We start from the raw sequence: 111,316 nt of genomic DNA, 5'->3' as shown, positions 1-111,316 counted from the left end.
GTCTTGCCGGCGCCAGAGGGACCGGTCAGGAACTGGAACGAATGCGCAGGGATCTGGAAATTGAGGTCGCGCAGAATCTCCGGGCCAAGCCCGTAGCGCAAACCAACATTTTCGAACCGGACCACATTCAGCTCCGTTCGATGGGTTCAAAAAGCCTCAAAAAGACGGTCAATTGCTTGTGCGGCCGTTATGGTTTCCGATTCGTTAACGGTCGTCTTGTAGCCTGCCGGCCATGTCATCGGCTATCGGCTCCATGCATATCGTTTGCCCCAATTGCACGACGTCCTACGCCGTGAACCCGGCCACGTTCGGCGATGCCGGACGAACGGTGCGCTGCGCCCGCTGCAAGGAAGTCTGGCTGGCGCGGCCGGAGGACCTCTCCCGCGCCGAAGCCCGTGTTCCCGCCATGGCGGCGAAGGCCAGCGAGCCCGATCCGAACGAAGATATGAGCGCCTGGGGCGTGACCGAGAACGACGACGCCTCGGCGCCGAACGTTCCGGTGGTGGACAGCCCGTCGATTTCGGCCGACTGGCCGGTCGATGCCAATGATCGCACCGAAACAGCCGACTGGGCCACGCTGGCGCAGCACGACGCGGTGGCCGCGATGCGGGCCACCCCGCCGTCGCGCCTTGCCGTGCTGGGCCGTTTCGTGCCGTCGCTGCCGCGGTTGTTCGTCATGCCACGTCACAGCCTGCCGATCGCCACCGCGGCCATGGCGTCGCTGTTGCTCGCACTGGTGATCTGGCGCGTCGACCTGGTCAAGCTGATGCCGCAGACCGCGACTTTCTACCAGGCGGTCGGCCTCGACGTGAATATACGGGGGCTTGCCTTCAAGGACGTCAAGGTCACCACCGAGACCGTCGATGGCAAGTCGGTCTTGCTCATCGAAGGCCTGATCGTGTCAGAGACCCGCATCCCCACCGCATTGCCGCGCCTGCGTTTCGTGGTCCGCGACGAGAAGGGGACTGAAATATATGGCTGGAACGCCGTGCTCGAGCAGCCCGGCCTCAATCCCGGCGACAAGACGTGGTTTCGATCGCGGCTGGCCTCGCCGCCGGCCGAGGGCCGCAGTATCGATGTGCGCTTCTTCACCAAGCGCGACGTCGCCGGCGCGTAAGTCCAAGGAGTTGTCGTGGCGCGTATCCTGATTGCTGATGACGAAGAATCGATGCGGCTGCTGGTCGGCCGCGCCATCGCCATGGATGGCCACGAGATCGTCACTGCCGAAGACGGCGCCGAGGCGCTGGAGATCCTTACCGAGCGGGGCGGCGCATTCGACCTGCTGCTGACTGACATCAAGATGCCTGTCATGGACGGCATCGCGCTGGCGCTGGCCGTCGCGCGCGATTTTCCCGAACTGACAATCCTGCTGATGACCGGTTACGCCGACCAGCGCGAACGCGCGACGGGCCTGAATGCGATCGTGCACGATGTGGTGACGAAGCCGTTTTCCGTGGCGGATATCCGCACTGCGGTGGCGGACGCACTGGCAGTGAAGAACAAGGGATAGAGGGCTCTTTCTTATCCCTCCCCCAAGCGGCGAAGCCGCGCAGCGGGGAGGGTGGCTGGCCGAAGGCCAGACGGGTGGGGTCGTGCCACAAACGCCGCTCTCACTTGCCGAAGCACCCCACCCCGGCCTATCGGCCGACCCTCCCCGCTGCGCTTCGCTTGGGGGAGGGAAACCACTGGCACCGGCGCTTCCTAACTCCGCCCTCAATAATCCTTCAGCAGCCGCTCAATGTAATCGAGCTCAAGCTGCGGCCGGGTCGTATCCCCGAGGCGACGACGCAGCTCTTCCAGGATTCTCCGCACGCGCTGCACGTCGATCTCGCCGGGAATCTTCACCGTGAGGTCGTCGCCAAGTTCGCGGCCACGCAGCGGACGCCCGAGCGGATCACTTTGCCGGCCACCGCTCTGCTGGCGGCCGGGATTGTTGCCGGGGCCTTCGTTCTGGCCTTCCCCCTCGCCCTGCTGCATGGCCTGCGCGAGCTTCTGGGCGCCCTTGCGGAGCGCATCGAGTGCCTTGCCCTGCGAACCCACAGCGCCATCGGCATTGCCCTCGCCGAGCTGGCCGCCGGCATCACCCATGGCGCTGTCGGCATCACCGAGACCATCACCGTCGCCGTCACCATCGGCGTCCGCCTGATCGTCGCCGCCTTGACCTTGGCCCTGCCCTTGCTGGCCCTGCTGGCCTTTTTGCCCCTGCTGTCCTTTTTGGCCCTTCTGACCCTGACCCATGCCCTGCTTGGCGAGTTGATCCTGCAGCTGCTTGAGGCGATCGCGCAGGTTCTGCTGATCCTGCTGCAGATCGCCCATACCCTGCTCGCCCTGCTTGCCGCGGCGGCGCTCGTTGCGCTGGTCCTGGCCCTGCTTGAAGGTCTTGTCGCGAAGCTGCTGCTGCTTGCGGATCATGTCCCCAAGCTCGTTCATCGCCTGATCCATCTCGCTGTCACCGGACTGGCCGGGCTGCGCCATCTGCAGGTTTTCCAGCATCTGCTGCATCTGTTCGAGCAGTTGCTTGGCGGCATCCTTGTCGCCAGAGCGCGACAGCCGCTCCATGCGCTCGATCATGTTGTTGAGGTCCTGCTGCCGCATCACCTTGGTGTTCTTGTCGAGCGGACGCGCCAGCTGCTGCGGGTTCTGCTTCATCTGCTCGGCGAGCTGCTTCAGAAAGTTATCCAGCGCCGCACGCAGGTTCTCGGTGAGCTTCTTGATCTCCTCGTCACTGGCGCCGCGCTCCAGCGCCTGCTTCAGCGCGTCCTGCGCCGCCTTCAGCGCTTTGTCGACATCGGTGATGTCGCCGTCCTCGATGGTGACGGCGAGCGCCCACATGCTGGCAACGACTTCTTTCAGGGCCGCGTCGGTGCGGGCGCGTTCGATCTGGGTGGCAACACTGCGCAGCCCGAGATACTGACCGGCTTCCGGCGTGAAAGCTTCCGGCGCGATCATCAGGGCCTGCAGCGCGAAGGAGACCTGGCCGCGCTGATTGGCGTCGAGTGCCAGGATACGGCGCTGTTCGATCAGCGCGCGGGGCAGCGGCTTGGTGAACAGCCGCTCGGGCAGGCGCATGTTGAACGGCTCGCTCTTGCCCTCGTTGCCCGACTCATCCTTCGCGGTCAGCGTCAGCGTGACATCGGCGCCGGCATAGGGATCCTCGCTGAGATCCTTCACGGTCTGGCCGACACCGTTGCGCGTGCGCGCATTTGGCAGCACCAGCGCAAATGACGGCGCATCGAACAGCGGCCGCGGCTTGGCGGCTTCCTTGATGCCATCCTTGGTCTCGGCGGGACGCGCCGCGAATTGCGCATGGGCTTCGGTAACGCCGTAGTCGTCCTCGAGCTTGTAGGACATCTGCAGCGAACCGCGCGCCTGACGCTCCGGGTCCTTGGCGAGCGCGATGGTCGGCGGACGATCACCCGTTGCCGTGAACTTCCACTGCGGCTGGCCGGACGGCGCACGGACATGTGCTGTCCCGTCAGACGTGATGGTGAAATGCTTTTCGTTGGTGCCCTTCGGGGCTTCCGCCGTCGGCGCCACGTCAGCGACGCCGCCGGTGAGAACGACATCAAGCGCACCACCGCTGGAGCGCACGATCAGCGTCGAGCCCGACGGCACCGGTAATGCAGCGGCATCGGCCGTGGACGCGTCCTTGTTGGCGGCAGAGAGGATGATCGGCGGCTTGCCGGTGTAAGGCGGCGGCGTGATCCAGGCATCGACGCGCACATTCGCCGGCGCCAGCACGCCGTTCCAGTCGAACGCCGCCATGATCCGCGCACCGCGCTCGCCGCTGGCGGCAAACCAGGTGGCGAACAGCAGCACGACCACGATGGCGCGCAGCGCCCAGGGGTCATGGATCGCGAGGCGCGGCGACGGCAGACCGGCGCGGATTTTCTTGAGCGAGGCCAGCGTACGCTCGCGTTGAACCAGCCACAGCGCCCGGGCCATCGGGTCCTGCGACGACAGCGTGTCGGTCAGCGCTGTTGCGGGGCGATGTGCAATGCCGGTGCCGCGATCGAGGCGTGACAAGCCCTCTTCACGCGACGGCCAGCGAAACTTCAGGAGAGGAACGAGCGTCGCCAGCGCGGCAATGACGAACAACGCAAGACCGATGGCGCGCGCCGTGAAGGGAAGCGTCAGCCACAGACCAGCCCAGGACGCCACCAGAAACAAACCGACGACGCTGAGCAGCCGGGCCAGATGTGGCCATCCCCGCTCCCAGGCAATCGCCACCCGGGCACGCTGCAGCGCCTGCGCCAGCTGAAGCTGCGCCGCCGCCTGACGATCGGCATTTGGATCGTGTGGGGGTTGTGGTCGGTCGGGGGGCGCAGCGCTCAACGACGATCTCCGATGTTACCGCACGACACACTAGCACGGCGGCGGCAATGAGGCATGGCACGGGGGGCCATCCGTACACATGCAAAGCCTGAGCCTAAGTCGATTCGGGGCGATTGGGGTCACGAAGGCGTGAGGCAGGTGCACACCGATGGTAGCGGCATCCCTCCCCCAAGCGAAGCGCGGTGGGGAGGGTCGGCCGATAGGCCGGGGTGGGGTGCCTCCGCAGGCGCAGAGCGTGAGGATATACCCCACCCGTCTCGACCGCTGCGCGGTCGATCCACCCTCCCCGCTGCGCGGCTACGCCGCTTGGGGGAGGGACAAGAGTCACAACCAGGGCGCGGCCTTGTCCATGGCGATCAGCTGCTCGACTTCGATCCGCGGGCGGACCACCGCATACTGATCGTCCTTCACCAGCACTTCCGGGACCAGCGCGCGGGTGTTGTAGGTTCCCGCCTGCACGGCGCCATAGGCACCGGCGGTCATGATCGCGAGCAAATCGCCGGACTTCAGCTCCGGCAGCTTGCGGTCCAGCGCCAGATAATCACCGGTTTCACAGACCGGGCCGACCACATCAACGGCCACGAGCTTCGCACCGGGTGCGGGCGCCGCCACCGGCAAAATCTCGTGATAGGCCTCGTACAAAGTCGGCCGGATCAGATCGTTCATGGCAGCGTCGATGATGACGAAGGTCTTGCCGTCGCCATGCTTCACATGGATGACGCGCGCAACGAGAATGCCGGCATTGCCGACGATCATGCGGCCGGGCTCGAACATCAGCGTGCAGCCGAGATTATGCGTCACGCGCTTTACCATGGCCGCATAGGCCATCGGCTCCGGCGGCGCGGCGCGGTCCTCGTAATAAGGAATGCCGAGGCCGCCGCCGAAATCGACATGCGAAATCGTGTGGCCGTCGTTGCGCAGCACGGTGACGAAATCGGCCAGGATGCGAAATGCCTGCTCCATCGGGGCGAGATCGGTGATCTGGCTGCCGATATGCATATCGACGCCGGTGACCTCAATGCCCGGTAGCTTCGCAGCGCGGGCATAGACCTCGCGTGCCTTGCTGATGGGGATACCGAACTTGTTTTCGGACTTGCCGGTGGAGATCTTGGCATGCGTGCCGGAATCCACATCGGGATTCACGCGGATCGAGATCCGCGCCGTACGGCCGGTCTCGCTGGCGATCTCCGACAGCAATGCGAGTTCAGGCTCCGACTCGATATTGAGGCAGAGAATGTCTTCGTCGAGCGCCAGCCGCAGTTCATCCGCCGTCTTGCCGACGCCGGAAAACACGATCTTCTTCGGCGGAATGCCGGCGGCGAGCGCGCGCTTCAATTCGCCGCCCGAGACAACATCGGCGCCCGCGCCGAGCTTCGCCAGCGTACGCAGCACCGACTGGTTGGAATTCGCCTTCATGGCGTAGCAGACCAGCGCCTTGGTATCGGCAAAGGCCTCGGTAAAGACGCGGTAGTGCCGCTCCAGCGTGGCGGTCGAATAGCAATAGAATGGCGTGCCGACGGCATCCGCCATTTCGGCAATATCAACGCCTTCGGCGTGCAGCACGCCGTTGCGATAGTCGAAATGGCGCATGGCGAGTTAGTCCAGGATCGGATCGAGCAGGAACGGCTTCTTGCGACCACGGGTCGCCGCCGGCGGGCCCTCATCGACACCGTTCGAGGGCGCGAACACGTCCCTGCCCTTATTGGCAGCCGACTGTGCATCGGGATCCGCCGCTGGAGCGCCGGTACCCATCGGCTGCGCAGACGCCTGTGGCGGCAGATCGAGGCCGCCTTTACGGCCGCAGCCAGCCAGCGCCAAAGCAGAAGCGGTCAGAACGAGAATGGCCCATCGCGCGGACGCAGGGCGGGTCGGACGAGTCACAGCTAAATCCCCAAATGCGGGCGCACCATACAAAGATTGCCGCGCTCTGGCGAGACCCCGAAATCCATTGAATTTTCGCACGCCAAACCCGATCAGCCCAATTTCCGCTCTTTTTCCAGTCGCTTGAGCCAGGCCTTCGCCTGCGACGTCACATTCTTCGGCGCCGTGCCGCCATAGCTGACCCGGCTCTTCACCGAGGATTCCACCGACAGCACCTTCATCACTTCTGCCGTGATCTTCGGTTCCACCGCCTGCATCTCATTCAGCTCGAGCTCATGCAACGCCACGCCCTTCTTGGTGGCGATGCCGACGATCCGGCCGGTGACGTGATGCGCCTCGCGGAATGGCATTTTCAGCGTCCGTACCAGCCAGTCCGCCAGATCGGTGGCGGTGGCATAGCCCTCGCCGGCAGCAAGCTTCATGCGCTCCTCATTGGGCACGAGATCGCGGACCATGCCGGCAATCGCGCGGATCGCCAGCGACAGCGCCGAATAGGCTTCCATCGCACCGGCTTTGTCTTCCTGCATGTCCTTCTGATAGGCCAGCGGCAGACCCTTCATGACAATCAACAATCCGGTGAGCGATCCGATCACGCGGCCGGTCTTGGCGCGGACCAGTTCGGCCGCATCCGGATTGCGCTTCTGCGGCATGATCGAGGAGCCAGTGGTGAACTTGTCGGAGAGCCTGACAAGACCGACCAGCGGCGAGGTCCAGATCACGATCTCCTCGGCGAAGCGCGACAGATGCACGGCCGCGATGGAAGCCGCCGACAGCGTCTCCAGCACGAAATCGCGATCCGACACCGCATCGAGCGAATTGGCCATCGGCTTGTCGAAGCCAAGCGCCTTTGCCGTCGCGTGACGGTCGATCGGGAACGACGTGCCGGCCAGCGCCGCGGCGCCGAGCGGGCTTTCATTGAGACGCTTGCGCGCATCGGCGAAGCGGCCGCGATCCCGCGACACCATTTCCACATAGGCCAGCAGATGATGACCGAAGGTCACCGGCTGCGCGGTCTGCAGATGGGTGAAGCCGGGCATGACCGTGTCGGCATGCTCCAGCGCACGATCGACCAGTGCCCGCTGCAGCGACGCAAAGGCCACGTCGATCTCGTCGATCGTATCGCGCACGAACAGACGGAAATCGGTCGCAACCTGGTCGTTGCGCGAACGCGCCGTGTGCAAGCGGCCGGAGGCCGGGCCGATCAGCTCGCCGAGCCGGCTCTCCACATTCATGTGAATGTCTTCGAGCGCACGCTTGAATGTGAACGACCCCTTGGTGATCTCTGACAGGATCGTGTCTAGACCGCCTGCGATATTTTTCGCATCTTTTGCGGTGATAATCCCTTGCTTGGCAAGCATCGCAGCGTGGGCCTTGGACGCGGTAATGTCCTGGGCATAGAGGTGGCGATCGACGTCGATGGAGACATTGATTTCCTCCATGATGGCGTCGGGGCTTTCATCGAACAGCCCGCCCCACATCTTGTTGCTCACATTGGAGCCCTTACCGTCATTGCTGGACTTGCCGTTGCCCTTGCGCGAAGCCATGAATTGTCACTCATCTTTAACCGCAGCCGACGGATCGTCCGTCGCCAACCGTTGCATAGCCCTAACTGAGACCGAATGACAAACCCTATGCCCGACCAGCCTGCCCCCCGTCCGGCCAAACGCCGCCTGATCGTGCTCGGCGCGGTGCTCGTGGGCGCCGTGATCGGCTTTGCCGCGGTATCCAATCTGGATCGGCTGCGGCAACAGGCTGCGCCGGGCGATCCGACCTGTGCACCGGCCATAGCGCTGTCGAAGAAGATCGAGCCGCTGGCGCGCGGCGAAGTCGCCGGCCTGACCATGGCCAGGACGCCGCTGAAACTGCCGGACCTCGCTTTCAGGGATGCCGACGGCCAGGAGAAGAAGCTGTCCGACTGGCGCGGCCGGACGGTGCTGGTGAACCTGTGGGCCACCTGGTGCGTGCCCTGCCGCAAGGAAATGCCGGCGCTGAACAACCTCGAGACCAAGCTCGGCGGCCCGGATTTCCAGGTCGTGGCAATCAATATCGACACCCGCGACGCCGAGAAGCCGAAGGCTTTCCTGAAAGACGGCGGCCTCAACCGGCTGGATTATTTCACCGACACCTCAGCCAAGGTGTTCCAGGACCTCAAGGGCATCGGCCGTGCACTGGGTATGCCGACCTCGGTGCTGATCGACGGCAAGGGCTGCGAGATCGCGACCATCGCCGGCCCCGCCGAATGGGACAGCGAAGATGCCATCAAGCTGCTGAAAGCGGCGGTGAAGCCCGCCGCGGCCAGTTTCTGAAGACCACGGCACTGCGACATACGGCCGCCTGCGCGGATCGCAAAATTCTCCAGAATGCTGTCGGATGAACGCAATTGCGTTCGTCTTGAAAACAACCGGGCCACGCGCGCCCGGCGCCGACGCATGACAACAGGGAGAAACGACCAATGGCCTATATCGACGGATTCCTCGTTCCGGTGCCGAAGAAGAAGCTGAAAGCCTATGCCGCCATCGCGCGCAAGGCCGGCAAAATCTGGCGCGAATACGGCGCACTCGACTATCAGGAATGTGTCGCCGATGACGTCAGCGTCGGCAAATGGACATCGTTCCCGCGCAGCGTGAAACTGAAACCCGACGAGACCGTTGTGTTTTCCTATATCATCTACAAGACGCGCAAAGATCGCGACCGCATCAACGCCAAAGTGATGAAGGATCCGCGCCTCGCCAAGATGATGGATCCGAAGGCGATGCCGTTCGATGCCAAGCGCATGATCTATGGTGGCTTCAAGACGCTGGTTTCAGTCTGACGCCACAACGGAGGACGCCATGACGCCGCACGGCCATTTCAACTGGAATGAATTCGTGACGCGCGATCCCGAGCGCGCGAAAGCCTTCTATCAGGAGACCATCGGCTGGACCTATCAGGCCAAGAAGCTGGCGGGCGGCGGCATCTACTGGATCGCAATGATGGACAATGTGCCGGTCGGCGGCATCTTCCACGCGGAAGGCCCGGGCTACGAGAATGTCCCCGATGGCTGGATGCCGTATCTCGCGGTCGACGATGTCGATGCGCGTGTGAAGAAAGCTGTCGCGGCCGGCGCGACGCTGATGCGGCCGGTATTCGACATTCCCGATGTCGGCCGGCTCGCAATCCTGCTGCAGCCCGGCGGTGCCGGGATCGGCTGGATCACGCCGTTCGCGTAAGAGCGGCGGGAGGCAGCAGGCTGCTGCCTCCCTTCGCGCTTCAGGCCGGCACTTCGCCGCCGCTGCGCGACAGCAACACGAGCAGCGCGCCCGCCAGTGTCGCCGCTGCGAGATAACCAACGGCACCGAACGGGCCAAAACCGTCGACAAGAATGCCGCCAACGACAGCGCCGACCGTGATCGCGACCTGGAATGCTGAGACGAGCAGGCCGCCCGCAGATTCGGCTTCGTCAGATGCGACCCGCACCATCCATGTCTGGAAGCCAACCGGCAGCACACCGAACGCAAAACCCCAGAGACCAACCGCGATGCCCGCGACAAGGCCCGAAGCGCCAAAGACAAACAGCACCAGCGCGAGCACGGCGATGGCCGCAGATCCCGTGACGATCGCAAGTTTCGCACTACGGGCGACAAGCACCCCGCCCGCGAAATTGCCGAAGAAACCGCCAACGCCATAAGCCAGCAGGACGAGCGAGATCGCAGTGACCGGAAGCTGCGGCACTTGTTCGAGGAAATGCCGGACGTAAGTGAATCCGGCGAAGTGGCCCGAGATACTGACGGCGATTGCGATCATCACAAGCCGGACACTGGGCCGACGCATCAGCACGAACAGCGTGCGCACATCCGGTGATGTGAGCGGCGGCAAGCGCGGCAGCGTCAGCACCTGAAAGACGAGCACGACGGCGCCGACAGCGGCCGCCAGCAAGAACACGTTCCGCCAGCCCCACAGATCTCCAAGATATGCACCGATGGGCGCAGCGCTGACGGTGGCGATCGAAACGCCACTGAAAATCAGCGAGATCGCGCGCGGCAGCGCCTCCGCCGGAACAAGCCGCATCGCGGTGGCCGTTGCCATTGCCCAAAAACCGCTGAGGCTGATGCCGAGCAGCACGCGGGCAAGCAACAGGATTGGAAGATTGCTCGCGGTAGCCGACAGCAGATTGGACACGATCAGCAGCACCGTGAGCGACCACAGGACGACGCGGCGATCCATGGCGCGTGTCACAATGGCCGTCGCAAGTCCGGCGATGATCCCGACAAGGGAGGTCGCCGTCACCACCTGCCCGGCAGCGCCAACCGAAACGCCGAGATCGGTGGCGATCGGCGTGAGCAGGCTGGCGGGCAGGAATTCAGCCGTGACCTGGCTGAACGCGCCCAGCATCAAGGAGACAACAGCCGCCCAGGCCGCTTCCGTCCGCTCAGTGGTTACGGGAGAAACATCGGCCTCAAGTGCAGCAGTGGCGGAATCAGTCATGGCAGTCTCCAGCAGGGACCCCGGAGATGGAGGTGACCTCCTGGAGTTTCCATGCTAGAAAACCCTCAATGCTTGATCATTCGTCCACACCTGTCGCCACTCACCCCCTGACCGAAATGCTCCGGGGCTTGAAGATTGAGGGCGTCGATTACGTCCGCTGCCGCATGACCGAGCCATGGGGGCTGGTATTCCCGGCACGGCCGAAGGCGCAATTCCACTTCGTCGCCGAGCGCGGCTGCTGGCTGCGAACTCTGGATAACGCGTGGGTCCGCCTTGAACCAGGTGATGCGGTCTTGCTGCCGCGCGGCGCGGAACATGCGCTGGCGAGTTCACCCGATGCCTTCCCGGCACCGGTCGAGAATTGCCAGTTCGAGCCGGTGTGCTGCGGCATCCTCGACACCTGCAGCGGCGGCAACAAAAATGGCGAAGAAACCGTGCTGTTCGGCGCCGGCATGACCTTCAACCTCGACAGCCAGCATCCCTTACTGCTGATGATGCCCGAGCTAATGCAGATGCACGAACTTGCTACCGACGAGCCCGCCATCCCGCATCTGCTCGAGGCCATGACGTCCGAACTGGCGCTGGATCGCGTCGGTGCCGGCGGCATGCTGACGCGGCTGGCCGATGTTGTCGCCGCTGCACTGATCCGCAACTGGGTGGAGAAGGGCTGCGGCTCTGCCGGTTGGGTCGCAGCAGCGCGCGATCCCGGTATCGGGCGGGTTCTCGCCGCGATCCATCGCGATCCGACCAGGGATTGGACCGTTGAGGCGCTGGCCAACGTCATGCATGCGTCACGCTCGGCATTTGCATTGCGCTTCGCCAATGTCGTCGGCCAGACACCGGCGCGTTACGTCGCGCAATTGCGGATGCAGGAAGCAAAGCAGTGGCTCGTTCGCGACCGCCTGAAGATCGCGGTCGTCGCACGTCGGCTTGGCTATGAATCGGAAGCCGCGTTCAGCCGCGCCTTCAAGCGCATCATCGGCGCGCCGCCGAGCCATTTTCGCGCGACACTGACTGCTGCGTCCAGTCGCGAACGGCCAGCTTCAACAGCGCCTTAAGCGGCGATATCGACGTTGCCGCCGACGCCCGCGCCGAGATTGGCCTGGGAGGCCTGCTGTGCGCCGCCGAGCAGCGTGAGCACGGTGTTCTTTTCCATGTCGGCATTCGACTTCATGATCGAGGTCGAAATCTGCTGCTGCGTTCCCGCTGCCTTCATGGCAAGCGCGCTGGCAACCAAGGCCATATCCATCAAAAACACTCCGTAACGTCGTAGCGCCGGTATAGCGGTGCGGGGTTAACGAATGTTGACCTGGTGCAACAATCAGCCGGCATTCGCCCGAAATGCTGCACCCAGCGTGCGCAGCGCGCCGCGCGCCCGCGCATCGGTGAGGCTGGAATGCAGCATCGTCTCGGCATCCTGCAATTTCGGCAGACCGAGGCGCGGACCGAGATCGATGCTGCCGGCGGGAGCAACACGGCGGACCAGCGCACCAACGGCGAGACCGGCGGAGATCGCTGCGCCGATGGTCGCAACACCGCCGCCAACGAAGGCTTCAGTCCACGGAATGCCAGCCCCATCGAGCGCCGCAATCGCCGCTGAACGGACCGTACATGGCGCGGACTGCGCCGCAAGTCGCAGCGGCTCACCGGGCGCGTGCCGAAAATCCAGTGTGCCCATCCAGCCAAATGGTTCTTCCATCAAGACTTCGCCGTCACCACGTCGCCTGTCGATCCGCAACACGATCGCCGCGTCGAGATCGCCAGCGTCATAGGCTGACAGCAGGACCCGCGATGACTCGATCCGCAATTCGATCACCAGGGACGGATCGGTCGCGCTCATGCGTTTCAATACGTCGGCAAGATCGGCGCCGACGAGATGATGGCTGATCCCCACCACCAGACGCCGCCGCTCGGCAGCGAATGAGCCAATGGCCGACTGATGCGCCGCGACGAGATTTCGCGCGGAGGCCAGAAAAGCCGCCCCCTCCGCCGACAGGCGCACCAGCCGCGGCGTTCGCTCCAGCAGGCGCTTGCCTAGCCCGCTTTCCAGCCGCTTGATCTTCAGGCTGATCGCCGACTGCGTGCTTCCCATCGCCTCGGCTGCGCGGGTGAAGCTGGTGAGATCGGCCACCAGCACGAAGGCTTGGACGGCCTCGATATCGAGCGCTTTCATCGACAATCATTTCAATATGACATCATTGAAATACTATTTCATACGATTTTCCAATGATCAATATGGGATTAGGTTTGCTGCATCGGATTTGAACGACAGGAGACCACCATGCCGCTGGTTCGCATTTCACTGAAGAAGGGCAAGCCCGCCGCCTATCGGGAGGCGATCGCCGAAGGCGTCTATCAGGCGCTGCGCGAGACCTTCAACGTCCCGGAGGGCGACCGTTTCGTCACCATCTCGGAGCACGAGGATGGCACTTTCATCTATGATCCGAATTATCTCGGCATTCGCCGGACCGATGATCTGGTCATCATCCAGTTGACGGTGAGTAACACTCGTCCGCGTGAGCAGAAGCAGGCGCTCTACAAACGGATCGTCGAAAAGTTGACTGACAGACCGGGCCTGCGGCCCGAAGACGTCTTCATCAACCTCGTCGAAGTGCTGCCCGAGAACTGGTCGTTCGGCAACGGCGTGGCGCAGTACGTGACATGATTACGCAGCGCGAGACATTGATGGCGCATCTGTGCGGAGTCGGCATGGGCATAGCGACGATTGTCAGTCTAGTGCCGGCGACGGTGAGCTTGATGCGGGCTCTCATCTAACCAGGCACTCCGTCATGCCCGCGCGAGGCGCGGCTTCGCTGGATGTCGCGGGCATCCGCGTCTTATTTTGCTGGCCACAAAAACGTGGATGGCCGGGACAAGCCCGGCCATGACGAAGTCTTACTCTAACGGACGGCGCGCGAAACTTAGCGCGTCGGGATCGGCTTCTCGCCGCGATAGTCGTAGAAACCGCGCTGGGTCTTGCGACCGAGCCAGCCGGCTTCGACATATTTCACCAGCAGCGGGCACGGCCGATACTTGGAGTCGGCAAGGCCTTCATGCAGCACCTGCATGATCGACAGACACGTATCGAGGCCGATGAAATCGGCGAGTTCGAGCGGCCCCATCGGGTGATGCGCACCGAGCTTCATCGCCGCATCGATGGCTTCGACATTGCCGACGCCTTCATACAGCGTGTAGATCGCCTCGTTGATCATCGGCAACAGAATACGATTGACGATGAAGGCCGGGAAATCTTCCGAGACGGCGATCTGCTTGCCGAGCCTCGTGACGAAGTCCTTGGACGCATCGAAGGTCGCGTCATCGGTGGCAATGCCGCGGATCAGTTCGACCAGCTCCATCAACGGCACCGGATTCATGAAGTGAATGCCGATGAATTTCTCGGGACGGTCGGTCGACGCGGCGAGGCGCGTGATCGAGATCGACGATGTGTTGGAGGCGATGATTGCCTCCGGCTTCAGCACGGCGCAGAGATCGTGGAAGATCTTGCGCTTGATCTCTTCCTTCTCGACGGCGGATTCGATCACGAGATCGCAATCGGCAAGGCCGTCCATCGTGTCCGACGAGGTGATGCGATCCAGCGCGGCCTTGCGTGCATCCTCGGTGATGACCTTCTTCGACACCTGACGCGACAGGTTGCCGTTGATCGTCGCCATGGCAGACTTCAGGCGGTCGGCAGAGACATCGTTCAGCACAACTTCGAGGCCGCCCAATGCAGCCACATGCGCAATGCCATTGCCCATCTGGCCCGAGCCGATCACGCCGACTTTCTTGATCATAACCGCCATCTTGCTTGTCATCTCTGGGAACACGCCGCCCGCGCATGCCGCGTTCGGAAAGCTATCTTTACATAAAATATCGGCCGGAGTCAGTCACTCCGGCCGATGTCGTTAATTGAGGCGCAAAGCCCTAATTCAGCAAGGCCTTATTTGCCAAATCCTTGCCTGCCGGGCCTCTACTTGCCGAGTGCTTCGGTCAGCTCCGGCACGGCCTGGTAGAGGTCGGCGACCAGGCCGTAATCGGCGACCTGGAAGATCGGCGCGTCTTCGTCCTTGTTGATCGCGACGATCACCTTGGAGTCCTTCATACCGGCGAGATGCTGGATCGCGCCGGAAATGCCGATGGCGATATACAGCTCCGGAGCCACGACCTTGCCGGTCTGGCCGACCTGCCAGTCGTTCGGGGCATAACCGGCATCCACCGCGGCGCGCGAGGCGCCGACACCGGCGCCGAGCTTGTCGGCGAGCGGCTCGATGTATTTGGCGAAGTTCTCGCGGCTCTGCATGGCACGGCCACCGGACACGATGATCTTCGCCGAGGTCAGTTCCGGACGATCGCTCTTGGCCATGTCCTCGCCGACGAAGGTCGACAAACCCGGATTCTCGGCCGTCTTGGCGTCTTCCACCGCCGCGCTGCCGCCTTCACCGGCTGCACCGAAGGTCGAGGTACGCACGGTAATGACCTTCTTGGCGTCCTTGGACTTTACGGTCTGGATCGCGTTACCGGCATAGATCGGACGCTCATAGGTGTCGGGCGCAATCACCTTGGTGATTTCCGACACCTGCATCACGTCGAGCAGAGCGGCGACCCGCGGCATCACATTCTTCGAGCGCGTGGTCGCAGCGGCGATCAGCACGTCATAGGCGGGCGCCAGCGACACGATCAGCGCGGCCAGCGGCTCGGCAAGATCGTGGGCATAAGAGGCGTCGTCGGCGAGCAGTACCTTGGTGACGCCCTGCAGCTTGGCGGCAGCTTCCGCGGCCGGCTTCGCATTCTGGCCGGCAACGAGGATGTGCACCTCGCCGCCGATCTGGGTGGCAGCGGTGAGCGCCTTGTTGGTGGAATCCTTCAGGGTGGCGTTGTCGTGATCGGCAAGCAGCAATGTCGGCATTAGAGCACCCCGGCTTCAGTCTTGAGTTTCGATACCAGTTCGGCGACGTCCTTGACCTTGACGCCGGCCTTGCGGCCGCCCGGTTCGCTGGTCTTGATGATCTCAAGACGCGGAGAAATATCGACGCCGTAACCATCGGCGGTCTTCTCGTCGATCGGCTTCTTCTTCGCCTTCATGATGTTCGGCAGCGATGCGTAGCGCGGCTCGTTCAGACGAAGGTCGGTCGTGACGATGGCCGGTCCCTTGAGCTTGACGGTCTGCAGACCGCCATCGACTTCACGGGTCACGGTGACGTCGTCGCCCTCGATGACGAGCTTGTTGGCGAAGGTCGCCTGCGGCCAGCCGAGCAGCGCGGCCAACATCTGGCCGGTCTGGTTGGCGTCGTCGTCGATCGCCTGCTTGCCGAGGATCACCAGGCCGGGCTTTTCCTCATCGGCGACAGCCTTGAGGATCTTCGCCACGGCGAGCGGCTCGACGGTGCCTTCAACCTTGACGAGGATGCCACGGTCGGCGCCCATCGCGAGGCCGGTGCGGAGGGTTTCGGACGCCTGTGCGGGACCGATCGAGACCACGACCACCTCGGTTGCCTTGCCGGCCTCTTTCAGGCGCAGGGCTTCCTCGACAGCGATTTCGTCGAACGGATTCATCGACATCTTGACGTTGGACAGTTCGACGCCCGATCCGTCGCTCTTGACGCGAACCTTGACGTTGTAATCGACCACCCGTTTGACCGCGACCAGAACCTTCATCGATCCTCTTTCGTGTGAGTTTTATTGTTTCAGAGCTTGCTCGGAAGCTTGGGCGCGGAACCTAAAGCCCCTGCCACACGGGGTCAACGCGCCAGACCCTAAAATCGAATGTCTCTAGGCCAGCCGATTTAGCCGAAATTACCGGTTCTGGCCGGGCACCCAGAGCACATCGCCGGCGCCATTGTCGTTCTGCGAGCGGCTGGCGACGAACAGAAAGTCCGACAGCCGGTTCATATACTGGATACCAGCATCCGAGACCGGTTCATCGGGCTGGGCGGCGAGTTCCACCATGATCCGTTCCGCACGGCGGCAGATCGTGCGGGCTACATGAAGGTGAGCGGCGGCTGGAGTTCCGCCAGGCAAAACAAACGAGGTCAGATCGGCCAGCGGCGCGTTGAGCATGTCAATATCGTTCTCCAACCGCTCGACCTGACTCGCCAGCAGGCGCAGCCGCTCGGCCTTGCCCTCGCGCTGCGGAACCGCGAGATCGGCCCCGAGATCGAACAGATCGTTCTGGATCAGCCCGAGCATCGCATCTAGGGACCGCGTATGGGCGAGATGCAGTCGTACCACGCCGATCGCGGCATTGGTCTCATCCACGGTTCCATAGGCGCTGACGCGGAGATCGTATTTCGGCCGACGTTCGCCGGTGCCGAGGGCCGTCGTGCCGTCATCGCCGGTGCGGGTGTAGATGCGGTTGAGAACGACCATCGAATTGATCCAGCGCCAGTTAAGGAATTTGCGTCAGCGACCCATCGCCCAGACGGTGGCCATGGTGAGGATAATGGCGACGAATTGTAGCACCACGCGCCACCGCATCAGCTTCTGCGAGCGATCCGGCGAGCCGCCGCGCATCATGTTGAACAGGCCAAGCAGCAGGACCAGCGCAACGGCGCCGACCGCGATGGGGAGGATAATGTTGCTGAGCGTTGATGTCATATCGGCTACATAACACTGCGTCACGGGCTGCGCTATCGTCAGTCGTCAAAATGGCACAGCGGTTACGCGCGCGCCGCAACGCAACGATCTGGCTTTTTCGCGTTAGATATCAGAAGCTAACATGAGGGCCGGTGATTTGCCGGGCCGATCCCGGACCAGGTGGCACGTGGGGCAGATACGCACCGTCTACGATGTTGTGATGGACGCCTTCTATACGTTTCTTGCCGATGACGGCTGGGCGATCGCCAGCCATATCGCCCTCTCCACCCTGATGGCGCTGTTTCCGTTCCTGATCGTGCTGGCCTCGCTGGCCGGCTTTTTCGGCTCCAAGAATCTCGCCGATCAGGCCGTCGGCCTGCTGCTGGAGGTCTGGCCCGATCAGGTGGCCGGCGCCCTGTCCTCGCAGATCCACGACGTGCTGACCACCACCCGCGGTGATGCGCTGACCATCGGTCTCGTGCTCGCAGTGTATTTCGCCTCCAACGGCGTGGAGAGCCTGCGCGTTGCCCTGAACCGCGCATACTCGGTGATCGAGCTGCGGCGCTGGTACTGGCTGCGGCTGGAGTCAATCGGCTACACGCTGGTCGCTGCCGTCACCGCGCTCGCCATGGCGTTCCTGATCGTGCTCGGCCCGCTGATGCTGGAAATCGTGAGGCGCTATGTCCCGCTGATGGTGGAGAACAACGAGCGACTGCTGACGGTGGCGCGTTATGGCATCACCATCGTCGCCATGGTGATCGCATTATTCATCCTGCATGTGTGGCTGCCGGCAGGCCGCCGCACCTTCAGTCAGATCCTGCCGGGCATCATCTTCACGATGCTGGCGTCGCTGGCCTCGGGTATCGGCTTCGGTCTTTATCTGGCCCGCTTCGCCAACAACTATGTCACCATGTATGCAGGCCTGGCATCGGTGATCATCGCGCTGGTGTTTCTGTATTTCATTGCGGCGATCTTCGTATTCGGCGGCGAACTCAATGCCGCCATCATCAAGTCGCGGCTGCCCCACGGCGTCTCGCTTCAAGCAGCGCAGTCGCTAGCGCCCGCGGAGACACCGGTTTGATCAGAAACGCGTCGGCGCCCGCCTGACGCGACGCGGCTTCGTCTTCACTGCGACCGGAGACGCCAATGATCGCGACGTGGCCATGCGGCGCCCTCAGCGCACGAATCTGCCGGATCGCCTCGACGCCATCGATACCCGGCAGCACCATGTCCATGAGCACCGCATCGAACGTGCCCTGCGCAACGCGCTCCGCAGCTGCTTCGCCACGACCGATGAACTCGGCCTGATGACCGAGTTCGGTGAGAATGGCATTGAGCACGACGCGACCAAACGGATTGTCCTCGACGCTCAGCACCCGCAGCGCGTCTCCCGGCGCAACAGAAGCATCATCGGCGCTCGACATGATGGCGATCGGACCACTCGTCTTGTCGAGGCCGACCGTCAGCGTGAACACCGTCCCACCACCGCGGCTCTGCGCCACAGTGATATCGCCACCCATCGCGCGCGCGAGTTGCTTCACCGACGACAGGCCGAGGCCGGCACCGCCAAAACGCGATGCGATCGACACATTGGCCTGCGAGAACGGTTTGAACAGCCGCTTGATCTCGGCGAGCGTGAGCCCGATGCCGCTATCGGAGACGGTGAAGGATACGCCGACCTTGCCGGCCATACGCACGGGCGAGACCTTCAGCGCCACATTGCCCTGTTCGGTAAATTTCACCGCATTGTCGATCAGATTTTCCAGCGCCGCGCGCAGCCGCACGGGATCGCCGACCACGAACACCGGCAGTCTGTCGGAGATCGCGACCCGCGACAGCAGTCCCTTGGCAGCCGCGCGGCCCGCGAGCGAGTCGCCGATGTTGCGGGCAAGCGCGCGCAGATCGAAGAAATCCTGCCGCAGTTCGAACCTGGATTTATTGCTGCGCGCCGCATCGACGAACAGCGTCGCGAGACCCGCCAGATGTTCGGCGCCAGCCTTGATCGTCTCGACCCAGCGCCGCTCACGCTCGTCGAGATCGGAGGTGGCCAGCAGATCGCTGACCGCAAGAATACCGGTCAGCGGCGTGCGCACCTCATGGGCAAACACTGCCAGCGCGGTTTCCACCATCGTATCGGCGCGCGGGGAGCTGCGCTTCGCGCGCGGCTTCGATGCAGGCTTCTTCGCCGCACGCTTCTTTGCCACGCGCTTTTTCAGCGTTTGCTTGGTGCGCGTCCGCATCTTGCGCGGAGAGCGCGATGTCAGCGCCATATGTTGCCCACCTGTCCCGGCGGCACCATGCCACGGCGGGGCGCGCGGAGTCACGCCGCGGGCCTGGTCCGGCTTGCGAATTTCTTGCGGCTAACTTGCGGCAGACGGGTCAGGTAGCCCGACCATGCGGCGGATATCCGCTGGTGTAGTGCCCCCGGCCCGCAACTCCCGCAGGCTGGTGGAGCCGGTCGATTTCGACAGTTTTGCGCCGGTGCCATCGCGCACGAGCAAATGATGCCGATAGACCGGCTGCGGCAGGCCGAGCAGTTGCTGCAGCAACCGGTGCACGCTGGTCGACCAGAACAGATCCTCGCCGCGCACCACATGGGTCACGCCCTGCAACGCATCGTCGATGACGACCGAGAGATGATAGCTGGTCGGCGTTTCCTTGCGGGCGAGGATGACATCACCCCAAGCCTCCGATTGCGCGGTGACGGTGCCCGTCTCGCCGCCCGGACCCGCGCCCTGCTCGGTCCATGCGAGCGAACCACTGGCCACAATGGCTCTGGCCATATCGAGCCGCAGCGCCATCGGGGCATCTGCCCGTTTGAGTTCGGCGACAGCCTGCGGCGACAGCGATCTGGCAATGCCTGGATAGAGAGGCGCACCATCGGGATCGCGCGGCCATGAGCCTTTCGCTTCTTCGGCCGCGATCATGCGCGCGATCTCACCGCGGCTCTCGAAGCTCGGATAGAGCAGTCCCATGGCGGCGAGCCGCTCGGTCGCGGCGCGGTAGTCGGCGAAATGCTGCGACTGTCGCCGTACCGGCATCTCCCAGGCGATGCCGAGCCAGGCGAGATCCTCATAGATCGCCGCCTCGAATTCCGGCCGGCAGCGCGTGGCATCGATATCCTCGATCCGCAGCAGCAACCGGCCACCGGCCTCGCGCGCCAGATCGAAATTCAGCAGCGCCGAAGCGGCGTGGCCGAGATGCAGATAGCCGTTGGGGCTGGGCGCGAAGCGAAAAACAGGGGCCATCACAGGTTTGCCTGGATCAGGTCGCGCGCGAAAGCACGCGTCAGCCAGTCCATGAACACACGCACCCGCGGCGAGAGCTGGCGATTGCGCGGATAGAGCAGCGACACGGGCGACGGCGTCGGCGGATGTTGCGGCAGCACCTCGACCAGCGTGCCATCGGCGAGTTCGCCCTTGATCCGATAGTGCGGCACCTGCACCAGGCCGAAGCCGAGTTTCGCCATGGCCACGTAATTTTCCGCGCTGTTCACCGTGATCGCCACCCGCAAGGAGACAAGACGCAGCGCGCCGCTGTCCTGAAATTCCAGCGGTAGCACCGCGCCCGTCGCCGAAGAGTGATAGCCGACCATCCGATGGCCTTCGAGCGCATCGATCGACATCGGCATGCCCATGCGCGCGAGATAGGACGGCGCGGCGCAGGTGACTTCATCCATCATCGTCAACCGGCGCGCCACCATATCGCTGTCGCGGAGTTCGCCGACACGCACCACGCAGTCGATGCCCTCGCGGATTAGGTCGACCAGCCGGTCGCCCTCGCTGAGATAGAGTTGGATATCAGGATATTCGGCGAGAAAGTCCGGCAGATGCGGCAGCACGAAATTGCGCGCCAGCGTGCCATTCATATCCACCCGCAACGGCCCTTTCGGCTTGGCGCCGCAGAACGCGCTTTCGGCGTCTTCGAGATCGGCAATCAGCGTCAGGCAGCGCTGGTGATAGGCCTCGCCGTCCAGCGTCGGCCGCACCAGCCGCGTGGTGCGCTCGAGCAGCCGCACACCGAGCCGCGCCTCGATCTGCTTGACGGCATCGGTCACGGTCGACCGCGGGAGGCCGAGATCCGCCGCAGCAGCCGTAAAACTGCGCCGCTCCACCACCCGGGTGAACACCCGCATCGTCTCGAAACGGTCCATCGTTTTGTTCGCTAAATCCGGATTGTGATGCCAGATAATGCATCATTATCCGGAAAATGGAATGGCCTAAGTTTCTGTCATCAGAACGGCGCTGCCAGTCGGCCGTCTTATCGAGGAGAAGCGAAATGACCAACCAATCCAGCAAGGTAGCCATCGTGACGGGCGCATCCCGCGGCATCGGCGCAGCCATTGCCGAGCGACTGGGCCGTGATGGCTTCACGGTCATCGTCAATTACTCCGGCAATGCCGCGCTGGCCGAGGCCGTCGCACAAAAGATCGAAGCCGCGGGTGGCCGCGCGCTTACCGCCAAGGCCGATGTCAGCGATCCCGCCGCTGTGCGCGGGATGTTCGATGCAGCGGAGACCGCCTTTGGCGGCATCGACGTGCTGATCAATAATGCCGGCATCATGAAGCTCGCGAAATTCGCCGACGCCGACGACGCATCGTTCGACCAGCAGATCGCGGTCAATCTGAAAGGCACGTTCAACACCATGCGCGAGGCGGCGAAGCGGCTGCGCGACGGGGGCAGGGTCGTGAACTTCTCCACGGGCGTGGTTGGCACCAAGCTCGAGAGCTACGGCATCTATGCCGCCACCAAAGCTGCGGTCGAAACCATGACGGGCATCATGGCCAAAGAGATGCGTGGCCGCTCGATTACTGTGAACGCCATTGCACCCGGCCCGACCGCAACCGACCTGTTCCTCGATGGCAAGTCACCGGAACTGATCGAGCGTTTCGCCAAGGCGACACCAATGGAGCGTCTCGGCACCCCCGAAGACATCGCCAATGCCGTTGCTTTCCTGGTCGGCCCTGAAGGCGGCTGGATCAACGCCCAGGTGCTGCGCGCCAATGGCGGGCTTGTGTGAGATCGGAGCGACTGCCGCGGCTCATTACTTTTTCCAAGCGCGGTAGTCGCTTTCCACCAGATCCGACATGGTCTTGGCCGCCATGCCCAGCCACCCCGGAGGCCGCTTCCTGAGATCGGCGCGCAGCGCTTTTGCGCCGATCTTGCTCGCGACGTGAATGGCAGCGAGATCCTGCCCCATCGCGTTCAATAGCTGCGTGGTCAGTTTGGCCAGCTCGGCGCCCGGACTCTTGCCGAGTTCAATCTTGCGGGAATCCGGCGCCAGCCGGCGGATCACGAACTTGCCGTCAATGGTCAGAAACGGATCCGGCGCGCGATAGCGTCCAAACGCCAGGGCGTGAAGATGCGAAATGCTCGACTTGCTACCATGTGCCCACAGCCATGCCGAAGGAACGAGCGCCTTTGCCTCCCTCAGGCAGAAACCCCCTTCCGCAGTGGCGACGGCCACGTATCGTGGCCGGCCGAGGCCGCCGGTGCCCGCGACACGGCTGCCAAATCTCTCGATCGTTGCGCCCTTCAGCGACTTTTTCAGTGCCCGGACGACCTTTGCAGGCGGCTTGGCGGTCGGATACTTCTTCACCTCGTTCCAGAACTTCGCCGGCTTCTTGCGCGCGCAAACGGCATAGGGCCGCATCCAGAATTCGCGTTGATCCAGTAGTGCCGGATGGGGATCGGCCAGACCCTTGCGGTAGCCGGCGAGAATGGCACGCGAGATTGCCGCTCTCCCAAGCCTCATGCCCGGCGCAAGCAGCGCGCTGGTCGTAAGACGAACGAGATCGAACAGATACGGCATCTTCGCCGCCTCATCGAAATCGTTGATGCCCCATACGAGACGCCCTTCGGCATCGCGCCAGGTCCCGTAATTCTCGAGATGCACGTCCCCGACGCAGAGGACATGCGGCGCGTCACATAAAGTCGGGCAGAGTTCTTCGATCTTCCTTGCCCACCGAAAATACGTGCCACGCAAAAAGACGAAGGAATCCTCCCGCATCAGCCTGTGTTTGAGCCTGAGGTCCTTTTCCACGACGTCGCACTGGCCACGCAGCCAACCCTCATACGCGCTATTATCTTCGCGAAAAGACATCTGGGCCTCGCGGTCGCTCAAAAACAATCAAAAGATGTATTGAATTCAGGATGCACCATAAGACGGTGCAACGAAACCGGCTACGGCAAAATTCGCAGCGCCGAACGCAAAACGCCGGGTATCAGAGACACCCGGCGTTTTGAATTCTCGGTCGAAGATGCGTCTCAGGACTCGGCGCGGCCACCCTGGATCACGACGACGCGACTGCCGATCTTCACGCGGTTATAGAGATCGACGACATCCTGGTTCATCAGTCGGATGCAGCCGCTTGAGACGGCATGGCCGATGGTCTCGGGCTCGGTGGTGCCGTGAATGCGGAACATGGTGTCGCGGTCGCCCTGGTAGAGATACATCGCGCGCGGCCCGAGCGGATTATCGATACCGCCCTCCATGCCGCCCGCCATCTTGCGGTAGCGCGCGGGTTCGCGGTTCATCATGTTTTCCGTCGGGCTCCAGTGCGGCCACTCGGCCTTGCGCTTGATCACCGCAGCGCCGGCGAAAGCGAGGCCGGCCTTGCCGACGCCGATGCCATAGCGCATCGCCTTGCCGTCGCCTTCCACGAGATAGAGATGCCGTGCGGCCGTATCGACCACGATGGTGCCTGCGGGCTCCTTGGTGCGGTAGGCGACGCGCTGACGCAGCATCGCCGAATCGATTCCGGAGACGTCGATGGCCGGGAGCGTGTGCCCGCCGTCATTCAACTCGGCATAGCTGGCGGACGGACCGCCAAAGCCGGTGGACGACATCATCCCCCCGCTGCTTGCACATCCTGCCAGCACAGCGGGCAACATCAAAAGCGCCAGAAGGCGCAGCCCGCGTGATCCACCAAAACCTGTCATTCCCAACCCTTGCTGCAACGCGCCCAATCCGGACGACCCGCACCTCATACAGGGCTGAGCGATCAAATCAGGCTCAACAGCGTGTCATTTCGCTCATGGAACAGCTCTGTGCTGCACTTTGCGCGTCGCTGTGGTGATCGCGCCACAGCCGCGCAGGCTCACGAATAACCTCAGGTTGATCAATCGCCTTTGAGGGTCGGCGAGCGCGCAGCACGGGCTTTCCCACGGAACCGCAGCAGCCATGGCCGCCCATGCGGGCCGACGCGCTCCACCATGGGTCTCACCGGCCCTGTTGAGGCCTGAGGCCGACAACATTGAGGACCGCGCCATGACGACACGATTCAGCACGATGTCGTCCCGCAACTATCAATGCGCGGACGACCGCTATAAGCGCCACGCGCATGACGAGATCGATATCATGTCCATTGGGAGGACGACGTGCTCGACGAAGTACACGCGCCTTATAATGCGAAGCACTTGCAGCTGGATTTCACGGCTTGCATCGTTGTGATCGGCATATTAGAGCACACAGCCGCGTGAGACTTCGCGTTACCCCAACGAGATTTTCAGATGACAAGCGTTCGCAGTCTTGCGCAAGGCAGCATTGCCGTTGGCCTGCTGGTCCTCGGTATGAAATACGCCGCCTATCATCTGACCGGCAGCGTCGCACTGCTGTCCGATGCGATTGAAAGTATCGTCAATGTCGTGACGGCGATCGTCGTCTTGCTCGCAACCACGCTGAGCGCGAAACCGGCAGACGACGATCATCCCTACGGGCACCACAAGGCTGAATATTTCTCGGCCGTGCTCGAAGGCGTGTTGATCGTGCTCGCCGCGATCCTGATCCTGCGCGAAGCCTATCAAAGCTATCTGACGCCCCGCCTCGTCGAAGCGCCCTGGCTCGGGCTGCTCGTCAACGCAGCGGCGAGCATCATCAATGCAGGTTGGGCATGGGTGCTGATCAGGCAAGGTCGCATTCACCGCTCGCCTGCCCTCGCAGCAGACGGCCGCCATTTGCTGTCCGACGTGTATTCTTCAATCGGCGTTCTCGGCGGCGTCGGAGTGGCGGCACTGTCGGGCATCGCCATTCTCGATCCCATCCTTGCGGCGCTCGTCGCGCTCAACATCCTGTGGGCCGGCTGGGGCCTGATGAAGGAATCGCTCAGCGGGTTGATGGACGAGGCAATTCCGCCAGCCATGCTCGCGAGTATCAAGCAGACCATATCGGCCCATGCCGACGGCGCGATCGAGGCGCATGACCTGCGCACCCGCCGCGCCGGCAGCATGACCTTTATCGATTTCCATCTGGTGGTGGCAGGATCGACCACCGTGAGCGCCGCGCACGACATTTGCGACAAGCTCGAGACCGCGATCCGCCAGGAGATCGGCGAAGCGCTGATCACCATCCATGTCGAACCCGACGACAAGGCCAAGCATTCCGGCATCGTCGTTCTCTAGATTTCGGATAACTTCGCTCCACGAACGGCTTTGACAGGTTCCGCCCCCGTGTTAATCGAGAGGCGAGGATCGTTCCCGTGACACATGTTTCGCGCAAACGCTGGTTTGGGGCCGTGGCATCTTTGGCCGCTGCCTACGCGCTTGTGCTCAATGTCGTGCTGTCCAGCCTGTTGCTCGCCGCGATCTCGCCGACCGCGCAGGCCGCAGGCTTCGAGCTCTGCCTCACCCATCCCGACCTTGCCGCCTCCCCTGACGACACCGGCAAGACATCAGGCGCTCCTGCGGTGCATTGCCCGATCTGCGTCGGCACCCATGCGCCCGGCGCCCCGCCGGCCTCCGCGACTTTCCTCGTCTCGCGCATCGCCATCGCGATCGCTCCCGTGGCTGCCCTCGATGATCGCATCGTCGCGATCGCCGCAACCTCCGACCACCGGGCCCGCGCGCCACCGCGCCTGAGCTGACGTTCCACGCCGTCAGACGCCGCGCATCAGCGCGCGCGTTGCTCAGTTCAATCCCGGTGGAGTTTTCCCCATGCTATCCGTTTCCATGCGGCTGCGCAGCGTCCTGCTCGCATCCGCGGCCGCGCTCGTTCCAGGTGCGGTGTCGGCCCAATCGGCCTCCTCGACATCGCTTCCGGCGGTCACCGTCGATGCGCCCGCACAGCAGCGCGCCACTGCCGCGCGCAAGCCACGCAACGCCGCGCCAAGCGCCCGCACGGCCCGCACCACCCCTGCGGCGACCCCGTCGCCCGCGAGCGCGCAAGCGCCGAGCGTGCCGGGCGCGCTCACGGTGCTCACCGCGCAGCAGGCACTCCGCGAGATCCAGCAGACGCCCGGCGGCGTCGCGCTGGTGACGGCGGATGCGTGGCGAACGTCGACGCCGTCGAACACCATCAAGGACGTGCTCGATTATGTGCCGGGCGTGTTCGCGCAGCCGAAATGGGGCGACGACACCCGGCTGTCGATCCGCGGATCGAGCCTGTCGCGCAATTTCCATCTGCGCGGCGTGCAGCTCTATATGGACGGCATCCCGATCAACACCGCCGATGGCTATGGCGATTTCCAGGAGATCGACCCGACCGCCTATAAATATGTCGAGGTGTTCAAGGGCGGCAACGCGTTGCGCTTCGGCGCCAATTCGCTCGGCGGCGCGATTAATTTCGTGACGCCCACCGGCCGCGATCCTTTTCCGAACGGCGCGTCGGTTGACATGGGCGCCTTCGGCTTCCGTCGCCTGCAGGCCAACACCGGCGGCGCCAATGGTCCGTGGGACGGTTTCATCACGGCCTCGACGCAATCCGCCGATGGCTTCCGCGATCACAGCTACGGCGAGGCAACACGCGTCAGCGGCAATGTCGGCTACCAGTTCTCGCCGGACTTCGAGACCCGCTTCTATCTCAATGCCAACAGCGTGCGGCAGCGCATTCCCGGCTCGGTCAGCAAAGACAGCGCGCTGAATTCGCCGACCACCGCAGCAGCAGGCAATCTCACCGGCGACCAGCAGCGCAACATCGACACCGTGCGTCTTGCCAATAAGACGACCATCCGGCTCGACAATACCACCATCGACTTCGGCGTCTTCGGCGTCGACCGGCACCTGATGCATCCGATCTTCCAGTATCTGGACTACAGCTATCAAGACTATGGTGGCTTCGCGAAGGTCACCGACGACCGCAATATCGGCGGCTATCGCAACGTGTTTGTCGCCGGCGTGAATGTCATCAACGGCCGGATCGACAATAACCAGTATGTCAATGTCGCGGGCCAGAAGGGCGCGCTGACATTCTCGTCCATCGATCGATCGAAGAACACCTCGGTCTACGCTGAGAATTCGTTCTATTTCCTGCCAACTGTCGCTGTCATTGGTGGCACGCAATTCCTTTATGCGACGCGCGACAGACAGGATCGTTTGAAGCCTAATGGGGTCGACGGATCGGGCTCTACCGAATTCAACCTGTGGAGCCCGAAGGGCGGATTGCTCTGGAACATCGATCCGACATGGCAGGCCTATGCCAATGTCTCGCGCAGCGCCGAAGTGCCGAGCTTCGGCGAGAGCGTGTCTGGCAGGGACAGTTCGGGCGCGAGCAATCCGATCATCCCCTTCACCAGCATCCGGCCGCAGCGCGCGACGACCTATGAGATCGGCACCCGCGGTCGGCGTCCAGACCTGACTTGGGAATTAACCGGCTATCGGGCGGAAATCAGGGACGAGCTGCAGTGCATCTACAGTTCCAACGGCAGCTGCAACGTATCGAATGCGGATCGCACCATCCATCAGGGCATCGAGGCCGGTCTCGGCATCGCGCTCTTCAAGGGCATGTTCGATGCAGGGCCGCTGCCAGACAAACTCTGGCTCAACATGGCCTATACGTTCAACGACTTCCGCTTCGACAATGACGCGACTTTCGGTAACAATCAGTTGCCGGGTGCGCCCCGTCATTATCTACGTGCGGAACTGCTCTACAAACACGCCAACGGCTTCTATCTCGGCCCCAATGTCGAATGGGTGCCGGAAGCCTATTATGTCGACAGTGCCAATACGCTGAAGACCGAGCCCTATGCGCTGCTCGGCTTGAAAGCCGGCGTCGACAATGGCGGCACATATTCGGGCTACATCGAAGCACGCAACGTGCTCGATACCCGCTACATCGCCTCCGCCAGCATTCTCAATCAGGCCACGGCGACATCGCCGCTGTTCGAACCCGGCACCGGCCGCGCTATCTATGCCGGCGTCAAGGCGAGGTGGTGAAGATGATGAATTCCGCTATGCTTCAATCCACGAAAGGACGTTCCATGACCAACCGCTCCATGCTGTTGCTTCTCACTGCGCTGGGCGCAGTGGCATCGCCTGCTTATGCCCATGTCTTCGTGCAGAGCGGTCCGGCTACGGTCGGCGGCTCCTATCGCGCAGTGCTCGCCGTACCGCATGGCTGCGGTGCCTCGCCAACGACGAAGATCACCGTGCAGATTCCGGAAGGGATGATCGCGGTGAAGCCAATGCCGAAGCCAGGCTGGACCATCGCCGTGAAGAAAGGCGCCTATGCGCAGTCCTACGATTTCATGCATGGCATGAAGGCGTCAGAAGGCGTGAAGGAAATTACCTGGACCGGCAAGCTCGACAACGACTTCTATGACGAGTTCGTGTTCTCGGCCTATCTGCCCGCCGCATTGAAGGCCGATGCACCGCTGTATCTGCCGACGCTGCAGAGCTGCGAGCAGGGTACGGAAGACTGGGCGCAAATCCCGGCTGCGGGGCAGGATCCGCACAGCCTGAAATCGCCGGCGCCGATCGTACGCCTTGCCGCGGCATCACCACATGATGCAATGGCGCAGATGGCCGGCATGGTTCATGCGGGCGACCTGATGATCATGACCCCCTGGACGCGTGCCACACCGCCCGCGGCCAAGGTCGCCGGCGGCTATCTCACCATCACCAACAACGGCAAGACCAGCGACAAGCTGCTCGGTGGCACATTCACCGGCGGCAGCCGCATCGAGGTGCATGAGATGAGCGTGACCGATGGCGTGATGAAGATGCGCCCACTCAATGACGGACTCGAGATCAAGCCCGGCGCCACCGTGAAGCTCGAGCCTGGCGGCTTTCACCTGATGCTGATGGATCTCGCCAAGCCGTTCGCCAAGGGCGACAAGGTGAAGGCACAGCTGCAGTTCGAGAAGGCCGGCAAGGTGGACATCGAACTCGACGTCAACGCCGTCGGCGCCTCGGCACCGGCCGGCGGCGGACACGCGCACTGATCACGTCGAGATACTGCGCACCGCACATGTTGCGGTGCGCCTGATGTCTACGACAAAGCCGCAATTACGTCGCGTGTATCCTGGCGTTAATGCAGCCGGGGAGCTTTCAGCATCTTGGAGCGGTCCGTGGATACCAACTCGACATCGAATGTATCGCCACCGCGATAGAGCGTCAGCGGCACATCGACACCGGCCGGACCTAGCGCCCAGAGTGCGCGATAGAATTCGACGGAATCGGATACCTCCTCACCGTTGACGGCAAGAATCACGTCGCCGGTCTTGAGCTCGGCCCGGGCCGCGGGGCCCTTCCTGGCGATCCCGACCACGACGACCTTGTCCTCGACCTCGGCGGCATACAGCCCGAGCCACGGCCGCGGCGGCTTGTTGGCACGACCATAGGTCTTGAGATCGTCGAGGACCGGCTTCAGCAGGTCGATCGGCACGACCATGTTGAGATGTTCGTTCTTGCCGCCATGCTCGCGCTCGATCTGCAGCGAGCCGATGCCGATCAACTCGCCCTTGGCGTTGATCAGGGCGGCACCGCCCCAGTTCGGATGCGCCGGATGCGTGAAAATCGCGTCGTCGAGCAGGTATTCCCAATAGCCGGCGAATTCCTGTGTCGCGGCGATCTTGCCGGCCACGGACCGCGTGCGTCCGCCGACGCCGCCGACCACAACGCGATCGCCGATCTTCGCGCTCGCCGACTCACCGAGCGGCAGCGGCGCGATGTCGATTTCGCCGAGTGCCTGCACGAGTCCGAAACCGCTTTCCTGATCGACGCCCAGCGCCGTGCCCTGCACCACACGGCCGTCGCCGAGATGCACCCAGATCGTTTCGGCCTCGGTGATGAGATAGCCGATGGTGAGAATGAGACCGTCACCGATCAGCACGCCATTGCCGGCGCGCTCGGTGCCGAGCGTATCTGCCGTGAAAGCATCTTCCGGGATGATGCAATGCAGCCCAACCACCGCCTCCAGCGCCTGCTCGAGGTCGAATCCGTAATCCTCAGCACGCGGCTGCACACCCGGGGGCACTTTCCACTCGGTCAGTGAAGGCATGCAAAATCTCCTTTGTCCGGGATGGGTAGCCCCCGCCATATAAGAACCGATCGCGGACGTGGAAGTCCAGCCTGTGAACTTAGCGACCCTGCGGCGTTTGGTTACGCACCGGGACGTTGTGCGAGCCACGCCAGTAGCACCGCATTGACCTCGCGCGGATAGCAGTGGCTGAGATCGTCGATCTCGCGATAGGTGACGTCGGCGCCGGCGATCGTGAGCGCCTGCTGTGCCTCGCGCGCGGTCTGCACCGGAAACATCCAGTCGAGACGGCCATGAACGAGATGGATCGGCAGGCCGCGCAGGCGATCTGCATCGGCGAATTGCGCCATCAGCGGATGGAAGGTCGAGGCCACCGGCGCCAGATGGGTGAAGGGCGACTCGGCGCGGAGGCCGCTGACATAGCAGAAGGTGCCGCCATCGCTCATGCCGGTCAGCAGCAATTGCGCGGGATCGATATGCCAGCGCGACTGCACCAGATCGAGAATGCGCGAAAGATTCGGCGTATCGGCATCGTCGCCCATCAGCGCCCAGGTGCTGCCGATCGCCGTCGGCGCGATGAGGATCGCGCCAGAGCTGCGCGCATCGGCGAGCCAGCTCCACAAGAAAGCCCGGCCGTTGCCGCTCCCGCCATGCAGCGCCATCACCAGCGGCCAGGCACGATCCGGCGTGTAGGTTTCCGGCACATACATCGAGAAACCGCCGCGACGTCCGGGCTCACCATCATGAATGACGCCGGTGTTTTCTGCCGAAGGCAATGCCAGTCGTTCAAGCAGTGCCGTGTTCTCGCGCATGTCAGGCGGAAGAAAGAACGTACTCACCGGCGGCAGCCGCGCCACCGTGGCATAGAGCGATTCCTGCGCGCGCGTGGCGTGGCGCAATGCACGAAACACCGTCGGCAGATCGCCGCCGGGCTGCTGGGCGGCGCGCAGGCCGGTAAAGGCTGTCAGCGCCGCGTCACTCGCCGCATCGAGATGTGCCCGCAGATCGGTGAAATCGTCCGGCCACGCGTTGAGCTCTGCGCGCACCGCCTTGAGCGCCTGATCGGGCTCGCCCACCGCTTCCATAACGGCACCGAAAGTCGGCGGATGCAGATTGCGCACAACAAATTGCAGCGCCTCGAGCGACTGCAGCAAGGGCGGCAGCAGAACAACGATATCGTCGACGACTATGTCGCTCATCGGAAGCTCCGGGCAGATCGTTTGGCCCCATCAACCCAGGACCGAGCGAGAAGCCAGAGACCATACTGATACGACGGCAAAGCGGCCATCTCCGCGCCCGGCGAAAGATCTGTCAGTCCCAGTTACAGATCATCCAAATCACTCACATCCGGTACAATCGCTGCGCCGAAACATTGAAATACCATAGACTTCTCGATTTTGTATACATATACAAAATTCATGAGCATCAACCCGATCGCCGCCAGGCCCTATCTGAGAGACGAAGTCTATACGGCCCTGAAAGTTCGGCTGGGGGTGCGCGCAGCCGGCCTCACGGCTCCCTTGCGGCTTCGCGAAGAGGAGCTTGCAGCTGAGCTCGGGGTCAGCCGGACTCCCGTACGTGAGGCCATGCGCAGGCTCGAACAGGAAGGACTGATCACGTTTCGCCCGCGCCGCGGCGCACGGCTGATGCCGACATCGCTGCCGGAATATCTCGAATGGCTGTCGATCCGAGAAATGCTGGAAGGTCTGGCAGCACGCGAAGTGGCCCTCAACGGTGCGAATGATGTCGCGCCTCGCCTGCGGGCCGTGTTCGCCGATTTCGATGAAGCCAGCGCGCTGGCACGCCCCGCCGAATATGCCGCTGCCAACACCGCCTTTCATGCGCTGATGATCAAAGAGAGCGGCAACGCCCTGCTCGGCAAAACATGGGACTCATTCGGCCATCTGAAAATGGCGGGACTGCGCTTCATCGAGCGTCTCAATCGCGGCTCGCAATCGTTTCATGAGCACCACGACATCATCGACGCGATCGCACAGCGCGATCCCGACCGCGCGGAAATGCTCGCACGACGGCATGTCCGTTTGCTGCGCGACCAGGCAGCGGCGTCGTTGAAAGAATTTGACCTCCCCGGACAGAATGAGACCACACCATGATCTTCCTCACTTTTGCAGCCGCAGACGGATCGCATCTGGGCCTCGTGATCGATGACAATGTTCTCGATCTGACGAAGGCGTGGCCGGATGGCCAGGCCTCCGCGCCGCGCCATGTCGGCGATCTCGCCGAAGCCGGCGAAGCGGGGCTCGCCATCGTGCGTGGTCTCGCATCCACCGCGAATGCCGCGCACCTTGTTGCGCTGGCATCGCTGACGCTGATGGCACCGATCCCGCGGCCGAAAAAGAACGTTTTCTGCGTCGGCCGCAATTACAAGGATCATATCGACGAAGGCATGCGCGCGCAGGGCAAGGCGCCCGCGCCGCTGCCGAGCGTGCCGGAATTCTTCACCAAACCGCCGACCGCCGTGATCGCTTCAGGTGAAACCATTCCGCAGCATGCCAATGTCACCGAACAGCTCGATTACGAGGTCGAGCTCGCCGTCATCATCGGCAAGCCCGGCAGCAACATTTCCGCACAGAACGCCTTCGATCATGTGTTCGGCTATTCGATCATCAACGATATCACCGGCCGCGACATGCAACGCCGTTACGGCCAGTGGTTCAAAGGCAAGGGCCTCGATCGCTCCTGCCCGTTCGGGCCGGTTGTGGTCCATGCGTCCGCCCTGCCGAATGTTGCCGACATCAGAATCTTCAGCACGGTCAATGGCGAGGTACGTCAGGACAGCCGCACCAGCCGCATGATCTTCGATATTCCAGCCATCATCGAACATCTGACGCGCGGTCTCACGCTGGAGCCCGGAGACGTGATCGCCACCGGAACTCCGTCCGGGGTCGGCTATGCGATGACGCCGCCGCGCTTCCTGCTCAAGGGGGATCGCGTCACGGCCGAGATCGAAGGCATCGGCATCCTGTCCAACAGCATCGTGGCCTGACACGGCACCGCACTCGCCAAAAACAAGGACAACAACATGAGTGATTCCCGGACACTTCGCGTGCAGCGCGCGACGTCGAACTTTCGCTGGCCGAATGGTGCACGCATCGGCATCGTCTTCAACCTGGCCTACGAAGCCTGGTCGCCTGGCAAGGCGCCGGGCATCGGGCCGATGGGCAACGTGTTGCAGCCCGGCTTTTTCGATACCAACGCACATTCCTGGGCAAGCTACGGTGCCGTACGCGGCATCCAGCGCCTCACGCGCATCGCTGCCGCAAACGATGTGAAGACCAGCATCATGGTCAACGGCGTGCTCGCCGAAACCCACCCGACCGTGCTGAAGGAGCTTCATGCCGCTGGTCACGAGATCGTGGCGCATTCCTATGGCATGGATGTCATCCCGGTCTATTTCGACGAGGCCGGTGAGCGCGCCAATATCCGCCGCACCGGTGACCTCATCGCCGCCGTCACCGGCGAACGTCCGAAAGGATGGATCAGCCCACGTGGCACCGGAAGCCTGATTTCGCCAAAGCTGCTCGCTGAGGAAGGCTATGTCTGGTTCGGCGACTGCAATGACGACGACCTGCCCTCGATTATCATGCAGAAAGATGCGCCGGAGCAACGCATCGTCGGCATTCCGCTGACGATGGACGTGAACGATCTGCCGCACAGCATCCGCTACGGCAATGCGCCGGCGACGCTGATCGACCAGTTCCGCGCCATCCTCGACAATGCAAGCCAAGCCGACGCGGCACCGTTCATGCTCGATGTCACCGCGCATACCCATGTGTTCGGTCGGCCGGCAGGCGCGTGGGTTTACGACGCCATGATCAAGCTGGCGCGCAAGCGCGACGATGTCTGGATCGGCACGCGTATGGAGATTGCCGAATACGCGCTGGCGCAGGGCCGGTGGTTCAAGGACGAGGTGTTCTGAACCACACCTGTTGAGGAGGCGCAAAAGCCTCCCGAAAAAAACATCGAGGAGGAATATCATGACGCACGTCTTCAAGCGCGCATCCAGCGCGGTCGTCATCACCGCAGCGCTGCTGACGGCGATCGGTCCCGCCGTCGCCCAGCAGCCCTACCCGGCGCAGCCGGTGCGCCTGCTCGTCGCTTTCGCGCCGGGCGGCCCAGCCGATATCATCGCGCGCATTGTCGGACAGAAACTGAACGACCTGTGGCGCGAACCCGTCGTGATCGAGAATCGCGGTGGTGCCGGTGGCAATATCGCGGCTGCCGCGGCTGCAAGGGCCGAAGCCAATGGCTATACCGTGCTGGTGACAACAAGCGCATTCGCCGTCAATCCGAGCCTGTCGGCAAAGGCCGGCTATTCGCCGGATGAATTCAAGACCGTGGTGGTCGCGGCGACCACGCCCAATCTGATCGTCGGCGCGCCGAATCTCACAGCATCGACCCTGCGCGAGGTGATCGCCTCTGCCGCCAAGGAAAACTTCACCTATGGCACGGCTGGTGTCGGCACCACGCCGCATCTGTCGGCCGAAAAAATATTCAAGCTCAACGCCAAGGCCAACATCGTGCATGCGCCATTCACGGGGGCAGGTCCCGCGCTAAATGCCGTGATGGGCGGTCACACGCTTCTGGCCAGTGTCGCCTTGCCCGCGGCGATGGAGCTGGTGAAGGGCAAACAGGTCAAGGCGCTGGCCGTGACAAGCCGTGAGCGTATGCCATCGCTTCCGGATGTCCCGACCGCGCGCGAGCTCGGACTGAGTGACGACGAGGATGCAACCTGGGTGGCATTCCTGGTCCCGGCCAAGACGCCGCAGGCAATCATCGACAAGCTCAACGCTGACGTGAACAAGACGCTTGCAGATGCAAGTGTTCGCGAACAATTCGACCGCATCGGCTTCGCGGCCGTTGGCGGCTCGGTGACCGACTCCCAGGACTATGTGCGCGGAGAGATCACCAAATGGGGCGATATCATCCGCAAGCTCGAGCTGAAGCAGGAATAGCGACCTTGGCGTAGCGCCCGACGCCCCTACGGATCCAGTTCCGTATCCCAGTAGAGATAGTCCAACCAGCTGCCGTGCAGATAGTTCGGCGGAAACAGCCGGCCGTTGCGATGCAGCTGGTGCACCGTCGGCGCGAACGCCGTCTGGCGCGGGAACATGCGCGCCTGCTGCGTGGTCATGTTGCCCTTGCGCAGATTGCAAGGCGAACAGGCCGCAACAACGTTCTCCCAGGTGGTCTGGCCGCCCTTGGAGCGTGGAATGATATGATCGAAGGTCAGATCGTCATGCGAGCCGCAATACTGGCAGGAGAAGCGGTCGCGCAGGAAAACGTTGAACCGGGTGAAGGCGGGATGCGTCGTCGGCTTCACGAACGACTTCAGCGACACCACGCTGGGCAGCTGAAATTCGAACGAAGGACTCCGCACCGCGTGATCGTAGTGCTCTACGATATTCACACGGTCGAGAAACACTGCCTTGATCGCGTCTTGCCACGACCACAGCGACAGTGGGTAGTAACTCAGCGGCCGGAAGTCCGCATTGAGGACCAGAACCGGCCAACCGCCTTGCGAGACATGTGCGTTCAAGTAACGCTCCTGACCCCCACATATGGCTGCGAAGCAACCTGTCTCCACATACTACAGGCAGCGTGACAGGGTTGTGAAGGGCATAGGGCAGACCTTATCCCCTCACAAAAGCGCCGCGTTGGGTCGCTTTTCTGGGAACTGCGGGTGGTCTGTCGCAGCGCCTGCCGCTAAACCCCGTGGCGCGTGCCCGGTTCGCGGCCGCAAATACCGGACGCTGCCCGATGGTCCCTTCCTCCCGCTATCTCGAGGCCCCGCAACGGCTGCGCGCCTTTGTCCGTGCGCATGAAACCAGCCTTGCGATTCTGGCAGCGCTGATCGGCGTGATCGGCGGTCTCGTGGTGGCCGCCATGAGCGCTGCGGTCAGCGTTCTTCACGCGGTGTTGTTCAATCTGGAATGGGGCCAGCGGCTCTCCAGCCAGTTCTGGATTGATCCGGTGCGCGCGATTCTGGTTCCCACCTTTGGCGGGCTGCTGCTGGGCCTCGCCTTCCTGTGGCTTTTGCGCTGGCGACCGGCCCGCGAGGTCGACCCCATCGAGGCCAACGCGCTCCATGGCGGGCGGATGTCGTTCCGCGGCAGCATCATCGTCGCGCTGCAAACCGTGTGGTCCAGCGGCGTCGGAGCCTCGGTCGGCCTCGAGGCCGGCTACACCCAGCTCGCCAGCGGGCTCGGTGCCTCCATCGGGCGCGCCTTCCACCTGCGTCGCGGCGACCAGCGCGTGATGGTCGGCTGCGGTGCGGCAGCTGCCATTGCCGGCGCATTCGGTGCGCCGCTGGCCGGCGCATTCTATGCCTTTGAACTGGTGATCGGCGGCTACACATCGGCGAGCCTGATGCCGGTCGGCATCGCCGCGGTGATTGGCTATTTCGTAGCCCATGCCTTCGATCCACTGTCGCTTGGCGTCGTTGCCGGCCGGTTCGGCGACGTGCTCGGTCATGATCTCGCAGTGGCGGCCTTGCTCGGCGTGTTCGCCGCGACCTTCGGCATCGGCATCATGCGCGTCGTCGCCTGGACCGAAGCGCTGCTCACCAAAATCAAATTGTGGCCGCCGCTGCGTCCGGCGCTGGGCGGGCTGCTGGTCGGGTTGATGGCGCTGCTGACGCCGCAAGTCATGGCCTCCGGACACGGTGCGCTGCATTTCGGGGGCATGACTGCCTATCCGGTCGCATTGGTGGCCTTTGTGATGGCGCTGAAAACGCTCGCCTCGATCGTCTCGCTCGGCACCGGTTTTCGTGGCGGTCTGTTTTTTGCCACACTGTTTCTCGGCGCGCTCGGCGGCCATCTGTTCGCGGTCGGCTTCAATGCGATCGGCGCCGGCTTCACCATCGATCCCGCCGTCTACACCATCATCGGCATGAGCGCGCTGTCGGCCTCGGTGATCGGCGGGCCGCTCACCATGTCGTTCATCGCGCTCGAATCCACCGGCAATCTCTGGCTCACCACTGCGGTGCTGGTCGCTGTCATCATCTCCACCCAAATGACGCGCGAACTGTTCGGCTACTCTTTCGCCACATGGCGCCTGCATCTGCGCGGCGAGACCATCCGCAGCGCCGCGGACGTCGGCTGGATCCGCGATCTCACCGTCAAGCGTCTGCTGCGCCCGGACGTCCCGACCGTCGACTCCACCATGCCGCTCGACGAATTCCGCGAGAAGTTCCCGCTCGGCTCGAAGACCCAAGTCGTCGCCGTCGATCCCGAGGGCCGCTATGTCGGCCTCGCCATCGTCGCTGAAGCGCATTCGCCTGACGTGACAGCCTTTCGGCTCGACAGCCTGCTGCATTGTCGCGACGTCGTCCTGCATCCGGACATGAACATCCGCGACGCCATGGTGGTATTCGAGGGCGCCGAAGCGGAATCGCTGGCGGTGGTCGAGGCCGAAAGCCACCGCGTGCTCGGCACGCTCTCGGAAGCCCACGCGACGCGGCGCTACGCCGAAGAGTCCGAGCAGCGCCGCCGCGAAGCCCTCGGCGAGATGTGATGGTCCGCCGTTAGCCGTCCGCGAGCGACAGCATATGCCCCTGATCAGGCGGCACCCGGCCGGCCAGTGTAGCGCGATAGATATTCTCGACGGCGACGGGGCCACGGCTCTCGGCAACCGTCAGCGACTGTTCCAGCAGCGGCAGGAATCCTGACCACGCCGCGGTGAACCGGGTATCGATGCCGCCCGGTCCCCATTCTTTGGCACGCTTGCGGATCTGGTCCGGCGCGAAGAACCATGCGGGCTTGGCGCCGGGAAGCTCTTCATCCACCGCTGCATCCTGATGGGTGAGCCCGACGCGCCCGCTATAGACGAGTTTGTGCTTGAGGTGCCGATGCAGCCGGCCGCGCAGGTCGGCATTCCCGGCCATATCGACGAAGGCCACCGGCTGATCCGCGGGCAGCGTATCGATATGATCGTAGAGCACGACATCGTCGTAGCAGCCGAGCGACCGCACGAAATCGGCATTCCCCGCCGAGGTCAGGCCAATCACGCGGATCGGCTTGCGCTTGCTGTGCAGCAGATGCGCGAGACCGAAGGCGGTCTTGCTCGAGGCACTGGAGAGAATGACAGTGCGTGCACCGAAGAATTCCTCCTCGGCGAGAAAATCATCGACCAGGAACGAGAGCATGAAGAGCGGCCGCAGCAGCGCTTGATAGTCGCCATTGCGTCCAGCAAAGGCCGGATCACCGGTCACCCGCGATATGCATTGTAGACCGGCGCCACGCCCTGCCGGTGCGCCGCGCCGTCGCGCAGGCCGCGCTTGCTGACATCCGCGGCCTCGATCACCAGATGCGAGGCCATCGGGAAATAGCCGAACAGCCGCTCGCCTTCGACGATCTGCGGATGCATCGAGGCGATCACCCTGCCGAAACCCCAGACCGGAATGTTGCCGAAGCCGTCAGGCGCCTTGAACAACTGCCAGTATTTCATCCGGTCACCCAGCATCGCATAAGTGATGTTGTTCGCGGTGAAGGCGAAGCGTTCGACCTCGACTAGAAGGCAATCATCGGACAGTTCGTCCAGTCGTGGCAGCGACATCTGCACCAGTGCCGTGCCGTGAAAATCATTCTTCGCGATATTGAATTGCGTGCATGTGCTCATGTTCGAACTCCGCGGCGTTTTGCTGCTGCGATCATTCCCGCCGCCAATGTCTGTTTTGCGACAGCGGAGTTGTTTAAAACAACGTCCGTTTCAAACGCTGTTCGACTACTTACACCGTGGGAACCGTGCCGCCGTCGATCACGAATTCTGCACCGGTGATTGATGCCGCGCGCGGCGATGCCAGAAATGCCACGAGGTCCCCGACTTCGTGCGGCCTGGCCGGGCGTCCGAGCGGAATACCGCCGAGCGAATCCATTAGCATTCTCTGCGCGCCCTCATAATCGGTGCTGTTCTCGTCGGCGATCGTCTGCACCAGCCCGACGGCGGCCTCGGTTTCCACCCAGCCCGGCGAGACGCGCACCACGCGGATGCCTTTCGGGCTAACTTCCTTTGATAGCGCCTTGCTGTAGTTTCCGAGTGCCGCTTTCGCTGCCGCGTAAGCCATCGTGGCATCGTGCAACGGCAGCACACGCTGGATCGAAGTGACATGAATGATCACGCCGGATTTCTGCTCCAGCATCGACGGCAACAGAGCGCGATCCAGTCGGACGGCAGCATAGAGATTCAGGTCCATTGCGCGCTGCCAAGCGGCGTCATCGAGCTTTGCGAAACCGCCCGCCGACGCGGACGACCCGCCAACGACGTGGACAATGATATCGATGCCGCCGAGGCGCTTCAGGACCGCGTCGGCGAGCGCCGTGCACCCGTCGGCGGTGGCAACGTCAGCAACGACGAAGCCGGCATGGTCCGGCATGCCGTCCGGCCTGTTGCGCGCTGTCGTGAGCACCACTGCACCCTGTGCCAGCAGGCACGCGACGACGGCTGCACCAATACCTTTGGTCCCACCGGTCACGAGCGCCCGCTTGCCAGCGAGTTCGCCGCCCGCCTGATGATTTGTCATCGTCCAGTTCCTCATTTTCACATCCGCACAGCGCGGCGCATTGTCTGCGAGGGAAATGCGGATATGTTTGCCGAATGACAAGAACGCACGAGAAAGTGGGGGGCTTACCTCCAGGTAAGGAACCGTGGACTGCGACGACCGCATCGGACGGGATCGAGCAGTCGCTGAAGATGATCGGCGGACGCTGGAAGCTGGAAATCCTGTTTCGTCTGTTCGGCGGCCGAATTTTGCGCTTCTCTGAACTCGAACGCGCAATCCCTGCGGCCTCGCAGAAGATGCTCGCGCAGCAATTGCGGCAGCTCGAGGCCGACGGTATTGTTCGACGCGTCGTGCATGCGCAGGTGCCTCCGAAGGTTGAATATGCGCTAACGGATTGGGGCGAATCTCTTTGCCCTTCGCTCGACGCACTGCTCACATGGTTCGCATGGAAGCCAGCATCCGACGCCGCAGTATCTGCCATAGGGACATCCACCTCGCCTCCTGCCGAGGAGTAGCCTGGCCCGCACAGTCGATGCTGCGGCCCGCAACGTGTTCACTTCGCCGGTTTGCCGATCACGCCTTCGCGCTTCTTGATGGCGTGATAGTAAGCCCACCACAGATGCGCCGCCGCACCGCGCAGCGGACGCCATGGTTCTGCCAGCGGCGCCATCTGCTTCACGGTCGGCCGCTCCTTGAGACCGAGCCCGACCTTGATTGATTCCTGAATGGCGACATCGCCCGCCGGCCATGCATCGCCATGGCCGAGACAAAACAGCAGATAGACGTCGGCCGTCCATGGTCCGATGCCGTGCAATGCGACCAGCGTGTTATGCGCAGCGTCGGCGTCTTCCTCGGCGAGCACATCGAGATTCAACCGCTCCTCGACGAGTTCGCGCGCCAGCGCCTTCAACGTCTTGATCTTCGCCGCCGACAGGCCAAGCCGGCCCAGGCGATCGGTACGCGCCTTGCGGATGGCGTGATGATCGAATGGCGAGAAGGCGCCCGAGACGCGGCCCCAGATCGCTGAAGCCGACGCCACCGAGACCTGCTGCCCGCAGACGATCTGCGCAAGCCCTTCGAAGCCCGGCGCACGTTGCCGAAGTGCCGGCATCCCGGCCATGGCCAGGATCGGTTTCAGACGCGGGTCGAGCTTCACCAGCTCCATAACGGCGTCGTCGAGCACGGATTGATCGGTAAGATGGACGGTCATGATCCCCAAGGATCACCACGGCGTGACCGCAAGATCAATCCTGCCAATGAATGCGCTGCGGCAATAGCGCACCATGCAACCGGGAACCAAAGCCCCGGACGTCGCGTTGTTTGCGTTCAATGGAGGCTACCGCCATGCGGACGTTTTTTGGAATGATCCTGGGTGCGCTGATCCTGGGCATCGGCGTTTACATCTACGATTCGATGTCGACCTCGTCAGTGGCGAACGGCCAGACGGCGCAGGAGCGCCGGACGATCGTCAACTGGGATGTTGCTGCCAATGAGTGGGAAGCACTGAAGACGCGCACCAAGCAGGATTGGGCCAAGCTGACCTCGCAAGTGAAGTCGTAAGCACATCAGCAACGAGAAGACTGGTTCAGCCGATCAAAGATGCCCTCGCCGATGAGCGGGGGCATTTTTCTGCCTGAACCCGCTGAAGCTTACTTCTTCGCAGCCGCGGCTTTACGCGCATCGGCGATCGCAAGAACGAACTGTTCTTTGGTGATCGGGCCGGGAATCCGGAACTTGCCGACGATGAAGGACGGCGTGCCGTTAAAGCCGAAAGCCGTCGCCTGCTCATCGATCTGCTTCAGCTTGGCAACGATCGCATCCTGATTTTTCTGCAGATCGGCGACGGCGCGATCGACATCGATACCGGCCTTGGCGAGCCGATCACGCGCGATCGCCTCGGTCAGTTTGGTATCGAGGCTGATCAGGGCGTCTTGCGCCTCGATGAACTTGTTCTGGTATCTGGCAGCGAGCACGAGACGGGCCGCATAGACGGACACCGGCCCGAGGATCGGCCAGTCCTTCGACACCAGGCGAACCTTGCCGTCTTCCTTCACCAGGGCGCGCAGGTCGGGGGCGATCTTGCGGCAATAGGGGCATTGGTAGTCGAAATATTCGACGATGGTGATGTCGCCCTTCGGGTTACCTGCGGCCGGGATGTCCGGATCGCGGAGTACCGCGGCTTCGTTAAGGACGTCTTCGTCCTTGGCGGCACCAGATGCCGCGAGGACCTTGCCGGACGCGCCGAGCAGCATGGCGCCACCGAAAAGCCCGAGCGCAGCGCGCCGTGTCGTGGCGGTCTTCGAGGTCTCGCGGATTGCGGCGGTCATGATGTTCTCCGAAGACGCATCATGCGCCAGCGCTCAGGTGATGTAGATGTTGCGGGCCAACATATAGAGCGCCACGACGATAATGATAGACGCAAAAACGGTATTCAACGCGCCCCGCCGCAGCGACAGATGCCGCGCCAGGCTGGTTCCCAACAGTCCGCCGAGCAGACCACCCAGAATGAACACCAGCGCAAGTTTCCAGGAGATCAGCCCGGACCAGGCATAGCTCGATGCCGTGGTGAGACCGAATGCGGTGACCGCCACCAGCGATGACGAGATCGCACTCATGATCGACATGCCCGTGGCCGCCATCAGCGCCGGCACGATCAGAAAGCCGCCACCGATTCCGAAGAAGCCGGACAGCGCGCCGGTGACAAGACCCAGCGCAAGCAGCGAAGGCGTGTTCGACATGCTGATCTCGACGCGGTGCTCGCCGACTTGGGCGCGCGTCTTCAGCATCAGCACGGCGATCACCAGCATCAGGACCGCGAACAGCGCCAGCAAATTCTGCCCGTCCACCTGCTTGCCGAGAATCGAGCCTCCGAGCGCACCGGCGATTCCTGCAGCAGCAAACACCAGCGCGCAGGACCAGTGCACATTGCCGCCACGCGCATGATTGCCGAGATTGACCGCCGCATTGGCCGCAACCGCAATGGCGCTGGTGCCGATCGCGACATGCGGCTCAGGCACGCCGACAACATAGACCATCAGCGGCACAGCGAGGATCGAGCCGCCGCCACCGACCAGGCCGAGCGAGAAGCCGACCAGTGCGCCCGAAGCCAGGCCGAGCGCCCCTTGCATCACAGTCATCATGAACGGCTGATTCTCATCTTCTCATCTGAGCATGATCTTTCGAAAAAATCAGTGTCCACTTGTTCGGATCATGCGCGCAACGGTGTGACCATAATGACCTTTCCGGCCCGGCTCCATGCAGCCGGCATCACAAATCCGCCTGCCGGGAAAACGCTGTCGTGACCATCAGCGCACCAGCAGGGTGACGGCGAGCGGCACCAGTAGAGAGGTCACCAGCGCATTCAGGCTCATCGCAATGCCGGCGAAGACCCCGGCCACCGCATCGACCTGAAAGGCCCGCGCTGTGCCGATCCCATGCGACGCCAATCCGACGGCAAAGCCACGGGCGCGATAATCGGTGATGCCCATGCGGTTCATCATCGGGGTGACGATGATCGCGCCCATGATGCCGGTCAGCACCACCGCCACCGCGGTCAGCGATGCGTCAGCGCCGAGCGACTCGCTGATACCCATGGCGACGCCGGCGGTGACCGATTTCGGCGCCAGCGACAGCACCACATTTTGCGGCAGGCCGAAGGCCTTTGCCAGCAACACAACCGAGACGATCGCCGTGGCACAGCCGACCACCAGCGCGGCGAGCATCGGCACGATCGCTGCCGCCACGACCTTGCGATTCTCATAGAGTGGCACCGCGAGCGCCACGGTCGCCGGACCGAGCAGGAAGTGCACGAATTGCGCACCGCTGAAATAGGTCGTGTAGGACGTCCCGGTCAGCAGCAGGAACACGGCGATGATCCACATCGAGTGGAATACCGGATTGGCAAACGGATGCCGGCCGGTCGCCAGCGACAGCGCATCCGCCGTCGCATAGACCAGCAGCGTCACGGTCAACCACAGCAGCGGCTGCTGCGAAAGATAGACCCAGAGTGAGAACGGATTGGCGGTCATCACGCGCTTCGCCCGCGTGTCATGACCCGGCTGATGATGAGAAACGTCGCCACCGTCACCAGCAGCGTGATCACGACCGAGACCGCCAGAACGCCGACGATGGCGGTGCCATGCTCGGCCAGCAGATCGAGCTTCTGCACCACGCCGACACCGGCGGGAATGAACATCAACGACAGATGCGCGAGCAGGCCCTTCGCGGCATTCTCCACGCCGCCGCCCTGCAGCGGCCCCTGCGCGAACAGCATGGCGCGGTCACGCAGCAACAGCAGAACGAGCAGCAGCAACATGCCGAGCACCGGGCCGGGCACCGGCCATGCAAAAGCGCGCACAGCGATCTCGCCAGCGAGCTGGCACAGCAGGATCAGGGACAGACTGGCAATCATAGGGACTCCGCGGGTGACGGATCGTTATCGCCCGCGAAGCAAGTGATGTCGATCAACCCCAGCGCGCGGCTGATCCGATCAGGCGGCACCCTTCAGCTTCTTGGTGCATTCGCTGTAGTAGCCGCCGCCTTTTTCGATCCACTTCATGCCGCCATTGGCATTGGCGGCCTTGTTGGCATTGTACTGATCCACGCAGGTGTGCATCCGCGCTTTGCCAGCCGTCTCCTTGGCGTATTTCGGATCGACCACCGACGGGAAGGTGGCAGGGCCTGCCGGAGCCGCAGCTGTCGTGGCTGCCGGCTTGGGGGCTGCAGCAGGTTTGGGAGCCGCTGCGGGCTTGGCTTCGGCAGGTTTGGCTTCGGCAGCCTTCGGCGCCGCTGTTGCAGCAGGCGCAGCGGCGGGCGTCGTCGCAGCGGCATCGGTCCCGCATTCGGCTTTGCGGAAGTCATTCCATTTCTGGCCGTTCAGCGTGCCGGCGGTCTTGGCCGCCTGATATTTTGCACTGCATTCAGTTGCGGTGAGTGCATGGGCCGGACTGAAGGCAAGCAAAGCAAAACTGGATACTGCAATCGCGCAGGCGAATTTGACAGGCATTGTCATGGCATTCTCTCCCTTTGCTACACAAAGTAAAAGTAGACGAAGGCATCCTATCGCTACCGCTGCATGTGGCAACGACATCGCAGCTCCCCGCGAAAAATTATCGTGATCGCACCATCAGATATATTTCAACTCATTCACCTGCCGTTCAGCCCGGCGCGCCCACCCTGTCCTCCCTGTTCAATTCGAGGTGCTGCCATGATCCGATTCGCTTCCAGCCTAGCTACCGCTGCCGTCGCCTCCTTCCTCCTGGTCGGCGCGGCCACCGCTCAGACACCTGCGCCGGCGGCCACCAAGACTGCGCCCGCCAAGGCGGCCCCCGCCGAGAAGATGGCGCCTGCGGACAAGACAGCCGAGAAACCCCGTACGGCGGCGTCACTCGAATGTTCGAAACAGGCCGACGCCAAGGGCCTGCATGGCACCGAGCGCCGTAAATTCCGTTCGGAATGCAAGAAGACCGCAAAACCGAACTAAACTCTCGTCATGCGCCTGTCCCTCGCCCGGAAAGCGAGGGACAGGTAGACCACACCGCATTTGTCGACAGGTGCGGACTTTGCCATAAAGCGGGCTCCTTCAGCTTCCCGTGCAAATGGCCATCGCTCTTCCCACCCCCCTGCAGATCCGCACCACCCTTGAGACGCTCGTCATCGGCACGATCGGCGGCGCACTATTCTATTGGGCGGAATTGCCGGGCGGGCTGATCTCCGGCGCGATGATCGCGGTCGCGGCTTACGGCATCCTTGGCCGCCCCGTCGGCCTGCCGCAGCCGATGGCCCATGTCATCCTGATGACACTGGGCCTGTCGCTCGGCTCGATGGTGTCACCGGAGATGGTGCACAATCTCAGCGCCTATCCCGTGACCATCGCGTTGCTGGCGATGGCCACGTTCTGCGCCACCTTCGGCAGCAGCATCTATCTGCAGCGCGTCCATGGCTGGGACCGCACCTCCGCGCTGCTGGCCGGCAGCCCCGGCGCACTCTCGCAAATCATCATGCTGGCCACCGAGCGCAATGCCGACGTGCCGGGCATCGCGGTCGTGCAGATTTTCCGCGTCATCATCCTCACTGGCATGGTGCCGCTGCTGCTCGCCGCCACCGGCCTGATGGGTCATGGCCCGTTGCCCTCGCGCGGACCGGAAGCCTCGCCGTTGGCGCTCGCCGAATTGGCTGCCGCGGCCGTTGCCGTCTCGCTGTTCATGCGCTGGATCAAGTTTCCGGCAAGCTGGATGTTCGGTGCGATGATGGCCTCGTCGGTCCTGCACGGCACCGGCTGGGTCCACGGCACGCTGCCGCAATGGGCCTATATCACGGCTCTCGTCGGCATCGGCAGCCTGATCGGCTCACGTTTCGGCAAGATCTCGCCGCGCACCATTCTCAGCCATGTCTGGGCGGCGCTCGGCTCATTCACGGTGGCCATCGCCATCTCGGCCGTGTTCGTGACGATCATCGCGCTCACCACGACTGTGAAGCTGAGCGATGTCGTCGTCGCCTTCGCGCCCGGCGCCATGGACGCCATGCTCGCACTGGCGCTGACACTGCATATCGATCCGGTATTCGTCGGCGCGCATCATCTGTCGCGCTTCATCTATGTCTCGATCGTCACGCCCGGCATCGTGCATCTGTTCGGCAAGGCGCAGGACGACATCGACGATTAGCGCCGTGCGGTCTTGCCTGCGCCCCACAGTGCGATCGCCGCCATCAGCAGCGAGATCAGCACATTGTAGCCGGCCAGCGACAGGCCAAGGAAACGCCACTGCACCTCGTCGCAGCGAATCACCTTCACGGTGTCGAGGCGCTCCAGCAGGCTGCCGGCCTTGCCGAGATCGACCACCGGACCCGAACAGTCCGTCGGACCCTGCCAGAATGTCCATTCGACCCCGGCGTGATAACCGCCGAGCACCGCATTGGCGAGCGCCGCCAGCGCCAGCACAATGAGGCCGGTCACAACCAGGCCGCGCGGCACGTCCCTGGACGCAGCAATCGCCACCAGCACCGCCAACGGAATCGCGAAATAATAGGCATAGCGCTGTTCGAGGCAGAGCGGACATGGCCGGATATCCAGTACCAGCTGGAAGAACCAGGCCCCCGCCAGCGTCGCCAGTGCGATCAGGCCGACTACCAGTGCGGCGACCAGCGCCGGGTTGGATGAGGCATGCACGGGCGCGGATTGAGGGGCGGTCTGGGCAGTCACGGTGCTCTCCGGAGTGGCTGTTGCGTCCTATCCCGGGGCACACACCCTGTCGAGGCAGCCTTGATCACACTGGAGTGTGCGCGGCGGCCCTGTCGGCCAAACCGCAGGTTGACCCGCCCGGAGCGCCCGCTATATTCCGCCCGCTTCGCGCCCCGGGTCTCCGGCCGGCGTCCGAAGGCCCCTGTGGCGGAATTGGTAGACGCGCTCGACTCAAAATCGAGTTCCGCAAGGAGTGCTGGTTCGATTCCGGCCAGGGGCACCAACAGCTCATCAGCAATGATCCGTTGACGAGGGGCTGTATTTCCGAAAAGCGCGTCACCCGCAAATGACGACTGGAAGATTTGTCCTCACGCCGGCAGGGGCGCGGGCTCCGCTTTCACGACTGGCATCGGCCTAAATGTCATCGCGATCAAGAAAGCGCCAAGCCCCATGATCCAGGAACCGATATAGAGCCAAGCGTAGCTGTCGAACGCGTCGTAGATCAAACCTCCGGCGAGAGGTCCAGTCGCCATGCCAAGGCTGCCGGCCATCGCCGTTCCGCCGATCACCGTGCCCATCATCCGCAGCGGAAAGTTTTCGCGCGCGAGAACGGCGTAGAGCGGCATGGTGCCGGCGTAGATGAAGCCAAAGACCGCCGCCACGGTGTAGAACCCGCCGAGCTCACGCACGAAGACAAAACCGAGCGCCCCGAACGCCTGGGCGAGCAAGCCAAGGACCAGTACACGCTTGGCGCCAAACCGGTCGCCGAGCAGGCCGAAGGCGATACGGCCGCCCATCCCTGCCAGACCCTCGACGCTATAAATCGTGACCGCAGCGACAAGCGGTATGCCGCAGCTGATCGCGTAGCTCACAGTATGGATGATCGGCCCAGAATGCGTGGCACAGCAGAAGAAATTCGTCAGCAGCAGGATGATGAACTGTGGCGAGCGTAGCGCCTGCGCGCGCGACATCTCTGCTTGCGCCGGCTCGGCGGATGGAGTGGAAGGCGCGCCCTCCAGCGCCGGCGCGCGGCGCACCAGCAGCGAGACTGGAATCATGATCGCGGCCACGACGAGGGCCACGATCTGCATCGAGGTGCGCCAATCGTGGTTCGAAACGAGCCAGGCCGCCAGCGGCGACATGGTCATGGGCGCCATGCCCATCCCCGCCGAAACCAGCGAGACGGCCAGGCTGCGATGCGTATCGAACCAGCCGGTGACTGCTGCCATCATCGGCGCAAAGATCGCAGCGGTGGCGCCGCCGACCATCAGCCCGAAGACAAATTGAAATGCGACCAGAGATGTCGCGAGGCTCGCCAGCACCAGGCTTGACGCGAGCACGACCGACCCGGTCAACACCACTGGGAGTGGCCCCAATCGGTCGGACAAGGTGCCCCAGATCATGCTGGTGACAGCCATCGCGAGGAAGCCAATTGTCATGGCGCTGGATATACCGGTGACCGACCAGCCGGTGTCCCGCGCGATCGGCTGGAGGAACACCGGCAGCGAAAACATGCCGCCGATCGCGACGCATCCCAGAAGGCCGCCTGCGGCGACGATTACCCAGCGATAGTGAGAATTGGTCATTCCTGGCCTCCACGTTAGCGCTCTCTGAGTGGAAGACGCACGGGACGGGCCGGAGCCGACAGGCCGGCGGCCAACGCAGCTCACGTTTTTGCGAGCGCATACAGTTGTTCGTTGCCGCGATGACAGTGATCTTGCGGGCCAGCGGACCGCTTCGGTTGATCGCTGACGAGAACATCTCTTGTCGATCGGCGGTTTATTAAGTCTAACAGGCTCAGACTGCCCCAAGGCGCCCCTGGGGCTTCAAGCGTGCGAGATCGAAATGCCCGGCCTGAGCAGACGAGCCATCCTGATGGGAGGCGCGGCATCGATGATGCTGCGCTCCGATCCATTGGCTGCCCTGCCGCTTCCCGGCCCGTCCGACACCTTCACCGACAGCGTCGGCGTCAATGTGCATATCAGCAGCGAGCCATATGCGAGTCATTTCGACCGGTTTCACGATCTGCTTGCGGCATCAGGCATTCGCCATCTGCGCGACGAGTTGCGACCTAGCAACGATCTCGATCGCTGGCGCGCGCTGAGCAAACGCGCGAACATCCTGTTCAATGTTGTGGTGTCGCCGGCGACCAACACCGTGCCGGAGATGATGACCTATCTCGCCGCATTGGGCATCGAGCGCGTCTCGGCGATGGAGGGCCAGAACGAGGGCAACAGCGACTGGTTCCTGTCGCTGCCACTGGCGAAACCGGGCTGGAGCAATGTCGTCGTCAACTATCAGCGCGAGGTGCACGCTGCGCTGCGCGCGCGATATGCGGCGGCGGAGTTGCCGCTGCTGTCGCCCAGCGTCATCAACTGGAAGCCCGCCGACGTCGCGCTGCTGCGCCCGGCCGCGCAGTTCAGCGATGCCGTCGCCATCCATTCCTATGTACAGAAGGCGCAAGAGCCGGAAACAACCAACGACTATGCCGCCGTGTCCTGGTATCTGCACAATATGCGCGACGCGTTCAAACCCGGCGCACCCGCGCTGGCAACCGAATGCGGCTATTGCAATGTCGTGAAGCCCGGTACCTCCGGCGTCTCGGAAACGGCGGCGGCGCTCTATCTGCCGCGGCTGCTGCTCAACAACTTCCGCCTCGGCATTCTCCGAACATTCCTCTACGAATTCTTCGATGGCGGTACCGATCCCAACGACGGAGAACATCATTGGGGCCTCGTCCGCAATGACGGCTCGCCGAAGCCCGGCTACCATGCGATCCGGAATCTCCTGTCCGCACTGAAAGGCGCACGCCGCGCGAACAACGATCCGGCGCTACGCGTGGCATCCACGGCACCGGACCTGCGGCACATCGCGTTTCAGGATGCGCAGGGACAACCGCTGCTTGCGGTATGGCGCGCGGTGCGCTGCTGGAATGTGGAGAAGGCTGAAGACATCCCGGTGCCCACGGAGCCGATCGACATCGCCGTCGATGGCCCTGCCGCTTCGCTCTCCTTCAACCGTCCGAATGACGATGCCGAGTGGCGCCGCGTGCCGGTGACCGACGGGCACGCGACGATCCCGCTGGACGGGCGCGTGGCGATCATCCGGCGTTCCAGCTGAGCTGGTATGACCTGCTGTGGCTTGAACCACCCCGCCGCGCTTTGTATCCTGAAACTGCGTACGAAGTGACGGTGAGCAGCAAAGTCTTTCAGACAAGGTCTTTTAGACTCTGCGGTCCGGCCAAGCATGCGACAGCTTCGCCTTCTGCTCCAAAATATAACGGATTCTTCCCCATATGGACTATGCGCCTTCCGCTCCGGCCCCTGCGGCCGAGACGCACGCTTTTCAGGTTCTGCTCGAAGACGGTGCCACAGCTAGCATACGCGTTTATGGAACGGGTCCACGGATCATCTGCAGCCATGGCAATGGCCTCGCCATCGATGCTTTTCAAAGCTTCTGGCGTCTCTTCACAGATGACTATGAGACCGTGGTGTTCGACTTCCGTCATCACGGCCGGAGCAGTCCGTATCGCCAGCCCATCCCGCATGTCTGGCCGCAGCTCATCCGGGACTATGAGGCGATCATGCAAGGGATCACGCGCGAACTCGGCGCGGCGCCGAGCCTCGGCGCATTTCATTCAATGAGCGCCCTGACGACCCTGCTGCATGCCGCCGAATATCAGACGCCGTGGATCGGCATCGTTGGCTTCGAGCCACCGGCGACGCCGCCAGCCAGCTATCCGGAGTTCCTGAGTTTCCGCACGGAAAATGACAGGCTCGCCGGACGCGCCGCGCAGCGTCGCACCACCTTTCCGAATGTGCAGGAGCTGTTCGAGTCCTATCGCCGCAGCTCGGCATTTGCCGGCGTCGACGATGCCGGACTGCAAGCACTCGCCGCATCCACGCTGCGCTGGAACGACGACAGCCAGCTCTATGAACTCGCCTGCGCCAGGGAATTCGAGGCCAGCATCTTCACCATGCAGGATCTCCCGGGCGCCTGGGAGCGGATGTGCAGCGTCAGGCTGCCGGTGCAGCTCGTCGCCGGTGAACCAAAGACGAGAACCAGCCCGTTCGTCGACATGGAGCGTGCCTTTGCGCGCGATGGCGGCTTCGCCTTCACCACCGTGCCTGACGCTTCGCATTTCATGCAGATGGAAAAGCCGGCCGAATGCGCCGCAATCGTCCGCGCCTTCCACGCCGGCCTGACCTGACCGCTCGGGAGTAACGCCGGGCTGCCATGCCGGGCGCGCAACCGGCTGGCAATCCGCCCCAGCCATGCCCACATGGCAAGGGCAATGGGAGCCCCGTCATGACCGCACTTTCGATCCTCGACCTCGTCCGCGTTACCCAAGACACCGATGCGCGCGGCGCGCTCGACAATTCCCGCGATCTCGCCGGTCATGCTGAGCGCTGGGGCTATCAGCGTTTCTGGGTCGCCGAACATCACAACATGATCGGCATCGCCAGCGCGGCGACCTCGGTGGTGATCGGCCATATCGCAGCGGGGACCAAAACCATTCGCGTCGGTGCCGGCGGCATCATGCTGCCGAACCATGCGCCCATCGTCATCGCCGAACAGTTCGGCACATTGGCGCGGCTGTTTCCCGGCCGTATCGATCTCGGCCTCGGCCGCGCACCCGGCACCGACCAGATGACCATGCGGGCGCTGCGCCGCTCGCTGCAGAATTCAGACAATTTCCCGCAGGACATCCAGGAGCTGCAGGCCTATTTCGCTCCGGCCGGCCCGAACCAGCGCCTGCAGGCGGTGCCTGCCGCGGGCACCGACGTGCCGCTATGGATCCTCGGCTCCTCGACCTATGGCGCGCAGCTCGCCGCGGCGCTCGGCCTGCCCTACGCTTTCGCCTCGCATTTCGCGCCCGACCAGTTGCTGCAGGCCCTGCAGATCTATCACCAGCACTTCGAACCATCCGAACAGTCGACGAAGCCGCATGCGATGGTCGGCGTCAACATCATCGCCGCCGACACCGATGCCGAGGCCAAGCGGTTATGGACTACGCAGCAGATGTCGTTCACCAACATGTTCCGCGGCACCCGCGGGCTAAGCGCGCCGCCGATCGACGATATCGAGACCTACTGGGCGCCGGCCGAGAAGATGCAGGCCATGGGCATGCTGCGGCGCTCGATCATCGGCTCGAAGGAGACGGTTCGCGCTAGCATCGCCGCGCTGGTCGAGGAGACCGGCGCGGATGAGTTGATGATCGTCTCGGACGTCTACGACCACGCCACGCGGCTCAAGTCCTATGAGATGATCGCCGAGGCGGCTGCGGGTCTCACCAAGACACCGGCTGAAGCGACCGGCTGAAACGTTTCAGAAATTGATGGTGGTGCGGACGCCGAACACCGCGGCGTCCTTGATGCGCTTTGTCTGCGTGGCATCGTTGGGATCGACGGCGCCGCCGGCGGGATGCATCACATATTGAAACACCGGCTGCACCGCCACGCCCGGCGCGACCGCAGCGAGATAGGTTACTTCCAGCACGGCTTCGAAATCGCGGATGGGCGATTGAATTCCGGTGAAAAGCTGCACATCACGATCAAGCCCGCGTGCACCATCCGAAATGCGCGCATAGGTCATGGCGATGCCGAACTTGTCGTCGGGCCGCTCGGCCGAGAAGCCTGATACCTGGATGCCGCCATCGAGATAGAAGCTGATCAGATTGCGATCCGACGGGCTGATCGACGTGCGTGCAAAGAAGCCGATGCCCTTGTCCGGGCCGAGTGCACTGAAAGCGAGCCGCTGTTCGTAAACGGCGAAAACGCCGCGATTGCCGCGCCGCATCAGCGGCTCGCCGGTGCCGACCGGATCGGCCTGCGACAGGCCCTGTGCAGTCCAGCGCTCGTCATCGAATTCGGCCAGATGCACCCAGCCGCCGCCGGTGATCGATCCGGGCAACTCCGACGGGCCGAGCTTGTAGGCATATTTCAGTTGCCCGATGATCCACGGCGGATCGTTGACGCGAAATGCAAGACCATGCGCGTTGGCGATCTGCGGATCATTCGGACCGGGCGCTGCCGCACTGCCATTGAACACCGCCAGATAGGCCGTGAACGCATCCGACAGACTGGCCTTGAAACGAACGCCCGGCACGGCGAGTGGCGGCGAGGGTCCGCCCGCCGGCAGGATCACGCCGGTGATGCCGGGCCAGCCCAGCGCCGAATTGACGAAGATATCGTCATACTTGCTGTCGATGAACTCGATATCGGATGGCTGCTGACCGACCTTCACCAGCAGCTTGCCGCCGAACAGCGACTGTTCGATCCAGAATTCATAGAGCCGCGTCGCCGGCAGCGCTTCGATGCCGCTGACCAGCATCAGATTGCCGATATAGTCGCGCGACAGGCCAGGTCCGTGGATCTGATAGACATTGGCGTGAAAGGTCGCGCCGCTCCAGCCAACCGCCTTGTCGAGATCGACATCGACGCCAAAATCGAAACGCCCTTCATAGATGGCGCCGCGCCGGATGCCGCCGGAGGCATTGCCGAGCGCCTCGCCGATATAGGTGGCTGACAGTGCAACACCCCATTCGGCGAGCCGGTCATTGATCGGCTTCAGGCCGCTATCGCGCCAATCGCCGGCATGAGCCGATGACAGCGAGATCGTGCCACAGGCGACAAGGCCGGCGAGCGCCATCATCGCACGGACCATCCAGCACGAAAACACACCAACCATGATAGCTACCTGATGATCTTGAGGCGCTTCATCACGGCATAGGCCGATGCTGACGAAATCAATATCAGTGCGCCCGCCCAGAGAAATCCGGTTTCGACATCGGTCAGCGGCAGTCCCTTGGTGTTCATACCGAAGATGCCGGTGACCAGCGTCGGCGGCAGCAGAAGCGCGGTAAGCACTGAAAGAACGCGAAGGCTTTCGTTGCCGCGTTCCTCGATCTGCAGATGCAGCTCTTCCTGCAACAGCCGGCTGCGCTCGCGCATCTCGACCACATTATGATCCAGCCCGTCGAGGCGCTGCGCCAGCTTGCCGGCACGCAGTTGCAGCGACGGTTTCAACTCACGCTGACCTTTGGCCTCAAGCCGCTGAAACACGATCCGCAGCCCGGAGAGCTGCCGATGCAGCCGCACGCAGGTCCGGCGCAGACGGCCGAGCTTCTGCAACATGTCACGGGAGTCGCCGGAGACCACTTGCTCCTCGATCTCGTCGAGCGATATCGCCAAACTGTCGGCGACGCCGTCCATGGTGTCGGCAACATTCTCCACGATCGTCTCAAGCAGCGCGGCCATGCTGTCGACCCGCTGGCCCTGCTCAAGCGAACGGCGCGTCGCATCGACGGCGCACAGCGCATGATGCCGACCACTGATCAACAAGCGCTCAGTCATCACGAAGCGCAGATAACCAGTGTCTTCGGTCGCCTCGTCGATATCGCGCAACAGGTCCGAGATCACGCCATAGATACTGTCATCGGTGGCATGGAGTTGCTGATATGTGTCCTTGGACAGCAACAAGGCACGGGCCTGCTCCGGCGCATGCAATGAGATCTGCGCCAGCCATTGCAGCGCGCGCGCGTCAGTCAGGTTGAAATGCAGCCAGAGCAGCCCGCCGTGGACGAGATCGATGCCGGCATCGACCGGCAATGGCTCCGGCTTGCCGTCGGAATGGATGCGGAAGGCCCAGACCAGACCCGGGATCGGATCGGTCAAGCCAAGTGTGGACGACACCTCCGCGGTTGTGACCGGCACTTCAAATTGCATCGGACACCCACCGTTTTTCACGCCACGCAATACGCATGCGCCACCAAAAAATAAAATATCTGCCTGCGGCTCTCCGACTGTGTCAGTCCGCCGCAGTCACTTAATGACACCCTTGTTACAGGGATATGTCAGCCGAGATGATGATCCGATTAGAGAAAATCGGATCATCATCTCATCTCTTCTTTTGAGCATGATCTTTCGGAAAACCGGTTTCCACTTTTCCGGATCATGCTCTATTCAGCGGCTTCGGCGAGTGTATCGCTCTGCTTGTTGTAGTCATGGACGACACGGCCATAGGGCAAAGTCAGGTCGGCCAGGAAATGATGGGCACCGATCACGCGGCGCACCGGAAAGTCGGCGACCGGCGCGTTGACGTGCGGGATCAGATGCAGACGGCCGGGGCCGAACCATGAGCCCTTCACGGTGATATCAGTCAGGTTGATTGCCACCAGCTGACAGACTTCCGCGCTGCCATCGACGCCGGGGATCAGCTTCAGATTGATCTGGGTCTTGGACAGCGTGGCGTGCGTCGCTTCGCCATTGCCCGCCATGGCGCCGTGCTTGTAGGCCATCGTGCCCATGGCCACCTGCTGCCCGGCATATTCCAGCGTGCCGGTCAGCGTGTCCTTGACCACTTCGAGCTTCGGATGGGCGTATTTCTTCGGAAAGCCCCAGATCTCGCGGCCGGCAGCAATCGGCGGATCATCGTCCAGATACATCTGCGAGACGAAGTTGACGTCCTCGCCCTTGAAGCGTGCGGGGATCACGAGGCCGGTCTCGGTGTAGCTGCCGAAGCCGGATGAATCCGGCATCTTGATCCATTCATAGTGGACGATGGGCTGTTCGATCGGCTCGAGCGGCTCGGGCAGACCGATCCTGATCAGGTCCGGATCGGTCTCATAAGTGATGACGAGGAATTCGCGATTGATGAAGCGATAGGGACCGGCGGGATAGCTCGGGCCGGCCATCGGCATCGACGGCAAACGGAGGATGTCTTCCTGGCGCATCGGAAACTCCTTGGGTGTGAAATCGCTGGTTTAAACTCAGTGCGCGGTCCACCCGCCATCGACCGGCAGCGTGATGCCGGTGATCGAACGGGCGTGGTCGGTGCAGAGGAAATTGACGACCGAGGACAGTTCTTCGACGGTCACGAAACGTTTGGTGGGCTGGGCGGCGAGCAGCACGTCCGAGATCACCTGCTGTTCAGTGATGCCGCGCGCCTTGGCCTGTTCCGGAATCTGCTTCTCCACCAGCGGTGTCATCACATAGCCCGGGCATACCGCATTCACGGTGATGCCGTGTTCGGCGACTTCCAGCGCCGCCGTCTTGGTCAGCCCGGCAATACCATGCTTGGCCGCGACATAGGCCGACTTGAATGGCGAGCCCACCAGCGCATGGGCCGAGGCGATGTTGACGATGCGGCCCCAGGACTTCGCCTTCATGTGGGGGATGGCGAGACGTGTGGTGTGAAACGCACTCGACAGGTTGATCGCCACGATCGCATCCCATTTCTCCACCGGGAATTCCTCGAGCGGCGCGACATATTGAATGCCGGCATTGTTGACCAGGATATCGACGCCGCCGAATTCCTGTTCCGCCTGCGCCATCATCGCCGCGATGTCATTGCCGTCGGCCATGTTGGCGCCGCTATAGAGCACCCGGACCTGATGGCTGTCGGCGATCTCGCTGCGGATCGCCTCGATCTCATTGGCGTCGCCGAAGCCGTTGAGCACGATATTGACGCCGCTGGCCGCGAGGCCGCGCGCGATGCCAAGGCCGATGCCGCTGGTGGAGCCGGTGATGATGGCGGACTTTCCAGACAGCATGCGCGCAACCCTTCGTAAGCAAACGTTAATATCTGCTTCTTTGCTAGCGATCCTGTTTGACGGCGGTATGAGGAATTTCCTTCAGCCGCGTGACGCGCTTCATGGACTGATGCGCAATGATCGAATTTGCTATTTGTCACAACGCCGTCACTGCTCATCTGAATTCTGCCGCCAACATCATGTGATCGTTGAGGAGAACACCCAGATGGATGCGCGGACACCCGATTCAGATACGACTGTCGAGACCGGCTGGCGCCCCGACCGCTGCGATCGTGTAGCACTGGTGCTGCAGGGCGGCGGCGCCCTCGGCGCCTATCAGGCCGGTGTGTATCAGGCGCTACATGAGCAAGGCATGGAGCCGGACTGGGTGTGCGGCGTATCGATCGGCGCGATCAATTCGGCGATCATCGCCGGCAATCCGCCGGAAGACCGGCTGGAGAAGCTGCAGATCTTCTGGGACCGCATCACCGCCCGCAAGGTCTGGCACTATACACCGGACGGCGACGTCTACCGCAAGGCCCGCAATCTCGCGAGCTCCTTCATGACCACGACCCTCGGACAGCCCGGCTTCTTCAAGCCGCACGAGATCAATCCGTGGTTCAGTCCGGCCGGTGCAAAGACGGCGACGAGCTATTACGACACCTCGCCGCTGCGCGACACGCTGCTCGAACTGGTCGACTTCGATCTCATCAACTCGCGCAAGACCCACTTCGCCGTCGGCGCAGTGAACGTCATCACCGGCAACTTCCTGTATTTCGACAACAAGAAGGAAGTCATCGCGCCCGAACACGTGATGGCATCAGGCGCACTGCCGCCAGCTTTGCCGATGGTGAAGATCGGCACCGATCATTTCTGGGATGGCGGCATCGTCTCCAACACGCCGCTGCAGCACCTGCTCGACCAGGAAGACAGGATGAACTCGCTGGTGTTCCAGGTCGACCTGTTCAGCGCCCGTGGCGTGCTGCCCCGGGATATCCAGGAGGTTCTGGCCCGGCACAAGGACATCGTCTACTCGTCCCGCACACGCCACAACACCGACATCTATCGGCGCATGAACAATCTGAAGTCGGAGCTCTACAAGGTCTTGCAGCGCATTCCCGACGACCAGCTCAGCGACGAGGAACGCGCGCGGCGTGACAGCCTGTCGGATCTGCCGGAGATCACCATCCTGCAAATGATCTATCAGCAGAAGGCCTATGAGGGCGATTCCAAGGACCACGAGTTCTCGGCGACCTCGATGCGCGAGCACTGGCAGAGCGGGCTCGACGATACCCGCCGCACATTGAAGCGCCGCGACTGGCTGGCGCTGCCGGAGCAAGGCAAGGGCATCGTGGTGCACGACGTGCATCGCGAGAGCAGTTCGTAGGACATATTATTCGTCATTCCGGGGCGCATGAAGGCGGCGAAGCCGCTGAAATGCGAACCCGGAATGACAGCGTTGTTCGATAAAAAAGCCCGCGCAGATGATGCGCGGGCCTTTTCTTTTCGCGGTTTGAAAGAACGAGGCCGCGGCGTTTCCGCAGCGGCCTCGTTATCCTCAGAACAACTGGCTGAACAGCACGTAGAGGCTGGCCGAGAGCATGATGGCGCAGGGCAGCGTCAGCACCCAGGCCATCAGCAGGTTGCGGATGGTGGCCATCTGCAGGCCCGAACCGTTCGCCGCCATGGTGCCCGCAACGCCGGACGACAGCACGTGGGTGGTCGAAACCGGCAGACCGAACACGTCGGCCGCGCCGATGGTGGCAGCGGCCACGAGTTCGGCTGAAGCACCCTGCGCATAGGTCAGATGCGTCTTGCCGATCTTCTCGCCGACGGTGACGACGATGCGCTTCCAGCCGACCATGGTGCCAAGGCCGAGTGCGATGGCCACGGCGATCTTCACCCAATCCGGGATGAACTTGGTGGCGGCATCGAGCGAGCCCTTATAGGCATTGAGCGTCGCGATATCTTCCTTGTTGAGGTCGTTTTCCTTGTCCTTCATCAGGAAGCGGATGGCCTCCGATGCGAGATACATGTCGTTACGGGTGTTGCCGACGGATTCCGCGGGCACCTTGTCGAGCGTGCCGTAGCTGCGAACCTGATCGCCGACCTGCTGCACGAGAACGGCGAGCGACGGATAGGTGCCTTCGCTGATCTTGCGCTGCGAGACATAGGTGGTCACCGCCGGACGGGGATCGCCGATGATGCTGTGACCGGCACCCTTGGCTGCGATCACCTTTGCGGCCGCGATGGAGTTGACCTGGAACTGGGCGACGCGGGATTCCGGCAATGCGCGGTTGAGCGCATAGGCGGTCGGCACGGTGCCGATCAGCACCAGCATGATCAGGCCCATGCCCTTCTGACCGTCATTCGAACCATGTGCGAAGGACACGCCGGTGCAGGTCGCGATCAGGATGCCGCGGATCCACAACGGCGGTGCCTTGTTGCCGTCCGGTGCTGCGTACAAAGCCGGGTTACGCACGAGGAATTTCAGCACCAGCAGCAGGATGGCGGCGCAGGCAAAGCCGAACAATGGCGACAGCAGCAGCGCATAGCTGATTTCGGTGGCCTTGCCCCAATCCACACCCGAGGTGCCATCACGGCCGCGCATCAGCGCATTGGCGATACCGACGCCGATGATCGAACCGATCAGCGTGTGCGAGCTGGAGGCTGGCAGGCCGAGATACCAGGTGCCGAGATTCCAGATGATGGCTGCGATCAGCAGCGCGAACACCATGGCAAAGCCGGCGCCGCTGGAGACCTGCAGGATCAATTCCACCGGCAGCAGCGAAACGATGCCGAAAGCCACCGCGCCCGTGGAGAACAGCACACCGAGGAAATTGAAAAAGCCCGACCACATCACGGCGAATTCCGCCGGCAGCGAGTGGGTATAGATGACGGTGGCTACCGCATTGGCGGTGTCATGGAAGCCGTTGACGAATTCGAAGCCAAGCGCGATCAGCAGCGCCACGAACAGCAGGAGGTAGGGCAGATAGCTGGTGACGCGGGTACCGGTGGCATTGACGTCCACATAAATGCTGTAGGCGACGAACAGGAGGCCAGCCGCCAGGATCCCGAAAAACAGGATCATCGTCAGCGGGTTGAAGCCCTTGTCGAGATTGGGCCGCGAGGCCGGCTCAACAGCCGCGCCTCCGGAAATGGATTGATTGGCAGTGAAATCGGTCATGAAACGCCCCCGTTACAGGTTAAGAGGCGTTAATCTCTGCACCACGGATGCGAAGCCCCGATGACAGGCGCGACAATTTGTCTGTTACGGGTTGTGACAGTCATGCGTCGTCGGCGGGCCGGCATGTGACAGGCGCTCAGATCGCCGACGCGACCTTTTCGAGTCCGATCATGCGCGCCAGTGCACGGACTTCGCGCTTCTGATCCTCACGCAACTGAAACAACAACGGCATCGCAGCAGACTTGAGCTGCTGCACCTCGTCGCTGTCGGGATCGATCGGCGGAGCGCCTGCCGACGAACTGGCCTGCTTGGTCTCGTGGATCCTGCGCGCCACGTTGCGCAGCGCCGCTTCGACGCCGGGCCAGTAGGATTCCTGCGACGCCGTCAGATTGAGCCGGGTCTTGATCGCCGAAATCTGCGCATCGCTGAGCAGCGTATAGGTCTTCTGCACCGGCTTGGCAGCGGCCTTGGGCTTGGCGGTCGGCTGCGGCACCACGATCGGGGCAAGCACCGTCGAACCGGGCACTTCGATCGGACTGTCGGATGCAAAGGCCTGGCGCAACGGACTGCCGTCAATGCTCGGGACCTGCTGCGGATCGAGCGAGGCCATCATGGCGCCGGCCAATGGCAACTTGTCTTTCTTGCCTTGCGTATTGGAAACCGGTCCGCGCGACACCGCGACCGAATTTTGCGCGGCACTGTCGTCATATGACAGCGACAGCGATGGGATGCTATCGCGACCAAGGATGCTCGCAACAGCCACGCCGGTTAGCAACAGACAGCCCAGCACAAGAAGGGTCAGCGCACGCGTCAAGCCAGTCTCCGAAATTCAGGACCACCAGAGGTACCTGTCCTCACAAATGGAGATTAATTATGGCCTAACCATACCAGAACGGTGCGATAATACTCAGAGACGTTCAGGCGGCGTTGGCGAGAACATAGGCTTCCTGGATATCGCTCACGATATCGGAGGCTTCCCACAGCGCATCCGGGGCGACCGACTGCATGCTGATGGTCCAGTTCGCGCCCTTTCCGGCGCGGGGCGTGCTGACGATGTCGAACTGCACCTCGCGGCACAGCGGATGACGGCCGAAAGCTGCGGCCACGCGTGCCTTGATCTCCTCGATCGTGGCCGGCGTCTTCGCGAAATAGGCTTCGATATCCATGATGGCCCCTGAATCGGTTGATTCCCGATCGGGGCATTGTTGGTTCCACAGGATTTAATGAATGGTTAATTTTGCTGCGCCGCTGGCAGATTGATACCACCCCGGCCGGAGTGGGCTCAGCCCAGCAGTTGATCGAGCCGATCCCGGAGCTGATCCTGATGATAAGGCTTGGCAAGCCGCGGCAGATCGAGCTGAGCGCCTTCGGGCAAATCCGCATAGCCGGTCGCGAGCAGGACCGGCAGCGACGGCCGCATTTCGCGGGAATAGGCCGCAAGCTCGATGCCCGTCATACCGGGCATCATGTGATCGGTCATCATCAGATCGAGCGGCTCGTCGCTTTTCAGAATCTCCAGCGCATGCCGCCCCGAAGTCGCGGGGATCACGCGATGGCCGAGATCCTCCAGCATCTCCGTCGTCGACATCGCGATGAGGGGATCGTCATCGACAAACAGGATCACGGCGGAGCGCGCGGCATGGCGCATGACGTGGGCCGTATCGGCGGCCTCCGGCTTCCTGTCGGTGACCGGCAGTACGAGGGTCGCCGTCGTACCCTTGCCGACGACGCTCGAGAGATCGAGCGTGCCGCCGAGCTGTACGGCCAGACCGTGCACCATGGACAGACCGAGACCAGTCCCCTTGCCGAGCGGCTTGGTCGAGAAGAACGGTTCGATCGCCTTCTTCAACGTCTCCGGCGACATGCCGGCACCATTGTCGATGATCGACACCTTGAGATAGTCGCCGGGCTTCAGAATCGGGTCGCCCTTGCCGACCCTATGCTTCTTCACCTTGATATCGATGGAGCCGCCGTCCTGCATAGCGTCGCGCGCATTGATCGCGAGATTGAGGATGGCGAGTTCGAGTTGATTGGGATCGATCTGCGCCCGCGGCAGCTCGTCGGGAATATCGAGACGCAGCGCCACGCGCGGCCCGAGCGAGCGCTCAAGCAGATCGCTCATGCCGCGGACCAGCGCACCGAGATCGACGGCCACGGCTTTCAGATCCTGCTGCCGCGCGAAGGCCAGTAGCCGCTGCGTCAGCGAGGCGCCGCGTTCGGCGCCCTGCATGGCACCATCGACCAGTCGTTTCAGGCGCGGATCATCTGGCATGCGCTTGCGCAGCAGATCGAGATTGCCCATCACCGCCATCAGCAGATTGTTGAAGTCATGCGCGACGCCGCCAGTGAGCTGGCCGATGGTCTCCATCTTCTGCGCCTGGCGCAGTTGGTCCTGCGCCTTCTCGCGCGCCGCAACTTCCTTCATCAGGTCGTTGCTGCGTTCCTCGACGCGCTGTTCGAGCGTCGCCGTAAGCTCGGCAAGCGCAGACCGCTCCGCCGTCAACTGCTCCAGCAAGTTGTCGCGATCGATATCGGCAGACTTTCGCGCCGTGATATCGACGGAGACGCCGACCAGCGTTTTCGGCTTGCCGTCAGGCCCACGGACCATGCGCGCACGCGTCTCGACCCAATGCACCGAGCCGTCCGGCCAGATATTGCGGTATTCGACATTGTAGTCCGCGCCGGCCATCAGCGTCGCATCGAGCGCCTGCTGGCGTTGCTCGCGATCATCGGGATGAACCGCGGCCTGCAACTCGCTGAACGTGAATGACTGATCCGGCCAGCGGCCGAAGCATGCCTTGGTCGTATCCGAGACCTCAAGCCGAAGTTCGGGCAGATGCAGTTCGAGCGTCCCGAGCCGTCCCGCATCGAGCGCCGTCTGCAGCAGCCCCTGACTGTCGCCAAGATCTTCGAGAATGGCACGCGTCTGATATTGACGCCGGCGCGCGCGGACGGCCGAACCGACGATCGAAATCAATGTCGTCGGGTGAAACGGGCGCTCGATGAACGTCACATTGCCGAGCAACTGTCCGAGCCGCGCGGCATCCGGATTGCGTTCGGGACCCCCACCCTGCCGCGTCAGCAGGACGATCGGGAAATCGGACCACGACGGTTGATCGTGCAGCCAGTTGCCGAGACCGCGCAGATCGACGGTCTTGATCGCCTCGTCAGCAATAACGGCGACGCCGGCACCGCCCTTGATCTCCTCGAGCAGCGCCGGAAAATCCGCGCAGGGCTGCGCATAAAAACCGGCCTCGCGGATTAATGCCGCAGCCACTGCAGAATCGCGCCCTGTGGGAGCAAGGATGACAGCGCGCTCGGAGGAACGCCCCGGTTTCACGCCGAGGATCCCTCAAGCAGAGAACTTTGACCGTTGTAAATGGGTACGCCACGCAACACGCCCTGGAATTCGCTCAGCGGCGCGCCGATCGTGAGGCCTCGCCCGTCGATCCGGTACTCGCGAATGGTCGACTCATGCGCACCGGTTCGCTTCTTGATCACGGACATCGCACGGCGAACGCTGCCGCTTGCCTCGAAGTAACGGAGCAGGATCACGGTATCGGCGAGATAGGTGACGTCCACCGGCGCCTTCATATCGCCGACGAGGCCGTGCTGCGCCACCGTCATGAAGGTCGCTGCGCCCCTGCGGTTGAGATATTGCAGCAGCTCATGCATGTGCAGGATCAGCGAGTTCTCTTCCGGCATCGAGGCCTGATAGCCATTGAGACTGTCGATCACGACGGTCTTGATGTTGTGCTCGTCAATCTGACGACGGACGCGATGCGCGAATTCACCGGGCGACAATTCGGCGGCATCGACCTGTTCGACAAACAGATGTCCGCTTTCCTGCATGGCAGGCAGATCGATTCCGATCCCCTTCATGCGATCGAACAACAGTCCAAGCTCCTCGTCGAAGATAAACATTGCAGCCTTCTCGCCGCGCTTCACCGCTGCGACTACATTGACGATCGCAGTGAGTGATTTGCCCGTGCCCGCGGGCCCGAGAATCAATGTGCTCGAGCCTGTTTCGATGCCGCCGCCCAGCAATTGGTCGAGTTGCGCAATGCCGCTCGACTTGGTCTTGCGATCCATGCTGTTGCGGAATTCGGATGCGACCAGCCGAGGAAAAACGTTAAGGCCGCCTGTGGTGATGGTGGCATCGTGGTAGCCGCCGCGAAACTTGACACCGCGATATTTGATCACCCGCGCACGCCGACGCTCCGCGCCATAGGACGGCGCCAGTTCTTCGAGCCGCAGCACGCCATGGGCGACGCTGTGCACTGTCTTGTCGGCTACTTCCGCCGTGAGGTCGTCGAGCAGCATCACCGTCGTGCCAAATTTTGCGAAGTAATGCTTGATAGCCAGTATCTGGCGGCGATAACGCAACGAGCTCTGCGCTAGCAGCCGGATTTCCGACAGGCTGTCCAAGACGACCCTGCTCGGCTGGGTGCGTTCCACCGCCTCGAATATCTGCTTGGTGGTTTCACCGAGTTCGAGGTCGGACGAATAAAGCAGGCTCTGTTGCTGATCCTCGTCAAGCAGGCTTTCCGGCGGCAGGAGCTCGAAAACTTCAATGCTCTTGTCGAGGGTCCAGCCATGGGACGCTGCGCCATCGCGCAACTCACTATCTGTTTCGGATAGCGTGATGTAGAGACCCTTCTCTCCGATCCGCGCGCCCTCCAGCAAGAACTGCAATGCGACCGTGGTCTTGCCTGTCCCCGGCGCGCCTTCGACAAGAAAAATGTGACCTCGGGAGAATCCGCCGGAGAGGATATTATCCAATCCCCAGATGCCGGTCCTGGCTTTGTCGTCCTGCACGTGCGTCGAACTCATACTGCCCCCTGACGCGCGATAACCGGGGCAATATCAATCGGTTCCCTGTCCAGGACAAAAATTCTAAAAAGCGCGGTCGTCAACGTTTCTCAATGACCAGGCTCTGCACTGCCCGGCCGAAATAACCATTGATATCGGCGAGCTTCGACGCAGCAAGACCGGCGCCATCCGGCCCGATCCAACTCTCCCCGTCCAGCAGGATCCAGTCGCCCACCGGCGGACGTGACAGGCTCACGGTGAGGTCGGCATTCAGGAAGGTCCAGTCGTCGAAACTCAGCACCGGTGACGAGCCGTTGCTGAAGTCGGCCGCGATCACCGCACGCATCACCTGCGAGAGGCCGGCGCCTTCGACGATCGGCCGGTTGGCCCGGTACCAGATCGCTCCCGGCCCCAGCGACAGGAAGCCGCCGCGCACCGCGCGAATGGTCATGCCTGTGACGAAGGGACTGCTGGCGTAACGTGGCTCCAGCAATCCACCCTGATCCGGCGGCGGCACCGTGACCGGCGGATCGGCGATCTCCGACGGAAGCGCCTGCGCCTCCGCCCTGATCTTCAGCACCGTCGCACGCACCACAACTGTGCCGTTCGCCATCAGTCTGACGCCAACGAGCTGAATCTTGCGGCCTTCGCGCAGCACCTCGGTCTCGAAAGTGAGCGGCGCCACCGGCACCGGGCGCAACAAGTCGATGGTGACACGCGTCACATGCATCGGGCTTGCGGTCGGCATCTGCTCTGCAAGCCACGTCACCAGCGCCGATGGCGCCGAGCCGTGCTGCATGGTCTCGTTCCACGGACCCGCAGCATGCGGGCTGGTGACGACATGGTTGCCGTCCACGCGATAGATGGCGTCCATCAGATCGGCCTTCTCAATGCAGGATCAGAGCGGCGGATCGATCGCTTCGTCATATTCCTTCTTGAAGCGCGCAACGAGCTCGGCCACCGGCACGACCTTCGACACACTGCCGATGCCTTGGCCGCTGCCCCAGATCTCCTTCCAGGCCTTTGGCTTGGCACGCTCGCCACTGGCGTCGGTGCCAAAATTCATCTTGGTCGGATCGGACTCCGGCAGATTGTCCGGATCCATGCCGGCGGCGACGATGGACGGCTTCAGATAGTTGCCGTGAACGCCGGTAAAGAGATTCGAATAGACGATGTCTTCCGAGCCGGAAGCCGCGATCATATCCTTGTAGCCCGGCACCGCATTGGCTTCGGTGGTGGCGATGAAGGCCGAACCGATATAGGCGAAATCAGCCCCGAGCACGCGCGCGGCGCGGATGGCGCGACCATTGGCGATGGCGCCCGACAGTGCGATCGGACCATCGAACCACTGCCGGGTCTCGGCGACGAACGCGAGCGGCGAAATCTCGCCAGCATGACCGCCGGCGCCTGCCGCAACGAGGATCAGGCCGTCAGCCCCCTTCTCGATCGCCTTGTGCGCGAAACGTTGATTGATGACGTCATGAAACACGATGCCACCCCAGGCATGGGCCGCCTGATTGAGTTCTTCACGCGCACCAAGCGAGGTGATCATCATCGGCACCTTATGCTTTTCGCAAAGCGCCATGTCCTGCTCGAGCCGGTTGTTGGACTTGTGCACGATCTGGTTGACCGCGAAGGGCGCGGAGAGCCGATCCGGATGCGCCTTGTCATGCGCGGCGAGTTCTTCCTTGATCCGGTGCAGCCATTCGTCGAGCAGCGCCGCCGGACGCGCATTCAGCGCGGGAAACGCGCCGACGATACCGGCCTTGCACTGCGCGATGACGAGATCCGGCACCGAAATGATGAATAGCGGCGAACCGATCACGGGCAGCGACAGGCGGTTCTTGAACAAAGCCGGCATCGACATGGGAAATTCCTCGACTTCTTTTCTTGATTTGTGCGCGATCCTGCGCGCCTACCCCCGGTCGATCCGGGTGCGGGCGGACGATGCCAGAAGCGTGGGGCTGATGGCAATTGCGCTGCGGGAGAAAAAAGCCGGACCCCGAGCGGCGTTCGTCCGGTACGCGGAATAATGGGGCACCACATTATCCAGGTGGCGCCCCATTATCAGGATGACTGATCGATTATCGGCAAGCGCCCGATCAAGCCGGATCTGACATCGTCACACGGTTCTTGACGCTGGGACGCTCGTTCATCCTTGCGTACCAGGCGTGGAGAGCCTCGTACTCCGCAGGCACCTCGAGCTTCACGAGACCGGCGAAGATCAAACCGCCAATTACCGTGATATCGGCCATCGAGAAAAACTCGCCGGCGATGAATGGCTGCTTTTTCAGCACCCCGTCAAAGTACGCCATCCCCCTGAGCGCCTTGTCGCGCTGGCGGAAACCCCACTCGGCATTTTGATAGATCTCGACGTGGGGTCCGAGCCCCGGTGTCGCGTGATGGAAATAGACACTAATGGCGTCGAGCAACTCCAGCTCGGCACGCTTGCTCATCATGTGGATCAAGCCCTTCTCGCGCGGCGTACTCCCGGTGAGCACGGGAGCGCCCTCAAGTCCGTCGAGATATTCGGTAATGGCCGTGCACTCGGCAATGAAAGTGCCGTCGTCGAGTTCGAGCACCGGCAGCGTGCCTGAATAGTTCTTGGCGAGGAATTCGGGCTTCTTGTGCTCGCCCTTCGTGAGATCGACCGACACAAAATTGATGCGTGATCGAAGCTTCTTCTCGGCCACCGCGATCCGGACGCGCGCCGGGTAAGGCCCTGTGCTCCAATCGTGAATCGTCATCATCGGGAGCTTTGTCGCGTCGCCATTGGAGATCTGAGTATTCATTAGTTTATCCTACCTACCAGTTGGTAGGGTGATTTACGGCTTTGATTTACAAGCGTCAACGCCTATCTATCACTTGGTAGGCCGCAAACACGGGGTTGTGAGACCGGGATATGAGTTCGAATTCCAGAGAAGCCATCCTGGCGGCCGCGAAACTGACCGCGCAGGCCCATGGCTATAGCGGCCTGAATTTCCGCGATCTCGCGGCAGAGGTCGGCATCAAGGCTGCGAGCATCTACCATCACTTCCCGAGCAAGGCCGATCTCGGCGCCGCCGTCGCCAGGCGCTATTGGGAGGACTCGGCCGCCTATCTGGAGACACTGCTGGCGGAGTCCACCGATCCGGCCGCGTGCCTGCGCCAATATCCCGGCACGTTCCGCAAGGCGCTGGAGAGCGGCAACCGCATGTGCCTGTGCAGCTTCATGGCCGCCGAATATGACGACCTGCCGGAGCCGGTGAAGAAAGAGATCCGGACCTTCACCGATATCAATGTGGCATGGCTGAACAAGGTTCTCGTCGCTGTAACCGCCGCGAGCCCTGAGAAGAGCGAACCTCGTGCGCGCGCCATCTTCGCCGCCATCACCGGCGCCCAGCTGATGGCAAGAAGCCGCGCGGATGTCTCGCTCTATGACGCGCTCATCGAGAGCTATCGCGCAGCGGGTCTGTTGCCGGCATAGACCTACTGGCAGAGCGCCTGGGTGACGTAATTTTCCGTCTTGCAGTCACCCGGCTCCGGCGCGCGGCCGGGGATCATGGCCCTGGGCGAGCAGCTTTGCGCTGCGTCGGTGTCGAGGCTCTTGCCGTCCTTGAAGCCCTTGCTCTGACACAGCTTGTCTGAGGCTGCCTTGCAGTCGGGTGCGCCATTGGCAGCGACCGGACAAGCCACCCGCCCCTTCACCACCGTGTTCAGCTTGGTCAGGCTGTCGGTGCCGAGCGACGGCATCGCGGGCAGTGACGGCAGCAGCGAGGTGGAATTCTTGAACAGCTTGCCGATCTCGTTGAACAGGCCGGGATTCTCGGGGGCCGGCGGCGGTGACGGCGGCGGCGCCTGTTCAGCCATCGGAGCCGGTGCGAAAGCCGCGGCAGGCGGGGGTGCCGCCGCGGGCGCCGGGACAACCTGAATCGTGATCGACTTCTGCGGCGCTGGCTGCTGCTGCATCGCCTGCGACCAGGCGCACATCGTAGCTGCGCCCACGGTCAGCACCGCGATCGCAGCGGCGACGCAGTTGCGGGTTACCGGAGCCAACAGACGGGTCAAATCGAACATGATGCGGAACGTATCCCGGCACCTGCGCCGGGGGAAGCATCCAGATCTAGAACAGCCGGAATGCGATGATGAAGCCGAGCACCAGAACGCCGACGCCCAGCGCAACCCACAGACCCAGACGCTTCTCGATGGTCTCGCGAATCCAGACGCCGTAGCGGTTGAGCAGGATGGCGACGACATAGAAGCGCACGCCGCGGGCAACCACCGACAGCGCGATGAACATCCAGATATTATAGTTGGCGAAGCCTGACGTGATGGTGACAAGCTTGTAGGGGATCGGCGTCAGCCCCTTCAGCAGGATGATCCATGCGCCATATTCGGCATAGCCGGCGCGGAATGCCTCGACCTTGTCGCCGTAGCCATAGAAATGAATGACCCATTGGCCGACGGAGTCATACAGCACCGCGCCGATGAGATATCCCACCACACCGCCGAGCACTGAGGTAATGGTGCAAATGCCCGCATAGAGCCAGGCCTTCTGTGGCCGGGCCAGCGCCATCGGAATCAGCATCACATCCGGCGGCACCGGAAAGAACGAACTTTCCGCGAAGGACACGATGCCCAAAATCCAGAGGGCATAGGGCTTGTGGGCGGCGTCGATACACCAGTCATACATTCGTCTGAGCATGGTTCGCGATGAACCATCCTGACGCCGATTTGTCTATGGCTGGGCTGACACGCGCGAGACGAAAAGCTTAACTCAACTTGCGAAGACGACGACCTTCGAGCGCGACAATTGGCCGCCGCGCAGCGCTTTGCTCGATGGATTTGGGCCGTTTCGGCGGTTTCGGGAGCTTTTCGGCGATACCGAGCATGTCTTCACGCCGGCTCATCTCGGCCCAGACCTGCTCAGGACGCACGCCCGCGGCCGCCCACAATACAGTCAAATTGTAGAGAAGATCGGCGCTTTCGCGGATCACGGCGTCCGGTTTGCGGTTGATCGCATCGATGACGACCTCGATGGCTTCTTCGGCGAGCTTCTTCGCCATCTTTTCCGGCCCCTGCTGATAAAGCCGGGCCGTTCGCGAGACCGAGGGATCGAGATCCTTGGCCGCGATCACCGCCTGATAAAGCCGGTCGAGCGAATCACTCATGCAACTACACTATCCCAAAGCCGTGGCCAGCGCGTTAACGCCTGGCATTCAAGTGTCTGCAACGACGTCAAAACGCCGGCCGCAAGCGCGACCGGCGTTTGATAGTTAAGTGACAGTTGCATGACGGAATAAGTTGTGACCGATCGCGAACTACCAGGTCATACGACGCGAATTATCATAACCATGACCACCGCCGTAGCCGCGATACGGTACGCCACCGTAATAGGCAGGACCGCCATCATAATAGGCTGGGCCACCGCCGTAGTAGCCGTAGCCCGGGCCATTATCGTAGTAATAGTCACGACGGCTCTGCGTTGCAGCGATTGCGCCAATGGTACCGACGATGGCGCCAAAGGCCGCAAGGCCGGCAGCATTGCCGCCACCGCGATAGTGACGACGGCGCGCGCTGCTGAAATCGGTCGCATCGCTGGTGCCGTGAGTTGCAACAGCCTGGCTCGTGCTCTTGGCGACAGGCGCCGCAAATGCTCCGGTCGGCGCAATTGCCGAGATCGTCATGGCCGCGACGGTCGCCACGATGGCGGCGCGGCCAGTCTTATTAAACAATCCATTTCGTACGAACATCTCAATGTCCTCCGTGGTCGTCTGGCCCTGTGGGCCTCTGTATAGCCAACCACTTCGGCCACTATGAGTTCCCCAACCCCAACGGCAGCTGAACGATCGGTGTCCAAATCGGGGCAGTCATCTCCCGTTCAGCCTTTTACGGTTAGAAACGACGCGCAAGATGTCGCACCATACCGCCATCAATCAGACATGCCCGGCGGGGTAACTGCCGGTCCGTCAGTCGTTAAGTATCTTGATGCCCAGAAACGCGACCAACATTTCCCGGCGGCATGTCCTCCTCTCGCTGAGTGCGCTGGGCTCCGTCGCTTTTTGCGCATCATCGGGACACTCCGCTGCTGACGACAAAGCACCGACCAATATCCAGTTTGCGCTCGATCGCGCAGTCGATGCGATTGCCGCACCTTTCGTGCTCGCCGATGCCCGCGGCCTGTACCGGGCCGAGAACTTGAATGTAACCACCACCGTCGCCGCAGGATCGAAGGAGGCCATCGCGCGGATCGCTTCCGGCGCCTGCGACATGGCGCTGGCCGATCTCAATGCGTTGATCCGCTATCGCGGCGATTCCGATGCCGCGACAGTGAAGGCCGTCTTCGTGCTGCTCAACGTAGCACCCTACGCCATCGTCGCCCGCAAGAGCCGCGGCGTGATCTCGCTCGGTAGCCTTGAAGGAAAAGTGCTTGGGGTCGCTGATCGCGATCTCGTGATCCGGCTATGGCCGGCACTGGCCAAGCGAAACAACATCAAGCTTGCAGCCGTGAAGCTGGAGAGGATCAGCGCCGCGGTGCGCGAACCGATGCTCTCGGCCGGTCAGGTCGATGCGGTCACCGGCTTCTCCTATCTCTCGGCGGTCAACCTGCGCGACCGCGGCGTCCCCGCCGATGACTTGGCGGTGTTTCGTTTCGCCGAGTTCGGCTCCGCCGCCTATGGCCTCGCGCTGATCGTCAATCCGAAATTCGCTGCCGCCAGACCTGAGGCCGTGAAAGCATTCATTCGTGCCGTCACCGCCGGGACGCAGTTGGCGATCCAGGACCCGGCCAAGGCGATCACCGACGTCGTGACCCAGATGGAGAATGGTTCGCGCGAGCTCGAACTGACGCGGCTCCACATTGCCATTACCGACAATATCCTGACCGACGACGTCCGCCGCGACGGGCTGGGTGGCATCGACGCCGCACGCTTTGAGGCGTCGCTCAACGAGATCGCCGAAGATTTTACCTTCAAGAAGCGCCCCTCAGCCGCGGACATCTTCGACGACAGCTTCCTGCCGGGCTCGGTCGGCCGCAAGATGAACTGAAGAAGTTCAACTGAACAACTTTTCCCGAAGCTGTATTCGGCTGCCATCCCCGCCTAGACTGTGCGCAATCGGTTATCCCGTTCGCGCTGCGCTGAGTGACCTCCCATGATCCGTCTTTACACCCGTGTGCTGGAGCTGCTCGGCAAGGAGAGGCGCCTTGGCTGGATCCTGGCGGGCGCCAACCTGCTGCTGGCCGGCGCGCAATTCGCCGAACCGGTGCTGTTCGGCCGGATCATCGACGTGCTCTCCGGCAATCTCTCGACGGCCGCAATGCAGACGGACAGCGCATCGCCCTGGCCACTGCTGGCGGCCTGGGTTGCGTTCGGCCTGTTCACCATCGTCTGCGGCGCGGTGGTGGCGCTTCATGCGGATCGCCTCGCGCACCGCCAGCGCCAGGCGGTGCTGACCGATTATTTCGAACACATCATGCAATTGCCGCTGACCTTCCACACCGGCACGCATTCAGGCCGCCTGATGAAAGTGATGCTGGCCGGCACCGATGCCCTCTGGCGCGTCTGGCTCGGCTTCTTCCGCGAGCATTTCGCCTCCATCGTCTCGCTGCTCGTCCTGCTGCCGCTGTCGATCTATCTGAACTGGCGACTGGCCATCCTGCTCGTGATCCTGTGCGTCGTGTTCACGGTGCTGACCACCATGGTCGTGCGCAAGACATCCGGCATGCAGAGCGACGTCGAGGAACATTACGGCGACCTTTCCGCGCGTGCTTCCGATGCCCTGGGTAACGTCGCACTGGTGCAGAGCTTCACGCGCATCGATGCCGAGGTGCAGGGTCTGCGCGGCGTCTCCAGCCAGTTGCTTGAAAAGCAGATGCCGGTGCTATCATGGTGGGCACTGGTCTCGGTGATGACCCGCGCCTCCACCACCATCACCGTGCTAGCGATATTCACCGTCGGCATCGCGCTGCATCAGCAGGGTCTCACCACCGTCGGCGAGATCGTGATGTTCGTCAGTTTTGCGACGATGCTGATCCAGAAGCTCGAACAGGTCGTCTCCTTCATCAACACCATCTTCATGGAAGCGCCGCGGCTGCGCGATTTCATGAATGTGCTCGATGCCGTGCCTGCCGTGCGCGACCGTATCGACGCCATGGATCCCGGCCGGCTGCAGGGCATGGTCGAATTCAACGACGTGTCGTTCTCCTATGACGGCAAGCGGCCGGCCATCGCGGATCTGTCCTTCACGGCGCTGCCCGGCGAGACCATCGCGCTCGTCGGCGCCACCGGCGCGGGCAAATCCACCGCTATCGCGCTGCTGCACCGGGCCTTCGACCCGCAATCCGGCATCATCTCGATCGACGGTATGGATGTCCGTGCACTCACCCTGTCGGGTCTGCGCCGAAACATCGGCGTCGTGTTCCAGGAGGCGCTGCTGTTCAATCGCTCCATCGCCGACAACCTGCGCGTCGGCAAGCCGGATGCAACGGACGAAGAGTTGCGCATTGCCGCTGCCCGCGCCCAAGCGCTCGATTTCATCGAGCGCAGCGATAACGGTTTCAACACCAATGCCGGCGAGCGCGGCCGCATGCTGTCCGGCGGCGAGCGGCAACGGCTGTCGATCGCGCGCGCTTTGCTGAAGGACCCGCCGATCCTGATCCTCGACGAGGCCACCAGCGCGCTCGATGCCGTGACCGAGGCCAAGCTCAACGTCGCTCTCGATGAAGTGATGAAGGGCCGCACCACCTTCGTGATCGCGCACAGGCTGTCCACCATCCGCAACGCCACGCGCATCCTCGTATTTGAGAACGGCCGCGTGATCGAAGCGGGAACTTTCGATGAACTCGTGATGCAGGGCGGCTATTTCGCCAGTCTGGCCGCCGCCCAGTTCATGGTTCAGGAGGACGCACGCGCCAGCATGGCACTGCCCGATGTCGCCGAACCCCTTTGATGTCTTTGGAGAACCGGTCGAAATTTGGCCCCTTTCATCACCGATTTAACCGGCTCGCCACTGTTCTGATGCTCTCGGCCGGTATAGGTTTGCAGCCGTCACCGCGTGACGGCAGACCGACATGAGAGCCCCGAACCTCAAATCCAAGAATTGCTGCGCGCGGTGCTGGAGCACTGCAGGCGGGCCGCAAAGGACCGGAATCGGATAGTGCAGTTTCACTTCGCATCGCGCCGCCTGCTATCACTCAACTGGTTCATTCTCGCCGCGGCACTTGCGCTGGGCGTGACCGCGCCGCGCACGGCCCTTGCTGAAGCGCTTCTGCTCGTCGAAGCCGATACCGGCAAGGTTCTGCAGGCTGAGAACGCGACCTATCCGTGGCATCCCGCCTCCGTCACCAAGCTGATGACGACCTATGTCACGCTGCAGGCGGTGAAGCAGGGACGCATCAACCTCGACACGGTGGTGACCGTGTCGCCGATCGCCTCCGCACAGTCGCCATCGAAGATGGGCTTCAAGGCCGGCACGCAGGTCACCATCGATAACGCGCTGAAGATGATGATGGTGAAGTCCGCCAACGACATGGCCGTCGTGCTTGCCGAAGGCGTCGGCGGCTCCGTCGACGGATTTTCCGCGATGATGAATGCTACGGCTCAGAAGCTCGGCATGACGCAGACCCACTATGTCAATCCGAACGGCCTGCCTGCCGACGAACAGGTGACCTCGGCGCGCGACCTCGCGATCCTTGCGCGTGCGATCATTCGCGACCTGCCGGAATACGAATATTTCGTCCATATTCCCGCGATCAAATTCGGCCGCCGCATCACGCCGAACTTCAACAAGCTGATCGGCCGCTATCCCGGCGCCGACGGCATGAAGACCGGTTTCATCTGCGCCTCCGGCTACAATCTCGTCGCCACCGCCACCCGTGGCAACAAGCGGCTGATCGCGGTGGTGCTCGGCGCCTCGTCCGGCCAGGCGCGCGCGGTCAAGGCAGCGCAGCTGCTGGAGCGCGGCTTCAACACCGGCACAGGCGGCCTGACCTGGCTGCAGCCGGCGCTCGGCACCGTGGATGCCCTCGCACCGATCGACGCCGCACCGCCCAACCTGCGCGACGAGATGTGCGGACCGAAACGCAAGCGCCCGGCCAGCGACGCCGATGATGAAGTCGTCGCCAGCAACGAAGCCAGCAGCCAGGCCATGTCGTTCTTCACCGCCGGTCTGCAGCCGCCAACGCTGCGCCCGGTCGACATGATTGCCGCAGCCGCCGCACCGGTCGAGCCAGTGATCGTTTATATTGGCCCGAAGAAGACCGGTGCCGACCTGATCGCCGCCAATGCGGTGGAAGAAGCCCGGCAGACCCCAAAACCCAAGGGTAAGAAGGGCACCAAGACCGCCGCCAAGAAGCCTGATGCGGCAGCCGACACCAAGGACGCCAAAACCACAGCATCGGCCGAGGCGAAACCAGCCGCGAAACCTGCGGCCAAACCGGCTGCAAAACAGGCAGCGGTGAAACCGGATGCAGCCGCGCCGAAACCGGCCGCTGCAGCTAAGCCAGCCGCCGCCAAGCCCGCGGCTGCCAAGCCTGCCACGGCAGCCACCGCCGCTCCGGCCACAACGCCGGCCAAGCCGAAGGCAGCGGCCAAACCCGCACCGAAGGCTACCACCGGCGAAGCCAAGCCGGCTGCGGCAGCTCCGCGCACTTAGACCTTCGTCGACAAGGCTCAACTATCATCGTTAACGCGGCCGGTTTCCGGCTGCGTCATGTTGCGCCGCGCCTTGCTATCAAGGGCAGCTTTGCTCAATACTTCGACGAAATAATCAAATCGAGGGGGAAGTGTCATGGAGCGTATCTGGCTCAAACAATATCCGGCAGGCGTGCCAGCCGACATCGACGTCAGTCTATATCCGTCGCTGGTCGATCTGCTCGAAGAGAGCTTTGCCAAATTCCGCGATCGCAAAGCCTTCATCTGCATGGACAAGTCGATCACCTATCGTGAGCTCGACGAAATGTCCCTGGCGCTCGGCGCCTATCTGCAAAGCAAGGGCCTCGCCAAGGGCGCCCGTGTCGCGCTGATGATGCCGAACGTGCTGCAATATCCGATTGCGACCTCCGCGGTGCTGCGCGCCGGCTATGCCGTGGTCAACGTCAACCCGCTCTACACGCCGCGCGAGCTCGAGCATCAGCTCAAGGATTCCGGTGCCGAAGCCATCATCGTGCTGGAGAACTTCGCTTCCACCGTGCAGCAGGTGATTGCCAAAACCAATGTGAAGCACGTGATCCTTGGCAGTATGGGCGACATGCTCGGCTTCAAGGGCGTGATCGTCAATCTCGTGGTCCGCCGGGTAAAGAAGATGGTGCCGGCCTACGAATTGCCGGGCGCTGTCTGGTTCAACGATGCAGTCTCCGCCGGCCGCAGCATGAAGATGAAGAAGCCGGTGCTCGGGCCCGACGACGTCGCTTTCCTGCAATATACCGGTGGCACCACTGGCGTTTCCAAGGGCGCCACGCTGCGCCATCGCAACATCTTGGCCAATGTGCTGCAGAACGATGCCTGGCTGCAGCCGGCGCTGCGCAAGCCGCCGCATGTGGACCAGCTGTTCATCGTCTGTGCGCTGCCGCTCTATCATATCTTCGCGCTGACGGCCTGCTTCCTGCTGGCCGTGCGCGCCGGCGGCGTCAACCTCCTGATCCCGAACCCGCGCGATATGCCGGGCTTCGTGAAGGAGCTGATGAAGTATCAGGTCAACAGCTTCCCGGCGGTCAACACGCTCTATAACGGATTGCTGAATACGCCCGGTTTCGACCAGGTGGATTTCTCCAAGCTGAAGATTTCCAACGGCGGCGGCATGGCGGTGCAGAAGGCGGTGGCCGAGCGCTGGCTGAAGACGACCGGCTGCTTCGTGGCCGAAGGCTACGGCCTGTCGGAAACCTCGCCGACGCTGACCTGCAACCCGGCCGATGTCGATCAGTTCAACGGCTCGATCGGCGTGCCGGTGCCATCGACCTGGATCTCGATCCGCGACGACGACGGCAACGAAGTCCCGCTCGGTGAGCCCGGCGAGATTTGCGCCAAGGGCCCGCAGATCATGTCGGGCTACTGGAACCGGCCGGATGAGACCGCCAAGGTGATGACCGCGGACGGCTTCTTCCGCACCGGCGACATCGGCATCATGAGCCCCGACGGTTTCACCAAGATCGTGGATCGCAAGAAGGATATGGTGCTGGTCTCGGGCTTCAACGTCTATCCGAACGAGGTCGAGGACGTCATCGCCAGCCATCCCGGCGTGCTGGAATGCGCCGTGATCGGCGTGCCCGATCCGAAGACGACCGAGGCGGTGAAGGCCTTCGTCGTCAAGAAGGACCCGAACGTCACCGCCGAGGACATCATCAAGTTCTGCGGCACCCAGCTCACCAATTACAAGGTGCCGAAACAGATCGAATTCCGCACCGCTTTGCCGAAGACCAATGTCGGCAAGATCCTGCGCCGCGAACTCCGCGACGAGAAGAAGCAGGCCTCAGCGGCCTGACACACTGCTATAGGGTGGGCCCGCTCTCGCATGGCCCACCCTATAGACTTCAGCATGACTGCAACGACTCCCGCCGACATCATCACCTTCTGGACAGACGCCGGCTGGGACCGCTGGTACGCCAAGAACGACGATTTCGATGCCGAGATCACCCGCCGCTTTCGCGCGCTGTGGGATGAGGCCGTCGCAGGCAACCTTGCGTCATGGGAGGCCAGTGACGAGGGCACGCTCGCTTTGATCCTCGTGCTCGACCAGTTTCCCCGCAACATGTTCCGCAACGACCCGCGCGCTTTTTCCAGCGATCGCCTCGCTTGCGAGCTCACGATCAGGGCCGTCGCACGCGGCGTCGATCAGCGCGTCGACCAGCAGATGCAGCAGTTCGTCTATATGCCGCTGATGCATTCGGAAGACATCGCCGATCAGGAGCGCTGCTGCGCGCTGTTTCGCGCCATCGGCGAAACCGACAATCTGAAATTCGCCGACGAGCACGCCGACATCATCCGGCGCTTCGGCCGCTTCCCGCACCGTAACCGGGTGCTGGGGCGCAGCACCACGGCGGAGGAACAGGCGTTTCTGGATGCAGGCGGCTTCGGCGGGTGACGTCATCAGGATGCGCGCAGCAGGCCAAGTTTTGCGCAGCGCCCAATATTGCCCGCGTCATGCAGCCGGTCTAAACACACTCACCCTTACTTTCAGGAGAGACCGACGATGACCATTCAAGTTGGCGACAAGCTGCCCGAGTCCAAGCTCCGTGTCATGACCTCCGAAGGTCCGGCCGTGAAGACCACCGACGACATCTTCAAGGGCAAGAAAGTGGCGCTGTTCGCCGTGCCCGGCGCCTATACCGGCACCTGCCACAAGATGCATCTGCCGAGCATCTTCCTCAACGCCTATGCCATCAAGGACAAGGGCGTCGACACCATCGCGATCATCTCCGTCAACGATGTGTTCGTGATGAACGCCTGGAAGAAAGACACCGACCTGCGCGACGAAGCGGTGTTCCTCGCCGACGGCAATGCCGACTTCACCAAGGCGATCGGCATGGAGCTCGACGCATCCGGCAACGGCCTCGGCATCCGCTCGCATCGCTATTCGATGCTGGTGGAAGACGGCAAGGTGACCAAGCTCAACCTCGAGCCGGCACCGGGCAAGGTTGAAGTCTCCGGCGGCGACACGCTGCTCGGCCAGCTGTGAGCTGATCTGGTTTCCCCTCCCCCTTGCGGGGGAGGGTGCGTAGGCGGCCTTTGGCCGCCGTTCTTGAAAAGAGACGCCGATGCAAAGCATCGGCTATGGCGAAGCGAAGGCGGGAGAGGGGTAGCCACAAAGTACAGCGCTTGCGGCTACCCCTCTCCCGTCTTGAACGCACTCCGTGCGTTCAATCCACCCTCTCCCGCGGCGCGCAGCTCCGCTGCACTGGGGGAGAGGGGAAGAAAAGAACTACCTGCCCCGGTTCTCCGCCAGCCCGTCCCGCGACAGCTGATCGGCACGCTCATTCTCCGCGTGGCCGGCATGGCCCTTGACCCAATGCCAGCGCACGTCATGGGTCTTCAGCGCGGCGTCGAGGCGCTGCCACAGGTCGACATTCTTGACCGGCTTCTTGTCCGACGTCTTCCAGCCGTTTTTCTTCCAGCCGTGAATCCAGCTCATGATGCCGTTGCGCAGATACTGGCTGTCGGTGTGCAGATCGACGGAGCACGGCTTTTTCAACGCTTCCAGCGCGGAAATCGCCGCCATCAGTTCCATGCGATTATTGGTGGTGTGGGCCTCGCCGCCCTTCAATTCCTTCTCGGCGTCGCCGAAACGAAGGATCGCGCCCCAGCCGCCGGGGCCGGGATTTCCCGAGCAGGCGCCGTCCGTATAGATCGTCACAGGCGTCGCAGTGGTCACGCGGGCTGCCTCGCCGCTTCGACGCCGTAGTCGGCCATCGACGTCACCGACTGGTGGAAGCGCAGCTTGCGGACATACTCGACCGGATCCTTCGGCTTCACGAAGGCGCCTTCCGGCACATTGAGGAAATCCACGAGACGCGTGAGCAAGAAACGGATCGACGCACCCCGCGCCAGCAGCGGAAACGCCGCGCGCTCGGCACCAGTCAACGGACGCACCGCCTCATAGGCATTGAGGAAGGCGCGCGCCTTGGTGGCATTGAACGACAGGTCCGGCTCGAAGCACCAGGCGTTCAGGCAGATCGCCACGTCGTAGGCCAGCATGTCATTGCAGGCGAACGGGAAGTCGATCAGGCCGGAGAGCTTGTCGCCGAGAAAGAACACGTTGTCCGGAAACAGATCAGCATGGATCACGCCTTCCGGCAGATCGGTTGGCCAATGCGCGGCAAGATAGTCGAGTTCGGTCTGCAGGAAAGCGCGCAGCCCGGGCTGAACCGTATCGGCGCGCGGTGCCGCGAGTGCGAGCAAACCGCGCCAGCCATCGACCGACAGGTTGTTCTTGCGCACCAGCGGGAAATCGCGCCCGGCGACATGCATCCTCGCCAGCGCTTCGCCGACACCGGCGCAATGCATCGCATTGGGACGACGCGGCCACATGCCTTCGAGAAAGTTGATGATCGCGGCGGGCCGGCCGGCGAGCGATGCATAGACCGCACCGTCGCGATTCTTCTGCGGCTGCGGGCAATTCACGCCGCGCGCGCAGAGATGTGCCATCAGACCGAGGAAGTAAGGCAGGTCATCCGCTTCGACGCGCTTCTCATAGAGCGTGAGGATATACGCGCCCTTGGAGGTGTGCATCAGGAAGTTGGAATTCTCGACGCCTTCGGCGATGCCCTTGTAGGAGAGCAATTCGCCGACATCGTAGCTCTTCAGGAAGTCCGCGAGATCATCGGCGGCAACATCGGTATAGACCGCCATCGCGGTTACGCCGCGGCCTCGGGACGCAGCGAACGCGGCAGCGGGAAGAATTCGTTTTCTTCAGCAGCCGACACCGTCTCCACATGCAGCTCATAACGCTGCGCGAAGGCGTCCATGATCTCTTCGACGATCACTTCCGGCGCCGAGGCGCCTGCCGTGATGCCGAGGCTGGTGATGCCCTCGAACATGCTCCAGTCGAGATCGCTGGCGCGCTGTGCCAACACCGAAACCCTGCAGCCCTCGCGCTCGGCCACTTCGCGCAGACGCTGCGAGTTCGACGAGTTCGGCGCGCCGACTACGATCAGCGCATCCACCACCGGCGCCACCTTCTTCACGGCAAGCTGGCGGTTGGTGGTGGCGTAGCAGATGTCTTCCTTGTGCGGCCCGTTGATCGTGGGGAAGCGGCTCTTCAGCACTTCGACGATCTCGGCGGTGTCGTCGATCGACAGCGTCGTCTGGGTCACGAAAGCGAGATTGTTCGGATCCTTCGGCTGGAAGGTCTGGGCGTCTCCAGCGGTCTCGATGAGCTGCACAGCGCCAGGCGGCAGCTGGCCGACGGTGCCGACTACTTCCGGGTGATGCGAATGCCCGATCAGCAGGATCTCACGGCCGCGCTTGAAGTGGATCGCCGCCTCGCGGTGCACCTTGGTCACCAGCGGGCAGGTCGCATCCAGCGAGAAGAAATTGCGCTGACGGGCATCTTCAGGAACCGATTTCGGCACGCCATGGGCGGAAAATACTACCGGCGCGGAGGTGTTGTCCGGGATTTCGGCGAGTTCCTCGACGAAAATCGCGCCCTTGGTCTTCAGACTGTCCACCACATACTTGTTATGGACGATCTCATGCCGGACATAGACCGGCGCGCCATGGATGGCGAGTGCGCGTTCGACCGTATCGATCGCCCGGACGACGCCTGCGCAGAAGCCACGCGGCGAACAAAGAACGATTTTCAGGGACGGTTTGGTCGTCATATCGGGGCGATCCAGGGGCCTGGGCACCAAAATGGCAGGTGCGATGGGTCAGATTGGCAAAATTCAGCCAAAGAGCTTGTCTGAATAAGGACTTGGGGCCGGTTTGCGGCGCTGTCAAGGCCGAACTGCCGGGCATTGCGCGGTTGCCCTCTGACAGATTATATAGAGCCTTAATTCCCGTCATCACCGATGACCAGACGGCTTCGCCTCCGAAAGAGGTGGGCGAAGCGCAAAGGAGATGTGCCATGAGCAATGCCCCGCTGATGCCAAAGGCGACGGCCGTGTGGCTGGTCGACAATACGGCGCTGACCTTCGATCAGGTCGCCGATTTCACCAAGATGCACCCGCTCGAGATCCGCGCCATTGCCGACGGCGACGCCGCCCAGGGCATCAAGGGCATGGACCCGATTTCCAACGGGCAGCTGACCCGCGATGAGATCGAAAAGGGCGAGAAGGACAAGAATTATCGGCTCAAGCTCGAAGAGAGCAAGGTGATCCTGCCGCCAGCCGCCAAGAAGAAGGGCCCGCGCTACACCCCGGTGTCGCGCCGTCATGAGCGCCCGAGCGCGATCCTGTGGCTGGTGCGTAACCATGCCGAGCTGAAAGACAGCCAGATCATGCGGCTGGTCGGCACCACCAAGACCACCATCGCCTCGATCCGCGACCGCACCCACTGGAATGCTTCGACCCTGACCCCTATGGATCCGGTGACCCTCGGCCTGTGCTCGCAGATCGAACTCGATTTCGAGGTGCAGCGCGCGGCCAAGGAAAAACCGACCGACCAGGCTTACGGCGGCGCGACCCTACTGCCGGCCTCGGAAACCACCCGCAAGGATGAGCTGGAGACCGCCGAGAGCGGCAGCGGCGACCTCAATGTCGACGCCGTGTTCGCCAAGCTGAAGGGCATCGGCGGCAGCAAGAAGCAGGACGACGACGAATAAGCGGCTGCGCTGCGCGCAGATGCGCGGCGGCAAGGACAGAATTGAAAACGCGGCGGTTCATCCCGCCGCGTTTTTGTTTCAGGTGATGCGCCGCCCGCTTACGCCAGCGGGCGACGGATGCTGACATTGATGCTGCCGTCATCGTCATATGCCACCAGCTTGCCGATGAAATTCGAGAACGACGTGGCGACTTCGATGAAGCAGCCCTGTCTGTCGATCATGTAAGCGAGGACGTCGTCGGCATTCTCCAGGTTCACGCCTGCATCAGCCAGTTCGCTGATGTCCGGGATGACCTCGTGATCGACGAAGTAGATCTTGCCCTTCGCCTTACCCTTGTAGATTTCGACGATCGGATCGCCGCCGTGACTTTCCGCCACCGGATAGCAGAACGCACGAAACGCTTGGTCCCAGAGATCGGCTTTGGCCAAGAATACCCCTATGTCGTTATATTCGAAGCCGGTATCGAGGCCGTGCAGATAGCGAATTGAATCGAATGTCTCGACGCCATCAGCCAGCGGGCTGGCTGTGTCGAGATCGAAATAGAAGCCGTTATGCGCTTTCAGAAACGCCGTATAATCGGACGAGAATTCGATGCCCTGCTCCGCGGCAAAGGCCGCTATGGCTTTGTCCATCACCGGCTTGAATGTCATCGCATCGGGATAGTCTTCGAACCTGAACTCGTTCGCCATCATGTACTCCGCTTATGCGTTAGGGATCCCGCCTGAGCGGTGCCTTCCTTGGTGCTGCAGAGGTAAGGCAAGGTTCATGGCCGCGCCCGACGCATAATCTTCACTTTCCAAACGCCATCGAATCCTGCGACATCGCGCATGGACGGCAACGCATGGAGTGGCGACGATGGCATCTCTCTGGCTTGGTCTGATGCGCTTGCTGGCCGGCTTCCGCCGCGGCCTGCGCGATCCCGAATTTCGCGCGATCCTGTTCCTGCTGGCCATCGCCATGACCGGCGGCACGATCTTCTTCCGCATTGTCGAGCACTGGCGATGGATCGACGCCGCCTATTTCAGTGTGATGGCCCTGACCACGGTTGGCGACGCCACGCTGTCGCCGACCACGGCCATCGCCAAGATCTTCACGATGCTGTTCTCGATCTGTGGCATCGGACTGATGCTGGCGTTCCTGTCACGGCTCTCGACGTTCCGAGAGCGATATGATGACAGAAAGCGTGAGAAGTAATCCTCACGCCTTCTTCAGAAATTCCGTGCGCAGCACCAGGCCCTTGACCTTGTCGGTGCGGCCTTCGATCTCGTCTTCGTTGTCGGTGAGATGGATGTTCTTGATCACGGTGCCGCGCTTGAGCACGGTGGACGAGCCTTTCAGCTTGAGGTCCTTGATCAGCGTGACGGTATCGCCTTCGGCGAGCAGCGCGCCGTTCGAATCCCTGACCTTGATATCCATGATGCGTCCTTTGCGGGGGTGCCTGTCTTCCCCTTTCCCCGCGCAGCGAAGCTGCGCAAGGCGGGAGCTGGCGGACGAATTCGTCCGCCATGGTGGATCGAACACGCGAAGCGGGTTCGAGACGGGAGAGGGGGTGGTGCAAAACACGCCCCCTCTCCCGCCTTCGCTTCGCTCAGGCACCCTCTCCCACAAGGGGAGAGGGGAAGCAAGAAATACCAGGGATCAGAACTTGTAGGTGATACCCGTGCCGACCAGCCACGGGTCGAGCTTGACCTGACCGGTGATCGCCGCGCCGCTGGCCAGCGTGCCTTCCCAATCCGGGCGCATCCACATCTTTTTCACATCGACATTCCAGCCCCAATGCTTGTCGATCATGTAATCGAAGCCGAACTGCAGCACCGGCGCCGCGGTGTCTTTCAAACGGCTGTTGATCACGCCCACGCCGCTGGCACTCTGGCTGAAGAACCAGGTGTAGTTCACGCCAGCGCCGATATAGGGCTTGAAGGCGCCGAACTGCGTGAAGTGATATTGGAAGGTCAGCGTCGGCGGCAGCAGCCACGCCTTGCCGACGTCGAGGCCGGCGATCGCGCCGTCACCGGTGACGTGGTGCTTGGTGACACCAAGGATCAGTTCGGCTGCGAGGTTCGGCGTGAAGAAATACGAGATGTCGAGTTCGGGAACGACCTGATCGGAGGTCTTCAGGCTGGAGCCCGGCACCTGGTGAACCGTACCACCATTCTCCGGAATGACGCCGAGCACGCGCAGACGGATCATCCAGGGATTCCACGCCTCGACCACCGGCGCCTTGGTGTACGGCGTCGCCGCCGGAAGATCGGCGGCGTCCGCCGTTGTCGCCATGCTGGTCATCGCCGTTGCTGCCATCAGCAACGACATGGTCGTCAAGATTCTCTTCATCGCCAAGCGCCCTGTCTTTCGATTCGTTCGGGGTGAACGATCTCACCCGATCAGATCCGAAAGACGCTCGCCGCGGCGCTCACACGTTGATCTCAATCAAAAGCAAACGACCGCACAGCGTCTCGCTGCGCGGTCGTTGCCTTTGGGAGACACAGTGTTGCGGAATATCAATCCGCGGCGTTACGGCCGGCTTGGATTGTTCAGCATGTACTCGCCGAGATTGCGCTGCGCGCGGTCGGCGCGATTGATGGCATTGCTGCGCTGAACGTCGCGGTCCTTGCGGCAGGCCGCATATTCCGGCGAACCGACAGCGACACCATTAGCGCGGCAGATCGCGTCATCGTCATCGCCGAGGCTCGACATGGGAATGTCGGTGCGGCGCGCGCAGGCGCTGAGCAGCGTCGCGGCCAGCGTCAGCGCGATGAGAGAGGTCGAGGTCAGTCGCATGCATGGTTCCGTTACTTGATCTTCTCTGTCATTGCCGGGCTTGACCCGGCAATCCAGCTTTGCCGTTTGAAAGGAAGATGGATGCCCGGGTCAAGCCCGGGCATGACGTGAGAGTGTTTAGCGCGAAATGCGGGATTTGTAAGGTCTGCTTAGACCCTGCCCTTCAACGCCGCGCCGATTTCGTCCAGCGACTTCGGATCCTCGATGGTCGCGGGCATGGTCCAGCTGTCGCCGTCCGCGATCTTCTTGATGGTGCCGCGCAGGATTTTGCCCGAACGCGTCTTCGGCAGCCGGCCGACAGCGATGGCGAGCTTGAACGCCGCGACGGGGCCGAGCTTTTCGCGCACCAGCGCGACCACTTCCTTCTCGATGTCAGCAACCGGCCTCTCCACGCCGGCCTTCAGCACCAGGAAGCCACAGGGAACCTCGCCCTTGATGCTATCCTTGATCCCCAGCACGGCGCATTCGGCAACGTCAGGATGCGAGGCCAGAATCTCTTCCATGCCACCGGTGGAGAGCCTGTGGCCGGCAACATTGATGATGTCGTCGGTGCGGCCCATCACATAGACATAGCCGTCATCATCGAGATAACCGGCATCGGAAGTTTTGTAGTAGCCGGGAAATTCATTGAAATAGGCTTCCTTGCAGCGCTCGTCCTGCTCCCACAATGTCGGCAGACAGGCCGGCGGCATCGGCAGCTTGATCACGATGGAGCCCATGGTGCCCGCGGGCAGCGGCTTCGACGCTTCATCGACGACCTCGATCTTGTAGCCGGGCATCGGCACCGTCGGCGAGCCGTGCTTCACCGGCAGTTGTCCTAGGCCCACCGGATTGCCAGCGATGCACCAGCCGGTCTCGGTCTGCCACCAGTGATCGATCACCGGCACCGTCAACTGCTTCTCGGCCCAGTCCACCGTCGGCGGATCGGCGCGCTCGCCGGCGAGAAACAGCGTGCGAAATTGCGAGAGATCATATTTGCGAATGAAGCTGCCGTCCGGATCGTCCTTGCGGATGGCACGGAAGGCGGTCGGCGCCGTGAAGAAAGCAACGGCCTTGTGTTCGGAGATGACACGCCAGAACGCGCCGGCATCCGGCGTGCCGACCGGCTTGCCTTCATACATGATCGAGGTCGCGCCATGGAACAGCGGCGCATAGACGATATAGCTATGGCCGACCACCCAGCCGATGTCGGAGCCGCACCACCAGACTTCGCCCGGCTTCACGCCATAGAGATTCCACATCGACCAGGCGAGCGCGACGGCATGACCGCCATTGTCGCGCACCACGCCCTTCGGCTTACCGGTCGTGCCGGACGTATAGAGGATATAGAGCGGATCGGTCGCCAGCACTGGCACGCAATCCGCGGACTTCTCCGCCGCCATCGCCTTGCTGCGCAATTCGGCCCAGTCATGATCGCGGCCGGCCACGAGATCGCAGCCATGCTGCGGGCGCTGCAGGATGATGCAGGCATCGGGCTTCGCGCTGGCGAGCGCGATCGCGTCATCCAGCAGCGGCTTGTATTGCACGATGCGGCCGGGCTCGATCCCGCAGCTCGCCGACAGGATCAGCTTCGGCCTCGCATCGTCGATGCGTGTCGCGAGCTCCTTCGCCGCGAAGCCGCCGAACACCACCGAATGCACCGCGCCGATGCGCGCGCAGGCGAGCATGGCGACCACAGCCTCAGGTACCATCGGCATATAGAGGATGACGCGATCGCCCTTGCCGACGCCAAGGTCCTGCAGGATGGCGCCGAGCACCTGCACCTCATGCAGCAGCTGCGCATAGGTGAATTTCCGGACCTCACGCGTCAGCGGCGAGTCGTGGATCAGCGCGAGTTGATCGGCGCGGCCACCGGCGACATGGCGATCCAGCGCGTTGTAGCAGGTATTGAGCAGGCCGCCGACAAACCAGCGGCCGTAGAGCCCCATGGACGGATCGAACACCTTCTTCGCTGGCGCAATCCAGTCGATCGCCTTCGCCGCCTCGCCCCAGAAGCCTTCCGGATCGGACAGCGACTGCGCGTGGACGTCGTGATAGCGGCTGGATGCGTTGGTCGTCATGGCGTCTCTCCCGCCCCGGCTTTACCGCCGGGGTTCATTATCTCGTCATTGTCACGGGATGACAGGCTATTTCAAGGGTGCCTTTGGTTGTGGCTTGACCGACATCTCCACGCCGATCCGCTCGATCTCCTGCGCCAGCGCCTTGTAATTGGCGCGCGCCACGTCGAGCTGCGGATCGAGCTTGATCGCCGCACCGAAATCGCGGACTGCGCGCGGCCGATCACCCTTCTTGCGCCAGAGTTCGCCGCGCGCATTGAACAGAACGGCCTGCGTCGGATCGAGCCGCAGCGCCGCGTCATAATCGGCGATAGCGCGATCGGTCTGATCCTTACGCATATAGGCGCCGGCGCGCGCGATCAGCGCTTTCAGCCGGTCGGGCCGCTCGGTCTTTTCGTTGTCGATCAGCGTGCTGCAAACTGCGAGAATCTTCTCGTCATCGCCTGAGGCGACAGCCGCAACGCACAGTGCGGGATCGACGGGCGCGGTGGCTGCGGGCTCGTTGACCGCCGGCCATGCCCTGTCGGGAGCCACGCAACATAATACGAGCAGGACGCCGATAACGCGCAATACACTGCCAACATATGAATTGCGAAAAGTCATTGTCTATCGCGTGCTCGCATCGGCGGATGGATGCAATCCGATCGCCGGCTTGCGCGCCGCCACCCGATATTTCTCAAGCTGCTTGCGATGTCGCAAAGCGATATCCAGCGTTGAATCGATCTGAACGGCTGCGTCGAAATCGGCCAGCGCCCGCGCAGGGTCGCCCTTGTCGCGCCAGGCGACGCCACGATTGTTATAGGCCATCGCCAGCTCGGGCTGAAGCTGCAGCGCCGTCGTGTAGTCGGTGATAGCACGGTCATACGCGCCGCTGAGACTGAAGGAGTTTCCGCGATTCACGAAGTAGCTGGCCTTCGGCTCCAGCCGGATCGCCGCGTCGAAATCCGCAATCGCGCGGCCATAGGCATTGTTGCGCGCATAGGACTGACCGCGCGCATCGTAATGGTCCGCGGTCGGCTCCAGGCGAATGATGTCGCTCTGGTCGTCGATCACCAGATCGAAGCGCTTGAGCCTGGCATAGGCGGCGGCCCGCTCAACGAGACTTTGCACCCGATTGGGATCGAGGCGGACTGCCTCGGTGTAATCGCGAACGGCTAATCGATTTTCGTGCATCGATGCGAAGGTCGCGGCGCGGCTCGCAAATAATTGGGCCTCGTTCGGCCGCAGCCTAATCGCGCGGTCGAAATCATCAAGTGCACGGTCGAACTTCTTGCCGGCTGCAAGCGCCTTGCCGCGGGCTTCGAGCGCTGCGGCCGAGAGGGGATCGAGCTGAATCGCCAGATCGCCATCCGCAACGGCGAGGTCGACCTGTTCCAGCCTGAGTTGCAGCCCTGCGCGCACGATCAGGGCATGAACGCGGTCCGGCAATGCCGCCGTCGAGCCGATCACCAGGCCGCAGATGCCGAGCATCTGCTCGGGAGGCAAGGTGTCGTCATTCGCGCAGGTGGCAGCGGCCTCGGCCGCACCCTGCGCCCGGACAGCCGCATAGGGCAGCGATGGCGCCGCAAGAGCGGCGCACAGAACCAACGTCCGAAACGAATGACCCATGAAAGCCCCAGCAAGCCCGCCGGACCACTCTACCTGATCAGGCCCCGCTCCCGATAGTAGCGCAACGCGCCGGGATGCAGCGGCACGGGACTTTTGCTCACGGCGCTGGCCAACCTGATCTCGTGGCCAGCGCGGTGCGCGATGGCGAGTTCGTCGAGACCGTCAAACAGGCGCTTCGTCATCTGATAGACGAGGTCGTCGGACACCGCGCTGCTCGTCACCAGATAGTTCATCACCGATGCCGTCGGCACGGATTTATCCTGACTGACATAGGTCCGAGCTGGAATCCTGTCCGACTTGAACGGCGCGCCGATCTTTTTCACCAGGGGCGGCGGCACCGGCACGATGACGATATCCGTGGCCTCGCTGAGTTCCTTGATCGACGTGACGCCGAGACCGGCGGACTGCAGCGTCGCGTCCAGCTTTTTCTCGATCATCATCGTGGTGGATTCGGCAAAGGAGAAATACCTGATCTCGCCAAGATTCTCGTAGCGCAGCCCCGCAGCACCCAGAATGGCGCGGGCGTTCAACTCGGTGCCCGATCTCCGCTCGCCGACCGAGAGGCTTCTACCCTTGAGATCGCTCAGCGTCCTGATGCCGCTCTCCTTGGTGGCAACGATCTGGATGTAATTCGGATAGAGCGCGCCGATCACCCGCAGCCGGTCCTGCTTGCCGTCGAAGCCAGCCGTGGCATTGCCGGCCCAGGCGTCCTTCAGGGCATCGCCAAGCGCAAAACCCACCTGCCCGGTGCCTTGCTGCAGCCGCGAGAGATTCTCGACCGAACCGTCGGTTGTCTGCACCTGAACTTTCGCGCCGGGAATATCCGCATAGATCATCGCGATCGAGACGCCGAGCGGCAAATAGACCCCGGATGTATTGCCGGTCAGCAGCGTGATCGACTGCTCGGCGCGTGCCGCTGCGCTGCACATGACGACCACAGTCGTCATGGCCGCTATCAGACGCTTCCTCATGCTCTTTTTATTCCTGTCGTTCAGGCCGCGAAGGTGAACCGCAGCCCTCATGCGGTCAACGGCGTCGCAATAGCGAACGCCGTTGCCGCGACGAAAGTTTCACCGGTAAGCCCTTGCGCCAGCCGGGTAAAACGGCATGAATGCGCCGCACTCAGAATAATAAGGCCGGCAAAGCCGGCTGCGGGAAATATCCCGGGGGATGAAACATGGCTGACCAGAAATCAAACACGAGCGATGACACCGTTGCCATCTCCGACGAGGCTTTGGCAAAGGCTGAAGCCTTCATCGAAGCCGATGAAGGCGCAACAAATCGCCTGTTGGGCTGGGCCGGAACGATCTCCACCGGCATCGCCGTGGTGATGAGCCTGTTTCATCTCTATGCCGCCTACGCGATCGTGCCGACGCAGGAGTTGCGCTATGTCCACGTCGCCTTCACGCTGATCCTCAGCTTCCTGCTATTCCCCGTCGCAGCGCGCTTCCGCAATCGCGTGCGCTGGTGGGACATCGTGCCGGGCATCGTCGCCATCGGCACCATTGCCTATGCACTGTGGGGCGGCGACGATTTCACCGACCGCGCCACACTGCCGGATCATATGGACGTCATCGTCGGTATCGTCTTCATCGTGCTGCTGCTGGAAGCGACGCGCCGTACCACGGGCCTGATCATGCCGGTCGTGTCCGTTTTCTTCATTGCCTATGCGATGCTCGGTCCGCATCTGCCGGCGCCATGGACCCATCGCGGCTATGACCTGCCACGTCTCGTCGGCCATCTCTTCATCACCCTGGAGGGCATCTTCGGCGTCGCGGTGGACGTGTCAGCCACGCTGATCATATTGTTCACGATCTATGGCGCCTTCCTGTCGATGTCCGGCGCCGGCAAATTCTTCATCGATTTCTCGCTATCATTGATGGGGAACAAGTCGAACGCCGCTGGCCGCACCGTGGTGCTGTCCTCGTTCCTGCTCGGCGGGCCTTCCGGCTCCGGCGTCGCTACCACGGTGATGATCGGCACCGTCGCCGCCCCGATGCTGGCCAAGGCCGGTTTCGAGAAGAACGCTGCCGGCGGCTTGCTGGCCGCGGGTGGGCTCGGCGCGATCCTGTCGCCGCCGGTGCTCGGCGCCGCCGCGTTCCTGATCGCCGAATTCCTCAAGATCAGCTATCTCGACGTGATCTGGATGGCGACCATCCCGACCTGTCTCTACTACCTGTCGCTGCTGATCATGGTGGAGATCGACGCGAAGCGGTTCGGCGCCCACAATGTCAATGTCAGGCCTGAGCTCAGCCTCGGCGTGATGATGAAGCGTTACGGGTTCCACTTCATCTCTCTGCTCGCCGTCGTCGTCTTCATGATCATCGGCTACTCGCCGTCACTGTCGGTGTTCTACGCCACGCTCGTGACCTTCGTGCTCAGTTTCCTGCGCAAGGATACCGCGCTGGTACCGAAGAAGCTGGTGAAGGCGCTGGCCGATGGCTCGATCGGCGCGCTCAATGCCGCCACCACCTGCGCCTGCGCCGGCATCGTGGTCGGCGTCGTCACGCTCACCGGCCTCGGCCTGAAATTCTCGTCGATCGTGATTTCCTATGCGGGCGGCAGCCTCTTGTTGACGGCGATCTATACGGCGCTGATCGTCTGGATCATCGGCCTCGCGGTGCCGGTCACCGCGTCCTACATCATCTGCGCGGTGATCGCAGCACCTGCGCTGATCAAGCTCGGCGTGCCTGATTATGCCGCACACATGTTCATCTTCTATTACGCGGTGCTCTCGGAAGTCTCCCCGCCGACCGCGCTGTCGCCCTTTGCGGCGGCGGCAATCACCGGCGGCGATCCCTACAAGACCACGCTGCAGTCGTGGAAATACACACTGCCGGCCTTCCTGGTGCCATTCGTCTTCGTCTGCGATCCGCAAGGCGTCGGCCTGCTGCTGAACATTCCGAAGGGCGGCTCGTGGGTGGACATCGTCGAGATCACCTTCAAGACGACGCTGGGACTGCTGGCACTCGCCGCCGTCGCGCAGAACTGGGCACTGCGACAAAATACACCGATCGAGCGCGGCCTGCTTCTGCTATCGGGGTTACTGCTGGTGTTCCCGAGCCTGATCGAGGCGATCATCGAATCGATCATCGGTCGCGACATCAGCTACACATTCGTGCCCGGCCTCATCATCGGCCTCGGCGTGCTGGTGTGGCAGGCAAGGACGAGGACGCAACCGGCACCGGCATGACCAACGACAGAAACGAATAACGTCAAGTTATCGCACGACGCGGACGCCGCAGATAAGCGGCGCCGCCGACTTCAGGGAGTGACGCGATGAGATGGACAGCTTTTAGCCTTGCACTGCTCGGCATCGCCTGCGCGGCGATCGGCGCTTCTGCGGAAGACAAGACCATCGCCATTGCGACCGGCGGGACCGGCGGCATCTTCTATCCGCTCGGCGGCGGTCTCGCGAACCTGTTGTCGAAGAAACTGCCGCATACCCAGGCCACCGGCGAAGTCACCGGCGGCAGCGTCGACAACATCAAGCTCCTGGAGACCGGCCAGGCCGATCTCGGTTTCATGACTGGTGACGTCGCATCCGACGCCGTAAAGGGCGAGAACAAATTCAAGAAGCCCGTTCCGCTGCGCACCATCGTCGCCGTCTATTCCAGCCCGGTCCATGTCGTGACCATCGCCGGCACCGGCATCGAGAAATTCGCCGATCTTAAAGGCAAGCGCATCTCGGGCGGCGCGCCGGGCAGCGCCACCGAGGCGCAGACCTTCCGCCTGCTCGAAGCCGCGGGCCTCGACAAGGACAAGGACGTCAAGCGCGAACGTCTGTCGGTGGCGGAATCTGCATCCGCGCTCAAGGACCGCAAGATCGATGCCTTTTTCTGGGGCGGCGGCGTGCCGACGGCCGCGGTGGTCGATCTCGCGGCGACGCCGGGCGTCACCATCAAGCTGATCGATATCGATTACCTGTTAGAGCCGATCGTGAAGAAATATGGCCAGATCTTCGCACCCAGCGTGATCAAGGCCGGCAGCTATCCGGGCCAGACCACCGACAGCCGTGGTTTCGCCGCCTGGAACCAGATCATGGCCACCGACAAGATGTCGGACGAGACGGCCTATGCGATCACCAAGACGATCTTCGAGAACAAGGCCGATCTCGTCGCCGTTCATAAAGAGGCGGAGAACATCAATCTGGCCACGCAGACACCAGCGCAATCACCGGCGCCCTATCACCCCGGCACGCTGAAATATCTCAAGGAAGTCGGCGCGGTGAAATAGTCACCGCGACATCACAGGAAAACTGGAGGAGAGGACAACCATGTTCAAGCGTTTCAGAAAGACATCGATTGCCGCGGCGCTGGTCGCCACTGCCGGCCTTGCAGGCGCGGCCATCGCGCAGCAGAAGACCATGGCGATCGGCACCGGCGGCACTGGCGGCGTGTATTATCCGCTCGGCGGCGCCATCGCCAATGTGCTGTCGAAGGCACTCCCGAACACCCAGGCCACCGCGGAAGTCACCGGTGGTTCGGTCGATAACCTCAAGCTGATTGCCTCGGGCCAGAGCGAACTCGGCTTCAGCATGGCCGACGCCGCGCTCGACGCACTGAACGGCCAGGACAAGTTCAAGAGCGGCAAGGTGCCGCTGCAGACCTTGCTGGTGGTCTATCCGAACCGCATGCATATCGTGACCATCGAGGGCGCCGGCATCGAGAAGATGTCGGATCTCAAGGGCAAGCGCGTCTCCACAGGCTCGCCGGGCGGTGCCACCGAAGTGATGGCGTTCCGCGTCATCGAAGCCGCCGGTCTCGACAAGGACAAGGACATGAAGCGCGAGCGTCTCGGCGTGGCTGAGTCCGTCAACGCCATCAAGGACCGCAAGATCGACGCCTTCTTCTGGGTCGGCGGCGTCCCTACCGCCGCCGTCACCGATCTCGCCGCCACACCCGGCATGAAGATCAAGTTCGTCGACCACGCCGACCTTGCCGCCAAGATGAACGAGAAATACGGCAAGCTGTACTCGCCCTCGACCATCAGCAAGAGCATCTATCCCGGCATGGACAAGGACAACGCCAATACCGAAGTCTGGAACATCATCGTGACCGGCAACAAGATGAGCGATGACGACGCCTACAACATCGTCAAGACGCTGGTGGAGAAGAAAGCCGACATCGTCGCCGTGCACAAGGAGGCCGAGAGCTTCTCGCTCGACAACCAGGTGCAGGAGCGCTCGCCGGTGCCGTTCCATCCGGGCGCGCTGAAATACTTCAAGGAAAAGGGCATCGGGAAGTAAGACCAGCCCGCCACAAGACCAGACTTAAGGCCGCGCACTCAGGTGTCGCGGCCTTCTTCATGATGTCACAGGTTTAGTCCGCGCTGTGCACTAAGCTGCCTCGGAAGGCTTTTGCCGCGCCACGGCGAGGTCATAGCTCGATTGCAGGTTCATCCAGAACTCACCGGGCATGCCCAGGCGCTTCTCAAGCAACACCGCGGTTTCGGCCGTCATGGCGCGCTTGCCATTGATGATCCCTGTGATGCGGTTTGGCGGCACGCCCAGATCGCGCGCGAGCGCACGTGCCGAGAGATCGTTGGGGAGCATGAATTCCTTGAGCAACATCTCTCCCGGCGCAGTCGGGAGACGCTGCATCTGAATCTTCTCGCGTGGAATACTCATGCTATCTCCTAGTGGTAGTCAGTAATTTCGACATCGTAAGCGTCACCATCGCGCCAAACGAAGCAAACGCGCCATTGGCTGTTGATCCATATGGCCTGCTGGCCCTTTCGATCGCCTCTGAGCGGATGCAACTTGTTGCTCGGCGGCACCTTCAGACTTTCGAGGGTCGGCGCACTGTCGATCATATCCAGCTTGCGCCGCGCCACATCGATGATGGCGTTCGGGAAGCCTTTCTTGATCGGCCTCCCGGCAAAGATGTCGGCCGTCTGCCTGTCTGCGAAGGTCTTGATCATGGTGTTATGTATCGCGTAACGGCCTACTTTTCAATGAGCCGGTCGGTCGGGGGCCGCGGATTTTACCGCGGAACCGGCGTGCCTTCGCGCCGTTGCCTGCCGGGCACTGCCGTGCCGTGAGGACCACGCGTGCACGACGACGCCAACAGGATCAAGCATCCGCTCGACGCGCTGAACTTCTTTCTTGCCGATGTCCGCGACGGGCTCGGGCCCTATCTCGCGATCTATCTCCTCACGGTCCAGAAATGGGATGAGGCCTCCATCGGCATCGTGATGTCGGTCGCCGCCCTCGCTGGTATCGTCGCGCAGACCCCTGCCGGCGCCCTGATCGACAAGACCAAGGCCAAGCGCGCCATCGTCATTCTTGCCGCCGTCATCGTAACGCTCGGCTCGATCGCGCTGCCGCTGTATCCGGGCTTCGTCTTCGTCGCCACGACACAGGCACTGACCGGTGTCGCCGCGGCCGTCTTCGCGCCGGCACTGGCGGCGATCACACTTGGCATTGTCGGCCCCAAAGCCTTTGCCCGCCGGATCGGCCGCAACGAGGCGTTCAACCATGCCGGCAACGCGACGGCAGCCACGCTGGCCGGCATCTTCGCCTATGCCTTCGGGCCGATCGTCGTGTTCTGGCTGATGGCCGCGATGGCTGTGGCGAGCATCCTCGCGACGCTGGCGATCCCCGCTGATGCCATCGATCATCAGATGGCCCGCGGCCTCGGCGATCTCGACGAAACGCACGATCACGATGCCGCCGACCGGCCTTCCGGCTTTCAGGTGCTGCTGACCTGCAAGCCGCTCCTGATATTTGCCGCCGCCACCGTGCTGTTTCATTTCTCCAATGCGGCGATGCTGCCGCTGGTCGGCCAGAAACTCGCACTGGTGAACAACGAGCTCGGCACCACGCTGATGTCGGTCTGCATCGTCGCGGCACAATTGGTGATGGTGCCGGTCGCCATGCTGGTCGGCCGCAAGGCCGATGTCTGGGGCCGCAAGCCGATCTTCGCCTGCGCGCTTGCCGTGCTGGCGCTGCGCGGCGCCCTGTATCCGCTCTCCGATAATCCCTATTGGCTGGTCGGCGTGCAGACCCTCGATGGCATCGGCGCCGGAATCTTCGGTGCGATCTTTCCGCTCGTGGTCGCGGACCTCACTTACGGCACCGGCCACTTCAATATCAGCCAGGGCGCAATCGCCACCGCCGCAGGATTGGGCGGCGCTCTCAGCACGGCCATAGCCGGCGTGATCGTTGTGAAGGCCGGCTACAGCGCGGCATTCCTGGCGCTTGCCGCCTTGGCGGGGATCGGCCTCATCCTGTTCATCGTGGCCATGCCGGAGACGCGACCTTCCGACGCACGTCATCAGCCGTTAGTACCAAATGCTTAAGGATGGTATTGCATTGCGGTAGCAACTCGCAGTGCAGCATAGTACCATCCACCCCAGTACGTTCCCATGCGTGTTGTCCATGGAAACGCCTGATCGGGAGAAGCTGGAAAGACCTGCCGGTTGCGCAGATGAGTCGCAGGAGCGGACCGTCTTCGGGTTCGTTGTACCAGCCGTGCCGGTTCCCACTTGATCCCGGCCTCCCGTCATTGTCTTAAACACCCTCAATCAGATCGCGCGTCGCAGCCGCGCGGCCTGTCCGACATGCAAAAGGACTCTTCGAGATGTCATCATCGATCCGCTTCCCGTCCCGCCGCTCCGTGATCCTCGGCGGCGCGGCTGCCCTCGGCACCCTGCCGATCCTGTCGCGCCGCGCCAGCGCCGCAGAGTGGCCCACCAAGCCGGTGAAGTTCATCGTTCCGTTCGCGGCCGGCGGCACCACCGACATTCTGGCGCGCGTCGTCGCGCAGAAGATGTCCGAAGAGATGGGCCAGCAGTTCATCGTCGAGAACAAGGCCGGCGCCGGTGGCAACATCGCCGCTGATTTCGTCGCCAAGGCCGAAGGCGACGGCTACACCTTCCTGGTCGGCACGCCCGGCACCCACGCCATCAACAAGTTCGTGTTCAAGAACATGACCTATGATCCGGTGAAGGATCTGGCCTCGGTGATCGTGATCGCCAAGGTGCCGAACCTGTTCTCGGTGACCAATTCGCTGCCTGCCAAGAGCGTCAAGGAGTTCATCGAACTCGCCAAGGCCAAGCCGGACGAATATTTCTACGGCACGCCGGGCCTCGGTTCGACCGCGCATCTGTCAACCGAACTGTTCAAGTCGATGACCGGCGTGAAGCTGACCCACGTGCCCTACAAGGGCAGCGCCCCCGCGCTCACCGACCTGATCGGCGGCCGCGTCCATGTGATGATCGACAACCTGCCCGCCGCGCAGCCTTTCGCGGAGAGCAACCAGATCCGCGCACTCGCCGTCTCCACCAGCAAGCGCTGGGAGCCGATGAAGGACATTCCGACCATCGCGGAATCCGGCGTGGACGGCTACGACGCCGCCTCCTGGTTCACCATCGCAGCCCCGGCGAAGACGCCGAAGGAGATCATCGCCAAGCTCAATGCCTCGACCGACAAGTTCATCAAGTCGGCCGATGGTACTGCCCGCCTGATCAAGCTCGGCGCCGATCCGACCGGCGGTTCGCCGGCCGACATGGATGCCTATGTGCAGTCGGAAATCGAGAAGTGGGGCAAGGTCGCCCAGTTCGCCGGCATCAAGCCGGAGTAAGGGCAGCGCAGGGTTGGCAGGGCGTTAGACGCGCCTGCCTGTCTTGCTTCGTTAAGCGTGAATAGATCGAAGGGCATGCGCATCCGCGTGTGCCCTTTTGTTTTGGGAGTGCGGTTGGCGCCTATTCCACACTCGTCATTCCCCGGCAAACCAATTGGTTTGCCTGAGGGCGTGCGTAAGCCCGGACGCGCTGAGTCCTCAATTGTCATTCCGGGATGCGCCCGGCCGGCGCAGCCGGCTGGGGCGCAGGCCCGGAATCCATAAGCTCGATCGTGGTTATGGATTCCTGGCTCGCGCAAGGGCGCGCCCCGGAATGACAGTGGAGGGAACGCATCCAAACATTTTTTCCTATCTCCCGTTGACACCATCCCTATCAGGTTTATATTCCCTTCGTCCTGCCCCACCGAGAGGGGCGATCGCGATCGTCACGTTCGCCGGGCAGGATGCGGTGGACGCCGGAGATGCGGCGTTACGCGGTTCACGGGGGACGTCTGTCTTCGGGCAGGACGGATCTGCGCCAGCACTGCCACTGGCAAGGAGACGGCCGACCTTCGGATGGAATGACCCCTGAACAGTGTGACGGACGACCAAGTCAAAACGCGTTCGGCTTACTCGCTTGAGGCTCCCTTCCCATCGCCTTGGGACTTTAATTCGCGATCGGAGCGTTCGTCGAGGCAAAGTGCAAGCAACCGAAAAAACACCGCAGGCGGAACGCTGGGCACTTGCTCGGCGCCTCCGAAAGTCCTGATGCACTCTCAATTGCGGAAGACCGCATTCGCATCAGGCCCAAGGGTGCATCGGGCACCCGGCGTTCCGCACGCCCTCTCACAAGAGGGCGGGAATGCAAGCAACGACGGCGCCCCCGCGCCGCTAACAATGGGGGCGATGACGCATGTCTGAAGCTGTTTGACATTCACATCAGCAACGACGCGCAGGCGTTAGAGGCATCCCTCCCTCAAGCATTGCGTAGCAATGCGCAGTGGGGAGGGTCGGCCGATAGGCCGGGGTGGGGGTGCCACAGGCGATGGCGTTTGTGGCACCCCCACCCGACCGGCCTTCGGCCGGCCACCCTCCCCGCAAGGGGGAAGGATAAGAAAGCCGCCTACTCGAACTTCATATCGATACAGCGCGACACGTCCGAGCCGAGGCCCGATGGAATCGTGACACAGCCACGAATTTTCTGCTGGGTGTTGTCGCTGACCCACATGGCAAAACCACCATTGCCGAAGAACGAATTGGTGTTCGGCGGCTCGGTCTCCGTGGCATCGAAGGAATAGCTGGAGTCGGTGTCGAACACGCGCGGCTTCTTCACGCAGGCGCCGTCGCTCTGGACGTTGATGACTTCCTTGGCATCACGCGTCATCGATAGCGACACCGAGCAACGGAAATATTCCGAGGTCTTCGCATTGAACAGATAGGCATAAGAGCGGCAGGTCGCCGTACTCAGCTTGCCTGCGGCAAGCCCACGCCCGCAGGAGATGCGCTGGTTGTTGCTGAGCTTGAAATCATCTGCCGCAGCAAGACCGGGCGCCAATACCACCGCGCCAACAACCAAAAGACTTTTCACGATCGCTCGCATTGTCGAATCATCCCCATCGCCGCATTCATCGTGGACCGGCTTAGCCCGAAAGCGAAAGATAGTCGCCAGACCGCGCTTGCGAAATAACAAACTCTGTCGCGACCGCATGTCGTATTGACGGCCTGTCACCGTTCGTGATTTGTTCAAGACAACCGCGCAGCCGCGATGTACTTTCAAAAACACGTTTCGGAGAATTTGGGATGACCGCTCGAGCCTTTACGATGCTGTGCGCCGCCGCACTGATGACATCGGCCCTTGCCGGCCCTGCTCTGGCTCAGGCGCCGACGCCCTGGGTGCTCTCGCCCGACATGGGCTATGGCTACGACGCGTCAGGCAAGACCTTCGCGTACAAGATGGGCACCAACAATGCCAAATTCCTGCTGAAGGGCGCCAAGAAAGTGCCGAAGAACACGCTCTTCTTTATCGGCGAGAACGGCCAGCTCTATATGCGCAGCGGCCCGTTCCTCGAAGACGACGGCAAGTTCAAATTCGGCCCCGGCTAGTCCTGGTTTTCGGACAGGATCATGCGCGACCGGACGGGTGCGCATGACGGAGCCATGACATTGCTCCCTTCTCCATGAAGCCCTCTCCCACCACGGTGGCAGAGGTGATACAGAGCGCTTCATCTTTTTACGAAAGCTGAAAGCACTCATGGCCAAGCCGTCCCCCGTCTCCCCCCTCGCCCCGACCGACGTTCCCGAGATGCCCGCCATTGCAGGCGTGCGCCTCGCCACCGCCGCCGCCGGCATCCGCTACAAGGGCCGCACCGACGTGCTGCTCGCGGTGATGGACAAGGGCACGACGGCAGCCGGCGTGTTCACCAAGTCGAAGTGCCCGTCGGCTCCCGTGGAGTGGTGCCGCGCGGTGCTGAAAAACGGCAAAGCGCAGGCGCTGGTGGTCAATTCCGGCAATGCCAATGCCTTCACCGGCAAGACCGGCAAGGCCTCGACCAAACTCACCGGCGACATCGCATCCAAGGCCGTCGGCTGCAAGCCGAACGAGATCTTCCTGGCCTCGACCGGCGTGATCGGCGAGCCGCTCGACGCCACAAAGTTCAACGGTGTGCTCGCCACACTCGCTGAAAGCGCCGGACCGGACGGCTGGATGGATGCCGCCAAGGCGATCATGACCACCGACACCTTCCCGAAGGTCGCGACGGCCACGGTGAAACTCGGCAAGGCCAAGGTCACCATCAACGGCATGGCCAAGGGCGCGGGCATGATCGCGCCGGACATGGCGACGATGCTGTCCTTCATCTTCACGGATGCACCGATCAGCGCGCCCGCATTGCAGGCACTCCTGAAGGCCGGCGTGGAAGATTCGTTCAATGCCGTGACCATCGACGGCGACACCTCGACCTCGGACACGCTGCTGATGTTCGCCACCGGCGCAGCAGCCGCACAGGGCGCGCCGAAGATCACCAAGGCCAGCGACATCAGGCTGAAGCCTTTCGTGAAGGCCCTGAACGTCATTCTCAATGACCTCGCCGAACAGGTCGCACGCGATGGCGAAGGCGCGCGCAAGCTGGTGGAAGTCGTCGTCGAAGGCGCGACGACCAAGGCCTCGGCGCGCAAGATCGCCATGTCGATCGCCAATTCGCCGCTGGTGAAAACGGCGATTGCCGGCGAAGACGCCAATTGGGGCCGCGTGGTGATGGCTGTCGGCAAGGCCGGCGAGCCCGCCAACCGCGACAAGCTCTCGATTGCGTTCAATGGCATCCGTGTCGCCAAACTGGGCGCACGCGACCCGTCCTATGACGAGACCGAAGTGTCCAACGCGATGAAGAACCCCAAAGTGCAGATCAAGGTCACCCTCGGCCTCGGCAAGGGCCGCGACCGCGTGCTGACCTGCGACCTCACCAAGGAATATGTCGCCATCAACGGCGACTATCGGTCTTAGCTTGCTACTGCGCCTGCGGACGACGTCGATGAAGATATGTGCGATGGCCGGCACGACAGGGGGTCTGATCCTTGCCTGTGCCGTCGCAATGCCAATCGGCACCGCCGAAGCGCAGGATCAGTCATCGAGCAGGACACGCACGCTCACCCGCAGCGTCAAGGCCGGTCAGGAGGTCGGCCTTGGCTTCGCGGTGCGATGGAACGCGAAATGTGAGCCGGTGCTGCCCAAGCTCACTATCGCCAAACCTCCGTCGCATGGCAGTCTGTGCGGACGGACGATCATGGTCACCCCACAAAAGAATGTGACCGGGGACGACCAGACCTGTGTCGGGAAACGCATGCGCGCACTGCAACTGGTTTACATGCCCAGCAGCGACTATTCGGGAGCGGACACGGTCGACTACATCATCGAACTGCCGCGCGTGCAGCTCACGACCCATGTCGACATTCAGGTAATCCCGAACGATGCTGCAACCAAAACTCTCATACCGAACAATGAGAGCGCGCCCGGAAAAGCTGGCGATGCGATCGTTCCCTGTGCCCCACACATGTCCCAGACAACCAACAACCGCGTAATAACCCTATGAAACTCGTCCTCGTCGTCGCCTGCGCATTGATTGATCCCGACGGCCGCGTGCTGATCGCACAGCGGCCGGAAGGCAAGGCGCTGGCCGGCCTGTGGGAATTTCCCGGCGGCAAGCTGGAGCCCGGCGAACGGCCGGAAGCGGCGCTGATCCGCGAGCTCGACGAGGAGCTCGGGATCACGGTGAAGGAAGCCTGCCTCGCGCCACTGACCTTCGCCAGCCACGCCTATGAGGACTTCCACCTGTTGATGCCGCTCTATATCTGCCGGCGCTGGGAAGGCCTCGCGATCTCCAGGGAAGGCCAGAATCTTGCCTGGGTGCGCCCCAACAGGCTGCGCGACTATCCGATGCCGGCCGCGGATATCCCGCTGATCCCGCATCTGATCGATCTGCTCTAGGGCTTCAGCCCCTTCACCGCGTCGGCGAGACTTGCTTTCGCCGAGCCCGGCTTCAGCGGCTTCTGCTGGCTCTCATGCGGCGCCCAGCCGGATAGCCAGATGACGTCGAAGGTCGCGCGGATGCGGCCGTCGGGATCGGCAAAGCGTTCACTGTAGATCTGCGCCATACGCAGCAGCGTCGCGCGGCGCAGCGGCGCCCGGCGGCGCTCGACCAGCACATTGGTCGCGCCCATCCTGCGCAGATCCTGCATCAGACCGAAGGCACTGTCGTAGCGCACCACGACGCGATCCACATCGGTCACCGGCAGCGCAAATCCCGCGCGCTGCAGCAAGGCGCCGACATCGCGCAGATCGGCCATTGGTGCGACGCGCGGCGAGATGCCGCCTTCGCGTTCGGCTTCCGCCGCGGCGAAGGACTGCCGCAGCTCGGTCAGCGTGTCGCCGCCGAGCATTGCGGCCAGCAGCAGACCGTCAGGCTTCAGCGCGCGGCGGATCTGCGCCATGACGCCTGGCAGATCGTTAACGAAGTGCAGCCCGAGCGCGGAAATGACGAGATCGAGCGACGCCGGCGCGAGATTGAGACCATCGCTTTCGACATCGGGCACGTCGGCATGTGTGAGATGGCCGACACGCCCGGCCACGACGTCATGCAGACGGTTACCCGGCGTCGCGACGTCAGCCGCATTGTCGAACTGGCGCAGCACCGCCTGCAATCGCTCATCCATGTCGGCGATGACACGGTCCAGCAGGAAATTCTCGGCGCCCAGCCGCGACGCACGAGCCTGCCGTGCCCGCAGCAGAGCGCGGTCGAACAGAATAGGTGCGGCATTCGGGGTCTGAGCCATGCGGCTTGGTACGCCGAAGACCGGGGATCTGGCAATCGCGCTTGAGATCAACTCAGGAGAGCTCTAGCCTTCAACCTATGGACGCAGAGGCGACAGTGTCACGGTCCCTACCCGCGCAATTGCGCGGCGCGCTGAAGCTTTGCCGGTCTGCATGGACGCAAACCGCCCGCCTTGCGCTCGACATCGCGCTGCCGACGCTCTGCGTCGCCTGCCGGGAACCCGTCGCCGGCGAAGGCGTCTGCGCAGCCTGCTGGGGCCAGCTCTCCTTCATCGCGCCGCCCTTCTGCAGCCGGCTCGGCATCCCCTTCGTCTACGATCCCGGCCCGGGCATCCTGTCGATGCAGGCGATTGCTGATCCGCCGGCCTATCAGCGCGCCCGCGCAGCTGTGCGCTACGATGATGTCGCCCGCGCGCTGGTGCGTCAGTTGAAATATCATGACCGGACAGACCTCGCGCCAACCATGGGTCGCTGGATGGCGCGAGCGGGGAAGGAATTGCTCGCGGATGCCGATATTCTGGTGCCGGTGCCGCTGCATTGGCGGCGCGGCTTCAGCCGGCGCTTCAACCAGTCCGGCGCGCTGGCCCGGGCAATCGGCCGGCAGAGCGGCGTTGCAATATCCCGCGACGCCTTGCGGCGCATACGCCCGACCGAGCACCAGATCGGCCTGTCGCGCACCGAGCGCGCCAGCAATGTCCAGGGCGCCTTCAAGGTCCCGCCTGAACGCCGGGCTGAAATCCAGGGGCGCCGCGTCATTCTGGTCGACGACGTGCTGACCTCGGGTGCCACGACCGACGCCTGCGCACGGGCGCTGCTGCGCGCCAAGGCGGCCCAGGTCGATGTGCTGGTCTTTGCGCGGGTTGTGGAGGCCCACAAGGTCCCCATATAATCAGACATTTCCCTGCGAACCGGAGCACACGATGGCCGCCGCGATTGAAATCTACACCCGCCCCGGCTGCGGCTATTGCAGCGCCGCGATCTCGCTGCTCCAGCGCAAGAAAGCTGCATTCACCCATTTCGACACCGCGACCGATCCGAAGCTGCGCCAGGAAATGTTCGACCGTACCTATCCCGGCGCCACCTTCCCGCAGATCTTCATCGATGGCACCCTTATCGGCGGCTGTGACGATCTCTATGCATTGGACCGCGAAGGCAAATTTGACGCCATGATCGCAGGCGAGAAGGCCACCTCATGAGCCAGACATCTCCGACGTCCGAGCCCCAGACCTTCACCGCCGCAATGGTGCAGATGCGCACCGGCCTGCTGCCGGAGCCGAGCCTCGAACAGGGCCGCCATCTGATCCGCGAAGCCGTGCTCGCCGGCGCTGACTATGTGCTCACGCCGGAAGTGAGCAACATGATGCAGCTCAACCGCACAGCGCTGTTCGAACATCTGCGCCCGGAAGAAGACGACCTCTCGCTGAAGGCTTATCGCGCGCTCGCCGCGGAGCTGAAGATCTACCTGCATATCGGATCGCTGGCCGTGCTGGCCAACCCCGAACGCGCCGCCAATCGCTCGTTCCTGATCGGACCGGACGGCAATGTCCTGGCGAGCTACGACAAGATCCACATGTTCGACATCGACCTGCCGAACGGCGAGAGCTATCGCGAATCCGCGAATTATCAGCCGGGCGAGACCGCCGTCATCTCGGATCTCCCCTGGGGCCGCATCGGTCTGACCATCTGCTACGACGTCCGCTTCCCGGCGCTTTATCGCGCATTGGCCGAAAGCGGCGCGTCTTTCCTCACCGTGCCCTCGGCGTTCACCCAGAAGACCGGCGAAGCTCATTGGCACACGCTGCTGCGCGCCCGCGCCATCGAGACTGGCTGCTTCGTCTTTGCGGCAGCCCAGGGCGGCGTGCATGAGAACAAGCGTGCGACATATGGACACTCGCTGATTATCGACCCATGGGGCGTGGTTCTGGCCGAAGCGACGGGCGTCGAGCCGGGCTTCATTCTGGCCAAGATCGATCCTGCGAAGGTGACGGAAGCGCGCAAGACCGTACCGTCCCTGCAGCACGGCCGTCGTTTCAGCGTCAGCGATCCCAAATCGGGCCCAGACTATCTGCACCTTGTCCGGCAAGCGACATGATCCGTTACGACCTGCGCTGCGAGAAGGGCCATGCTTTCGAAAGCTGGTTCCAGAGTTCCGGCGCCTATGACTCCCAGGTGAAGCGCAAGCTGGTGAATTGCCCGAATTGCGGATCGGTGAAGGTCGAAAAGGCCATTATGGCCCCGCGTATCGTGGGCAAGAGCAAGAATCGCCCGGCACCCGCCCCTGACGCCGGTTCCGAGACCACAGCCCCGCTGATGATGGCGCCGCAGGAAGCCGAACTGCGCGCCAAGCTGAAAGAACTGCGCGATCACGTTACCAAAAACGCGGACAATGTCGGTGAAAGCTTCCCGACCGAAGCTCGCAAGATGCATTATGGCGACATCGAACATCGTCCGATCTACGGCGAAGCGACGCCGGATGAAGCACGGTCGCTGATCGATGAAGGTATCGAGGTGACTCCGCTGCCTGTCCTGCCCAGCGATCGGAACTGAGCGCAACCTCCGCTCACCAGCATTCTTGTGCGCGTTTCGACTCATCCAAACTGCGCCGTCGGTACATGATTCCGAAAGCTTCCCACATACGGCAACTTTGTGGCGTTCGAGTCACAGGCGTGCACAATCGCTTTGTTAGCCCTTGAGACATGGCAAAACTCGCCTAACTTATAAGCAAGTGCCTGAATATGAGTCGCGCGATGCACTCAGATCGCATTGCGCGATTTCGGACCTGGATGTGTCCTGAAGGCTATAGTGCTGATGTTGAGTCGCGATCGGAAAGACGCGTTCCGTTACCACCTTAGGAGCATCGCGACCAACAGGACGGCCGACCAGCAAGGAGAGAGGGATCATGTACAACGATTCTCTGTTCAATGCGTTCGCTAGAAGTTACGAAGCCCGAAGTGAGACGGACATGTCGATGTCCGAGTATCTGGAATCCTGCAGAGGGGACCCGATGCGATATGCGAACGCGGCGGAACGCCTACTGGCGGCGATCGGCGAGCCTCAAATGATAGACACGGCCAAGGATCCACGCCTTGGCCGTATTTTTTTGAATCGTACCATCCGTAGCTATCCAGCCTTTGCCGGCTTTCACGGCATGGAAGATACGATCGAACGCATCGTCGCCTTCTTCCGACATGCGGCGCAGGGTCTCGAAGAGCGCAAGCAGATTCTCTATCTGCTCGGCCCGGTCGGCGGCGGCAAATCATCGCTTGCCGAGCGCCTCAAGGCCTTGATGGAAGTCCATCCCATCTATGTGCTGAAAGCCGGCGACGAACTCTCTCCGGTTTATGAAAGCCCGCTCAGCCTGTTCGATCCCGACACGCTCGGCCCGATGATCGAAGAGAAATACGGCATTCCGCGCCGGCGGCTTACGGGTCTCATGAGTCCGTGGTGCTACAAGCGGCTCGAAGCTTTCGGCGGCGACATCTCGCAATTCCGCGTCGCCCGCATCCAGCCGTCGCGATTGCGCCAGATCGCCATCGCCAAGACCGAACCCGGTGACGAGAACAACCAGGACATCTCCTCGCTGGTCGGCAAGGTGGATATCCGCAAGCTCGAAATCTTCGCCCAAAACGATCCCGACGCTTACAGCTATTCCGGTGGCCTCAACCGCGCCAATCAGGGCGTGCTTGAATTCGTCGAAATGTTCAAGGCGCCAATCAAGATGCTGCATCCGCTGCTGACGGCGACGCAGGAAGGCAACTATATCGGCACCGAAAACATCGGCGCAATTCCGTTCACCGGCGTGATTCTCGCTCACTCCAACGAGTCCGAGTGGCAGAGCTTCAAGGCCAACAAGAACAACGAAGCCTTCATCGATCGTATCTGCGTCATCAAGGTGCCGTACTGCCTGCGCGTCACTGAAGAACAGAAGATCTACGAGAAGCTCATTCAGGGCTCCGAACTCGCCACCGCACCTTGCGCACCGGCGACATTGGAAACCCTGGCGCGCTTTTCCGTGATGTCGCGGCTGCGCAAGCACGAAAACTCGACCACCTTCGCCAAGATGCGGGTCTATGACGGTGAAAGCCTGAAAGAGTCGGATCCGAAGGCCCGCAGCGTTCAGGAATACAAGGACGCCGCCGGTGTTGACGAAGGCATGGACGGTGCCTCGACGCGCTTCGCGTTCAAAGTTCTGGCCGCAACCTACAATCACGACACGTCGGAGATTGGGGCGGATCCCGTACACCTGATGTATACGCTGGAACAAGCGATCCGCAGGGAGCAGATGCCTGATGAAGTCGAAAAACGTTATCTCGAATTCATCAAGGCCGAGCTAGTACCGCGCTATGCGGAGTTCATCGGTCACGAAATCCAGAAAGCCTATCTGGAATCCTATTCGGACTACGGCCAGAACCTGTTCGATCGCTACGTCGACTATGCCGATGCCTGGATCGAGGATCAGGACTTCAAGGATCCTGACACCGGACAATTGCTCGATCGCGAATTGCTCAATCAGGAACTGAGCAAGATCGAAAAACCGGCCGGAATCGCCAACCCCAAGGACTTCCGCAACGAAGTCGTGAAGTTCTCGCTTCGCTCGCGAGCACAGAACGGTGGAAAGAATCCGACCTGGACGAGTTATGAGAAGATCAGGGAAGTCATCGAAAAGCGCATCTTCTCTCAAGTTGAAGATCTGCTTCCGGTGATCTCCTTCGGATCGAAGAAGGACGGCGAGACCGAGAAAAAGCATGACGACTTCGTCGCGCGGATGATCGTTCGCGGCTACACCGAGCGCCAGGTTCGCCGTCTCGTCGAATGGTACATGCGCGTGAAACAGGCCGGCTGACGCAAGGAGCCAACATAACGTGGCCATGCATATCGTCGATAGACGCCTGAACCCGAGCAGCAAGAGTCTTGAGAACCGCCAGCGGTTCTTGCGACGCGCGAAAGCTCTGGTTCAGGGAGCCGTCAAGAAAGCCTCCCAGGACCGCGACATCAAAGACGTCCTGGAAGGCGGCGAAGTGTCCATCCCGCTCGACGGGATGAACGAGCCCCGCTTCTATCGCGAAGGCGGCATTCGCGACCGGGTGTTGCCCGGCAACGTAAAATTTGTGGAAGGTGATTACCTTCAACGGCCGCAATCGAAGAGCGGCAGATCGAACGATGCCGGTGAAGGCGACGGCGAGGATGCATTCCGGTTTGTGCTCAGCCGGGAGGAGTTCGTCGACATTTTCCTCGACGACCTGGAACTGCCGGATCTTTCCAAGCGCAAGCTGGCCGAAGTCGAAAACGAAGGCCTGCGCCGCGCCGGATATACGACGTCCGGTTCGCCTGCCAATATCTCGGTCAGCCGCACCGTACGCTTGGCCATGGCACGACGGGTTGCACTGCAGCGACCGCGACCCGAGGCCATTGCACAGTTGGAAGCTGAACTGGAGCATTGCAATGACGAGCGCCGCCCCGAATTGCTGGCAGAGATCACGCGGCTGAAATCCAAGATGCGGCGGATTCCGTTCATCGACCCCATCGACATCCGCTATCGCCGCTTCGAGAACGTGCCGAAGCCGGTGGCGCAGGCGGTGATGTTCTGCCTGATGGACGTCTCCGGCTCGATGTCCGAGCACATGAAGGATCTCGCCAAGCGGTTCTACATGCTGCTCTATGTCTTCCTGACGCGTCGCTATCGCAAGGTCGAAATCGTCTTCATCCGTCACACCGACCGTGCCGAGGAAGTCGACGAGCAAACCTTCTTCCACGGCCCCGCGTCGGGCGGCACGCTGGTTTCCAGCGCACTGCAGGCCATGCATGAGATCGTGCAGTCACGCTATCGCCCCGCCGACTGGAATATCTATGCCGCACAGGCCTCGGACGGCGACAACTCCTATGCCGACGGGGATCTCTCCGGTCGCCTGCTCAAGGACATGATCCTGCCGGTGACGCAGTTCTTCGCCTATCTGGAAGTGGGCGAGAGCGGCAGCCACCCGTTCGAAATGTCGGAGTCCTCACTGTGGACGCTGTATCAGCGGCTGCGCGCGGAAGGTGCACCGCTGTCGATGCGCAAGGTGAACGACCGCAGTGAGATTTTTCCGGTGTTCCACGACCTGTTTCAGCGTCGCCAGGCCAAAGAGAGGGTGGCTCCATGACAGACCGTCTCTATGAAGGTGCCGACTGGGACTTCGCCACATTGCAGCGCATCCACGATGCCTGCGAGGAGATCGCCGAAAAAGAGCTCGGCCTCAACGTCTACCCGAACCAGATCGAAGTCATCACTGCCGAACAGATGCTGGACGCCTACTCGTCCGTAGGCATGCCGCTGTATTACAAGCACTGGTCGTTCGGCAAACAATTCGCCCATCAGGAAGCGTCCTATCGCAAGGGCCTGATGGGCCTGGCCTATGAGATCGTCATCAACTCGTCGCCATGCATTTCCTACCTGATGGAGGAAAACACGGCGACGATGCAGACGCTGGTGATTGCCCACGCCGCTTTCGGCCATAATCACTTCTTCAAGAACAATTATTTGTTCAAGCAGTGGACCGACGCCGACGGCATTCTCGACTATCTCGATTTTGCCAAGGGCTACGTGGCGCAGTGCGAGGAAAAGCATGGCCGCGCAGCGGTGGAGCAGACGCTCGACGCCGCTCATGCGTTAATGTCGCACGGCGTCGATCGCTATCCCGGTAAGAAATCACTCGATTTGCGAGCCGAGGAAAAGCGCGCCAAAGAACGCCGCAATCACGAAGAAACCTCGTTCAACGATCTGTGGCGCACGGTGCCGACGGGGCGTACAAAGAGTGCCTCACTGCTCAGCGCGGAGCGACGACGCGCTCTGCTCGGCCTGCCGCAGGAAAACCTGCTGTACTTTCTGGAGAAATCCGCACCGCGCCTGAAGATCTGGCAGCGCGAACTCATCCGCATCGTTCGGCACATCTCGCAATACTTCTATCCGCAAGGTCAGACCAAGGTGATGAACGAAGGCACGGCCACTTACGTGCACTATCGCATCATGAGCCGACTGCATCAGACCGGACAGATCTCGGACGGCAACTTCCTGGAATTCCTGCAGTCGCACACCAATGTCGTGTTCCAGCCGAATTACGATGACCGGCGCTTCTCGGGCTTCAACCCCTATGCGCTCGGCTTCGCAATGATGCAGGACATCGAAAAAATCGTCACCGATCCGACCGACGAAGACCGCGCGTGGTTTCCCGATATCGCCGGCAAAGGCGATGCAATGGCGGTCCTGCGCGATATCTGGGCGAATTACCGCGACGAGAGCTTCGTCAGCCAGTTCCTGAGCCCACGACTGATGCGCCACATGCGGATGTTCCACCTGCATGACGATCCGGCCGTGTCGGAAGGCATCCGCGTCGACGCCATCCATGACGAGCGTGGCTATCGCCGCGTCCGACGTGTGCTGGCGCGTCAGTACGACGTCGGCCTGATTGATGCGAATATCGAAGTGGTGGACGTCGACCTCGCCGGCGATCGCCGGCTGATGCTGAAGCATTCGGTGCTCAATGGCGCCCTGCTGAATGAGGCCGACGCCAAGCGGGTGCTGCAGCATCTCGCCGATCTCTGGAGCTACGACGTCTCGCTTGCCGAGGTCGATGCTTCCGGCCTGGTGCTCAAGGAACACGTCGCCCATCCCCGCGTGATGGCCGCGGCCGCCTGATCGATCCCTCTCCGTCTCCTCCCGCAAACTCCCCTGCCCGGCTTGTCGCCGGGCGGGGACTTTCGCTCGGACGAAATATAGGGTAGGGGACTATCCTATGTCGCATCTCACCGCTAACAAGACCAAGCTGCTCGCCCGGGTCCGTCGGCTCGCCGGCCAAATGGCCGCCATCGAGAAGGCCATCACCGAAGACGCCGGCTGCGCCACGATTCTGCATCAGGTCGCAGGCGTGCGCGGCTCCGTGAGCGGGCTGATGGATGAACTGATCGAGGACCATGTCCGCGAGCATGTCGCCCATCCCGGTCTCAGCGCCGACGACCGGGCGGCCGGCGCCGAAGAACTCGTCGCCGCTATCCGGCGGTACGCGAAATAAGGACCGGCAGTATGCGCACCCACGACATCGACCACCTGTCCCACGAGCACATGTTTCTTGGCGACAATCACGACGAGAACACCCGCCGCACGCTGTGGGTGGTCGTCCTTACGGCGCTGATGATGGTCGGCGAGATCGTTGCCGGCACTGTCTTCAACTCGATGGCGCTGCTGGCTGACGGCTTCCACATGGCGACCCATGCGGTGGCGCTCGCCATTGCTGCGGGTGCCTATGCCTATGCACGCCGCAACGCACATAACCGCCGCTTTACTTTCGGCACGGGCAAGGTCGGCGATCTCGCCGGCTTTGCCTCTGCGTTGGTGCTGGCGGTCATCGCCCTCGGCATCGCCGTCGAATCCGTGCAGCGGCTATTCAATCCATCCGCAGTCGCTTTCGGCGAAGCCACGGTGATCGCCGTCATCGGCTTGATCGTGAATATCGCCAGTGCGTTTCTGCTGAGCGGCGGGCATCATCACGACGGTCATGACCACGACCATCACCACGGCGCGCATCATCACGACAACAACATGCGCTCCGCCTTCATGCATGTGCTGGCCGATGCGCTGACCTCGGTGCTCGCCATCGCCGCGCTGCTAGCCGGCCGCTATCTGAACTGGGTTTGGCTCGATCCTGTGATGGGCATCGTCGGCGGCATCGTCATCGCCGCCTGGGCGTGGAATCTGCTGTGCGACACGGCGGCCGTGTTGCTCGACACGTCAGATCCGCATCTGGAACAGGAAATCCGCGATGAGGTCGAGCGCCCCGGCGACGCCCGCATCTTCGACCTCCACGTGTGGCGCGTCGGCCCCAGTGCGCATGCCGCGATCGTCGGCTTTGCCGGCGGAGCCAGCACAGAGACGGTGCGGCAGCGCCTCGCGGCCGTGCATGAATTGCAGCACGTGACTGTGGAAGCGCGCTAGCGTCGGACGCACATCTCCCGCGTTACGAGCCATGCAGCGAGGCGGGTTGGCATTCGCAGCATGGCTGATTAACCTGACGTCATCATCGCCAGCCAAATGGCGGGGCGTGCCGATTGC

At 62.5% G+C, this 111,316-nt stretch carries 114 protein-coding genes, 1 tRNA gene and 1 pseudogene (1 of these 116 cut by a window edge); 54 read left to right on the top strand and 62 right to left on the bottom strand.

Annotated features, from left to right (window positions below; translation table 11 throughout):
• Positions 1-125, bottom strand: the 5' portion of a protein-coding gene (ftsE, locus tag LPB73_RS28970; RefSeq protein WP_068729180.1) for a cell division ATP-binding protein FtsE. The gene continues 535 nt to the left of window position 1, outside the view; 125 of the gene's 660 nt are visible here — the first part of the coding sequence; it begins with the start codon at positions 123-125; its stop codon lies off the left edge, out of view.
• Positions 126-253: 128 nt separating this feature from the next.
• Between ftsE and LPB73_RS28965 the strand changes: the two genes are divergently transcribed.
• Both LPB73_RS28965 and LPB73_RS28960 read left to right on the top strand, forming a co-directional pair.
• Complete coding sequence (locus LPB73_RS28965) at positions 254-1,117, top strand: MJ0042-type zinc finger domain-containing protein (RefSeq protein WP_231081282.1); 864 nt, start codon at positions 254-256, stop codon at positions 1,115-1,117.
• 15 nt (positions 1,118-1,132) lie between these two features.
• Positions 1,133-1,510, top strand: a complete 378-nt coding sequence (locus LPB73_RS28960; protein ID WP_231079067.1) for a response regulator — start codon at positions 1,133-1,135, stop codon at positions 1,508-1,510.
• A 203-nt stretch (positions 1,511-1,713) separates the two neighbouring features.
• On the opposite strand, the gene LPB73_RS28955 is transcribed toward LPB73_RS28960, so the two are convergent.
• From LPB73_RS28955 to argH, 4 genes are all read right to left on the bottom strand, one after another.
• Positions 1,714-4,335 carry a TIGR02302 family protein gene (locus tag LPB73_RS28955; protein WP_231079066.1) on the bottom strand — a complete coding sequence of 874 codons (2,622 nt, stop codon included), beginning with the start codon at positions 4,333-4,335 and terminating at the stop codon, positions 1,714-1,716.
• A gap of 324 nt (positions 4,336-4,659) precedes the next feature.
• Entirely contained in the window at positions 4,660-5,925 is a 1,266-nt protein-coding gene (lysA, locus tag LPB73_RS28950) for a diaminopimelate decarboxylase (protein WP_231079065.1), read from the bottom strand.
• A gap of 6 nt (positions 5,926-5,931) precedes the next feature.
• Positions 5,932-6,216 (bottom strand): LPS translocon maturation chaperone LptM, encoded by a 285-nt coding sequence (gene lptM / locus LPB73_RS28945; protein WP_093757398.1) that lies wholly within the window; start codon positions 6,214-6,216, stop codon positions 5,932-5,934.
• Positions 6,217-6,308: 92 nt separating this feature from the next.
• Complete coding sequence (gene argH / locus LPB73_RS28940) at positions 6,309-7,706, bottom strand: argininosuccinate lyase (RefSeq protein ID WP_231081281.1); 1,398 nt, start codon at positions 7,704-7,706, stop codon at positions 6,309-6,311.
• A 141-nt stretch (positions 7,707-7,847) separates the two neighbouring features.
• Between argH and tlpA the strand changes: the two genes are divergently transcribed.
• The 3 genes from tlpA (at position 7,848) to LPB73_RS28925 (ending at position 9,425) form a co-directional block, all read left to right on the top strand.
• Positions 7,848-8,522 carry a thiol:disulfide interchange protein TlpA gene (tlpA, locus tag LPB73_RS28935; protein ID WP_231079064.1) on the top strand — a complete coding sequence of 225 codons (675 nt, stop codon included), beginning with the start codon at positions 7,848-7,850 and terminating at the stop codon, positions 8,520-8,522.
• A 146-nt stretch (positions 8,523-8,668) separates the two neighbouring features.
• Positions 8,669-9,028, top strand: coding sequence for a DUF1428 domain-containing protein (locus tag LPB73_RS28930; RefSeq protein WP_089267616.1), 360 nt, complete (start codon positions 8,669-8,671; stop codon positions 9,026-9,028).
• 19 nt (positions 9,029-9,047) lie between these two features.
• Positions 9,048-9,425 (top strand): VOC family protein, encoded by a 378-nt coding sequence (locus tag LPB73_RS28925; protein WP_231079063.1) that lies wholly within the window; start codon positions 9,048-9,050, stop codon positions 9,423-9,425.
• A 40-nt stretch (positions 9,426-9,465) separates the two neighbouring features.
• Here LPB73_RS28925 and LPB73_RS28920 read toward each other — a convergent pair whose 3' ends face one another.
• Entirely contained in the window at positions 9,466-10,680 is a 1,215-nt protein-coding gene (locus tag LPB73_RS28920) for an MFS transporter (protein ID WP_231079062.1), read from the bottom strand.
• Between the two features lie 68 nt (positions 10,681-10,748).
• Between LPB73_RS28920 and LPB73_RS28915 the strand changes: the two genes are divergently transcribed.
• Complete coding sequence (locus tag LPB73_RS28915) at positions 10,749-11,738, top strand: AraC family transcriptional regulator (protein WP_231079061.1); 990 nt, start codon at positions 10,749-10,751, stop codon at positions 11,736-11,738.
• Here LPB73_RS28915 and LPB73_RS28910 read toward each other — a convergent pair.
• Both LPB73_RS28910 and LPB73_RS28905 read right to left on the bottom strand, forming a co-directional pair.
• Entirely contained in the window at positions 11,735-11,929 is a 195-nt protein-coding gene (locus tag LPB73_RS28910; protein ID WP_093757402.1) for a putative motility protein, read from the bottom strand. The two genes, LPB73_RS28915 and LPB73_RS28910, sit on opposite strands and share 4 nt — an antisense overlap.
• Before the next feature lie 72 nt (positions 11,930-12,001).
• Positions 12,002-12,853 carry a LysR family transcriptional regulator gene (locus tag LPB73_RS28905; RefSeq protein WP_089267621.1) on the bottom strand — a complete coding sequence of 284 codons (852 nt, stop codon included), beginning with the start codon at positions 12,851-12,853 and terminating at the stop codon, positions 12,002-12,004.
• Positions 12,854-12,961: 108 nt separating this feature from the next.
• On the opposite strand from LPB73_RS28905, the gene LPB73_RS28900 reads away from it, so the two are divergent.
• A complete protein-coding gene (locus LPB73_RS28900; protein WP_231079059.1) occupies positions 12,962-13,345 on the top strand; it encodes a tautomerase family protein in 384 nt (127 codons plus the stop codon).
• 256 nt (positions 13,346-13,601) lie between these two features.
• Here the strand turns inward: LPB73_RS28900 and LPB73_RS28895 are convergent, their stop codons facing one another.
• From LPB73_RS28895 to LPB73_RS28875, 5 genes are all read right to left on the bottom strand, one after another.
• Complete coding sequence (locus LPB73_RS28895) at positions 13,602-14,483, bottom strand: 3-hydroxybutyryl-CoA dehydrogenase (RefSeq protein WP_089267834.1); 882 nt, start codon at positions 14,481-14,483, stop codon at positions 13,602-13,604.
• A 167-nt stretch (positions 14,484-14,650) separates the two neighbouring features.
• Positions 14,651-15,586 carry an electron transfer flavoprotein subunit alpha/FixB family protein gene (locus tag LPB73_RS28890; protein ID WP_089267623.1) on the bottom strand — a complete coding sequence of 312 codons (936 nt, stop codon included), beginning with the start codon at positions 15,584-15,586 and terminating at the stop codon, positions 14,651-14,653.
• Positions 15,586-16,335 carry an electron transfer flavoprotein subunit beta/FixA family protein gene (locus LPB73_RS28885; protein WP_120287249.1) on the bottom strand — a complete coding sequence of 250 codons (750 nt, stop codon included), beginning with the start codon at positions 16,333-16,335 and terminating at the stop codon, positions 15,586-15,588. The genes LPB73_RS28890 and LPB73_RS28885 overlap by 1 nt, the downstream gene beginning before the upstream one ends.
• 138 nt (positions 16,336-16,473) lie before the next feature.
• Positions 16,474-17,046 (bottom strand): cob(I)yrinic acid a,c-diamide adenosyltransferase, encoded by a 573-nt coding sequence (locus LPB73_RS28880; protein ID WP_231079057.1) that lies wholly within the window; start codon positions 17,044-17,046, stop codon positions 16,474-16,476.
• 33 nt (positions 17,047-17,079) lie between these two features.
• Positions 17,080-17,274: a twin transmembrane helix small protein gene (locus LPB73_RS28875; RefSeq protein ID WP_068730376.1), complete on the bottom strand. Its 195-nt coding sequence runs from the start codon at positions 17,272-17,274 to the stop codon at positions 17,080-17,082.
• A gap of 199 nt (positions 17,275-17,473) precedes the next feature.
• On the opposite strand from LPB73_RS28875, the gene LPB73_RS28870 reads away from it, so the two are divergent.
• Positions 17,474-18,334, top strand: a complete 861-nt coding sequence (locus LPB73_RS28870; RefSeq protein ID WP_210269064.1) for a YihY/virulence factor BrkB family protein — start codon at positions 17,474-17,476, stop codon at positions 18,332-18,334.
• Here the strand turns inward: LPB73_RS28870 and LPB73_RS28865 are convergent.
• From LPB73_RS28865 to LPB73_RS28855, 3 genes are all read right to left on the bottom strand, one after another.
• Positions 18,261-19,523, bottom strand: a complete 1,263-nt coding sequence (locus LPB73_RS28865; RefSeq protein WP_231079056.1) for an ATP-binding protein — start codon at positions 19,521-19,523, stop codon at positions 18,261-18,263. The genes LPB73_RS28870 and LPB73_RS28865 overlap by 74 nt on opposite strands.
• A 90-nt stretch (positions 19,524-19,613) precedes the next feature.
• On the bottom strand, positions 19,614-20,501 hold the full coding sequence (gene gluQRS / locus LPB73_RS28860; RefSeq protein WP_414716837.1) for a tRNA glutamyl-Q(34) synthetase GluQRS: 888 nt from the start codon (positions 20,499-20,501) through the stop codon (positions 19,614-19,616).
• Positions 20,501-21,406, bottom strand: coding sequence for a LysR family transcriptional regulator (locus LPB73_RS28855; protein WP_231079054.1), 906 nt, complete (start codon positions 21,404-21,406; stop codon positions 20,501-20,503). Before LPB73_RS28855 ends, gluQRS begins: the two co-directional genes overlap by 1 nt.
• A gap of 125 nt (positions 21,407-21,531) precedes the next feature.
• Here LPB73_RS28855 and LPB73_RS28850 point away from each other — a divergent pair, with 125 nt between their 5' ends.
• Positions 21,532-22,272 (top strand): SDR family oxidoreductase, encoded by a 741-nt coding sequence (locus tag LPB73_RS28850; protein WP_231079053.1) that lies wholly within the window; start codon positions 21,532-21,534, stop codon positions 22,270-22,272.
• Between the two features lie 24 nt (positions 22,273-22,296).
• Here LPB73_RS28850 and LPB73_RS28845 read toward each other — a convergent pair whose 3' ends face one another.
• Positions 22,297-23,355, bottom strand: a complete 1,059-nt coding sequence (locus tag LPB73_RS28845) for a DUF2252 family protein (protein ID WP_231079052.1) — start codon at positions 23,353-23,355, stop codon at positions 22,297-22,299.
• A 164-nt stretch (positions 23,356-23,519) separates the two neighbouring features.
• On the bottom strand, positions 23,520-24,104 hold the full coding sequence (locus LPB73_RS28840) for a L,D-transpeptidase (RefSeq protein ID WP_231079050.1): 585 nt from the start codon (positions 24,102-24,104) through the stop codon (positions 23,520-23,522).
• 660 nt (positions 24,105-24,764) lie between these two features.
• Here LPB73_RS28840 and LPB73_RS28835 point away from each other — a divergent pair.
• From LPB73_RS28835 to LPB73_RS28820, 4 genes are all read left to right on the top strand, one after another.
• The gene (locus LPB73_RS28835; protein WP_089267632.1) at positions 24,765-25,652 is read left to right on the top strand and encodes a cation diffusion facilitator family transporter; all 888 of its coding nucleotides are present in this window, start codon (positions 24,765-24,767) and stop codon (positions 25,650-25,652) included.
• Positions 25,653-25,729: 77 nt separating this feature from the next.
• Entirely contained in the window at positions 25,730-26,113 is a 384-nt protein-coding gene (locus tag LPB73_RS28830) for a DUF2946 family protein (RefSeq protein WP_231079048.1), read from the top strand.
• A 70-nt stretch (positions 26,114-26,183) separates the two neighbouring features.
• Complete coding sequence (locus tag LPB73_RS28825; protein ID WP_231079046.1) at positions 26,184-28,400, top strand: TonB-dependent receptor family protein; 2,217 nt, start codon at positions 26,184-26,186, stop codon at positions 28,398-28,400.
• Positions 28,401-28,444: 44 nt separating this feature from the next.
• Entirely contained in the window at positions 28,445-29,407 is a 963-nt protein-coding gene (locus LPB73_RS28820) for a DUF1775 domain-containing protein (protein ID WP_231079044.1), read from the top strand.
• 86 nt (positions 29,408-29,493) lie between these two features.
• Here LPB73_RS28820 and LPB73_RS28815 read toward each other — a convergent pair whose 3' ends face one another.
• Both LPB73_RS28815 and LPB73_RS28810 read right to left on the bottom strand, forming a co-directional pair.
• Positions 29,494-30,465 carry a S1C family serine protease gene (locus tag LPB73_RS28815; protein ID WP_120287257.1) on the bottom strand — a complete coding sequence of 324 codons (972 nt, stop codon included), beginning with the start codon at positions 30,463-30,465 and terminating at the stop codon, positions 29,494-29,496.
• A 101-nt stretch (positions 30,466-30,566) separates the two neighbouring features.
• The gene (locus LPB73_RS28810) at positions 30,567-31,643 is read right to left on the bottom strand and encodes a phospholipase (protein WP_231079042.1); all 1,077 of its coding nucleotides are present in this window, start codon (positions 31,641-31,643) and stop codon (positions 30,567-30,569) included.
• Positions 31,644-31,862: 219 nt separating this feature from the next.
• Between LPB73_RS28810 and LPB73_RS28805 the strand changes: the two genes are divergently transcribed.
• Genes LPB73_RS28805 through LPB73_RS28790 form a run of 4 tightly spaced genes read left to right on the top strand, consistent with a single transcriptional unit; the run spans position 31,863 to position 35,420 of the window.
• Complete coding sequence (locus LPB73_RS28805) at positions 31,863-32,558, top strand: GntR family transcriptional regulator (protein ID WP_231079040.1); 696 nt, start codon at positions 31,863-31,865, stop codon at positions 32,556-32,558.
• Positions 32,555-33,451 carry a fumarylacetoacetate hydrolase family protein gene (locus tag LPB73_RS28800; RefSeq protein WP_231079038.1) on the top strand — a complete coding sequence of 299 codons (897 nt, stop codon included), beginning with the start codon at positions 32,555-32,557 and terminating at the stop codon, positions 33,449-33,451. The genes LPB73_RS28805 and LPB73_RS28800 overlap by 4 nt, the downstream gene beginning before the upstream one ends.
• 36 nt (positions 33,452-33,487) lie before the next feature.
• A complete protein-coding gene (locus LPB73_RS28795) occupies positions 33,488-34,384 on the top strand; it encodes a polysaccharide deacetylase family protein (RefSeq protein WP_231079036.1) in 897 nt (298 codons plus the stop codon).
• A gap of 58 nt (positions 34,385-34,442) precedes the next feature.
• Complete coding sequence (locus LPB73_RS28790; protein ID WP_231079034.1) at positions 34,443-35,420, top strand: Bug family tripartite tricarboxylate transporter substrate binding protein; 978 nt, start codon at positions 34,443-34,445, stop codon at positions 35,418-35,420.
• Between the two features lie 26 nt (positions 35,421-35,446).
• Here LPB73_RS28790 and LPB73_RS28785 read toward each other — a convergent pair whose 3' ends face one another.
• Positions 35,447-36,004 carry an HNH endonuclease gene (locus LPB73_RS28785; protein ID WP_089267641.1) on the bottom strand — a complete coding sequence of 186 codons (558 nt, stop codon included), beginning with the start codon at positions 36,002-36,004 and terminating at the stop codon, positions 35,447-35,449.
• Positions 36,005-36,225: 221 nt separating this feature from the next.
• On the opposite strand from LPB73_RS28785, the gene LPB73_RS28780 reads away from it, so the two are divergent.
• On the top strand, positions 36,226-37,980 hold the full coding sequence (locus tag LPB73_RS28780) for a chloride channel protein (protein WP_231079033.1): 1,755 nt from the start codon (positions 36,226-36,228) through the stop codon (positions 37,978-37,980).
• A 10-nt stretch (positions 37,981-37,990) separates the two neighbouring features.
• On the opposite strand, the pseudogene LPB73_RS28775 reads toward LPB73_RS28780, so the two are convergent.
• A pseudogene (locus tag LPB73_RS28775) lies at positions 37,991-39,084 on the bottom strand (DUF2855 family protein).
• A gap of 109 nt (positions 39,085-39,193) precedes the next feature.
• Positions 39,194-39,985: an SDR family oxidoreductase gene (locus tag LPB73_RS28770; RefSeq protein WP_231079032.1), complete on the bottom strand. Its 792-nt coding sequence runs from the start codon at positions 39,983-39,985 to the stop codon at positions 39,194-39,196.
• 74 nt (positions 39,986-40,059) lie between these two features.
• Here LPB73_RS28770 and LPB73_RS28765 point away from each other — a divergent pair, with 74 nt between their 5' ends.
• Positions 40,060-40,479, top strand: a complete 420-nt coding sequence (locus tag LPB73_RS28765) for a winged helix-turn-helix transcriptional regulator (RefSeq protein ID WP_231079031.1) — start codon at positions 40,060-40,062, stop codon at positions 40,477-40,479.
• Positions 40,480-40,517: 38 nt separating this feature from the next.
• On the opposite strand, the gene LPB73_RS28760 is transcribed toward LPB73_RS28765, so the two are convergent.
• Positions 40,518-41,174 (bottom strand): DNA-3-methyladenine glycosylase family protein, encoded by a 657-nt coding sequence (locus LPB73_RS28760; protein WP_231079030.1) that lies wholly within the window; start codon positions 41,172-41,174, stop codon positions 40,518-40,520.
• 134 nt (positions 41,175-41,308) lie between these two features.
• Here LPB73_RS28760 and LPB73_RS28755 point away from each other — a divergent pair, with 134 nt between their 5' ends.
• A complete protein-coding gene (locus tag LPB73_RS28755) occupies positions 41,309-41,524 on the top strand; it encodes a hypothetical protein (RefSeq protein WP_068730379.1) in 216 nt (71 codons plus the stop codon).
• A gap of 89 nt (positions 41,525-41,613) precedes the next feature.
• Here LPB73_RS28755 and LPB73_RS28750 read toward each other — a convergent pair whose 3' ends face one another.
• The 5 genes from LPB73_RS28750 to LPB73_RS28730 form a co-directional block, all read right to left on the bottom strand.
• Positions 41,614-42,291, bottom strand: coding sequence for a DsbA family protein (locus LPB73_RS28750; RefSeq protein WP_093757425.1), 678 nt, complete (start codon positions 42,289-42,291; stop codon positions 41,614-41,616).
• 33 nt (positions 42,292-42,324) lie between these two features.
• Positions 42,325-43,104, bottom strand: a complete 780-nt coding sequence (locus LPB73_RS28745; RefSeq protein WP_068729255.1) for a sulfite exporter TauE/SafE family protein — start codon at positions 43,102-43,104, stop codon at positions 42,325-42,327.
• Between the two features lie 165 nt (positions 43,105-43,269).
• The gene (locus LPB73_RS28740) at positions 43,270-43,992 is read right to left on the bottom strand and encodes an LrgB family protein (RefSeq protein ID WP_231079029.1); all 723 of its coding nucleotides are present in this window, start codon (positions 43,990-43,992) and stop codon (positions 43,270-43,272) included.
• Positions 43,992-44,375: a CidA/LrgA family protein gene (locus tag LPB73_RS28735; protein WP_231079028.1), complete on the bottom strand. Its 384-nt coding sequence runs from the start codon at positions 44,373-44,375 to the stop codon at positions 43,992-43,994. Before LPB73_RS28735 ends, LPB73_RS28740 begins: the two co-directional genes overlap by 1 nt.
• A gap of 78 nt (positions 44,376-44,453) precedes the next feature.
• On the bottom strand, positions 44,454-44,975 hold the full coding sequence (locus tag LPB73_RS28730; RefSeq protein WP_231079026.1) for a hypothetical protein: 522 nt from the start codon (positions 44,973-44,975) through the stop codon (positions 44,454-44,456).
• 195 nt (positions 44,976-45,170) lie between these two features.
• On the opposite strand from LPB73_RS28730, the gene LPB73_RS28725 reads away from it, so the two are divergent.
• Entirely contained in the window at positions 45,171-45,446 is a 276-nt protein-coding gene (locus LPB73_RS28725; protein ID WP_414716836.1) for a PsiF family protein, read from the top strand.
• 115 nt (positions 45,447-45,561) lie between these two features.
• Positions 45,562-46,626, top strand: coding sequence for an AbrB family transcriptional regulator (locus tag LPB73_RS28720; protein WP_231079023.1), 1,065 nt, complete (start codon positions 45,562-45,564; stop codon positions 46,624-46,626).
• On the opposite strand, the gene LPB73_RS28715 is transcribed toward LPB73_RS28720, so the two are convergent.
• On the bottom strand, positions 46,623-47,162 hold the full coding sequence (locus LPB73_RS28715) for a disulfide bond formation protein B (protein ID WP_231079021.1): 540 nt from the start codon (positions 47,160-47,162) through the stop codon (positions 46,623-46,625). The two genes, LPB73_RS28720 and LPB73_RS28715, sit on opposite strands and share 4 nt — an antisense overlap.
• A gap of 177 nt (positions 47,163-47,339) precedes the next feature.
• On the opposite strand from LPB73_RS28715, the gene LPB73_RS28710 reads away from it, so the two are divergent.
• A tRNA-Leu gene (locus LPB73_RS28710) sits at positions 47,340-47,424 on the top strand.
• Between the two features lie 85 nt (positions 47,425-47,509).
• Here the strand turns inward: LPB73_RS28710 and LPB73_RS28705 are convergent.
• On the bottom strand, positions 47,510-48,727 hold the full coding sequence (locus LPB73_RS28705) for an MFS transporter (RefSeq protein WP_231079017.1): 1,218 nt from the start codon (positions 48,725-48,727) through the stop codon (positions 47,510-47,512).
• A gap of 259 nt (positions 48,728-48,986) precedes the next feature.
• Here LPB73_RS28705 and LPB73_RS28700 point away from each other — a divergent pair, with 259 nt between their 5' ends.
• The 3 genes from LPB73_RS28700 (at position 48,987) to LPB73_RS28690 (ending at position 52,463) form a co-directional block, all read left to right on the top strand.
• The gene (locus LPB73_RS28700) at positions 48,987-50,261 is read left to right on the top strand and encodes a hypothetical protein (RefSeq protein WP_231079016.1); all 1,275 of its coding nucleotides are present in this window, start codon (positions 48,987-48,989) and stop codon (positions 50,259-50,261) included.
• A gap of 175 nt (positions 50,262-50,436) precedes the next feature.
• Entirely contained in the window at positions 50,437-51,351 is a 915-nt protein-coding gene (locus LPB73_RS28695; RefSeq protein ID WP_231079015.1) for an alpha/beta fold hydrolase, read from the top strand.
• Positions 51,352-51,449: 98 nt separating this feature from the next.
• Entirely contained in the window at positions 51,450-52,463 is a 1,014-nt protein-coding gene (locus LPB73_RS28690) for an LLM class flavin-dependent oxidoreductase (protein ID WP_231079014.1), read from the top strand.
• A 6-nt stretch (positions 52,464-52,469) separates the two neighbouring features.
• Here the strand turns inward: LPB73_RS28690 and LPB73_RS28685 are convergent, their stop codons facing one another.
• The 4 genes from LPB73_RS28685 to LPB73_RS28670 all read right to left on the bottom strand — a co-directional run bounded on the left by LPB73_RS28685 (position 52,470) and on the right by LPB73_RS28670 (position 56,694).
• Entirely contained in the window at positions 52,470-53,831 is a 1,362-nt protein-coding gene (locus LPB73_RS28685; RefSeq protein ID WP_231079013.1) for a carbohydrate porin, read from the bottom strand.
• A 5-nt stretch (positions 53,832-53,836) separates the two neighbouring features.
• Positions 53,837-54,868 (bottom strand): transporter, encoded by a 1,032-nt coding sequence (locus LPB73_RS28680; RefSeq protein ID WP_231079012.1) that lies wholly within the window; start codon positions 54,866-54,868, stop codon positions 53,837-53,839.
• 233 nt (positions 54,869-55,101) lie between these two features.
• Positions 55,102-55,875 (bottom strand): acetoacetate decarboxylase, encoded by a 774-nt coding sequence (locus LPB73_RS28675; protein WP_231079011.1) that lies wholly within the window; start codon positions 55,873-55,875, stop codon positions 55,102-55,104.
• 36 nt (positions 55,876-55,911) lie between these two features.
• Positions 55,912-56,694, bottom strand: coding sequence for a 3-hydroxybutyrate dehydrogenase (locus LPB73_RS28670; RefSeq protein WP_231079008.1), 783 nt, complete (start codon positions 56,692-56,694; stop codon positions 55,912-55,914).
• Positions 56,695-56,899: 205 nt separating this feature from the next.
• On the opposite strand from LPB73_RS28670, the gene LPB73_RS28665 reads away from it, so the two are divergent.
• On the top strand, positions 56,900-58,060 hold the full coding sequence (locus tag LPB73_RS28665) for a patatin-like phospholipase family protein (RefSeq protein ID WP_231079006.1): 1,161 nt from the start codon (positions 56,900-56,902) through the stop codon (positions 58,058-58,060).
• A gap of 171 nt (positions 58,061-58,231) precedes the next feature.
• Here LPB73_RS28665 and LPB73_RS28660 read toward each other — a convergent pair whose 3' ends face one another.
• The 8 genes from LPB73_RS28660 to LPB73_RS28625 all read right to left on the bottom strand — a co-directional run bounded on the left by LPB73_RS28660 (position 58,232) and on the right by LPB73_RS28625 (position 67,419).
• Positions 58,232-59,860, bottom strand: coding sequence for an inorganic phosphate transporter (locus tag LPB73_RS28660; RefSeq protein WP_231079004.1), 1,629 nt, complete (start codon positions 59,858-59,860; stop codon positions 58,232-58,234).
• Positions 59,861-59,996: 136 nt separating this feature from the next.
• Positions 59,997-60,674 carry a hypothetical protein gene (locus LPB73_RS28655; RefSeq protein WP_231079002.1) on the bottom strand — a complete coding sequence of 226 codons (678 nt, stop codon included), beginning with the start codon at positions 60,672-60,674 and terminating at the stop codon, positions 59,997-59,999.
• A gap of 103 nt (positions 60,675-60,777) precedes the next feature.
• The gene (locus LPB73_RS28650; protein WP_068729285.1) at positions 60,778-61,026 is read right to left on the bottom strand and encodes a hypothetical protein; all 249 of its coding nucleotides are present in this window, start codon (positions 61,024-61,026) and stop codon (positions 60,778-60,780) included.
• Between the two features lie 116 nt (positions 61,027-61,142).
• A complete protein-coding gene (locus LPB73_RS28645) occupies positions 61,143-63,137 on the bottom strand; it encodes a hybrid sensor histidine kinase/response regulator (RefSeq protein ID WP_231079000.1) in 1,995 nt (664 codons plus the stop codon).
• A gap of 59 nt (positions 63,138-63,196) precedes the next feature.
• Entirely contained in the window at positions 63,197-64,693 is a 1,497-nt protein-coding gene (locus LPB73_RS28640) for an ATPase domain-containing protein (protein ID WP_175366029.1), read from the bottom strand.
• Between the two features lie 79 nt (positions 64,694-64,772).
• Positions 64,773-65,546 (bottom strand): thioesterase family protein, encoded by a 774-nt coding sequence (locus LPB73_RS28635; protein ID WP_184512144.1) that lies wholly within the window; start codon positions 65,544-65,546, stop codon positions 64,773-64,775.
• 24 nt (positions 65,547-65,570) lie between these two features.
• Positions 65,571-66,539 carry an NAD(P)H-dependent flavin oxidoreductase gene (locus LPB73_RS28630; RefSeq protein ID WP_184512145.1) on the bottom strand — a complete coding sequence of 323 codons (969 nt, stop codon included), beginning with the start codon at positions 66,537-66,539 and terminating at the stop codon, positions 65,571-65,573.
• A gap of 235 nt (positions 66,540-66,774) precedes the next feature.
• Positions 66,775-67,419 (bottom strand): glutathione S-transferase, encoded by a 645-nt coding sequence (locus tag LPB73_RS28625; RefSeq protein ID WP_231081279.1) that lies wholly within the window; start codon positions 67,417-67,419, stop codon positions 66,775-66,777.
• Positions 67,420-67,574: 155 nt separating this feature from the next.
• On the opposite strand from LPB73_RS28625, the gene LPB73_RS28620 reads away from it, so the two are divergent.
• The gene (locus LPB73_RS28620; RefSeq protein WP_231078999.1) at positions 67,575-68,138 is read left to right on the top strand and encodes a TetR/AcrR family transcriptional regulator; all 564 of its coding nucleotides are present in this window, start codon (positions 67,575-67,577) and stop codon (positions 68,136-68,138) included.
• A 2-nt stretch (positions 68,139-68,140) separates the two neighbouring features.
• Here LPB73_RS28620 and LPB73_RS28615 read toward each other — a convergent pair whose 3' ends face one another.
• From LPB73_RS28615 to LPB73_RS28600, 4 genes are all read right to left on the bottom strand, one after another.
• Entirely contained in the window at positions 68,141-68,728 is a 588-nt protein-coding gene (locus LPB73_RS28615) for a hypothetical protein (protein WP_231078998.1), read from the bottom strand.
• 46 nt (positions 68,729-68,774) lie between these two features.
• Positions 68,775-69,356 (bottom strand): YqaA family protein, encoded by a 582-nt coding sequence (locus LPB73_RS28610; protein WP_089267665.1) that lies wholly within the window; start codon positions 69,354-69,356, stop codon positions 68,775-68,777.
• A gap of 67 nt (positions 69,357-69,423) precedes the next feature.
• Entirely contained in the window at positions 69,424-69,822 is a 399-nt protein-coding gene (gene hisE, locus LPB73_RS28605) for a phosphoribosyl-ATP diphosphatase (RefSeq protein WP_089267666.1), read from the bottom strand.
• Between the two features lie 150 nt (positions 69,823-69,972).
• Positions 69,973-70,404 carry a hypothetical protein gene (locus LPB73_RS28600; RefSeq protein ID WP_120287316.1) on the bottom strand — a complete coding sequence of 144 codons (432 nt, stop codon included), beginning with the start codon at positions 70,402-70,404 and terminating at the stop codon, positions 69,973-69,975.
• Between the two features lie 235 nt (positions 70,405-70,639).
• Between LPB73_RS28600 and LPB73_RS28595 the strand changes: the two genes are divergently transcribed.
• From LPB73_RS28595 to LPB73_RS28570, 6 genes are all read left to right on the top strand, one after another.
• The gene (locus LPB73_RS28595) at positions 70,640-71,698 is read left to right on the top strand and encodes an ABC transporter substrate-binding protein (RefSeq protein ID WP_231078997.1); all 1,059 of its coding nucleotides are present in this window, start codon (positions 70,640-70,642) and stop codon (positions 71,696-71,698) included.
• A gap of 105 nt (positions 71,699-71,803) precedes the next feature.
• Positions 71,804-73,600 carry a glucan ABC transporter ATP-binding protein/ permease gene (locus LPB73_RS28590; protein WP_231078996.1) on the top strand — a complete coding sequence of 599 codons (1,797 nt, stop codon included), beginning with the start codon at positions 71,804-71,806 and terminating at the stop codon, positions 73,598-73,600.
• Between the two features lie 207 nt (positions 73,601-73,807).
• Positions 73,808-75,304, top strand: coding sequence for a D-alanyl-D-alanine carboxypeptidase family protein (locus LPB73_RS28585; RefSeq protein ID WP_414716835.1), 1,497 nt, complete (start codon positions 73,808-73,810; stop codon positions 75,302-75,304).
• Between the two features lie 135 nt (positions 75,305-75,439).
• Complete coding sequence (locus tag LPB73_RS28580) at positions 75,440-77,128, top strand: long-chain fatty acid--CoA ligase (protein WP_089267671.1); 1,689 nt, start codon at positions 75,440-75,442, stop codon at positions 77,126-77,128.
• A 54-nt stretch (positions 77,129-77,182) separates the two neighbouring features.
• Positions 77,183-77,728 (top strand): DUF924 family protein, encoded by a 546-nt coding sequence (locus LPB73_RS28575; protein ID WP_231078994.1) that lies wholly within the window; start codon positions 77,183-77,185, stop codon positions 77,726-77,728.
• 108 nt (positions 77,729-77,836) lie between these two features.
• Positions 77,837-78,322: a peroxiredoxin gene (locus tag LPB73_RS28570; protein WP_089267673.1), complete on the top strand. Its 486-nt coding sequence runs from the start codon at positions 77,837-77,839 to the stop codon at positions 78,320-78,322.
• Between the two features lie 243 nt (positions 78,323-78,565).
• Here LPB73_RS28570 and rnhA read toward each other — a convergent pair whose 3' ends face one another.
• From rnhA to ispH, 3 genes are read right to left on the bottom strand one after another with little or no spacing between them, the layout of a single operon-like run.
• Positions 78,566-79,015: a ribonuclease HI gene (rnhA, locus tag LPB73_RS28565; protein WP_089267674.1), complete on the bottom strand. Its 450-nt coding sequence runs from the start codon at positions 79,013-79,015 to the stop codon at positions 78,566-78,568.
• Positions 79,012-79,992: a homoserine kinase gene (locus LPB73_RS28560; RefSeq protein ID WP_231078991.1), complete on the bottom strand. Its 981-nt coding sequence runs from the start codon at positions 79,990-79,992 to the stop codon at positions 79,012-79,014. The genes rnhA and LPB73_RS28560 overlap by 4 nt, the downstream gene beginning before the upstream one ends.
• A 5-nt stretch (positions 79,993-79,997) precedes the next feature.
• Positions 79,998-80,963, bottom strand: a complete 966-nt coding sequence (gene ispH / locus LPB73_RS28555; RefSeq protein WP_089267676.1) for a 4-hydroxy-3-methylbut-2-enyl diphosphate reductase — start codon at positions 80,961-80,963, stop codon at positions 79,998-80,000.
• A gap of 245 nt (positions 80,964-81,208) precedes the next feature.
• On the opposite strand from ispH, the gene LPB73_RS28550 reads away from it, so the two are divergent.
• Positions 81,209-81,904 carry a DUF1013 domain-containing protein gene (locus tag LPB73_RS28550; protein WP_089267677.1) on the top strand — a complete coding sequence of 232 codons (696 nt, stop codon included), beginning with the start codon at positions 81,209-81,211 and terminating at the stop codon, positions 81,902-81,904.
• A gap of 98 nt (positions 81,905-82,002) precedes the next feature.
• Here LPB73_RS28550 and LPB73_RS28545 read toward each other — a convergent pair whose 3' ends face one another.
• Positions 82,003-82,593, bottom strand: coding sequence for an SMI1/KNR4 family protein (locus LPB73_RS28545; RefSeq protein ID WP_231078989.1), 591 nt, complete (start codon positions 82,591-82,593; stop codon positions 82,003-82,005).
• Positions 82,594-82,759: 166 nt separating this feature from the next.
• On the opposite strand from LPB73_RS28545, the gene LPB73_RS28540 reads away from it, so the two are divergent.
• Entirely contained in the window at positions 82,760-83,098 is a 339-nt protein-coding gene (locus LPB73_RS28540; protein WP_184512154.1) for a potassium channel family protein, read from the top strand.
• A 3-nt stretch (positions 83,099-83,101) separates the two neighbouring features.
• On the opposite strand, the gene LPB73_RS28535 is transcribed toward LPB73_RS28540, so the two are convergent.
• The 7 genes from LPB73_RS28535 to LPB73_RS28505 all read right to left on the bottom strand — a co-directional run bounded on the left by LPB73_RS28535 (position 83,102) and on the right by LPB73_RS28505 (position 89,318).
• Positions 83,102-83,320: an alkylphosphonate utilization protein gene (locus LPB73_RS28535; protein ID WP_011665834.1), complete on the bottom strand. Its 219-nt coding sequence runs from the start codon at positions 83,318-83,320 to the stop codon at positions 83,102-83,104.
• 222 nt (positions 83,321-83,542) lie between these two features.
• Positions 83,543-84,235 (bottom strand): OmpW/AlkL family protein, encoded by a 693-nt coding sequence (locus LPB73_RS28530; protein ID WP_231078987.1) that lies wholly within the window; start codon positions 84,233-84,235, stop codon positions 83,543-83,545.
• 180 nt (positions 84,236-84,415) lie between these two features.
• Positions 84,416-84,682: a hypothetical protein gene (locus LPB73_RS28525; protein ID WP_089267682.1), complete on the bottom strand. Its 267-nt coding sequence runs from the start codon at positions 84,680-84,682 to the stop codon at positions 84,416-84,418.
• A gap of 149 nt (positions 84,683-84,831) precedes the next feature.
• On the bottom strand, positions 84,832-86,742 hold the full coding sequence (locus LPB73_RS28520) for a propionyl-CoA synthetase (RefSeq protein ID WP_231078986.1): 1,911 nt from the start codon (positions 86,740-86,742) through the stop codon (positions 84,832-84,834).
• Positions 86,743-86,808: 66 nt separating this feature from the next.
• The gene (locus tag LPB73_RS28515) at positions 86,809-87,342 is read right to left on the bottom strand and encodes a tetratricopeptide repeat protein (protein ID WP_231078985.1); all 534 of its coding nucleotides are present in this window, start codon (positions 87,340-87,342) and stop codon (positions 86,809-86,811) included.
• A gap of 3 nt (positions 87,343-87,345) precedes the next feature.
• Positions 87,346-88,347 carry a tetratricopeptide repeat protein gene (locus LPB73_RS28510; RefSeq protein WP_231078984.1) on the bottom strand — a complete coding sequence of 334 codons (1,002 nt, stop codon included), beginning with the start codon at positions 88,345-88,347 and terminating at the stop codon, positions 87,346-87,348.
• Between the two features lie 29 nt (positions 88,348-88,376).
• A complete protein-coding gene (locus LPB73_RS28505) occupies positions 88,377-89,318 on the bottom strand; it encodes a TAXI family TRAP transporter solute-binding subunit (protein ID WP_231078983.1) in 942 nt (313 codons plus the stop codon).
• 206 nt (positions 89,319-89,524) lie between these two features.
• Between LPB73_RS28505 and LPB73_RS28500 the strand changes: the two genes are divergently transcribed.
• The 3 genes from LPB73_RS28500 (at position 89,525) to LPB73_RS28490 (ending at position 93,595) form a co-directional block, all read left to right on the top strand.
• Positions 89,525-91,540 (top strand): TRAP transporter permease, encoded by a 2,016-nt coding sequence (locus LPB73_RS28500; protein ID WP_231078982.1) that lies wholly within the window; start codon positions 89,525-89,527, stop codon positions 91,538-91,540.
• A gap of 86 nt (positions 91,541-91,626) precedes the next feature.
• Entirely contained in the window at positions 91,627-92,583 is a 957-nt protein-coding gene (locus LPB73_RS28495) for a TAXI family TRAP transporter solute-binding subunit (RefSeq protein WP_231078980.1), read from the top strand.
• Between the two features lie 40 nt (positions 92,584-92,623).
• A complete protein-coding gene (locus LPB73_RS28490; protein ID WP_231078979.1) occupies positions 92,624-93,595 on the top strand; it encodes a TAXI family TRAP transporter solute-binding subunit in 972 nt (323 codons plus the stop codon).
• Positions 93,596-93,685: 90 nt separating this feature from the next.
• Here LPB73_RS28490 and LPB73_RS28485 read toward each other — a convergent pair whose 3' ends face one another.
• Together LPB73_RS28485 and LPB73_RS28480 are read right to left on the bottom strand one after the other, a co-directional pair.
• Entirely contained in the window at positions 93,686-93,976 is a 291-nt protein-coding gene (locus LPB73_RS28485; protein WP_231078978.1) for a HigA family addiction module antitoxin, read from the bottom strand.
• A gap of 8 nt (positions 93,977-93,984) precedes the next feature.
• Positions 93,985-94,269 carry a type II toxin-antitoxin system RelE/ParE family toxin gene (locus LPB73_RS28480; RefSeq protein ID WP_231078977.1) on the bottom strand — a complete coding sequence of 95 codons (285 nt, stop codon included), beginning with the start codon at positions 94,267-94,269 and terminating at the stop codon, positions 93,985-93,987.
• A 129-nt stretch (positions 94,270-94,398) separates the two neighbouring features.
• Here LPB73_RS28480 and LPB73_RS28475 point away from each other — a divergent pair, with 129 nt between their 5' ends.
• Positions 94,399-95,649: an MFS transporter gene (locus LPB73_RS28475; RefSeq protein WP_231078976.1), complete on the top strand. Its 1,251-nt coding sequence runs from the start codon at positions 94,399-94,401 to the stop codon at positions 95,647-95,649.
• A gap of 281 nt (positions 95,650-95,930) precedes the next feature.
• Positions 95,931-96,932, top strand: coding sequence for a Bug family tripartite tricarboxylate transporter substrate binding protein (locus LPB73_RS28470; protein ID WP_089267690.1), 1,002 nt, complete (start codon positions 95,931-95,933; stop codon positions 96,930-96,932).
• Positions 96,933-98,034: 1,102 nt separating this feature from the next.
• Here the strand turns inward: LPB73_RS28470 and LPB73_RS28465 are convergent.
• Entirely contained in the window at positions 98,035-98,511 is a 477-nt protein-coding gene (locus LPB73_RS28465) for a hypothetical protein (protein WP_089267692.1), read from the bottom strand.
• Between the two features lie 200 nt (positions 98,512-98,711).
• Here LPB73_RS28465 and LPB73_RS28460 point away from each other — a divergent pair, with 200 nt between their 5' ends.
• The 4 genes from LPB73_RS28460 to LPB73_RS28445 all read left to right on the top strand — a co-directional run bounded on the left by LPB73_RS28460 (position 98,712) and on the right by LPB73_RS28445 (position 101,391).
• Positions 98,712-99,014 carry a hypothetical protein gene (locus tag LPB73_RS28460; protein ID WP_184512165.1) on the top strand — a complete coding sequence of 101 codons (303 nt, stop codon included), beginning with the start codon at positions 98,712-98,714 and terminating at the stop codon, positions 99,012-99,014.
• 148 nt (positions 99,015-99,162) lie between these two features.
• Positions 99,163-100,410: a bifunctional glutamate N-acetyltransferase/amino-acid acetyltransferase ArgJ gene (gene argJ / locus LPB73_RS28455; protein ID WP_175368045.1), complete on the top strand. Its 1,248-nt coding sequence runs from the start codon at positions 99,163-99,165 to the stop codon at positions 100,408-100,410.
• Between the two features lie 43 nt (positions 100,411-100,453).
• Positions 100,454-100,996 (top strand): hypothetical protein, encoded by a 543-nt coding sequence (locus LPB73_RS28450; protein WP_231078974.1) that lies wholly within the window; start codon positions 100,454-100,456, stop codon positions 100,994-100,996.
• Positions 100,993-101,391 carry a (deoxy)nucleoside triphosphate pyrophosphohydrolase gene (locus LPB73_RS28445; protein WP_231078972.1) on the top strand — a complete coding sequence of 133 codons (399 nt, stop codon included), beginning with the start codon at positions 100,993-100,995 and terminating at the stop codon, positions 101,389-101,391. Before LPB73_RS28450 ends, LPB73_RS28445 begins: the two co-directional genes overlap by 4 nt.
• On the opposite strand, the gene LPB73_RS28440 is transcribed toward LPB73_RS28445, so the two are convergent.
• Positions 101,388-102,236: a methyltransferase domain-containing protein gene (locus LPB73_RS28440; protein ID WP_231078971.1), complete on the bottom strand. Its 849-nt coding sequence runs from the start codon at positions 102,234-102,236 to the stop codon at positions 101,388-101,390. The genes LPB73_RS28445 and LPB73_RS28440 overlap by 4 nt on opposite strands.
• A 77-nt stretch (positions 102,237-102,313) precedes the next feature.
• On the opposite strand from LPB73_RS28440, the gene LPB73_RS28435 reads away from it, so the two are divergent.
• The 9 genes from LPB73_RS28435 (at position 102,314) to dmeF (ending at position 111,199) form a co-directional block, all read left to right on the top strand.
• Positions 102,314-103,123: a ComF family protein gene (locus LPB73_RS28435; protein ID WP_231078970.1), complete on the top strand. Its 810-nt coding sequence runs from the start codon at positions 102,314-102,316 to the stop codon at positions 103,121-103,123.
• Positions 103,124-103,154: 31 nt separating this feature from the next.
• Positions 103,155-103,430 carry a glutaredoxin 3 gene (gene grxC / locus LPB73_RS28430; RefSeq protein ID WP_068729362.1) on the top strand — a complete coding sequence of 92 codons (276 nt, stop codon included), beginning with the start codon at positions 103,155-103,157 and terminating at the stop codon, positions 103,428-103,430.
• A complete protein-coding gene (locus LPB73_RS28425) occupies positions 103,427-104,326 on the top strand; it encodes a carbon-nitrogen hydrolase family protein (protein ID WP_175368049.1) in 900 nt (299 codons plus the stop codon). Before grxC ends, LPB73_RS28425 begins: the two co-directional genes overlap by 4 nt.
• Complete coding sequence (locus tag LPB73_RS28420; RefSeq protein WP_089267700.1) at positions 104,323-104,781, top strand: DUF1178 family protein; 459 nt, start codon at positions 104,323-104,325, stop codon at positions 104,779-104,781. The genes LPB73_RS28425 and LPB73_RS28420 overlap by 4 nt, the downstream gene beginning before the upstream one ends.
• Before the next feature lie 352 nt (positions 104,782-105,133).
• Positions 105,134-107,077, top strand: coding sequence for a PrkA family serine protein kinase (locus tag LPB73_RS28415; RefSeq protein WP_089267701.1), 1,944 nt, complete (start codon positions 105,134-105,136; stop codon positions 107,075-107,077).
• A gap of 25 nt (positions 107,078-107,102) precedes the next feature.
• Complete coding sequence (locus LPB73_RS28410; RefSeq protein ID WP_231081277.1) at positions 107,103-108,374, top strand: YeaH/YhbH family protein; 1,272 nt, start codon at positions 107,103-107,105, stop codon at positions 108,372-108,374.
• Complete coding sequence (locus tag LPB73_RS28405) at positions 108,371-109,906, top strand: SpoVR family protein (RefSeq protein WP_231078969.1); 1,536 nt, start codon at positions 108,371-108,373, stop codon at positions 109,904-109,906. The genes LPB73_RS28410 and LPB73_RS28405 overlap by 4 nt, the downstream gene beginning before the upstream one ends.
• 97 nt (positions 109,907-110,003) lie before the next feature.
• Positions 110,004-110,279 (top strand): metal/formaldehyde-sensitive transcriptional repressor, encoded by a 276-nt coding sequence (locus tag LPB73_RS28400; protein WP_231078968.1) that lies wholly within the window; start codon positions 110,004-110,006, stop codon positions 110,277-110,279.
• A gap of 11 nt (positions 110,280-110,290) precedes the next feature.
• The gene (gene dmeF / locus LPB73_RS28395) at positions 110,291-111,199 is read left to right on the top strand and encodes a CDF family Co(II)/Ni(II) efflux transporter DmeF (protein ID WP_231078967.1); all 909 of its coding nucleotides are present in this window, start codon (positions 110,291-110,293) and stop codon (positions 111,197-111,199) included.
• The last annotated feature ends 117 nt before the right edge of the window (positions 111,200-111,316 follow it).

This window comes from Tardiphaga sp. 37S4 (genome assembly GCF_021044645.1).
Taxonomy (GTDB): domain Bacteria; phylum Pseudomonadota; class Alphaproteobacteria; order Rhizobiales; family Xanthobacteraceae; genus Tardiphaga; species Tardiphaga robiniae.
This window is presented reverse-complemented; position numbering and strand designations above follow the sequence as displayed.

Excerpts from the sequence above, each read along its gene's own strand:
- LPB73_RS28490 (WP_231078979.1), top strand. The coding sequence starts at position 92,624 with ATGTTCAAGCGTTTCAGAAAGACATCGATTGCCGCGGCGCTGGTCGCC.
- LPB73_RS28870 (WP_210269064.1), top strand. The coding sequence starts at position 17,474 with ATGGACGCCTTCTATACGTTTCTTGCCGATGACGGCTGGGCGATCGCC.
- LPB73_RS28770 (WP_231079032.1), bottom strand. The coding sequence starts at position 39,985 with ATGACAAATCATCAGGCGGGCGGCGAACTCGCTGGCAAGCGGGCGCTC.
- LPB73_RS28965 (WP_231081282.1), top strand. The coding sequence starts at position 254 with ATGCATATCGTTTGCCCCAATTGCACGACGTCCTACGCCGTGAACCCG.
- LPB73_RS28560 (WP_231078991.1), bottom strand. The coding sequence starts at position 79,992 with ATGGCGGTCTATACCGATGTTGCCGCCGATGATCTCGCGGACTTCCTG.
- LPB73_RS28880 (WP_231079057.1), bottom strand. The coding sequence starts at position 17,046 with ATGGTCGTTCTCAACCGCATCTACACCCGCACCGGCGATGACGGCACG.
- LPB73_RS28840 (WP_231079050.1), bottom strand. The coding sequence starts at position 24,104 with ATGATGTCGTCCACCGGCTTTGGCGGTCCGTCCGCCAGCTATGCCGAG.
- LPB73_RS28660 (WP_231079004.1), bottom strand. The coding sequence starts at position 59,860 with ATGACCGATTTCACTGCCAATCAATCCATTTCCGGAGGCGCGGCTGTT.
- LPB73_RS28630 (WP_184512145.1), bottom strand. The coding sequence starts at position 66,539 with ATGTCGATGCCGGCTTTGTTCAAGAACCGCCTGTCGCTGCCCGTGATC.
- LPB73_RS28600 (WP_120287316.1), bottom strand. The coding sequence starts at position 70,404 with ATGTTCGTACGAAATGGATTGTTTAATAAGACTGGCCGCGCCGCCATC.
- LPB73_RS28725 (WP_414716836.1), top strand. The coding sequence starts at position 45,171 with ATGATCCGATTCGCTTCCAGCCTAGCTACCGCTGCCGTCGCCTCCTTC.
- LPB73_RS28815 (WP_120287257.1), bottom strand. The coding sequence starts at position 30,465 with ATGCCTTCACTGACCGAGTGGAAAGTGCCCCCGGGTGTGCAGCCGCGT.
- LPB73_RS28425 (WP_175368049.1), top strand. The coding sequence starts at position 103,427 with ATGAGCCAGACATCTCCGACGTCCGAGCCCCAGACCTTCACCGCCGCA.
- LPB73_RS28875 (WP_068730376.1), bottom strand. The coding sequence starts at position 17,274 with ATGACATCAACGCTCAGCAACATTATCCTCCCCATCGCGGTCGGCGCC.
- LPB73_RS28730 (WP_231079026.1), bottom strand. The coding sequence starts at position 44,975 with ATGACAATGCCTGTCAAATTCGCCTGCGCGATTGCAGTATCCAGTTTT.
- LPB73_RS28545 (WP_231078989.1), bottom strand. The coding sequence starts at position 82,593 with ATGGCGAACGAGTTCAGGTTCGAAGACTATCCCGATGCGATGACATTC.
- LPB73_RS28665 (WP_231079006.1), top strand. The coding sequence starts at position 56,900 with ATGGATGCGCGGACACCCGATTCAGATACGACTGTCGAGACCGGCTGG.
- LPB73_RS28465 (WP_089267692.1), bottom strand. The coding sequence starts at position 98,511 with ATGCGAGCGATCGTGAAAAGTCTTTTGGTTGTTGGCGCGGTGGTATTG.
- LPB73_RS28930 (WP_089267616.1), top strand. The coding sequence starts at position 8,669 with ATGGCCTATATCGACGGATTCCTCGTTCCGGTGCCGAAGAAGAAGCTG.
- lysA (WP_231079065.1), bottom strand. The coding sequence starts at position 5,925 with ATGCGCCATTTCGACTATCGCAACGGCGTGCTGCACGCCGAAGGCGTT.
- LPB73_RS28755 (WP_068730379.1), top strand. The coding sequence starts at position 41,309 with ATGCGGACGTTTTTTGGAATGATCCTGGGTGCGCTGATCCTGGGCATC.
- LPB73_RS28480 (WP_231078977.1), bottom strand. The coding sequence starts at position 94,269 with ATGATCAAGACCTTCGCAGACAGGCAGACGGCCGACATCTTTGCCGGG.
- LPB73_RS28800 (WP_231079038.1), top strand. The coding sequence starts at position 32,555 with ATGATCTTCCTCACTTTTGCAGCCGCAGACGGATCGCATCTGGGCCTC.
- ispH (WP_089267676.1), bottom strand. The coding sequence starts at position 80,963 with ATGACGACCAAACCGTCCCTGAAAATCGTTCTTTGTTCGCCGCGTGGC.
- LPB73_RS28680 (WP_231079012.1), bottom strand. The coding sequence starts at position 54,868 with ATGCAATTTGAAGTGCCGGTCACAACCGCGGAGGTGTCGTCCACACTT.
- LPB73_RS28695 (WP_231079015.1), top strand. The coding sequence starts at position 50,437 with ATGGACTATGCGCCTTCCGCTCCGGCCCCTGCGGCCGAGACGCACGCT.
- LPB73_RS28505 (WP_231078983.1), bottom strand. The coding sequence starts at position 89,318 with ATGAGGAAGCGTCTGATAGCGGCCATGACGACTGTGGTCGTCATGTGC.
- LPB73_RS28735 (WP_231079028.1), bottom strand. The coding sequence starts at position 44,375 with ATGATTGCCAGTCTGTCCCTGATCCTGCTGTGCCAGCTCGCTGGCGAG.
- LPB73_RS28570 (WP_089267673.1), top strand. The coding sequence starts at position 77,837 with ATGACCATTCAAGTTGGCGACAAGCTGCCCGAGTCCAAGCTCCGTGTC.
- LPB73_RS28925 (WP_231079063.1), top strand. The coding sequence starts at position 9,048 with ATGACGCCGCACGGCCATTTCAACTGGAATGAATTCGTGACGCGCGAT.
- grxC (WP_068729362.1), top strand. The coding sequence starts at position 103,155 with ATGGCCGCCGCGATTGAAATCTACACCCGCCCCGGCTGCGGCTATTGC.
- LPB73_RS28795 (WP_231079036.1), top strand. The coding sequence starts at position 33,488 with ATGAGTGATTCCCGGACACTTCGCGTGCAGCGCGCGACGTCGAACTTT.
- LPB73_RS28580 (WP_089267671.1), top strand. The coding sequence starts at position 75,440 with ATGGAGCGTATCTGGCTCAAACAATATCCGGCAGGCGTGCCAGCCGAC.
- LPB73_RS28850 (WP_231079053.1), top strand. The coding sequence starts at position 21,532 with ATGACCAACCAATCCAGCAAGGTAGCCATCGTGACGGGCGCATCCCGC.
- LPB73_RS28895 (WP_089267834.1), bottom strand. The coding sequence starts at position 14,483 with ATGGCGGTTATGATCAAGAAAGTCGGCGTGATCGGCTCGGGCCAGATG.
- LPB73_RS28635 (WP_184512144.1), bottom strand. The coding sequence starts at position 65,546 with ATGGACGCCATCTATCGCGTGGACGGCAACCATGTCGTCACCAGCCCG.
- LPB73_RS28865 (WP_231079056.1), bottom strand. The coding sequence starts at position 19,523 with ATGGCGCTGACATCGCGCTCTCCGCGCAAGATGCGGACGCGCACCAAG.
- LPB73_RS28400 (WP_231078968.1), top strand. The coding sequence starts at position 110,004 with ATGTCGCATCTCACCGCTAACAAGACCAAGCTGCTCGCCCGGGTCCGT.
- LPB73_RS28675 (WP_231079011.1), bottom strand. The coding sequence starts at position 55,875 with ATGCGCCAGGAAGACATCCTCCGTTTGCCGTCGATGCCGATGGCCGGC.
- LPB73_RS28440 (WP_231078971.1), bottom strand. The coding sequence starts at position 102,236 with ATGGCTCAGACCCCGAATGCCGCACCTATTCTGTTCGACCGCGCTCTG.
- LPB73_RS28615 (WP_231078998.1), bottom strand. The coding sequence starts at position 68,728 with ATGTTCGATTTGACCCGTCTGTTGGCTCCGGTAACCCGCAACTGCGTC.
- LPB73_RS28705 (WP_231079017.1), bottom strand. The coding sequence starts at position 48,727 with ATGACCAATTCTCACTATCGCTGGGTAATCGTCGCCGCAGGCGGCCTT.
- LPB73_RS28890 (WP_089267623.1), bottom strand. The coding sequence starts at position 15,586 with ATGCCGACATTGCTGCTTGCCGATCACGACAACGCCACCCTGAAGGAT.
- LPB73_RS28690 (WP_231079014.1), top strand. The coding sequence starts at position 51,450 with ATGACCGCACTTTCGATCCTCGACCTCGTCCGCGTTACCCAAGACACC.
- LPB73_RS28610 (WP_089267665.1), bottom strand. The coding sequence starts at position 69,356 with ATGCTCAGACGAATGTATGACTGGTGTATCGACGCCGCCCACAAGCCC.
- LPB73_RS28910 (WP_093757402.1), bottom strand. The coding sequence starts at position 11,929 with ATGGATATGGCCTTGGTTGCCAGCGCGCTTGCCATGAAGGCAGCGGGA.
- LPB73_RS28820 (WP_231079044.1), top strand. The coding sequence starts at position 28,445 with ATGACCAACCGCTCCATGCTGTTGCTTCTCACTGCGCTGGGCGCAGTG.
- LPB73_RS28410 (WP_231081277.1), top strand. The coding sequence starts at position 107,103 with ATGCATATCGTCGATAGACGCCTGAACCCGAGCAGCAAGAGTCTTGAG.
- LPB73_RS28640 (WP_175366029.1), bottom strand. The coding sequence starts at position 64,693 with ATGAGTTCGACGCACGTGCAGGACGACAAAGCCAGGACCGGCATCTGG.
- LPB73_RS28450 (WP_231078974.1), top strand. The coding sequence starts at position 100,454 with ATGGCCGGCACGACAGGGGGTCTGATCCTTGCCTGTGCCGTCGCAATG.
- LPB73_RS28435 (WP_231078970.1), top strand. The coding sequence starts at position 102,314 with ATGGACGCAGAGGCGACAGTGTCACGGTCCCTACCCGCGCAATTGCGC.
- LPB73_RS28745 (WP_068729255.1), bottom strand. The coding sequence starts at position 43,104 with ATGATGACTGTGATGCAAGGGGCGCTCGGCCTGGCTTCGGGCGCACTG.
- LPB73_RS28845 (WP_231079052.1), bottom strand. The coding sequence starts at position 23,355 with ATGTCTTTTCGCGAAGATAATAGCGCGTATGAGGGTTGGCTGCGTGGC.
- argJ (WP_175368045.1), top strand. The coding sequence starts at position 99,163 with ATGGCCAAGCCGTCCCCCGTCTCCCCCCTCGCCCCGACCGACGTTCCC.
- LPB73_RS28590 (WP_231078996.1), top strand. The coding sequence starts at position 71,804 with ATGATCCGTCTTTACACCCGTGTGCTGGAGCTGCTCGGCAAGGAGAGG.
- LPB73_RS28405 (WP_231078969.1), top strand. The coding sequence starts at position 108,371 with ATGACAGACCGTCTCTATGAAGGTGCCGACTGGGACTTCGCCACATTG.
- LPB73_RS28720 (WP_231079023.1), top strand. The coding sequence starts at position 45,562 with ATGGCCATCGCTCTTCCCACCCCCCTGCAGATCCGCACCACCCTTGAG.
- LPB73_RS28535 (WP_011665834.1), bottom strand. The coding sequence starts at position 83,320 with ATGGATATCAAGGTCAGGGATTCGAACGGCGCGCTGCTCGCCGAAGGC.
- LPB73_RS28670 (WP_231079008.1), bottom strand. The coding sequence starts at position 56,694 with ATGCTGTCTGGAAAGTCCGCCATCATCACCGGCTCCACCAGCGGCATC.
- LPB73_RS28595 (WP_231078997.1), top strand. The coding sequence starts at position 70,640 with ATGCCCAGAAACGCGACCAACATTTCCCGGCGGCATGTCCTCCTCTCG.
- LPB73_RS28485 (WP_231078978.1), bottom strand. The coding sequence starts at position 93,976 with ATGAGTATTCCACGCGAGAAGATTCAGATGCAGCGTCTCCCGACTGCG.
- LPB73_RS28900 (WP_231079059.1), top strand. The coding sequence starts at position 12,962 with ATGCCGCTGGTTCGCATTTCACTGAAGAAGGGCAAGCCCGCCGCCTAT.
- LPB73_RS28420 (WP_089267700.1), top strand. The coding sequence starts at position 104,323 with ATGATCCGTTACGACCTGCGCTGCGAGAAGGGCCATGCTTTCGAAAGC.
- dmeF (WP_231078967.1), top strand. The coding sequence starts at position 110,291 with ATGCGCACCCACGACATCGACCACCTGTCCCACGAGCACATGTTTCTT.
- gluQRS (WP_414716837.1), bottom strand. The coding sequence starts at position 20,501 with ATGGCCCCTGTTTTTCGCTTCGCGCCCAGCCCCAACGGCTATCTGCAT.
- LPB73_RS28460 (WP_184512165.1), top strand. The coding sequence starts at position 98,712 with ATGACCGCTCGAGCCTTTACGATGCTGTGCGCCGCCGCACTGATGACA.
- LPB73_RS28835 (WP_089267632.1), top strand. The coding sequence starts at position 24,765 with ATGACAAGCGTTCGCAGTCTTGCGCAAGGCAGCATTGCCGTTGGCCTG.
- LPB73_RS28550 (WP_089267677.1), top strand. The coding sequence starts at position 81,209 with ATGAGCAATGCCCCGCTGATGCCAAAGGCGACGGCCGTGTGGCTGGTC.
- LPB73_RS28520 (WP_231078986.1), bottom strand. The coding sequence starts at position 86,742 with ATGACGACCAACGCATCCAGCCGCTATCACGACGTCCACGCGCAGTCG.
- LPB73_RS28445 (WP_231078972.1), top strand. The coding sequence starts at position 100,993 with ATGAAACTCGTCCTCGTCGTCGCCTGCGCATTGATTGATCCCGACGGC.
- LPB73_RS28700 (WP_231079016.1), top strand. The coding sequence starts at position 48,987 with ATGCCCGGCCTGAGCAGACGAGCCATCCTGATGGGAGGCGCGGCATCG.
- LPB73_RS28740 (WP_231079029.1), bottom strand. The coding sequence starts at position 43,992 with ATGACCGCCAATCCGTTCTCACTCTGGGTCTATCTTTCGCAGCAGCCG.
- LPB73_RS28915 (WP_231079061.1), top strand. The coding sequence starts at position 10,749 with ATGCTTGATCATTCGTCCACACCTGTCGCCACTCACCCCCTGACCGAA.
- LPB73_RS28885 (WP_120287249.1), bottom strand. The coding sequence starts at position 16,335 with ATGAAGGTTCTGGTCGCGGTCAAACGGGTGGTCGATTACAACGTCAAG.
- LPB73_RS28790 (WP_231079034.1), top strand. The coding sequence starts at position 34,443 with ATGACGCACGTCTTCAAGCGCGCATCCAGCGCGGTCGTCATCACCGCA.
- LPB73_RS28515 (WP_231078985.1), bottom strand. The coding sequence starts at position 87,342 with ATGACTTTTCGCAATTCATATGTTGGCAGTGTATTGCGCGTTATCGGC.
- LPB73_RS28760 (WP_231079030.1), bottom strand. The coding sequence starts at position 41,174 with ATGACCGTCCATCTTACCGATCAATCCGTGCTCGACGACGCCGTTATG.
- LPB73_RS28825 (WP_231079046.1), top strand. The coding sequence starts at position 26,184 with ATGCTATCCGTTTCCATGCGGCTGCGCAGCGTCCTGCTCGCATCCGCG.
- LPB73_RS28575 (WP_231078994.1), top strand. The coding sequence starts at position 77,183 with ATGACTGCAACGACTCCCGCCGACATCATCACCTTCTGGACAGACGCC.
- LPB73_RS28620 (WP_231078999.1), top strand. The coding sequence starts at position 67,575 with ATGAGTTCGAATTCCAGAGAAGCCATCCTGGCGGCCGCGAAACTGACC.
- LPB73_RS28625 (WP_231081279.1), bottom strand. The coding sequence starts at position 67,419 with ATGACGATTCACGATTGGAGCACAGGGCCTTACCCGGCGCGCGTCCGG.
- LPB73_RS28540 (WP_184512154.1), top strand. The coding sequence starts at position 82,760 with ATGGCATCTCTCTGGCTTGGTCTGATGCGCTTGCTGGCCGGCTTCCGC.
- LPB73_RS28470 (WP_089267690.1), top strand. The coding sequence starts at position 95,931 with ATGTCATCATCGATCCGCTTCCCGTCCCGCCGCTCCGTGATCCTCGGC.
- LPB73_RS28650 (WP_068729285.1), bottom strand. The coding sequence starts at position 61,026 with ATGGATATCGAAGCCTATTTCGCGAAGACGCCGGCCACGATCGAGGAG.
- LPB73_RS28530 (WP_231078987.1), bottom strand. The coding sequence starts at position 84,235 with ATGAAGAGAATCTTGACGACCATGTCGTTGCTGATGGCAGCAACGGCG.
- tlpA (WP_231079064.1), top strand. The coding sequence starts at position 7,848 with ATGCCCGACCAGCCTGCCCCCCGTCCGGCCAAACGCCGCCTGATCGTG.
- LPB73_RS28765 (WP_231079031.1), top strand. The coding sequence starts at position 40,060 with ATGACAAGAACGCACGAGAAAGTGGGGGGCTTACCTCCAGGTAAGGAA.
- LPB73_RS28750 (WP_093757425.1), bottom strand. The coding sequence starts at position 42,291 with ATGACCGCCGCAATCCGCGAGACCTCGAAGACCGCCACGACACGGCGC.
- LPB73_RS28780 (WP_231079033.1), top strand. The coding sequence starts at position 36,226 with ATGGTCCCTTCCTCCCGCTATCTCGAGGCCCCGCAACGGCTGCGCGCC.
- LPB73_RS28905 (WP_089267621.1), bottom strand. The coding sequence starts at position 12,853 with ATGAAAGCGCTCGATATCGAGGCCGTCCAAGCCTTCGTGCTGGTGGCC.
- LPB73_RS28855 (WP_231079054.1), bottom strand. The coding sequence starts at position 21,406 with ATGGACCGTTTCGAGACGATGCGGGTGTTCACCCGGGTGGTGGAGCGG.
- hisE (WP_089267666.1), bottom strand. The coding sequence starts at position 69,822 with ATGAGTGATTCGCTCGACCGGCTTTATCAGGCGGTGATCGCGGCCAAG.
- LPB73_RS28920 (WP_231079062.1), bottom strand. The coding sequence starts at position 10,680 with ATGACTGATTCCGCCACTGCTGCACTTGAGGCCGATGTTTCTCCCGTA.
- LPB73_RS28495 (WP_231078980.1), top strand. The coding sequence starts at position 91,627 with ATGAGATGGACAGCTTTTAGCCTTGCACTGCTCGGCATCGCCTGCGCG.
- LPB73_RS28415 (WP_089267701.1), top strand. The coding sequence starts at position 105,134 with ATGTACAACGATTCTCTGTTCAATGCGTTCGCTAGAAGTTACGAAGCC.
- LPB73_RS28525 (WP_089267682.1), bottom strand. The coding sequence starts at position 84,682 with ATGCGACTGACCTCGACCTCTCTCATCGCGCTGACGCTGGCCGCGACG.
- LPB73_RS28805 (WP_231079040.1), top strand. The coding sequence starts at position 31,863 with ATGAGCATCAACCCGATCGCCGCCAGGCCCTATCTGAGAGACGAAGTC.
- LPB73_RS28685 (WP_231079013.1), bottom strand. The coding sequence starts at position 53,831 with ATGGTTGGTGTGTTTTCGTGCTGGATGGTCCGTGCGATGATGGCGCTC.
- LPB73_RS28500 (WP_231078982.1), top strand. The coding sequence starts at position 89,525 with ATGGCTGACCAGAAATCAAACACGAGCGATGACACCGTTGCCATCTCC.
- LPB73_RS28510 (WP_231078984.1), bottom strand. The coding sequence starts at position 88,347 with ATGGGTCATTCGTTTCGGACGTTGGTTCTGTGCGCCGCTCTTGCGGCG.
- LPB73_RS28810 (WP_231079042.1), bottom strand. The coding sequence starts at position 31,643 with ATGAGCGACATAGTCGTCGACGATATCGTTGTTCTGCTGCCGCCCTTG.